47 protein-coding genes (1 of these 47 cut by a window edge) are annotated in these 115,343 nt (G+C 40.6%); 15 read left to right on the forward strand and 32 right to left on the reverse strand.

Going from position 1 to position 115,343, the window contains the following annotated elements; all coding sequences use genetic code 11:
* Positions 1-314: 314 nt before the first annotated feature.
* Complete coding sequence (locus tag A6J31_RS05930) at positions 315-2,300, reverse strand: KxYKxGKxW signal peptide domain-containing protein (RefSeq protein ID WP_080610684.1); 1,986 nt, start codon at positions 2,298-2,300, stop codon at positions 315-317.
* Positions 2,301-2,780: 480 nt separating this feature from the next.
* The gene (locus A6J31_RS05935) at positions 2,781-7,502 is read right to left on the reverse strand and encodes a glycoside hydrolase family 70 protein (RefSeq protein WP_080610685.1); all 4,722 of its coding nucleotides are present in this window, start codon (positions 7,500-7,502) and stop codon (positions 2,781-2,783) included.
* 1,011 nt (positions 7,503-8,513) lie between these two features.
* Here A6J31_RS05935 and A6J31_RS05940 point away from each other — a divergent pair.
* From A6J31_RS05940 to A6J31_RS05965, 6 genes are all read left to right on the forward strand, one after another.
* Positions 8,514-11,348, forward strand: coding sequence for a KxYKxGKxW signal peptide domain-containing protein (locus A6J31_RS05940; protein WP_080610686.1), 2,835 nt, complete (start codon positions 8,514-8,516; stop codon positions 11,346-11,348).
* A gap of 57 nt (positions 11,349-11,405) precedes the next feature.
* Positions 11,406-13,877: a KxYKxGKxW signal peptide domain-containing protein gene (locus tag A6J31_RS05945; RefSeq protein WP_080610687.1), complete on the forward strand. Its 2,472-nt coding sequence runs from the start codon at positions 11,406-11,408 to the stop codon at positions 13,875-13,877.
* A gap of 57 nt (positions 13,878-13,934) precedes the next feature.
* Positions 13,935-17,498: a KxYKxGKxW signal peptide domain-containing protein gene (locus tag A6J31_RS05950; protein WP_080610688.1), complete on the forward strand. Its 3,564-nt coding sequence runs from the start codon at positions 13,935-13,937 to the stop codon at positions 17,496-17,498.
* A gap of 54 nt (positions 17,499-17,552) precedes the next feature.
* Complete coding sequence (locus A6J31_RS05955) at positions 17,553-20,081, forward strand: KxYKxGKxW signal peptide domain-containing protein (RefSeq protein ID WP_080610689.1); 2,529 nt, start codon at positions 17,553-17,555, stop codon at positions 20,079-20,081.
* A 716-nt stretch (positions 20,082-20,797) separates the two neighbouring features.
* Positions 20,798-22,321 carry a glucosyl transferase gene (locus A6J31_RS05960; protein ID WP_004182219.1) on the forward strand — a complete coding sequence of 508 codons (1,524 nt, stop codon included), beginning with the start codon at positions 20,798-20,800 and terminating at the stop codon, positions 22,319-22,321.
* 84 nt (positions 22,322-22,405) lie between these two features.
* Positions 22,406-24,835: a glucosyl transferase gene (locus A6J31_RS05965; RefSeq protein ID WP_080610690.1), complete on the forward strand. Its 2,430-nt coding sequence runs from the start codon at positions 22,406-22,408 to the stop codon at positions 24,833-24,835.
* A 257-nt stretch (positions 24,836-25,092) separates the two neighbouring features.
* Here A6J31_RS05965 and pdxT read toward each other — a convergent pair whose 3' ends face one another.
* Entirely contained in the window at positions 25,093-25,686 is a 594-nt protein-coding gene (gene pdxT, locus A6J31_RS05970) for a pyridoxal 5'-phosphate synthase glutaminase subunit PdxT (protein ID WP_080610691.1), read from the reverse strand.
* Positions 25,687-26,559, reverse strand: a complete 873-nt coding sequence (gene pdxS, locus A6J31_RS05975; protein WP_045768455.1) for a pyridoxal 5'-phosphate synthase lyase subunit PdxS — start codon at positions 26,557-26,559, stop codon at positions 25,687-25,689.
* 329 nt (positions 26,560-26,888) lie between these two features.
* Between pdxS and A6J31_RS05980 the strand changes: the two genes are divergently transcribed.
* The 5 genes from A6J31_RS05980 (at position 26,889) to A6J31_RS06000 (ending at position 40,797) form a co-directional block, all read left to right on the forward strand.
* Positions 26,889-28,847, forward strand: a complete 1,959-nt coding sequence (locus A6J31_RS05980; RefSeq protein WP_080610692.1) for a KxYKxGKxW signal peptide domain-containing protein — start codon at positions 26,889-26,891, stop codon at positions 28,845-28,847.
* Positions 28,848-29,126: 279 nt separating this feature from the next.
* Positions 29,127-32,219, forward strand: coding sequence for a hypothetical protein (locus A6J31_RS05985; protein WP_021143874.1), 3,093 nt, complete (start codon positions 29,127-29,129; stop codon positions 32,217-32,219).
* A gap of 298 nt (positions 32,220-32,517) precedes the next feature.
* Positions 32,518-34,758 carry a glucosyl transferase gene (locus tag A6J31_RS05990; RefSeq protein WP_080610693.1) on the forward strand — a complete coding sequence of 747 codons (2,241 nt, stop codon included), beginning with the start codon at positions 32,518-32,520 and terminating at the stop codon, positions 34,756-34,758.
* 266 nt (positions 34,759-35,024) lie between these two features.
* Positions 35,025-37,886 carry a glucosyl transferase gene (locus A6J31_RS05995; protein WP_064524598.1) on the forward strand — a complete coding sequence of 954 codons (2,862 nt, stop codon included), beginning with the start codon at positions 35,025-35,027 and terminating at the stop codon, positions 37,884-37,886.
* Positions 37,887-38,271: 385 nt separating this feature from the next.
* A complete protein-coding gene (locus A6J31_RS06000) occupies positions 38,272-40,797 on the forward strand; it encodes an N-acetylmuramoyl-L-alanine amidase family protein (protein ID WP_080610694.1) in 2,526 nt (841 codons plus the stop codon).
* Between the two features lie 262 nt (positions 40,798-41,059).
* On the opposite strand, the gene A6J31_RS06005 is transcribed toward A6J31_RS06000, so the two are convergent.
* From A6J31_RS06005 to A6J31_RS06025, 5 genes are all read right to left on the reverse strand, one after another.
* Positions 41,060-53,101: a mucin-binding protein gene (locus A6J31_RS06005; protein WP_080610695.1), complete on the reverse strand. Its 12,042-nt coding sequence runs from the start codon at positions 53,099-53,101 to the stop codon at positions 41,060-41,062.
* A gap of 600 nt (positions 53,102-53,701) precedes the next feature.
* The gene (locus A6J31_RS06010; protein WP_080610696.1) at positions 53,702-54,715 is read right to left on the reverse strand and encodes a hypothetical protein; all 1,014 of its coding nucleotides are present in this window, start codon (positions 54,713-54,715) and stop codon (positions 53,702-53,704) included.
* Positions 54,716-55,056: 341 nt separating this feature from the next.
* Positions 55,057-57,483 (reverse strand): bifunctional lysylphosphatidylglycerol flippase/synthetase MprF, encoded by a 2,427-nt coding sequence (gene mprF, locus A6J31_RS06015; protein ID WP_225791583.1) that lies wholly within the window; start codon positions 57,481-57,483, stop codon positions 55,057-55,059.
* A gap of 18 nt (positions 57,484-57,501) precedes the next feature.
* Positions 57,502-58,449, reverse strand: coding sequence for an AEC family transporter (locus A6J31_RS06020; RefSeq protein ID WP_080610697.1), 948 nt, complete (start codon positions 58,447-58,449; stop codon positions 57,502-57,504).
* 83 nt (positions 58,450-58,532) lie between these two features.
* Complete coding sequence (locus A6J31_RS06025) at positions 58,533-60,158, reverse strand: malolactic enzyme (protein ID WP_080610698.1); 1,626 nt, start codon at positions 60,156-60,158, stop codon at positions 58,533-58,535.
* A gap of 174 nt (positions 60,159-60,332) precedes the next feature.
* Between A6J31_RS06025 and A6J31_RS06030 the strand changes: the two genes are divergently transcribed.
* A complete protein-coding gene (locus tag A6J31_RS06030) occupies positions 60,333-60,683 on the forward strand; it encodes a helix-turn-helix domain-containing protein (RefSeq protein WP_073687984.1) in 351 nt (116 codons plus the stop codon).
* A gap of 140 nt (positions 60,684-60,823) precedes the next feature.
* Positions 60,824-61,699 carry a LysR family transcriptional regulator gene (locus A6J31_RS06035; RefSeq protein ID WP_080610699.1) on the forward strand — a complete coding sequence of 292 codons (876 nt, stop codon included), beginning with the start codon at positions 60,824-60,826 and terminating at the stop codon, positions 61,697-61,699.
* A gap of 83 nt (positions 61,700-61,782) precedes the next feature.
* Here the strand turns inward: A6J31_RS06035 and A6J31_RS06040 are convergent, their stop codons facing one another.
* The 7 genes from A6J31_RS06040 to A6J31_RS06070 all read right to left on the reverse strand — a co-directional run bounded on the left by A6J31_RS06040 (position 61,783) and on the right by A6J31_RS06070 (position 75,467).
* Positions 61,783-62,541, reverse strand: coding sequence for a CPBP family intramembrane glutamic endopeptidase (locus A6J31_RS06040; protein WP_080610700.1), 759 nt, complete (start codon positions 62,539-62,541; stop codon positions 61,783-61,785).
* 166 nt (positions 62,542-62,707) lie between these two features.
* Positions 62,708-64,093 (reverse strand): MFS transporter, encoded by a 1,386-nt coding sequence (locus tag A6J31_RS06045; protein WP_080610701.1) that lies wholly within the window; start codon positions 64,091-64,093, stop codon positions 62,708-62,710.
* Between the two features lie 25 nt (positions 64,094-64,118).
* On the reverse strand, positions 64,119-64,529 hold the full coding sequence (locus tag A6J31_RS06050; RefSeq protein ID WP_014634770.1) for a MarR family winged helix-turn-helix transcriptional regulator: 411 nt from the start codon (positions 64,527-64,529) through the stop codon (positions 64,119-64,121).
* A gap of 129 nt (positions 64,530-64,658) precedes the next feature.
* Positions 64,659-65,222 (reverse strand): sugar O-acetyltransferase, encoded by a 564-nt coding sequence (locus tag A6J31_RS06055; RefSeq protein WP_080610702.1) that lies wholly within the window; start codon positions 65,220-65,222, stop codon positions 64,659-64,661.
* A gap of 104 nt (positions 65,223-65,326) precedes the next feature.
* Positions 65,327-66,076, reverse strand: coding sequence for an MBL fold metallo-hydrolase (locus tag A6J31_RS06060; protein WP_080610703.1), 750 nt, complete (start codon positions 66,074-66,076; stop codon positions 65,327-65,329).
* A gap of 272 nt (positions 66,077-66,348) precedes the next feature.
* Positions 66,349-70,332 (reverse strand): mucin-binding protein, encoded by a 3,984-nt coding sequence (locus A6J31_RS06065; protein ID WP_080610704.1) that lies wholly within the window; start codon positions 70,330-70,332, stop codon positions 66,349-66,351.
* A gap of 779 nt (positions 70,333-71,111) precedes the next feature.
* Positions 71,112-75,467, reverse strand: a complete 4,356-nt coding sequence (locus A6J31_RS06070) for a glycoside hydrolase family 70 protein (protein ID WP_080610705.1) — start codon at positions 75,465-75,467, stop codon at positions 71,112-71,114.
* A 626-nt stretch (positions 75,468-76,093) separates the two neighbouring features.
* Between A6J31_RS06070 and A6J31_RS06075 the strand changes: the two genes are divergently transcribed.
* On the forward strand, positions 76,094-76,537 hold the full coding sequence (locus tag A6J31_RS06075) for a hypothetical protein (protein WP_080610706.1): 444 nt from the start codon (positions 76,094-76,096) through the stop codon (positions 76,535-76,537).
* A gap of 203 nt (positions 76,538-76,740) precedes the next feature.
* On the opposite strand, the gene A6J31_RS06080 is transcribed toward A6J31_RS06075, so the two are convergent.
* Both A6J31_RS06080 and A6J31_RS11855 read right to left on the reverse strand, forming a co-directional pair.
* Positions 76,741-85,383 carry an accessory Sec-dependent serine-rich glycoprotein adhesin gene (locus tag A6J31_RS06080; protein WP_080610707.1) on the reverse strand — a complete coding sequence of 2,881 codons (8,643 nt, stop codon included), beginning with the start codon at positions 85,381-85,383 and terminating at the stop codon, positions 76,741-76,743.
* A 272-nt stretch (positions 85,384-85,655) separates the two neighbouring features.
* Entirely contained in the window at positions 85,656-85,883 is a 228-nt protein-coding gene (locus tag A6J31_RS11855; protein WP_413081376.1) for an LPXTG cell wall anchor domain-containing protein, read from the reverse strand.
* Between the two features lie 22 nt (positions 85,884-85,905).
* On the opposite strand from A6J31_RS11855, the gene A6J31_RS11860 reads away from it, so the two are divergent.
* Positions 85,906-87,420: a hypothetical protein gene (locus A6J31_RS11860; RefSeq protein ID WP_413081377.1), complete on the forward strand. Its 1,515-nt coding sequence runs from the start codon at positions 85,906-85,908 to the stop codon at positions 87,418-87,420.
* A 43-nt stretch (positions 87,421-87,463) separates the two neighbouring features.
* On the opposite strand, the gene A6J31_RS06085 is transcribed toward A6J31_RS11860, so the two are convergent.
* The 14 genes from A6J31_RS06085 to A6J31_RS06165 form a co-directional block, all read right to left on the reverse strand.
* Positions 87,464-91,957 (reverse strand): accessory Sec-dependent serine-rich glycoprotein adhesin, encoded by a 4,494-nt coding sequence (locus A6J31_RS06085; RefSeq protein WP_413081378.1) that lies wholly within the window; start codon positions 91,955-91,957, stop codon positions 87,464-87,466.
* Between the two features lie 455 nt (positions 91,958-92,412).
* Positions 92,413-99,924, reverse strand: coding sequence for an accessory Sec-dependent serine-rich glycoprotein adhesin (locus A6J31_RS11735; RefSeq protein ID WP_318655381.1), 7,512 nt, complete (start codon positions 99,922-99,924; stop codon positions 92,413-92,415).
* 490 nt (positions 99,925-100,414) lie between these two features.
* A complete protein-coding gene (locus A6J31_RS06110) occupies positions 100,415-101,416 on the reverse strand; it encodes a sugar transferase (RefSeq protein WP_080610708.1) in 1,002 nt (333 codons plus the stop codon).
* Positions 101,417-101,451: 35 nt separating this feature from the next.
* Positions 101,452-101,676 (reverse strand): accessory Sec system protein Asp5, encoded by a 225-nt coding sequence (gene asp5, locus A6J31_RS06115; RefSeq protein WP_002883546.1) that lies wholly within the window; start codon positions 101,674-101,676, stop codon positions 101,452-101,454.
* Between the two features lie 4 nt (positions 101,677-101,680).
* A complete protein-coding gene (gene asp4, locus A6J31_RS06120; RefSeq protein ID WP_002883547.1) occupies positions 101,681-101,860 on the reverse strand; it encodes an accessory Sec system protein Asp4 in 180 nt (59 codons plus the stop codon).
* Complete coding sequence (gene gtfB / locus A6J31_RS06125; protein WP_080610709.1) at positions 101,853-103,205, reverse strand: accessory Sec system glycosylation chaperone GtfB; 1,353 nt, start codon at positions 103,203-103,205, stop codon at positions 101,853-101,855. The genes asp4 and gtfB overlap by 8 nt, the downstream gene beginning before the upstream one ends.
* Entirely contained in the window at positions 103,202-104,710 is a 1,509-nt protein-coding gene (gene gtfA / locus A6J31_RS06130) for an accessory Sec system glycosyltransferase GtfA (RefSeq protein ID WP_080610710.1), read from the reverse strand. The genes gtfB and gtfA overlap by 4 nt, the downstream gene beginning before the upstream one ends.
* Positions 104,711-104,722: 12 nt before the next feature.
* The gene (gene secA2 / locus A6J31_RS06135; protein WP_080610711.1) at positions 104,723-107,098 is read right to left on the reverse strand and encodes an accessory Sec system translocase SecA2; all 2,376 of its coding nucleotides are present in this window, start codon (positions 107,096-107,098) and stop codon (positions 104,723-104,725) included.
* Positions 107,091-107,537, reverse strand: coding sequence for an accessory Sec system protein Asp3 (asp3, locus tag A6J31_RS06140; RefSeq protein WP_048790133.1), 447 nt, complete (start codon positions 107,535-107,537; stop codon positions 107,091-107,093). Before asp3 ends, secA2 begins: the two co-directional genes overlap by 8 nt.
* Positions 107,538-107,539: 2 nt before the next feature.
* Positions 107,540-109,078, reverse strand: a complete 1,539-nt coding sequence (gene asp2, locus A6J31_RS06145) for an accessory Sec system protein Asp2 (protein ID WP_014634784.1) — start codon at positions 109,076-109,078, stop codon at positions 107,540-107,542.
* Positions 109,065-110,636, reverse strand: a complete 1,572-nt coding sequence (gene asp1 / locus A6J31_RS06150; protein WP_080610712.1) for an accessory Sec system protein Asp1 — start codon at positions 110,634-110,636, stop codon at positions 109,065-109,067. Before asp1 ends, asp2 begins: the two co-directional genes overlap by 14 nt.
* Before the next feature lie 100 nt (positions 110,637-110,736).
* Positions 110,737-111,963: an accessory Sec system protein translocase subunit SecY2 gene (gene secY2, locus A6J31_RS06155; RefSeq protein WP_002883550.1), complete on the reverse strand. Its 1,227-nt coding sequence runs from the start codon at positions 111,961-111,963 to the stop codon at positions 110,737-110,739.
* Positions 111,964-112,057: 94 nt separating this feature from the next.
* Positions 112,058-114,151 carry a glycosyltransferase gene (locus tag A6J31_RS06160; RefSeq protein ID WP_080610713.1) on the reverse strand — a complete coding sequence of 698 codons (2,094 nt, stop codon included), beginning with the start codon at positions 114,149-114,151 and terminating at the stop codon, positions 112,058-112,060.
* A gap of 386 nt (positions 114,152-114,537) precedes the next feature.
* Positions 114,538-115,343: the end of an AAA family ATPase gene (locus A6J31_RS06165; RefSeq protein WP_080610714.1), read on the reverse strand. 2,374 nt of this gene lie beyond the right edge of the window; the window shows 806 of its 3,180 coding nt (coding positions 2,375-3,180); its start codon lies off the right edge, out of view; its stop codon occupies positions 114,538-114,540.

Below are 115,343 nucleotides of genomic sequence, written 5' to 3' on the forward strand. Positions count from 1 at the left end.
TTAACTTTCTAAAAAGCAAACGTATTTTCATATTAACAACATTTGTTGATATCCAAAACTACTAATAATAAAACACCTTTATTGTAGCATAAAAATAAGTCTTCTTTTGAATATGAGAGGGACAAAATTATTAGGATTTAAGCGTGAAAAAGCATCTGAGTGTACACTGACAGTTTCTCTAAAACAACTCAAAAAACCAGCTAATGCTGGCTTTTTCGTCTATTTAATCATCTAGAGTTCTGATAGGAAAATAATAATAGTAATTTATATAGGAAAAGGAAAAATTCGCTCTAGATTTTTAAAGTACATCTTAATTAGCGACGCTGTCTCAATTCACCAGTTTTAGCATCACAGAAGAGACGTTTACCACCAACATAGACATAACGTCCCTTAACTTGACGACCTGAACCGTCAAAGTAAAGCTGTTTGCCATTGATAACCTGTTTCCCAGTCACTGCTTGACCTGCTGCGTTGAAGTAATACCAGCAACCACGTCCAGCTTCGACAAAGCGATTCACCACTTGTTCACCAGTGTGGGCATCAAAGTAGCATTTCTTACCTTGGACAGTGAGCAACTTACCTTTGACTTGAGCACCATTGCTACCAAAGTAGTAAACTTTATTGTTAATGTTTTGAAGACCTGTCACTTTGTGACCATCTTGGTTAAGGTAAGCCCATTGGTTAGCCGCAATTTGAATGAATTGGTTGATGACTGCTTGGCCAGTAACGGCATCATAATAGCGTCCTTCAGCCCAGCCACCTTTTAATTGGCTGTGATCTTTATTGAAGTAATAGAGTTTACCATCAATCACTTTTGCACCTTGAACGAGGCAACCAAAAGCATCCGCATAATACCAGTTGTTGTTTTCAAAGATAAAGCGTGAAACAGCCATTTCACCTGTTTGAGCTGAAATGTAGTATTGCTTGTTGCCTTGTTGCATCATCTGACCTTTGATTTGACGGCCTTCTGAGTCAAAGCAATATTCTTTACCATTGATGATACGTTTTCCTGTCACAGCGTAACCATGTTCATCAAGGTAGTACCAAGCTTGGTTTTCTTTATTTTGAACAAAGGTATTTACAGCCATATTACCAGTATCAGGGATGAAGTAACGGATACGACCATCTGAGAAGCGAATAAACTTGTCTTTAGCTTGGATACCTGTTTGTGTATCAAAGTAGAAGGTTGTGCTACCCATTTCAATAAGACCAGTAGCCATGTGACCATAACAATCGAAATAGCGGACATCCTTACGGTAACCTGCAAAGTCGTAGAAACCGTTGATAGCTTTCACGCCATTTTTATCATAGTAATAAGTGTAGCCATCGCTACCTTTAACAAGTGAGTCACGGGCTTGAAGACCATTTTCAAGGAAGTAATAAGCCTTACCATCGATAACCTTTTCACCTTTGACCTTTTGACCATATTGATCGTAATAATACCATTGATTTTCGCCTACACGGACAAATGAAGACTTGGCATTGTTAGAATCAACACTTGGCTTAGTCTCGCCTGAGATGATTTGGTAACCTGAGTTATTTTGTTGATTTCCTTGTGAAATGATAGTGACATTAGCATTTGAACCGTTCGAATGACCTACTGTCACATTTGGAAACAGTTTATTAGAGTTCGAAACGATAGTCACATTTGGCGTCGTTCCTGAAGCCGTGATGGTGATTGTCGTGTTTCGACCACCATTCCAATGAATGCCGTTTGAGTCAGACGAACTCGTCGTAATTGTCGCAAAACCGCTAGCTGACGATGATGATGACCATGATGATGAAGACGAGTAAGAATACCAAGCTGAACTTGATGAGCTTGACGAACTTGACGCACTAGCACTTACTGATGCTGAGCTGCTACTTGATTGGTAAGCAGAACCCGTTTGTGATGAATTAGAGTTTTGTGTTCCTACTACTTGAGAAGATTGTGACGAACTGACTTGACCAGATCCACCACCTACCACAGTCTGTGATGAGCCTCCTGTTGAGGCAGATGATGAAGACTCGTAGCTTGAGCTTGTTTGACTGCCATAGTTAGATGACACTGCTGACAAATGGCCAGCATCTTCAGTCAAGGTTGGCGAATAACTTTCATTAATCAATGAAGCACTTGACTCAATGCCTGCATCTGTTTGTTCAAAACCATCTCCATTAGGAAGTGACACTTCATCTGCTTGTGCCGATTGATCTGCTAAAAGGGCACCACCCGCAAGTGCAACCATCGACAGCGTACTAACTCCAATAGTCACCCAATTCTTCTTGACCTTGTGCAACTTAAATCCAACTTTCTTTTCCATAACATACACCTTTCAATATAACTTTATTTCTCTATACTATGTTAAGTGATTTTGGAAACGAATACAATTACAGATGCATAACCCTAGTCTCATAAGACTAACCTTCTACCCATAATCCATTTGAAAAACAAGCCTAAGATATATACCTATAGCCTTTATATGTTAGAAAACGTTACCAAAAGAACGTTTGGATTTTGTTAACTTTACACAGAAATTTCGATGTTTAGCCGTTTTATCTCCCCCATCATTAGAGGACTGAGTATAGTTTAAAACGAAAGTAAGTAGTTTATTTAGGAATCTATTAATCAAACTCATTGTTTGTTTACAATCCACTAGACATTTCGAGGGGAAATGATAAAAGAAAAGTACTTGAAGGAAAATACTTCAAGTACTTAAAAGTTTTGAAATTATGTGGAAAGCTACTGATTTTCAATCTATAAGCTTCTGGGATAGTCCCAAAAATACATTTTCTCTGCCTACTTATCGTTTTCTGACCCAAGCTCCAGTATTGGCGTCATAGTAACGGCGTTGGCCTTTAACCCAGACGTAACGGCCTTTGACCTGACGGCCAGAAGCGTCAAAGTAGAGGTGTTCTTGTTCACCAGTTATGGCTTGGCCTGAGGCGTTAAAGTAATACCAAACACCACGAGAAATTTGGATAAAGCGATTGGTCACGGCTTCACCACTGTTGGCATCAAAGTAGTATTTCTTGCCTCTGTAAGTCAGGAGTTTACCCTTGGCTTGGACACCATTGCCTTCAAAGTAGTAAAGTTTACCATTGATATGTTGGAGACCAACTACCTTTTGACCATTTTGGTTGAGGTAAGCCCATTTGTTGGCACCAACTTGGACAAAGCGGTTGGTTACGGCCTGACCTGAATCACCATCATAGTAACGGCCGTTGGCCCAGGCACCCTTGACTTGGCTATAATCATTGTTGAAATAATAGTGATTACCATTAATGACTTGAGCACCTTTAACCAACTTACCATTGCCATCGACATAGTACCACTTGTTGTTTTCCGTCACAAAGCGTGAACGGGCAATTTCACCACTATCGCCATCAAGGAAGTAACGTTGGTTATTGATAGTGACAAAGTGTCCTTTAACCTGACGGCCTTCATTGTCAAAGTAATATTGCTTACCGTTAATAGTTTGAAGGCCTGTCACGGCATAACCGTTGCTATCGAGGTAATACCAAGCCTTGTTTTCAGGATTTTGCGCAAAACGGTTGACTGCGAGATTTCCTGTATCTGGAATGAAGTAACGTGTGCGTCCGTCCGCAAAGCGGATGAACTTGTCTTTGGCTTGAATACCAGTCTTTTCATCGAAATAGAAGGTTGTGCCATACATGTCATGGAGACCACGATACATTTGACCGTTGCCATCAAAATAGCGAACGTCTTGGCGAGGACCTGCAAAGTCGTAGAATCCGTTAAAGGCCTGAACCCCTTTAGGATCGTAGTAATAGACGTGACCATCACTGCCTTGGCGAAGGACATGACGTAGCTGGAGACCATTGTCTAGGAAGAAGTATTTCTTACCATCAATGACCTGTTCACCTGTGACCATGTTACCGTTCTTATCAAAGTAATACCACTGGTTGGCACCGATTTGAATGAAGGTATTCTTAGCAAGGTAGCCACTCGTTGAGAGGTATTGGACCTTATCTCCAACCCTACGGAAACCAGTTGCTGTGATTTCAGTCATTTGTTTCGGAAGGAAGGTTTGACCTGCTTTCAGGTTGAAGTATTGGTTTGTTGCGTTGTCTTGCAAGACATAGCGAGCCCCTGTACCTTGGATATTGCTTCCATTGAAATACTTGGCTGACCATTGCGTGATTTTCTCATTGGTTGTCAATTTACGGCCGTTTGAAATCTGCACGCGCTCAAAGATAGCTGGGTATTTTGCCTTCAATTCATCAAGGAAGGCACCACCGTACTTGCCTTGGAAGTCATTTCCAAAGGTACGTGTTTTAGCTGCATAGAGACTATTGTAGATTTCGGCATTTGGACGTGGTGTGCCGTAGCTGTTGGTACGTGAAGCTGTTACCACTTCTTTTCCAGGAAGGTTGTAAATTTGGTCTGGAACCCAGTCAGCAATGGCTGAGATACCTTCTGCGTGAAGGGCACGAAGGGCATCCATGAGGTCTTTGAGTGAACCGTATTTGTTGTTCTTGCTCATGGCAATATCGTAACGGTCCTCAAAGGCGTACCCATTTTCAATGATAGAATCCAAGAAGGTTCCGTCTTGGCTAGACACGTACTGTGGCGCAAATTCAAAGGAAGTGACTCCCCACTCTTTGAAGAGTTTGGCATTTTGAGCAATAAGACGGTTGGTGTATTGACTTGGTGTCTTAACGAAATCTTGGAAGTTTGAGAAGCCTTCGTAAATGACTTGTGAGTCAAGAGCTGCTGATGATTCAAAGACCTGCTCACCCTTCTTGGTCGTCGAAGCCTTGGTGCGGGCATCTTGGTTTTCTGAGGCACCCACTGGCACCCAAACTGCCAAATAACCTGAAACTTCAACGGTTGAATGACCAGCAATATCGTCTGCTGTGAAAGTCAAGTTCCCTTGATTGTCCGTATAGCGAACCAATCCAGCTGGCACATCAGAATCCTTGAGGTAGGTCGCAAGACCTGTCGATTTGCTGAGAAGCAATGGACGGTAAGCCTGATTTTTGTGGGCAGCTCCCATATTGACCACCAAACGGTCATTTGTTCCCAACTTCATATCTGGACGGTTGGCTGTAAGGACGAGCATTCCTTGGTTGCGTGTTTCGGCAGTACCAAGCTGGTTGGCTTCTTCTGCTCCTTTACCATAACGCACAGATGACATGATTTCATAGCCATTAAGCTTAGTAACCTTCATGTCTTGACCACCTGCTACATATTTGATGCGAGCACGGAGCAGGGCATCGATGGCATTATAGTATGGTGATTTTTCAGCCATGTATTGGCCATCGTCGGTAAAGAGGTCCCCGTAGTAAACACGAGTGATACTATCCTTGTTGGTCAACATTGTGGCATAGGCAGCTGGGATATTGTACTGGGTGTACTTTTTATCAGCCTTGCGCATGTCCGCATTGTAGATTTCAAAAGCCTGTTTGAGCTCATCCATAGTGAAGGTGAAACCATCTGTTTTTGGATTAATCTGCTTGCTGATGATATTGGCCAAAACAGCTTGCACTTCACTATCATGGGCACGCACGAAAATATAATTGGCATCACGTGGCGTGTGTTTCTGCTCACTTGAACGATTGTTAAGAGAGTTAGTAATCACTCGCTCCAAGCTACCACGGTAATTGCTCTTACGCAAGAAAGTTGTCAAAAGCGTTTCACGTAGTGGATTGTCAATGGACAACTGGGCACCCTTGGTATCCTTGTTATATTGATGATCGTTGTAGGACCAAGCTTCAAGGATTGACAAGTGGGCAATAGCGTTGGCTTCATTGTCAGCCACACGGTATTTTTCCTTGAAGTAGTCAGAAGCAATCTGCAAGAGGTCCGCATCCACATTGTCCACCGCATCGATACGAACACCGTCAAAGTTGGCACTTGGATCATTGCCAAGGATAGAACCAATATTCATGATGTAGTGGAGCCAGTTTAGTTGTTCAGCCTGAACAGCTAGGTTAGAGTTGTCGATATCGTTTGCCAAGAGCAACTCGTAACCACCATTTGAACGGTCAATATGGTATTTGCGTGTCCCCGTTTGGTTAGTCGGTGTGCGGTTCATGAGACGGAAATCTGAATTGGCATGACTTGTCGCACTATTATTGAGGAAGGTCAGTGCTCCTCCTTGCAAGTGGTCTTTACCAACTAAGAGATTGTCTTCACTCTCAGAGTTCCAGTCAGGCTGTGTTTTGATGAAGTCTGACATCAACTGGCGAAGCCAAGTGGTATTGCCCTCACGACCGATACGTTCCTCGATTCCTTGTTGAACCGTTTCGGCAGCGGCTGCCAAGTCATAGCTCATCATATCTGTCGTATAGGTCTTATTACCAAACCCTTGTTGACTCATATAGTTGAGGTAGTTGACTTGTGTCACCTTGTCTGGCCACCAAGTCATCAAAAGGGGACGATAATCTTTCTCAGTTGAAGCTGTCCAATTTTTCCCGTCCTTCAAGATCTGTTTTGGACGGTACCAGCTATCAGCCGTCAAGAAATTGTCCAAGTGTTCAAAACTCTTGCTTGACGTATCATAGGCCTGGTTATAAACCGCATAGATAGAGTTATTTGGAATGGCATCGGCACGATACAAAGGTTTACTTTGATCCACCATAGCCCCAGTCTCATCGAAATAATAAAGACGACCATCAAGTTCAATCGCTGTGTTCTTTTTCACAACGCCATTTTCAACATAATACTGCTTGCCATCAATAGTCTTCAAGTTGGAAGCTACTGGTTTATAGTCAAGACTTGGCTGACTTGGTTGGACTGGCTTATTAGGTTGGGACGGTTGACTCGGTTGAACAGGTTTGTTTGGTTGATTTGGCTGCGTTACAATGGTCACATTTGGTCTTGTGCCATTTGGACTTGTCACCGTCACGTTTGGCTTAGGAGTGTTTGGCCCTGTGATAATGGTTACATTTGGTGTCGTACCGCTGGCCGTAATCGTGATGTTAGTGTTGCGGTTAGCATTGATACGAATAGTGCTGTCAGCAGCGCGTGTGGCAATTGCTGGTGCAGCATTGGTCAAGACTCTAGGTCTTGCTTGTTCTGTCACACTTGGAGTAGACTGAGCACTTGTTTGCCCAGCTACTTGAGTTGATGTCTGACCTTGTGAGGCTTGTTCCGTAGTCTGTGTCTCTTGAGCACTAGCTTGAGTTTGCAAAGAAACTGCCACTTCCCGACTGGCAACTGGACTAGTTTGTGCTTGGACAGTTGCCTCTTGGCTGACTGCACTTGTCGCCTCCTGAGAGCTTGTTTCGTGACTTACGCTGGCTGTTTCTACTGCTGACACACTTGCTTGAGCACTAGCTTGCTCAGTAACAGTTGTTGTCGTCACTAGACTGGCAGTCCCATCCTCACTCAGTTGCTGCAAGCCATCACCGTTAGGTGCGCTCGTCTCATCGGCCTCTACTTTTCCTTGAGATAGGAGGCTTCCACCTGCCAAGGCAACCATTGAGAGAGTGGTCACCCCGATAGTTACCCAGTTTTTCTTAACCTTGTGTAGTTTAAAACGTACCTTATTTTCCATCTATATCAATCATCCTTTTTCTGTTGTTGACTCTACTCTATGATATATTCAGACAAATTACAAATAGGAAAAAGTCATCTTCTTTTCATAAATCTCTGCCACAAGCTCAGTTATATTAACTTTGATTAGCGAAAATGAGACCTTACACCACATGTAAGGTCTTAAATAGAGAGTATCTGATTCGCAAACACCTTCAAACGCTTATCCTTAAAGACTTTTCAACATTAAAGCAAGCTTCAATTAAGCTTAAGAGATAGCAAAACTATGAGAGAAGTAGACCCTAAAAAGACAATTCTGAAAAGAAAATTTTAGATAGAAAGACTCTAATTTTTCATCTGACTAAGATCGTAGTCTGTCTATGAGGAACAAAAATTAAAAATATAAATGATTTACACAGGTGAATTCTTATTTGACTAACGAAACTAAATATAGAATCTTTTATGTCAGTTCTTTAACATTTTAGGCATTTCTGTTAGTTTCTATTGTTTATTCTTAAAAAAGGATTATAATGAAGCTAGGTGAACATGTAAGCGTTTTAATTTTGCTTTAAAGGACACTTGGGGATTATCTAAATGATTGACATTAGTTACCTAATGCCTAAATAAGGATTATAGTAGGATAACCATTCCTGAGTCACTTTGAACCATCAAACTAGGGCTCATAAAAAGAATACAGCATCATTTCAAACTAGAGCTCTAGAGGGGACGCCCCATACTAGTAAGCTCTAGTTTTTTGTATCTTAGAAACCCAAAATAAACGAGATCTTCCATGCTTAGAAAGGAGGAAAATTCCGAACGGCTCTCGTTTTTCTAGAATCATTTCGTCAGAACTCATGTTTGCCTTGAACAGTCTCGTAATACCGAAATTGAGGAGACTTGGAGAAATAAGGATTGTCATAAAAAGATTAACTTACATCGTTAGGGACTCTACCCAATGCTCACTTTTCATAAACTCTCATGACAGCCCTTATTTTGCAGTATGTAAAAAGTTTAAAATGAAAGGAGAATTACCATGGAAAAGAAAGTACATTTTAAACTTCACAAAGTTAAAAAACATTGGGTAACTATTGCAGTGACAGGACTTGCTTTGGGATTGAGTTTTGCAGGACTCAGCTACGCTTCAGCTGAAGAACAACCTACCCCTGTTAATGAAGCAACTGTTGAAGCCATCATCAAAGAAGGCGCTATTGACGTCAATGCCCCAGAAAGTAATGAAGCCACAGCTAAACCTGCAGAAAACACAGCTGCTACCGCTTCGAGCGAGGTTGCCACTATGTCAGAAACACCAGTAGCTAGCTCTGAAGTGGCTTCAACAGAAATTGTTTCTGAAAAACCAAGCTCTGAAGTCACAAGCACAACTAGTTCAGAAGCTACGCATTCTGAGGTAAGTACAACGACTAGTGAGAGTGTTACACCTGAGAATGTGTCACCAACAACTAGTAATACTGATACCCCTAATTCTCAAGTTCCCTCTGCTGAAAATAATATCACTGGCGGCCACTACTACAGTGATGAACAGGGGAATTGGTACTATGAAGATGCTAATGGGAAAAAACTTACTGGAGATCAAACGATTGATAACGTAAGAGTCTCCTTCTGGGAGGACGGAAAACAAATTAAAGGACCACAAATCGTAAATCACAAACTATACCGTTATTTTGATGATAATACTGGTCAACTACAAACCAAACGTTATCTAGAATATAAGGGAAACTGGTACTATGTTGACAAGGATGGTATTCCTCTCAAGGGAGAACAAACCATTGATAGGCAAGAAGTTTATTTTGATTATGACGGTACTCAAGTCAAAGGAGACTTTAGTGAAAAGTATTCTGGTAATCTTGATAAGATGCACTATTATGACCCTAACACCGGAGCTAGGGTTAGAAAAGAAGGTCTCGTTCAAGATAAAGAAGGAAGGACCTTTTTTATCAATAATGACGGTTCTAAATATACAGGAACTCGTATGATTGATGGTAATCTTTATTATTTCGAAATCGACTCTGGTGTCATGCAAAAAGGAATCAGCATAGAGCTAGAAGATGGAAAGACTCTTCCAACTTCTAATAAATATGGAACACCCACAAACATTACCCGTCGTTACTATTTTGACTCAGAAACCGGTCAGTTAGTTAAAAAACAAACAATTAAAGAAAATGATAAATGGTACTACTACGGTGATGATGGAAATGCTATTCGTCCTAAAGATGGGGAAACCCTTATTAATGGACAAATCGTCTATCTCTACTCAAACGGCCGTCAAGCTAAAGGAGAGCTTGTTCTTGATAATGGGGTCCTCCGTTACTATGATCCTGATTCTGGAGCTCGTGTTGTAAATACAAGCCTAACGATCAATGGGATGACTTATAACTTTGATGAAAATGGAATTGGTAAAGATGCTCCAAACCCTAACGGCTACTATAGCGATGAACAGGGTAACTGGTATTATAAGAATGCAAGCGGAGAAAACCTTATCGGTTCCCAAATCATTAAGGGACAAAGAGTATTCTTCCGGGATAATGGACAACAAGTCAAGGGGGCCTTAATAGATATATATAATGACCTTAAAGGTTACTACGATATCAATACAGGAAATCTCGTAACCAATCGTTACGTTGAAGTTAATGGTAATTGGTACTATGTTAATAAATACGGTAGCCCACTAAAAGGGGCCTACATTATTGATGGACAAGATGTTATGTTCGATCCACATGATGGTAAACAGATTAAAGGAGGATTTGTAAGAGATCCGAAGTTTATCTCCAAATATTATTACATGCCTAAGTACTACTATGATAAAGACAATGGTTGCAAAGTAACCCATGCAGGCTTTGTTAATGAAAATGATTCAACCTACTACCTTGATGATAAAGGACAAATAGTTCTTGGACTTCAGGAAATTAATGGCGATTTCTATTACTTCCGTCCAGAAAATACGTATAAACAATATGACATTGGAGAAATGTTACGAGATCGTTTTATCTATGAAAATAATAAGGTCTATTATGTTGATCATAGTGGTAAAGTCTTGAAAAATCGCTTTTTCGAACGTAATGGATTTTGGTATTATTTTACAAAAGATGGTACAGCTGCAACAGGAGAAGTTGAAATTAATGGTCAAAAACTATACTTTGATAATCCTTGGGGTTTTCAGACCAAAGGAAGGGTTGCTGAAAACGGTAAATTCTATGACAAAGATTCTGGTGAACTAGTGACCAATACTTTTAGAGAAGGATTGACTTCCGTTGGTAGTACCATATATGGCGAAACTATATATGCAAAGGACTGGTATTACCTTGATAGGGAAGGCCGACCACTAAAAGGACCTCAAACACTTGATTATGTCAAAATGTACTTCTTCCCTAATGGAGCACAGGTTAAGGGACGTTTTGCTCCTGATGGACACTACTATGATAAGGATACTGGTGCACTTGTAACAAACCGTTACGTCCATATCTATAACTGGAAATTTCAAGATAAATACGGTAATCCTGTCGATAACTTTTTTATCCAGTACCCACATAATTTTATTCTTGATCCCAATGATAACACAATACCAGTAGACATTAGTCACTACCCACTTTCAAGCAAAGACTTCGATTGTGAGGACTATTTCTACTACGTTGATGTCAATGGTGATAAAGTTACCGGTGAGCAAACCATTGACAATGTTCCTGTCTACTTCCACAGTGATGGTAAACAAGCTAAAGGGGAACTAATCACTGTCGATGGTAAAATCCACTACTACGATGCCAACTCAGGTGCCCGTTTGTCAAATATTGACATTACTATTAAAGGGCAAACCTATCACTTTGATGCGGATGGAAACGGAACACTCATTAGTTAATGAAGTTATAGAGACTCCTTCTCAATAACGACAGTTTAAAATGAAAGGAGAATTATCATGGAAAAGAAAGTACATTTTAAACTTCACAAAGTTAAAAAACATTGGGTAACTATTGCAGTGACAGGACTTGCTCTGGGATTGAGTTTTGCAGGACTCAGCTACGCTTCAGCTGAAGAACAACCTACACCTGTTAATGAAGCTACTGTTGAAGCCATCATCAAAGAAGGCGCTATTGACGTCGATGCTCCAGCAAGTAATGAAGCCATAGCTAAACCTGCAGAAAACATAGCTGCTACCGCTTCGAGCGAGGCTGCCACAGTGTCAGAAACACCAGCACCTAGCTCTGAAGTCGCTTCAACAGAAACTGTTTCTGAAAAACCAAGCTTTGAAGTCACAAGTACAGCTAGTTCGGAAGTAGCTAATTCTGAAACTACACATTCTGAGGTAAGTGCAACGACTAGTGAAAGTGTTACAGCTGAGAATTCGTCACCAACAACTAGTGATACTGATACCCCTAATTCTCAAGTTCCCTCTGCTGAAAAGAATATCACGGGTGGTCAATGGTATAGTGATGAACAAGGCAATTGGCATTACAAAAAAGATGGCAAGGATCTGACAGGTCCAAACCTAATTGATGGACAGCATGTCTATTTTGACAAGGATGGTAAACAGGTCAAAGGAAACTTTGCCCAAGATGGACATTATTATGATGGTGAACTTGGACATCTAACAACTGAATCTTTTGTTACTACTGGCGATAACCACTGGTATTATGTAGATAAGACAGGTGAAAAAGTGACTGGCCTTCAAGAAATTGGAGACAAAACTTACCACTTTAATGACAAGGGGCTTCAAACAAAAGGACAAAGAGTAGTTATTGAGGGTAAAGGATATTATTTCCATCCTGAAAATGGCGAACTTTGGAATAATAAGATTGCCCTCTATCATAGTACTCGCTACATTAACGGAACCAGCGACGACATTTATTACTACTATGACAATGACGGTAATATTTACACTGGCCCTAAAACCATCGACGGTAAAGAGTACTACTTCCAACCAGACATGGTCTATTATTCTAAATTCAAGAATCCTGATGGTACTGAAAGTTATTACAATGAACAGGGACAAAAAGTCTATAATGGCTGGGGTAAAATCAGATACATGTACCTGAGAGGATACCTCTGGACACCTTCCGTTTATGCTGATGAAAATGGACATGTTGTTCATGGATTCAAGCGTATTAATGGACAACTCTACTATTTTGATGAATCTGGTTCACTAAGAGATGATGTCCCTGGCAGCCCAAACCCACTGTTCCAAGTTGATGGAAACTGGTACTATGCTCAGTTTTCTAAATACATTAACGGCGTAAGAGGTGCTATCCTCACCAATGCTTTCACTTTTATTGCTGTAGATGATAGATACCCAACATCAATTGCAGATGAAAATGGTAAATTGACTCCAGTTACAGCCAAAAATAGTTATGTTACTGCTGGAGGTAAATGGTACTATGTTGATAAATCTAGTTATCCTTTAAAGGGTGAACAAGTGATAGATTATGTCAATGTCTACTTCCGTGATGACTATTCTCAAGTTAAAGGGGACTTTGCGCCAAACGGCCATTATTATGATAAAGATAGTGGAGCCCTCGTTACCAACCGTTATGTCGAAAAAGATGGCAAATGGTACTATGTCAATGATAAGGGCGATAAATTAATTGGTGCTCAAACTATAGGTGGTGTAGAAGTCTATTTTGATAAAGACGGTGTCCAAGCCAAAGGTATTTTTGCCAATGCTGATCATTTTTATGACAAAGACACAGGTGCTGCTGTCCGAGACCAAATCGTCGAAGTCGATGGCAAACGCTATTATGTTGGTCAAGATGGTAGAAAAGTTTACTCAGGAACACATATTGTTCATGGTGAAGAAGTGAATCTTATCGTTGGAGATGGTCATCAGGCCTTCGGAGAATTCACAGGCCACGGAGATAGTGGAGACTATATCGGATTTGATGGTAAAAAAGTCACAAAAGCTGGTTTCGTTAAAACCAAAGATAATCACTGGTATTATTTAGACGGTAAGGGAAACAAATTAGTCTCCGTTCAAGTTATCGATGGCGAACTCTACTACTTTGGACTTCCTACTCGTAAATACTACTACGGAATGCAAAGTAGAGGTGAGCTCATCTATGCGTATTACAGTGATACTATCCCTAACAGTAGCCACATCTACTATCTGGATGAAGCAACAGGCGCTGCTCTTAAAAATCAATACCATGAATGGGAAGGTAGTTGGTATTACTTTGGTCCAAACTGGTACGCCTTGACCGGTGAACAAACCATTGACAATGTTCCAGTCTACTTCCACAGTAACGGTAAACAAGCCAAAGGTGAACTAGTCACCGTCGATGGTAAAATCCACTACTACGATGCTAACTCAGGTGCCCGTTTGTCAAATATTGACATTACTATTAAAGGGGAAACCTATCATTTTGATGCTGATGGAAACGGAACACTCATTAGTTAATGAAGTTATAAAGACTCCTTCTCAATAATGACAGTTTAAAATGAAAGGAGAATTATCATGGAAAAGAAAGTACATTTTAAACTTCACAAAGTAAAAAAACATTGGGTAACTATTGCAGTGACAGGACTAGCTTTGGGATTGAGTTTTGCAGGTCTCAACTATGCTTCAGCTGAAGAACAACCTACCCCTGTTAATGAAGCAACTGTTGAAGCCACCATCAAAGAAGGCGCTATTGACGTCGATGCTCCAGCAAGTAATGAAGCCACAACTAAACCTACAGAAAATACAGCTGCTACCGCTTCGAGCGAAACTGCCACAGTGTCAGAAGCACCAGTGGCCAGCTCTGAAGTAGCCTCAACAGAAACAGTTTCTGAAAAACCAAGCTCTGAAGTCACAAGTACAGCTAGTTCGGAAGCATCTAATTATGAAACCGTGCATTCTGAAGTAAGTGCAACAAATACACCTACAAACAACGAAAGCCTCATCATAAGTACTTCTCCTGATAAAACAACTTTAGATACCTCACAAAAAGATGGTGATTTCACCATCACTGTTGAAGCGGAAGGTATCACAAAAAAGACAGATAAAAGAGAGAGTTTCGTTTCAGATGCAAATGGTGTTACCTATTATGTAGATGCAAAAGGGCAGCTGGTTACCGGACCAAAAGAAATCAACGGTTTTCAATATTACTTTAACGATGACGGCACTATGGTAAAAGGGGAGCTTAGGAAAGTTGACGACAAACTCCACTTTTACGATGAAAACGATGGCAAGCTAGTAACAGACCGTTTTATTACATTCAAAGACAACCACTATATTCCAGAAGAAAACTATAGTAAAGTTGTTTACTTCAATGAACCTGCTTATATCGAACCAAACTATTATGTAATGCCTGGATTAGAACGTTACTATTTCGATAAAAATGGTAACACACTTAAGAAAGGTCGTCAGACAATTTTAGGTGACGACTATTACATCTATGACAATGGCCAAGTTGCTGTTCATAGACTAATGGAATTAGATCACAAACGCTACTACTTTGATGACAAAGGGGCCTTAGCCAAAAACAAACAATTTCCTATCATCGAAAAGGGTCTTTGGAAGTCTATGCCATATGTATTTTATTCAGACCACGATGGGGTGGCACATTATCTCAATAAACAACTAAACATTGTGACTTATCCGTTCCCAATTTACTATACTCTTCCTTCAGAAAATACTATAGAATATCCAAAAAATCAATTTATGATGGACTACGAAGGTCGTTGGTATTACTTCAACAAAGACGGATTTCCTGTCACTGGACCTAAGACTATTGATGGCTTTGAACTCTACTTCCATGAATCATCTCGTCCAGAAGGACATCAAGCTAAAGGCGAATTCATTAATATTGATAATAAAATCTACTACTTCGACAAAGATAATGGTCGTAAAGTCAAGGATACATCTTTTGAGTTAAACGGTATCCATTATATCGCAGATAAAGAGGGTAACATTACTATCCAAGGTGATTCTAGATTCCATAACCAATATGTCAGCGATGATAAAGGAAACTGGTATTACTGCAACGCCGATGGCAATAAACTTATTGGCGAACAAACCATTGATAACATCAAAGTTTACTTTAAGGACAGTGGAGTCCAAGTTAAAGGACACTTCGCTCCGAATGGACACTTCTATGACAAGGATAGTGGTGAACTTGTTACCAATGCTTATGTAGAAGACAATGGAAACTGGTACTATGTCGATGAAAATGGTCAAAAACTCATTGGAAACCAAATTGTCGATAGTTATCATGTTTGTTTTGACAGTGATGGTCGTCAACTAAAAGGTGAAGCTAGCTACTCAAATTCAGGTCTACCAAAACATTACTATGACTTGCATAATGGACAAATGGTTATCAACTCTCTTATTCAAATCGATGGTAAGACCTATAAAGCTGATAATGAAGGTAAACTCTCTGAAGTACCATATGCTTTAAACTATCGCAACCAAATTGTTACCGATGACTTTGAAAACAGCTATTATTATGACTACCAAGGAATGATGGTCAAAAATCAATACGTTACTATCTATCACCTAGAGAATGACTATCTTAACCCTAAAATTAGAAAAGTCACCTATTATGCAGGATATGACGGAAAATTCCTTCACGGTCCCCAAACAATAAATGGTGTTGCTGTTTATTTCAATGCCTATGGTGAACAAATCAAAGACCAATTCGCAGACGATGGTTACTATTATGATAAAGATACCGGTGCTCGTGTTAATTTAGGTGTCAACCGATCAGTTATGATAAATGGTAAATGGTATTATCTTGACCATAACGGAAAGCAATCTAAAGGAGAGTTTATTCAACAAGGAGGAAACAAATACTACTACGATAAAATTAATGGTGAGCGTGTCATTGGAACACTTTTTGAAGTGAACGATAAACTTTATATTTCAGATCAAGAAGGTGTCATTACTGAAAAGAAAGATGATATCAAAAAAAATGGACTGTTCTATGATGACTACCACAATATCCATTATATGAATGATAATGGTCATCTAGCTAGGAACTTATACGTTCCTTCTAACCACAATGGATTTAGCGATGATACAAAACCATTTTACTATTTTGGTTCCGAAGGAATAGCTTTAAAAGGCGAACATACTATTAATGGTGAAACTGTATTCTTCGATGAAAATGGAGAGCAAGTAAAAGGAGGTTTCGCAAAAAACGGTAAATATTACGATAAACATACAGGTAACTTAGCAAGAAATACTTTCAGAGAACGTACTGTAAGAATCGCTCGTGAATGGCGTGCTAATGGTATCTCAACTACATTCCGATACTACCTAGATAATAGTGGCTACAAAGTGTCAGGTTACCAGATTATTAACGGTGAGGACTACTACTTCTACCCTGATGGCCCACAATTAAAAGGGGATTTCGCACCAGATGGTAGATATCACGATAAAGACACCGGAGCCTTAGTCACAAAACGTTATGTTCAAATAAAACCATGGCATTTTATTACTGACCTAGGTAATGACCCTATCGACCATAATTATGTTCAAGTATTTCAATTCGATAGATACCCTAGTCTAGCAGACACCTCAACTGGTGCAATTACAAGATATTTTGGTAAAAAATATTCTGATAGTTGGTACTACGTCGATGAAAATAGCCAAAAGGTTACTGGACATAAAACTATCGATAATGTAAAGGTTTACTTTGATAAAGATGGTAAACAAGCTAAAGGTATTGTTGCTGATGATGGTTATTACTATGACAAGAATACTGGTGAACTTGTTGACTTAGGACGTGACAAATTCGTTGACGTTGACGGTTATCGTTACTATGTTGGTAGTGATGGTAAATGTTATAAGGGTGAACAAAAGATTGGAGATGATTACTACTATTTTCACGATGATGGTAGACTAGGCTACGATGAATTGCGAACAATTTGGGCGGGAAATGACTACTACTACCATTATTATTACCCAAAAACTGGAAAACGTGCTAAAAATGTTGATATTACTTTTAATCACTCAATTCGTTACAAGGTGAAAGCTGAGCTTGTTCATTTCGATGAAAACGGTGATGGAAGGGTTATTAAATATATTTACGAATAATATTTATTTCACACATATAATTCCAATTTGTCTTTCAATGAAAGGAGAATTATCATGGAAAAGAAAGTACATTTTAAACTTCACAAAGTTAAAAAACATTGGGTAACTATTGCAGTGACAGGACTCACTTTAGGATTGAGTTTTGCAGGCCTTAACTACGCTTCAGCTGAAGAACAGCCTACCCCTGTTAATGAAGCGACTGTTGAAGCCATCATCAAAGAAGGTGCTATTGACGTCGAGGCTCCAGCGACTAGTGAAGCCACAGCTAAACCTACAGAAAACACACCTGCTACCGCTTCAAGCGAAACTGCTACAGTATCAGAAGCACCAGTAGCTGCCTCAGAAATTGCTTCAACAGAAACAGTCTCTGAAAAACCAAGCTCTGAAGTCACAAGCACAGCTAGTTCGGAAGGAGCTAGTTCTGAAACTGCACATTCCGAGGTAAGTACAACGACTAGTGAGAGTGTTACAGCTGAGAATGTGTCATCTGTTGGTGATATCCCAAACGAAAATACCACGAGAGGAACTGACCGTTCTGCCTTTACTGAAAAAAGAAATGGATTTGTCACCGAACAAGAAGAACGCATCGAAACAGTTAACTATGTAGGTAGTCTTATTACCTTAAGACATCCTTATTACGTTACTTATTACTACGATAATAACGGTAATAAGCTTATGGGATGGCAAGATATTAATGGAGAACGCTATTATTTCAAAAAAGAGCGAGAACATCCTGGTTTCGAAACCATTGATGGAAAACTCTATTACTTTACAGATAGTGCACGTATGCTCCATGATGAATTTGTTGAAGAAAATGGTCAAACTTACTATCTAGGTAGCGATGGTGTGCGAGTTTCTGGCTTACAAGATATCAAAGGACAAACCTATTACTTTAATCCCGATAGAAACGACCAACTTAGCTACGGCTTGAACGTGGTTGGTGACAAACTCTATCTTTTTGGAGATGCTGGCAAAGAAAATCCGGGGCAATTAATTAAAGACACTCATCTCAAGAATGGTGACTTCCAACTAAATATTGATGCTAGTGGCGTCGTAACATTAGCTAATAACCATCCAGCTTTTCTACAAGATAATTCTGGGCATTGGTATTATATGAATACAGATGGAAAGCTAGTTACTGGACCACAAACTATTGACGGCTTAACCTATTACTTTGACTCAGATGGTAGACAGGTCAAGGGTGAACGCCGTAAGGTCAATGGTAAATCATATTTCTACGACCCAGATAACGGCGCCCTTGTGACGAACCGCCTCGTCACCTTCAAAGCTGGACGATTTATTCCTGAAGAAAACTATGCTAAAGAAATAAGATTTGACGAAGCTCCTTATGCAAATTATGATAACAATGAACATCCTGAACTCGAACGGTATTATTTAGGTGCCGATGGCCTACCAGTCACAGGATGGCAAACCATCAATGGTAATAAGTACTTTTTCCAAGATGATGGAAACATGGTCGTGCACAGATTTTTCAATAACTATTACTTCTACAATGATGGTACCATTGCTAGAAATAAACGATTGAATATTCCTACACACTATATTATGAGAGAATTTCCAAATATCTATGAATTTGATAATGATGGGGTTGGTAAATTCATTTCTAGTGATTTTAAGGACCTTCGACAAAAGACTGCTTATTTTGTCCAAGATAAAGATGGGTATTGGCATTACTACGACGAAATTGGATGGCCAGTGAAAGGTTCAACAACTGTTGATGGCTATGACATGTATTTCCATTTAGGAACTGGTCGCCAAGCAAAAGGAGAGTTCGTTGATGTCAATGGAAAAGTTTACTATTTTGATAAAGATAACGGTCGAAAGGTAAAAGATACCACCTTTGACATTAATGGTAAGACCTATGTGGCAGACCAATCTGGTGTCCTCAGCATTAAAAGTCAATCAACCGAACGAAACCGCTATATCAGTGATTCCGAAGGTAACTGGTACTATGTCAATGACAAGGGTTACCTCCTCCTTGGTGCTCAAACCATTGATAACGTCAACGTTTATTTCGGCACCAATGGCGTCCAATACAAAGGCCATTTTGCACCTGATAATCACTATTACGATAAAGATAATGGTGCTTTAGTAACAGATAGATTGGTTGAGGATGGCGGCAAAGAGTTTTATGTTGATGAAGAAGGAAAGAAGTTTAACGGTGCTAAATACTTGGACGGAATTCAGTACTACTTTAGCTACGGTGAAAAAGTGAAAGGTGAGTTTGATTATCCATACCGTGGTAATCGTTATTATGACAAAGAGACTGGTGCCCTTGTAACCGGAAAATACTTCGAACATAAGAATAACTGGTATTATGCAAATAGTAAGGGAAATATTCTGACTGGTAGAAGAGTTATCGATGGCAAGCATGTCTACTTCTACGATGATGATTATGGACAATATAAGGGTATACAAGCTAAAGATAAACTCATCATTTTAGATGGTAAGACTTATTACTACCTTCCTGGATCTGGTAATCGTGCTGAAAATGTAACCTTGACAATCAGTCACGTTACTTATTACTTCGATAATGACGGGGTTGGCCATATCCTTCGATAGTCATTTACAAGTGACTATGGATTTCAATTATTTCACACAAAAGGAAGTCGACAGTTGGTCAACTTCCTTTTTCATATAATCAATCACTGTCATTCAAACAGAACCCAATTATGACATTTTTTTAACATTTACGATTATCTTGTAAAAAAAACTTGTTTGTAATTAAAAAAGTATTATAATAAAGATAGGTGAGCATGTAAGCGTTTTACTAAAACGTTGAAAGTGTACTACAGAGGGATTAGGATTAGGAACTTGGCTTTAGAATTCTAACGTCAAAATAATTTTTTATGCATGAAAACTGGTCCTTAGGCACTTTGGCATGATAATCTAAGGCTCTTTTCATACACACATCTGTCTATAATACAAAACTAGAGCTTTAGAGAGAATGCTTCAAACTAAAAGTTCTAGTTTTTTGTATTTAAAGACATATGCCATAGGCTGGATTCAATAATAAAACGAAAGGAGAGAAATAAAAGTATTAGGATAAATAAGTGAAGACACTTGTTTCTAGATATGAATTACACAGCATAAGCATATTCTCCTTGCCACACGTTTGACGTGCTCCCCTATAAAATCTTCTTATGGTCATGACATGAGAGATTTAGATATGGGACTCAGTCGTTTTAACAGATTTGCCTACTTTTAACACTATTTTAACGGCGAGCTCCTTTATAACCACCCAAACATCGGTGTTCATTTTATGAAAGGAGTCTATTATGAATACTGAAATGAATTATCCATGGCACGTGTACAAGAAGCACCTTGTGGCACTTTCTTGTGTAACCGCACTAGCTGCTTTTTCCCTAGTTGCTCGCCCTGCATTTGCGGAAGAAGTAAAAGCATCTGATACGAATGCTAAGACCGAAGTTGTCGCACCTGCTATAGAAAATGTAGTGGCTACTGTTGAGACTAAGACACTTGATGAAAATCCAACAGCAACTATAACAGATGCACCAACAGGCACAAGCGTTATCACCAGCGAAGCTACAAGTGTTACCACTGATACTACAGCTATTCCTGAAACAGCTAAACCCGCTTCAGAGGCTTCAAGCACAGTTATCTCTGAAACAATTTCAACAAGATCAGAAATACCTACTTCTAAAACAGGAGCTACAGTAAGTGAAACTGCTAGTATGGAAAACGCTAGATATGAGGACATCTCAGAAAATCGACTTAAGACTGATGTTTCTTCCTTCAATAACGATGAAAACACAGAAATTCAAGACGAAGATCCTGAAGAAAATATTACAGGTGGTCAATGGTATAGTGACGTACAAGGTAGTTGGCACTACAAAAAAGACGGTAAAGACCTTATAGGCGCACACGTTGTTGACAATCAGCACGTGTATTTCCATGAAGATGGTAAACAAGCCAAAGGTGAGTCTGTCCAACGTAATAACCATTATTATTTCTACGACCAGAATCTAGGGCATAGGATAACTGAACAGTTTGTCAAGGTAGCTGATTTTCCTCACGATGAATACCGTTACTTTGGTAAATATGGTGTGGCTGTAACAGGCTGGCAAGATATTAATGGAAACCGTTACTATTTCTATCCTGATACTGCGTATAGAGTCTCCATTCCTTGGTACCAAGGAGATTGGGATGACTTCCATAAAGTTTACATTGATAGCAAGCCATACTACTTTGGACATGATGGTGAACTTTGGCGAAACCGCTATGTCAGATCTCTAGGGGGAATTCCTGGTGGCTATAAGAGCATGGATTTCGGAACATTTTACCTCGGCGATGACGGACAATACGTTACAGGCTGGCAAAAGAAAGGTGAAAAAGAATATTATTATTTTGAATACGGACGGCAAGCTCGAGGAATCGGATTCAACAACAATGACAGCCAAACCAATGTTATGGGGCAATTTATTAGGTTCCCAGAAGGTATCCGTTACTTTGAACCTTATACTGGTGAACTTGTCAAAAATCGTATGATTTATAACGACAAGAATATGCTTTTTGAATATTCACATGGTTATATTCCTGGATGGCTCTATTTCGATAAAGACGGTATTGCAGTAACTGGACTTCAACAAGTTTGGGGTGAATACTACTACTTCCGTGATGCAGCTGGTCTCCCAATAAGAGTTCAGGGAGAAATTGTAGACTACAAGGGACATAAGCTTTACTTCGATCCAAACAATGGTCAAATGTGGCGTAATCGTAATGCCAATATTGATGGAAAAAATTATCATATTGATGAAAACGGCTACCTTACAGAGATTTAAGTCATCAATCAATTGTAATTAAGTTATTTTTGCATTATTTCAGTTTTTAAACTGAAAAGATTTTAAGATGAAGGGGAATTTATCATGATTACGAAAAGGACTAACCCAAAGAAACACCTTGTTGCTTTATCCTGCGCAACCGCTCTAGCTACTTTTACTTTAGTCGCACGACCTGCATTTGCGGATGAAGCGAAAACACCTGAAACTTCTAGTCAACCAACTGAGATTCTTGCACCTGCACAAGAAACTGTAGTAACTAATGTAGAGGTCAAAGCGCCTACTACAAATCCTATCTCAACTAATACTGAGCTACCTACTAGTACAAGTACAGTTCTTAGTGAAGCTCCTAGCAGTGAAGTCGCATCATCTGAATTAGCAAGCGAATCACCAGTAGAAATCACTTCTGAACAAGAAATTAGCAATCAAGATAATCAGGCAAATAAAGCTACACCAATTAAAACAGCAACTTCAGAAGCCTCTGCTACAAAAACTTCGGTAGAAAAAGCCACTGAACCTGTTCCTGTCGAAGAAACAAAAACACCTACAAAAAACAGTGAACAACCTGCCCCAATCGATGAAAATGAAAAGCCAGTCACACCTTCTGTAACACTTGAAAATGCACCTCATATTTCTGGTGGACATTATTATAGTGATGATAATGGTAACTGGTATTACAAGGATGCAAACGGCAAAAATCTTGTCGGTCTGAACTATGTGGATAATGTTCCTGTTTACTTTAGCCAAGACGGTATTCAAATCAAAGGTGGTTTTGCAGAGGATGGCCGATACTATGACAAAGATTCTGGTGCTCTTGTAACCAAGACCTTTAAAGAACTCTTAACTTATATTGGTCGTGATGATATCAACGGTCAAAACATTTATACTACTGATTGGTACTACCTTGATGCCGACGGACGGCCACTTAAAGGTCCTCAAAATCTTGGTGGTACAAACATGTACTTCTTCCCTAATGGGGCACAAGTTAAGGGACGTTTTGCTCCTGATGGACATTACTATGACAAAGATTCTGGTGCGCTTGTAACTAATAGATTTGTTCATATTTATAACTGGAATTTCCAAAATCAAGACGGAAATCGTGTTCTTAAATTTATGCTTACTATTCCGAACGACTCTGCTATAGGATCTGACGGTAAATCACACTTTATTGATATGAGCCACTATCCACTTTCCAGCAATGACTTGGATCGTGAGGACTATTACTACTACGTTGATGCTAAGGGTAACAAACTGACAGGACCTCAAACCCTAAACGGCATCCATGTCTACTTCGACCAAAATGGTAGACAACTTAGAAGTGAGTTCAAATTTGACGAAGATGGTACCGTTCATTATTACGATGCAAAAAACGGTGCACGCGCTGAAAATACCATTGTCAGAACCAACACTGGTGCTTTCAAATTCGATGCAAATGGTAATGGACATTTGATGGGACCTGGTGAAGAAACAGACACTCCCGTCATTCCTACAATCTCCCTAGACAAGGCACCACGAGTTTTTGGTGGTCACTATTATAGTGATAACGAGGGCAACTGGTACTACAAGGATGCAAACGGTAAAAACCTCATCGGTCTCAACTTCGTTGACAACATTCCAGTCTACTTTGACAAGGATGGCAAACAAGTCAAAGGACGTTTTGCAGAGGATGGTCGCTATTTCGATAAAGACTCTGGTGCACTTGTAACAAAACGCTATCTTGAAACTGAAGATGGCAACTGGGTTTACGTCAATGATAAAGGTGATAAACTCAAGGGAGAACAAACTATCAATGGTGTTAAAGTCTACTTTGATGATTTCACTGGTATACAAGTCAAGGGACATTTTGCACCAAATGGTAAATACTATGATAAAGATTCTGGTGCTCTCGTAACCAATGCTTTTAAAGAAATCTTAACTTATATTGGTCGTGATGACATCAACAATCAAAATGTCTATACTACTGCCTGGTACTATCTCGATGCTGATGGTAAGCCATTAACAGGACCTCAAACCTTTGGAAATAGTCGCTTTTACTTCCTTCCTAATGGCGCACAAGTCAAGGGACGCTTCGCCCCTGATGGACACTATTATGATAAAGACTCTGGTGCTCTCGTCACTGATAGCTTTGTTCATGTCTACAACTGGAATTACCGAAATCTCGATGGTGATCGCATCTTCCACTTCACTATTACCATTCCTGGAAATGATCTCGTAGATCAGGATGGACAGTACCCAAGAGAAAGTAAAGATTTAGATCGTGAAGATTTCTACTACTATGTTGATGCTAAAGGGGATAAACTGACAGGACCTCAAACCTTAAACGGCATCCATGTTTACTTCGACCAAAACGGTAAACAACTTAGAGGTGAATTCAAATTTGACGATGACGGAACTGTCCACTATTACGATGCTAAGAATGGGGCACGCGCTGAAAATACCATTGTTAGAACAAACACTGGTGCCTTCAAATTCGATGCTGACGGTAATGGACATTTGATGGGACCTGATGAAGTATAGGAATATAATTCAAATAACAACTATTGATATCTCATAATTACTTTGATTTAGGAATCGCTAAAAAGGAAGTCGACCAACTGTCAACTTCCTTTTTCATATCACAAGTAAACTTTTTTCCACTTTAAGAAAACTTTAGGCTTTGCTTTATATACTATAACCATCCTAAAACTTTTCTTTTTCATAATCTCCTAAATCCAGGGCTCGGGTCCTGGATTTTTTTGCGTGAAGGAGAAGTAAATGAATTTATGAAATTTGAATCAAAGCTTTTCTTCTTTTGCCGGATTAATCATATCTAGGAAATAAGCATGTACCCTTTCGTCACCCGTTAATTCTGGATGAAAAGAGGTCACTAACATCTGCTTTTCTCTAGCTGCCACAATTGCCCCATTGACTTGAGCTAAAATCTCCACTTCTGCTCCAACAGCTTCAATAATTGGCCCACGAATAAAGACCATTGGGATTTCCCCTATTCCTTTAAATTCAGCATCTGTGACAAAACTGCCCAATTGGCGACCATAGGCATTTCTGGCTACATTGATATCCATACTTGCCAAATGTTTTGTTTGGTCCCCTACTATGGTTTTGGCTAACAAAATCAGACCTGCACAGGTTCCAAATACAGGTAGTCCAGCATCAATTTTCGCCTTAATTGGCTCAAACAAGTCTAAATCATGCAAGAGTTTTCCCATGACAGTCGACTCTCCCCCTGGTAGAATAAGCCCATTTAAATCAGCGTGCGCTTCCCAATCCTGTCGATTTCTGATTTGAACCGTTTCAACCCCAAGTGCTTTCAAGACCTGCTCATGTTCTGCAAAAGCACCTTGCAAAGCCAGTATTCCAATTTTTGTCATCTATTTTCCTCGCTCTGCCATTAAGATGTCAATTTCATCCTTGTTGATACCAACCATGGCTTCCCCCAAATCTTCTGACACTTGCGCCAAAATATCTGGACGATTATAGTTAGTCACTGCTTTGACGATGGCTTCCGCGCGTTTTTTCGGATCTCCTGACTTGAAAATTCCTGAACCAACAAAGACACCTTCAGCACCCAGCTGCATCATAAGGGCAGCATCCGCTGGCGTCGCTACACCACCTGCCGCAAAATTGACAACAGGCAACTTGCCATGTTCATGGACATAACGGATCAAATCAATCGGCACCTGCAAGTCTTTAGCAGTAATATAGAGTTCATCTTCTCTAAGATTTTGAATACGGCGAATCTCTTGATTCATGAGTCGCAAGTGGTGAACAGCCTGAACAATATCACCAGTACCAGGTTCACCCTTGGTACGAATCATTGATGCCCCTTCAGAGATACGACGAAGAGCCTCACCAAGGTCCTTGGCTCCACAGACGAAAGGCACATCAAATTTGGTTTTATCCACATGAATAAGGTCATCGGCCGGTGTCAAAACCTCACTTTCGTCGATATAATCAATCTCAATCGCCTGCAAAATCTGTGCTTCCACGAAATGACCAATACGCACCTTGGCCATCACTGGAATACTAACAGCGTCCTGAATTTCCTTAATCATCTTAGGATCACTCATACGTGACACACCACCCACCGCACGGATATCGGCCGGAATGCGTTCCAAGGCCATGACCGCTGCCGCTCCTGCCGCCTCAGCGATACGTGCCTGCTCAGGATTTTGAACGTCCATGATGACGCCTCCCTTAAGCATCTGTGCCAAATTTTTATTTAAGTCGTAACGATTTGTCATTGCAATCACCTCTCATGTTTTTATGCCCTTTATTTTACACAGGATGATTTTTGAAAAAAAGACTCTATTTTTCAAACTGTATGGGGACAATTACTCTTTCAATCATATCTATAGACGAAAAAATAAATAAATTAGGAAAACTCTTTTATAGCTATAACTATCACGAATATAAGAATCTTTTTATAAAACCATGGCGTTTTTGTATCCGCTTTCTATTGAAATTATTAGAAAATAGGATTAAAATATAATCGTAAATTAATTTTTGGTGTTCATGTTGTTTTAAATGTCACAGCATGAATTTACCAAGTCACCATACAAGGGGGAAAATTATGGAAAACAAAGTTCGTTTCAAACTTCATAAAGTTAAGAAACATTGGATCACAATCGTTGCCTCAAGTTTAGCTATCGGGGCTTCACTAATTGGACTAGGACAGGTCGTAGCTGATGAAGTCAAACCTGAAACGACTGCTGTTAACAGTCCTGAAAATGTCGTCTCTGACAGCAATCTTGAGACAAGTGCTAGCCTCATTACAAGAACCGAAGTAGCTCCAGCGAGCACTACTGTTGAGAATACTTCTAGTGAGACAGTCTCAACTGACACGGCATCTACTAATGCGGTTAGTCAGCCTGCAGAAGCAACTTCTACACAGCCTGCCAGTGAAACTGATAAGAAGGTTGAAACCATTCAATCTGGTGAAACAACTACAACCGATAGAAGTACTGAAGTCTCATCTGAAACAAGCGACAACGCAACTACTTCACAGGAAACACCTTCCCAAGGTGGCAAGTTCACCTCAGATGATCAAGGCAACTGGTATTATCTAGACAGTGACGGCCACAAACTGACTGGTCCACAAACCATCGATAACTTTAACCTCTACTTCCATGACAATGGAATCCAAGCAAAGGGTGAAAAGATTACCATTGATGGCAAGGATTACTACTACGATAAAGATAATGGGCGTAAAGTAACTGATACAAGCATTGAAGTAGACGGTAAAACTTATCTAGCAGATGCTGATGGCATCCTAACTGAAAAAACACAACTACCTACTCAGGTCGTGACCGGTGGTCATTTCCAATCTGACAACCAAAAAGATTGGTATTACTACACTGCCAACGGTGAAAAATTAACTGGTTGGCAAAATGTTGATGGTGTCATCCTTTATTTTGATAAAGATGGCAAACAAGTCAAAGGACAAGAACGAGAGATTGGTGGAAAATACTATCGATTCGATGAGAATGATGGTTCTCTATTAACGAATCAGTGGCATCACACTTCAATTTTCAATGGCTATAGGACAGAACCTCAATATACAACTTATACTAATTACTTAGGCGAAGATGGTGCTGCATTTATTGGATGGCATACCATTGACAGTAAACGTTATTATTTCAAACCTGACGGACTTTTGGCTAAAAATGATACTGTCACAATTGATGGGAAGATTTATCTTTTTGATTACCAAGGACAATTGGTCAAGAACAAATATGGCATTGTTGAAACTCCTTCAATGTTCCATGCAAACACTTCTACCTACCGTACCAATGCTAACGGCGAAGTCTTAACTGGTAAACAAATTATCGATGGAAAAGAATATATCTTTGCTTTAAAGGGTCAAGTTCTTGATGGTATCATAGGTTATGACAGCAAACTTTATCTAGTCACAGATAGTAAAATAGAAAAAAACTATTTTGGAGCCCTTTTTTCAAAAAAAACATTTTGGGGCGGGCCTAGTTTCTCTGGAATCTATGGAACTGATAAAAACGGTGTCCTCCTCGAGGGCATCCAACGAGGCTCTGATGGTCACCTTCACTACTTCCAACCTGAGGTAAAAAGTGTTGATAAGCCTACATGGAAAGAAATCGATGGCAAGCGCTATCGTCTAACAAAATCATATCGAACAGAAAGATATGCTGGTATGTACACCACTATTATCCTTACTAACGACACTTTGAAAGTCGATGATAAGACCTACACAATTGATAATGAGGGAGTAGTGACTGAATTTACGGCTAAAAACCAATTTGTTCGCGATGATTTCTGGAACTGGTACTACTACGACAAAGAGGGCAAACTCCTAACAGGCCGTCAAACCATTGATGGTGTTCAACTCTACTTTGATAAAAATGGTAAGCAAGTCAAAGGTAGCCTAGTAGACATTGATGGTAAAACTTACTACTTTGACAAAGACAGTGGGGCTATGTGGACGAATACCACTCTCGAAAAAGACGGCAAAACTTATATCATCGATGAAAACGGTGTGGCTACTGAGAAAGTGAATTAAAAAGGAAAGACATAATATTTCTACCACTTTAAGAAAACTTTAGGCTTTGCTTTATATACTAAAACCATCCTAAAACTTTTCTTTTTCATAATCTCCTAAATCCAGGGCATAGGTCCTGGATTTTTTTGTTTTTAGAAAAGTCTGTAGCAACTAAAATCATTCCCTCTCTCACTCGCATCACAATGTAATCGTTTTCTTATTTTTATCAAAATTTCTTATATTTCCTTGAAAGTCTCTAAAATAGCGCTATAATAGGACTTAGGAAATGGAGGAAAAAGTATGAAAGTACATTCTAATTTTACTGGACCTAAGTCCACAAAACGTCTGATTGCATTCTCATGTGCAACTGCTCTTGCAAGTTTTGCCTTTATCGCAAAACCTGCCTTCGCTGAGGAAGCTAAGGCTGACAATGCATCTAACCTTGATACGACTGCTGCTACCACTGCCAATGTAGAAACTACCGCAGACCTCGTCGAAACAAAGGTTGTCGAAGCACCTGTTACTACTGAAAATGTGGCTAGCACAGAAAACACCACAAATGTCTCAGAACAAGCCTCAACTTCTACAGCAAGTTCTGAAACTGCCAGTGAAACAGCTTCAACAACTACAAGCGAAAGTCAAGCACCTGCAGAATCGGTCTCAGGCCAAACACGCGAAGCTGTAACTACAGACCGGGCTGCCAGTGAGGCTGCATCAGCAACCGCAGATACCAATAGTGAAACCAATGTTACCGGTGGTCAATATTATAGTGATAGCCTTGGTAACTGGTATTATAAGGATGCTAGTGGTAAGAACCTAACTGGTGCACAAAAAATCGATGGGATCAACGTTTATTTCGATGAAAATGGCATACAAGTCAAGGGAAACTTTTCAAAAAATAAACAATACTATGATGCAGATTCTGGTGCTCTTGTAACGGATTGTTATATTAATCATCTTGGTGGTGTTTACTATGTCGATAAAAATGGTGAACCATTAAAAGGCGCACAAACCATTCAAGGAAAACAAGTTTATTTCAATGATTACAACGGCCTTCAAGTTCGAGACGGATTTGCTAGCAATGAACACTTCTACGATAAAGATGGTAACCTTGTAACAGATAGCTATGTTTTTAGCACTAAATACAACTATAACAACACTATCTATCCTTTCTATGTTGATAAAAATGGCGACAAATTAAAAGGTGAACAAATCATCAATGGAAAATCTGTCTATTTCGATAAGTATGATGGAGCACAGGTGCGTAATAGCGTTGCTGACAATGGGCGTTTCTATGATCAAGATGGTAATTTAGTTGATCTAGGGAAAAAACACTACGTGTTCATCGATAACCATTGGTTCTATGTTGATGAAGATGGAAAGATACTTAAAGGTGAACAAGTCATTGATGGTGTGAAAGTTTACTTTACCCCTTATTACGGATATCAAATTAAAGGGGATTTTAATTCTGACGGCCAATTCTATGACAAGGATACTGGCGAGCTCGTGACAAACCGTTATATTCAATTAACACGCTACGAATCGAACGGCTCTATGGCTCCAACTCTAGAGACCCATTGGTATTATCTTGGGGCAGACGGAAAAGTGGTAACAGGTCCACAAGTTATTGACGGCGTTCGTGTCTACTTTAACTATAGAGGACACCAAGCAAAAGGAGACTTTGGCTACGATGGTTATTATTATGATAAAGACACTGGAGCACTCGTCAAAAATAGCTTTGTCTCCTTAGAGCAACCATCAGGAACCCTTATTTATTACCTCGATAACGAAGGCAATACAATTAAGGGAGAACAAATTATTAATGGTAAGCATCTCAACTTCGGTGAATACGGTATCCAAGTTAAGGGAAATTTCGCACCTAATGGACTTTTTTATGATGCAATTACAGGGGAACCTGTTACTAATCGTTATGTTCAAATCAATGACCAGAGTAACTCATATAATACCCTTGAAAATAAAGATAAATGGTTCTATATCGGTTCAGACTCTAAAGCTCTTAAAGGAGAGCAAGTCATTAATGGCGTAACCGTATTCTTTGACAAAGATGGGGTTCAAGCTAAAGGGATTTTCGCAGATGACGGTTTCTATTATGATAAAGATTCTGGAGCACGCGTTAATCTTGGCAACAATCAGTTTGTTCAAGTGAACGGTAACTGGTACTATCTTAATAACGAAGGTAAAATTGTAAAAGGTGAACAAGTCATTAATGGCAACAATTTTTACTTTGATAAAGATGGCAAGCAAGTTAAAGGGAACTTTGCTGAAAATGGAGCGTACTATGATGAAAATTCAGGAGTACAAGTAACCAATCGTTATGTTAACTTCAATAACAATTGGTATAGAATCGGTGCTAAAGGTACTCCTCTTAAAGGTGCCCATGTCGTTGATGGTCATAATGTTTTCTTTGACCAAGACGGTAAACAGATTAAGGGCGACTTCGCTTCGGATGGCTACTATTACAGTAAAAATTCAGGAGACCGAGTAGACTTAGGACAAAATCATTATCAAAACATAAACAATAATTGGTATTATATTGGTAATGACGGCAAACGCCTTACTGGTGAACAAGTCATTGATGGTGTCGAGGTCTACTTCGATAGTACTGGTAAGCAGGTTAAAGGAAACTTTGCTGAAAACGATTCATTTTACGATAAAGATAGTGGTGCCCGCCTTAAGGAACAATTTGTCGATTTGAATGGAAAGACTTATTATGTTGATGCTAAAGGCAAAAGACTTAGAGAAGGGGGAGTTCGAACTATCAATGGTAAAGAGTATACCTTTACGGGCGGTGCAGATCCCCACCTTGCTAGAGAAGAATTTCTATATCCTTACGGCTACTCTTCATTCTACGATTTGAATAACAAAGAAGTCAAAGGGCCTCAATTCGTTAAGGCCAAAAACGGTAATAGATATTACATTACCGCTTCTGGTCACGTCCCATTAGGGCTTCACATTATCAACGGAGAACTTTATATGTTTGATGCTCCGACAAATAAATATGCTGATGGTAGGGTTAGTGCGAATGGCTTGACTAAAGACTATTTCCCATCACTTATTCCTAATGGTAGCCATATCTATTACTTTGATAAGGAAACAGCTACTGCTATAAAAAATCAATATAAAGAGGTTAATGGTAACTGGTATTACTTTGGACCTAATTGGTATGCACTAACCGGTGAACAAACTATTGATGGGGCTCATGTCTATTTCCATAGAGATGGCAAACAAGCTAAAGGGGAACTAGTCACTGTAAATGATAAACTTCATTATTATGATCCTAACAGTGGTGCACGTACTGAGAACACTACCCTCACTATCGAAGGTAAGACCTACCATTTTGATGCTGAGGGAAATGGAAAACTCCTCAATTAGTGTAAGTGAGCAGTAAGCATTATGAAAAAGTAATTCCATCTTCCACTTTAAGAAAACTTTAGGCTTTGCTTTATATACTATAACCATCCTAAAACTTTTCTTTTTCATAATCTCCTAAATCCAGGGCATAGGTCCTGGATTTTTTTGTTTTTAGAAAAGTCTGTAGCAACTAAAATCATCCCCTCTCTCACTCGCATCACAATGTAATCGTTTTCTTATTTTTGTCTAAATTTCTTATTTTTTCTTGAAAGTCTCTAAAATAGCGCTATAATAGGACTTAGGAAATGGAGGAAAAAGTATGAAAGTACATTCTAATTTTACTGGACCTAAGTCCAAAAAACGTTTGATTGCATTCTCATGTGCAACTGCTCTTGCAAGTTTTGCCTTTATCGCAAGACCTGCCTTCGCTGAGGAAGCTAAAGCTGATAACTCATCAAACCTTGATGTGACTGCTGCTACCACTGCCAATGTGGAAACCACAGCAGACCTCGTAGAAACAAAGGTTGTCGAAGCTCCTGCTACTACTGAAAATGTGGCTAGCACAGAAAACACCACAAATGTCTCAGAACAAGCCTCAACTTCTACAGCAAGTTCTGAAACTGCCAGTGAAACAGCTTCAACAACTGCAAGCGAAAGTCAAGCACCTGCGGAATCAGCCACAGGCCAAACACGTGATGCTGTAACTACAGACCGAGCTGCCAATGAGACAGCTTCAGTACCTAATGAAACAAACGTCACTGGTGGTCAATACTATAGTGATGACCAAGGCAACTGGTATTATAAAGATGCCAGTGGTAAAAACCTCGTAGGCGAACAGACTATCGATGGCCAAAATGTTTATTTCCGCAGTAATGGGCAACAAGTTAAGGGGCCTTTACTCGATAGGAATAATAATCTATTTCGTTACTACGATGTTGATACTGGGCAACTATGGACGAATCGATACCTTGAATCCCAAGGTAATTGGTACTATTTAGGTAAAGATGGCTATCCACTCACTGGAGAACAAACTATCAATGGTCAAGAAGTCTACTTCGATTATAAAGGTGTTCAAATCAAAGGTGACTTTAGCGGAGAGGACTATAGCTATCCAGATCAAACTTTCTATTACGACTCTAACTCTGGTGCAAGGGTCCGAAAAGAAGGTCTAGTTCAGAATAAAAAAGGCCAAACCTTTTACATCAAGAACGATGGTTCTAAATTTACAGGAATACGTGAAATTGATGGTAATATCTACTATTTCAAAGCACGTGAAGCTGCCTCTCCTGTTGATACCGGCGTCCTACAAAAAGGAATCAGCATTTTACTAGAAGAAGGGCAAAATTCACCACGTACTTATGGTTTTGGTACCCCTACTAATATTACCCGTCGCTACTATTTTGACTCAGTTACTGGTCAAGCCGTTAAAAATCGCTATGTCCAAGAAAATGATGGCTGGTACTATTATGGTGCAGATGGAAATGCTATTCGTCCTCAAGATGGTGAAGTCAATATAGACGGTCAAATCGTTTACCTATATGCTAATGGTCGTCAAGCTAAGGGAGAGCTTGTTCTCGACAATGGTGTTCTTCGCTACTATGATCCTAATTCTGGAGCACGCGTCTCTAACACCACTCTAACAATTAATGGTATGACCTATCGATTTGATGAAAACGGCGTAGGTATGGATGCTCCTAACCCAAATGGTTATTATAGCGACGATAATGGAAACTGGTATTATAAGAACGTAAATGGAGACAACCTCACTGGTGCTCAAATCATTAACGGTCAAAAGTTATTTTTCCGCGACAATGGTCAACAGGTTAAAGGTGCTTATGGTGATTCCTACGGTGATTTATACGCATTCTACGATATTAATTCTGGAAATCTTGTAACCAATCGTTATGTTGAATACATGGGTAATTGGTTCTATGTAGGTAAAGACGGTAAGCCAGTCAAGGGAGCTCGAAATATCGATGGACAAGATGTCTTCTTCAACTATCGAGGGGTACAAGCTAAAGGAGGATTTGGTCAAGATGGCGTCTATATGCCTGAGTACTATTACGATAAAGATAATGGTCGCAAAGTAACCAAAGCTGGGTTTGTTAAAGATAACAGAGGCTTAACTTACTATCTTGACGAGAAAGGTAACAAAGTCCTTGGACTTCATGAAATCAATGGTGATTTATATTACTTCCGTCGAGGAGGTGCCTATAAGTACACCCAACTGGGTGACATGTGGCAAGACAGTATTAATTACATCGATGGTAAAATCTACTACTTCGGTCATGACGGTAGAGCAATTAAAAATCGTTTCTATCAATGGGGTAATTACTGGTACTACTTCTATGCGGATGGTTCAGCAGCTACTGGTGCCGTTCAGATTAATGGACAACAACTTTACTTCGATAAAAATCATGGTAGACAAGTTAAAGGCGCTTTTGCACCAGATGGTCACTACTACGATGAAAACTCTGGTGAACTCGTCACTAACCAAACACGTACTATCAAAGGTGTAACTTATCATTTTGATGAAAATGGTAACGCGACTAAAGTTTAAGCTATTCCTTACTTTAAGAAAACTTTAGGCTCTGCTCTATATACTATAATCATCCTAAAACTTTTCTTTTTCATAATCTCCTTATCCAGGGCACAGGTCCTGGATTTTTTTATTTTTTAAGTTCCTATGATTGCAAAAATTGTGACATTTGCCATTTACTCGCTTTCCTATGTAATCGTTTTCTTATTTTTGTCTAAATTTCTTATATTTTCTTGAAAGTCTCTAAAATAGCGCTATAATAGGACTTAGGAAATGGAGGAAAAAGTATGAAAGTACATTCTAATTTTACTGGACCTAAGTCCAAAAAACGTCTGATTGCATTCTCATGTGCAACTGCTCTTGCAGGTTTTGCCCTCATCGCAAAGCCTGCCTTCGCTGAGGAAGCTAAAGCTGATAACTCATCAAACCTTGATGTGAACGCTACTACCACTGCAAATGTGGAAACTACCGCAGACCTCGTAGAAACTAAGGTTGTCGAAGCTCCTGCTACTACTGAAAATTTAGGCACCACTCAAAGCACTACAAATGTCTCAGAACAAGCCACAACTTCTGCTGCAAGCTCTGAAGTTGTCAGTGAAACTGCCTCAACAACTGCAAACGAAAGCCAAACTCCTACAGAATCAGTTGCAGGCCAAACACGTGAAGCCGTAACTACAGACCGAGCTGCCAGCGAGACAGCTTCAGTACCTAATGAAACAAACGTCACTGGTGGTCAATACTATAGCGACGACCAAGGCTACTGGCATTACAAAGATGCTAGCGGTAAAGACCTGACTGGACCACAAACTATTGATGGCGTTAAGGTCTACTTCAATCCAGGCGGTGTTCAGGTTAAAGGGGGATTTGGCTGGGACGGTCACTATTATGACAAAGACTCTGGTGCTCTTGTTACTAATAAATTTGTTGAAGAATATGGTAGAACCTATTACGTTGATGAAAATGGTAATAAGGCAATTGGTTCTAAAGAAGTTAATGGAGCGTGGTATTATTTTGAGCAGTATGGTGAACTAATTAAAAACAATTTTGCTCCTGATGGCCGTTATTATGACAAATATGGTAAACAAGTGGATTTCGGAACAAACCGCTATTTCGAATTAAACGGGGAATGGTACTATGCTGGAAATGATGGTGCTATTTTAAAGGGACCACAAACCATCGATGGTGTTAAGGTTTACTTCCGACAATACGGAGCTCAAGTCAAAGGATATTTTGTCAAAGATGAGGGGGATAATAAATCTCGATACTACGATAAGGATACTGGTGCTCTTGCCACCAATCAATATGTTATCGCTTATAATCCTTACAAACATCGAAATGAACGTTATTATGTTAACGACCAAGGAATTCGGTTAACTGGTCCTCAAACAATTGACGGTAAACAAGTCTACTTCGATACCTACGAGGGAAGCCAGGTTTTCGACAATTTTGCTGACGATGGTTACTTTTACGATCAGGACGGAAATCGTGTTGATCTTGGTGCCAATCGTTATGTTCAAATCAGAGACAATTGGTACTATGTCGGTAACGATGGAAAAATTTTAACCGGTGAACACATTATTGATGGAGCTCACGTTTATTTTGAATATGGAGGTAAACAAGTTAAAGGAGATTTTGACTATAAAAATCAATTTCACGATAAAGACTCTGGAACTTTAGTTACTAATCGTTTCGTTACCGTTAATGACAAGACCTACTTCATTGGAGCAGATAGTAAGGCTATTAAAGGAGCGACCGTCATCGACAACATTGAATACTTCTTTGACGAAAAAACTGGCGCTCAGGTTAAGGGAAATTTCGCAAGTAACAAAAAATATTATAACAGTACTACTGGTGCTCTCGTAATCAATAGTTATGTCCAAGTCGACAAAGACTGGTACTACGTAGGCAATGACGGTAAACGGCTTAAAGGTTCTCAAACCATTAACAATGTTCCTGTATACTTTGACCCTTATGATGGTAAACAAGCCAAAGGTGTCTTTGGTAATGATGGCTACTTCTACGACAAAGATTCTGGTGCTAAAATAGACCTTGGTACCAATCGCTACGTTTACATCAACGATAACTGGTACTATCTTAATGGAGAAGGAAAAATCCTTAAAGGCGATCAAACCATCGACGGGGTACAGGTTCACTTTGATCCATATTATGGTAATCAAATTAAAGGAGAATTTACCGATAGTAATGGGCATGCGGTTAAAGCAAACTCCTATACTAGCCCAGTTAAGTACTATGATAAAAATTCTGGAGCTCTTGTAAAAGGTCAATACTTTAGCCATGATGGTAAATGGTACTATGCAGATGCAGAAGGTAATATCCTTAAAGGCTCACAAACCATCGATGGGGTACACGTTTACTTTGACTATAATGGTGTACAAGCTAAAGATACTGTTCTAGATGGTTACTACTACGATAAAGATAGTGGAGCACGAAAAGAACTCCCTCGTGATCAGTTTATTAAGATTGGTGACGATTTATACTACATTAGCAGTAATGGACGAACTGGGAATATAACTATTGATGGTAAGGATTACTATGTTGGTCGATATGGTAGAGTTCTTCGTGGTTCCTTTAACGTATACCAAGAGCCACCTTACTATGATGACGAAACTGGCGAAGCTGTGAAAAAAACTGGTTTTGTTAAATCTTATGGTCGTTGGTACTATATAGAGGAAGACGGAAAAAAAGCAAAGGGCCTTAAAGAAATTGATGGTAAGCTTTATTTCTTCTCTAACAATCCAATGAACAAATACGAAACAAACGAACAAGTTCGTGGACAATTAGCTAGACCTTACTTTTATATTTCCTTCCCAAATAGAGCAGAAGACAACCCAACTTACTACTTCGATGCTGAGACTGGAGCTGCTGTAACCAACCAATTCGTCTATGCAGATGGACACTGGTACTACTTCGGTAACGATGGAAAGGCTCTTCTATTTGATCAAGTCATCAATGGTCAACACCTCTACTTTGATTATGAAGGTAAACAAGTTAAGGGCGATTTCGTTACAGACTACAAGGGAACTCGTTATTATGACGAAAACTCTGGTGAGCTCGTCACCAACCAAACACGTACCATCAATGGTGTGACTTATCACTTTGATGAAATTGGGCGTGCGAAGCAATTATAAGGATTTTAGTAAAATAGACTAAGTTTTTCTCGCAGATATCTATACTAGAGGAAGTTGATTAATTTTAACTTCCTTTTTAAAATCCACGAAAATAATTTTTGTCTGCTTTAAGAAAACTTTAGGCTTTGCTTTATATACTATAAACATCCTAAAACTTTTCTTTTTCATAATCTCCTAAATCCAGGGCGCAGGTCCTGGATTTTTTTGTTTTTTGATAATTGTTTGAATTACTAAGAACTGGAAAAATCTCACCTAATAGCCAGAAAAATAGATGTTATTCTCTTTTATCAATCTCTTCACATTAAAAGAAAGCCTTTTTATTTTTAATATTGAAAAGGCTTTCTTATTGCATTATAATATAAATTAAAAAGGGGAGGTATTTGTTATGGAAACAAATAATAAGGTCAAACATCAAACATCTAAAAAGTATCTTATTGCATTTTCATGTGCATCAGCTCTTGCAAGTTTTGCGCTTATTGCAGGAGTTGCTTTTGCGGATGAAGTAACTACTGGTGAAACACACAAGATTGACACAACAACAAGTGTTATTGCCAATGTTGAAACAACAGCAGACTTAGTTGAAACAAAGGGTATTGAAGCAATATCTTCTGCTGAAAGTTCAACAGGTGCTCCAGAGTTAGCAAGTTCGGAAAACGTTAGAGAAACGGCTTCAGCAACCACTAGTGAAAGTCAAGCACCTACTGAAACAACAACCGTTGAAGCACACGCAGCTTCAACAAGAGACAGTGTAACTAGTGAAACAACTACAACAACTCCTGTTATTAATGAGAACGTAAACATTACAGGTGGTCAATATTACAGTGACCAAAACGGTGAATGGCATTACAGAGATGCCAATGGTAATGACCTGACTGGACCACAAACCATCGATGGCGTTCAGGTCTATTTCGATAAAGAAAATGGCATACAAGCTAAAGGCGTTTTTGCTAAGGATCCTAATAATGCTAAAAAACTAAATTTCTATGATAAAGATTCCGGTGCCCTTCTCAAAAATCAATTTATCGTGACCTACAGCAACGATACGAAACAATATGAACGTTACTATCTAGATGACAATGGGAACCCCGTGTACGGTGAGTATCGAATTAATCGTAGATCAGTATACTTTGATGATAAATCCGGTACTCAAATCATTGACCGCTTTGCTCCTAATGGACACTTTTACGATCAGGATGGTGTTTTCGTTAATTTAGGAACCAATCGTTTTGTTGAAATCAAAGGAAAATGGTATTATCTCAATGATAGCGGACAAATCATAAAGGGTAGCCATATCATCAATGGGGCTCAGGTCTATTTCGATGAAAATGGTATTCAAATAAAAGGTGATTTCGATAAGGAAAACCGCTATTATGATGAACACACTGGTAAGCTAGTAACTAACCGATTCGTAACAGTTAAAGACAAAAACTACTTTATCGGCGCAAAAGGTGTCCCCGTGAAAGGTGCTACTCTTATTGATGGTAAAGAGTACTATTTCGATAATAAGACCGGTGCTCAAGTGAAAGGTGACTTTGGAGGTAATGGTAAATACTACGATACTTCAACTGGTGCACTCGTGACCAACCGTTATGTCAATGTAGATAAATATTGGTACTATGTGGATGCTGAGGGCAAACCACTAAAAGGTTCACAAACCATAAATAATGTTCCTGTCTACTTTGATTCTTATTATGGTCGACAAGTGAAAGGTGATTTTGGAGACGATGGTTACTACTATGATAAAGACTCTGGTGTGAGAATCACACTCGAAAAAAATCGTTACCATAATATTAATAACCATTGGTATTATGTTGGTTCAAATGGCAAAATCCTTAAAGGGGATCACGTCATCAATGGTGTTCAGGTACATTTCGACAAGGTATTTGGAATACAAGCTAAAGATGACTTTGTAGATGAAGATGGTATTAATGTTTTCTATGATAACTTTGTTGTCTTCGGTACCCCAGTTAAGTATTACGACAAGGATACTGGTGAACTTGTTAAGGGTCGTTACTTTACAACTCGAGGTAAGTGGTTCTATGCAGATAAGCAAGGTAATATTCTAAAAGGTGCTCATACCATTGATGGTGTCCCTGTCTACTTTGACGACCACCTCGGAACACAATTCAAAAACGTGGTTAAAAACGGCCACTACTATGATAAGGATACCGGTGAACAGAAGGAAGTCCCACGGAACCAATTTATTCATGCTGATAATGGTCTCTTCTATTATGATAAAGATGGAAAACCACTTTCTGATTCTCAAACTATTAATGGTGTAACCTATTCGTTCTACGAAGATGGACAAGCCCGTAGAGGAACTTTTGGACCTTACGGTTCTGGACCTTTCTATGATAAAGTTACTGGAGCCGCAGTCAGAGAAAAAGGCTTCCATCAAGTAGGTCCTCAATGGTACTATACTGATGAAAATGGTAACAAACTTTTTGGTCTTCAAGAAATAGATGGTAAACTCTATTACCTTGATAATACCTGGTCAGTTAGCTCAGTTACTGGTTTTCTCGCAAAAGATGAAGTGCTTAGTCCTGAGCAAAAAGAATCATCTAGATATCCTCGTACATCTAGCAGTACTATCATCAAACCTAAACTCTATAGTTACTACTACTTCGACCCTGAAACAGGTGCTGCTGTAACCAATCAATTCGTTAATTGGAAAGGCAACTGGTACTACTTCGGTAACGATGGTAAGGCCCTCCTCTTCGATCAAGTCATCAATGGTCAACACCTCTACTTTGATTATGAAGGTAAACAAGTGAAGGGTGATTTCGTTACAGACTACAAGGGCACTCGTTACTACGATGAAAACTCTGGTGAGCTCGTAACCAACCAAACACGTACCATCAATGGTGTGACTTATCACTTTGATAAAAATGGACGTGCGAAGCAATTGTAAAGAATTTAGGAAAATAGACTAAGTTTTTCACACAGATATCTATACTAAAGGAAGTTGATTAATTTCAACTTCCTTTTTAAACTTTGTCTTTAATCACATTTCAAAAATATAAGTATAAAATCAAGACTCCAATTTTGCACTTAGGTTAAAAAATAGATCAAAAAAGGCCCTCCCCCAATCTATAGGGAAGAACCTCTTTTTTTGAAGACTAATTTTTTATTTTAACTAACTATTTAGAAGAAGGGAAGGATTCTCTTTGTTATTAGTCTTCTTTCTTACGACGACGGCCCAAAAGACCTAGTCCAAGACCTGTAATCAAGGCTGACAAACCTGTCACTTCTGCAATATGTCCATTTTCTGTTCCTGTCTCTGGTAGAACTGCTTGTCCTTTAGGTTGAGCAACTTGTGGAGTTACTTCTTCAATAACAGTTGGACTTACAGGTTGTTCTGGTTTAACTGGTTGTTCTGGCTCCTCTGGTTTCTTAGGTGTTGGTACCTTAGGTTGTTCTGGAGGAGTTACAGGTTTATCAGGAGTAACCGGAACATAAATGATTGGTGTATCTTTACCTGGATCCTCTGGTGTTACAGGTGTTCCTGGTTGGATTGGTTGACCTGGTTTCGTTGGATCATTTGGATCTGGCAAGTATGGCTTGTAACCTGGAACATCTGGAACGACCGGTTGTCCTGGTTTCGTTGGATCTGTTGGATCGTTTGGATACTTCACATCTGGTGTTGATGGGAAGTTTGGATCGTTTGGTGTTTCTGGTTTTGGAACCAAGCTTCCAAGTGGTTTGTAAGTTACGGTTTCTTCAAGATTATCTTGAGTAACTGCCTTAGAAGCAACACTTGCTTTATCAGCGTAGTAACCTGTCAAACCTGGTGTTGGAACTGCAGCGTAAGCGGTCTTATCTGATGCCCATGGTGTCGCTGAAAGTTCTTTACCTGTGACTTTATCCAAGGTAAGGGTACGTGTCCATGTCGCGTTTTCTACGTGATCTGCTGGTGCAGCTACCTTACCATCTGATACCACATACTTAACAGTTGATGTCACATCTTTCTTCCATTGATCTGTCGCTGGGTACTTAGGACTATTTGGATCGTTTGGATTGATTGGATCTGTTGGGTTATGTGGATCATTTGGTCCTACTGGGGTTTCACCATGTTTCAAGGTTACTGTCCATGTTTGATCGACTGACGCATCGTTATCGAAGTGGGCACCTGTTGGGAACTCATCGCTAACGAGAACATAACCACGATCTTCATAGTACTTGATCTTGTCCGCAGTTGAGTAGTTGATTGCCTCACCTGATTTACCACCAACTTGATCATTGGCAAGGGTTTGACCTGTTGTTTGATCAACGTACGTAATAACTGCTTTTTGATCTGCCTTACGGTAGACAACTGGGGTATCAGCTCCTGGGTTAGATGGTGTCACATTTGGAATGTCTGTCACATAACCTGGGATGACTGGTGTTGGTGTGACACCACCCTTAGTTGGATCGTTTGGATCATTCGTATATTGTGGAGTTGGCGCATTTGGAATTGGGTTGCCATCTGGGTCAACTGGAATGATCTTACCGAGTTCCTTATAAACCACTTTATCTGTAGCTTCTGGGTGTTCTGGAGTAACTGTCTTACCACCTGCTTCAGCTTTATCCGCATAATAGTGTTCAACGACTGGGACTTTTACTTTGCCATAGTCATGACTGTTTTCAGTCCATGTTGTTGTACCATCTGCTTGATTCTTCTTACCTGTGAAAGTATAGTCGCTTTGAACATCATCTTTTGGTGTGGTTGAACCAGCTCCTTCAAACGTTACCGTTTGTTTTGTTGGTTGCGTTACATCATTTGTTTTTGGCACATAGATGATTGGCGTATCTTCCCCTGGTTTATCAGGTGTTACAGGTGTTCCTGGTTGGATTGGTTGACCTGGTTTCGTTGGATCCTTTGGATCTGGAAGGTGTGGTTCATAGCCTGGAACATCTGGAACGACCGGTTGACCTGGTTTCGTTGGGTCTGTTGGATCGTTCGGATATTTCACACCTGGTGTTGATGGGAAGTTTGGATCGTTTGGTGTCACTGGTTTTGGAACCAAGTTTCCAAGTGGTTTGTAAGTAACCGTTTCTTCAAGGTTTTCTTGAGTAACCGCCTTAGAAGCAACACTTGCTTTATCAGCGTAGTATCCTGTCAAACCTGGTGTTGGAACTGCAGCGTAGGCTGTCTTATCTGATGCCCATGGTGTCGCTGAAAGTTCTTTACCTGTGACTTTATCCAAGGTAAGGGTACGTGTCCATGTCGCGTTTTCTACGTGATCTGCTGGTGCAGCTACCTTACCATCTGATACCGCATACTTAACAGTTGATGTCACATCTTTCTTCCATTGATCTGTCGCTGGGTACTTAGGACTGTTTGGATCATTTGGATTGATTGGATCTGTTGGGTTATGTGGATCATTTGGTCCTACTGGGGTTTCACCATGTTTCAAGGTTACTGTCCATGTTTGATCGACTGACGCATCGTTATCGAAGTGGGCACCTGTTGGGAACTCATCGCTAACGAGAACATAACCACGATCTTCATAGTACTTGATCTTGTCCGCAGTTGAGTAGTTAATAGCCTCACCTGATTTACCACCGACTTGATCATTGGCAAGGGTTTGACCTGTTGTTTGGTCAACGTACGTGATAACTGCTTTTTGATCTGCCTTACGGTAGACAACTGGGGTATCAGCTCCTGGGTTAGATGGTGTCACATTTGGAATGTCTGTCACATAACCTGGGATGACTGGTGTTGGTGTGACACCACCCTTAGTTGGATCGTTTGGATCATTCGTATATTGTGGAGTTGGCGCATTTGGAATTGGGTTGCCATCTGGGTCAACCGGAATGATCTTACCGAGTTCCTTATAAACCACTTTATCTGTAGCTTCTGGGTGTTCTGGAGTAACTGTCTTACCACCTGCTTCAGCTTTATCCGCATAATAGTGTTCAACGACTGGGACTTTTACTTTGCCATAGTCATGACTGTTTTCAGTCCATGTTGTTGTACCATCTGCTTGATTCTTCTTACCTGTGAAAGTATAGTCGCTTTGAACATCATCTTTTGGTGTGGTTGAACCAGCTCCTTCAAACGTTACCGTTTGTTTTGTTGGTTGCGTTACATCATTTGTTTTTGGCACATAGATGATTGGCGTATCTTCCCCTGGTTTATCAGGTGTTACAGGTGTTCCTGGTTGGATTGGTTGACCTGGTTTCGTTGGATCCTTTGGATCTGGAAGGTGTGGTTCATAGCCTGGAACATCTGGAACGACCGGTTGTCCTGGTTTGGTTGGATCTGTTGGATCGTTTGGATACTTCACATCTGGTGTTGATGGGAAGTTTGGATCGTTTGGTGTTTCTGGTTTTGGAACCAAGCTTCCAAGTGGTTTGTAAGTTACGGTTTCTTCAAGATTATCTTGAGTAACTGCCTTAGAAGCAACACTTGCTTTATCAGCGTAGTAACCTGTCAAACCTGGTGTTGGAACTGCAGCGTAAGCGGTCTTATCTGATGCCCATGGTGTCGCTGAAAGTTCTTTACCTGTGACTTTATCCAAGGTAAGGGTACGTGTCCATGTCGCGTTTTCTACGTGATCTGCTGGTGCAGCTACCTTACCATCTGATACCACATACTTAACAGTTGATGTCACATCTTTCTTCCATTGATCTGTCGCTGGGTACTTAGGACTGTTTGGATCATTTGGATTGATTGGATCTGTTGGGTTATGTGGATCATTTGGTCCTACTGGGGTTTCACCATGTTTCAAGGTTACTGTCCATGTTTGATCGACTGACGCATCGTTATCGAAGTGGGCACCTGTTGGGAACTCATCGCTAACGAGAACATAACCACGATCTTCATAGTACTTGATCTTGTCCGCAGTTGAGTAGTTAATAGCCTCACCTGATTTACCACCGACTTGATCATTGGCAAGGGTTTGACCTGTTGTTTGGTCAACGTACGTGATAACTGCTTTTTGATCTGCCTTACGGTAGACAACTGGGGTATCAGCTCCTGGGTTAGATGGTGTCACATTTGGAATGTCTGTCACATAACCTGGGATGACTGGTGTTGGTGTGACACCACCCTTAGTTGGATCGTTTGGATCATTCGTATATTGTGGAGTTGGCGCATTTGGAATTGGGTTGCCATCTGGGTCAACTGGAATGATCTTACCGAGTTCCTTATAAACCACTTTATCTGTAGCTTCTGGGTGTTCTGGAGTAACTGTCTTACCACCTGCTTCAGCTTTATCCGCATAATAGTGTTCAACGACTGGGACTTTTACTTTGCCATAGTCATGACTGTTTTCAGTCCATGTTGTTGTACCATCTGCTTGATTCTTCTTACCTGTGAAAGTATAGTCGCTTTGAACATCATCTTTTGGTGTGGTTGAACCAGCTCCTTCAAACGTTACCGTTTGTTTTGTTGGTTGCGTTACATCATTTGTTTTTGGCACATAGATGATTGGCGTATCTTCCCCTGGTTTATCAGGTGTTACAGGTGTTCCTGGTTGGATTGGTTGACCTGGTTTCGTTGGATCCTTTGGATCTGGAAGGTGTGGTTCATAGCCTGGAACATCTGGAACGACTGGTTGACCTGGTTTCGTTGGGTCTGTTGGATCGTTCGGATATTTCACACCTGGTGTTGATGGGAAGTTTGGATCGTTTGGTGTCACTGGTTTTGGAACCAAGTTTCCAAGTGGTTTGTAAGTAACCGTTTCTTCAAGGTTTTCTTGAGTAACTGCCTTAGAAGCAACACTTGCTTTATCAGCGTAGTAACCTGTCAAACCTGGTGTTGGAACTGCAGCGTAGGCTGTCTTATCTGATGCCCATGGTGTCGCTGAAAGTTCTTTACCTGTGACTTTATCCAAGGTAAGGGTACGTGTCCATGTCGCGTTTTCTACGTGATCTGCTGGTGCAGCTACCTTACCATCTGATACCACATACTTAACAGTTGATGTCACATCTTTCTTCCATTGATCTGTCGCTGGGTACTTAGGACTGTTTGGATCATTTGGATTGATTGGATCTGTTGGGTTATGTGGATCATTTGGTCCTACTGGGGTTTCACCATGTTTCAAGGTTACTGTCCATGTTTGATCGACTGACGCATCGTTATCGAAGTGGGCACCTGTTGGGAACTCATCGCTAACGAGAACATAACCACGATCTTCATAGTACTTGATCTTGTCCGCAGTTGAGTAGTTAATAGCCTCACCTGATTTACCACCGACTTGATCATTGGCAAGGGTTTGACCTGTTGTTTGGTCAACGTACGTGATAACTGCTTTTTGATCTGCCTTACGGTAGACAACTGGGGTATCAGCTCCTGGGTTAGATGGTGTCACATTTGGAATGTCTGTCACATAACCTGGGATGACTGGTGTTGGTGTGACACCACCCTTAGTTGGATCGTTTGGATCATTCGTATATTGTGGAGTTGGCGCATTTGGAATTGGGTTGCCATCTGGGTCAACTGGAATGATCTTACCGAGTTCCTTATAAACCACTTTATCTGTAGCTTCTGGGTGTTCTGGAGTAACTGTCTTACCACCTGCTTCAGCTTTATCCGCATAATAGTGTTCAACGACTGGGACTTTTACTTTGCCATAGTCATGACTGTTTTCAGTCCATGTTGTTGTACCATCTGCTTGATTCTTCTTACCTGTGAAAGTATAGTCGCTTTGAACATCATCTTTTGGTGTGGTTGAACCAGCTCCTTCAAACGTTACCGTTTGTTTTGTTGGTTGCGTTACATCATTTGTTTTTGGCACATAGATGATTGGCGTATCTTCCCCTGGTTTATCAGGTGTTACAGGTGTTCCTGGTTGGATTGGTTGACCTGGTTTCGTTGGATCCTTTGGATCTGGAAGGTGTGGTTCATAGCCTGGAACATCTGGAACGACTGGTTGACCTGGTTTCGTTGGGTCTGTTGGATCGTTCGGATATTTCACACCTGGTGTTGATGGGAAGTTTGGATCGTTTGGTGTCACTGGTTTTGGAACCAAGTTTCCAAGTGGTTTGTAAGTAACCGTTTCTTCAAGGTTTTCTTGAGTAACTGCCTTAGAAGCAACACTTGCTTTATCAGCGTAGTAACCTGTCAAACCTGGTGTTGGAACTGCAGCGTAGGCTGTCTTATCTGATGCCCATGGTGTCGCTGAAAGTTCTTTACCTGTGACTTTATCCAAGGTAAGGGTACGTGTCCATGTCGCGTTTTCTACGTGATCTGCTGGTGCAGCTACCTTACCATCTGATACCACATACTTAACAGTTGATGTCACATCTTTCTTCCATTGATCTGTCGCTGGGTACTTAGGACTATTTGGATCGTTTGGATTGATTGGATCTGTTGGGTTATGTGGATCATTTGGTCCTACTGGTGTTTCACCATGTTTCAAGGTAACTGTCCATGTTTGATCTACTGAAGCATCGTTGTCGAAGTGAGCTCCTGCTGGGAATTCATCGCTTACGAGAACATAGCCACGATCTTCATAGTACTTAATCTTGTCCGTAGTTGAGTAGTTGATGGCCTCACCTGATTTACCACCGACTTGATCATTGGCAAGGGTTTGACCTGTTGTTTGATCAACGTACGTGATCACTGCTTTTTGATCTGCTTTAACATAAACAATCTTCGTATCTTGTGAAATTCGATCTGGATCACTTTCATCATTTGGTTCAATAGTTTTATCAACAATATTGTAACCCCATGCTTGTGGTTGTTCTTCCTTAATCACATATCCTGTTGGTGCATCTGGAATTTTAGTTTCTGCTGCTTCTCTAGGATTTGATGGATTATTGTTGTATGTTACAGAACTTGAATTAGGAATAACATTTCCATCTTCATCTACCTGAATAATCTTACCAAGTGGTTTATAAGTTACAACATCTTCGGCATTAGGATTGGTAGGAGTGACTGTTTTACTACCTGCTTCAGACTTGTCAGCGTAGTAACCAGAAACTACTGGAACACTTTCCCTACCGTAAGTATGACTGTTTTCAGTCCATGTTGTTGTACCATCAGCTTGATTCTTCTTACCTGTGAAAGTATAGTCATTTTGAATCTTATCCGAAGGCACCTGAGCTTTACCATCTGTACTTGTGTACTTAACAGTTTGTTTTGTTGGTTGCGTCACATCATTTGTTTTTGGTACATAGATGATTGGCGTATCTTCCCCTGGCTTGTCAGGTGTTACAGGTGTTCCTGGTTGGATTGGTTGACCTGGTTTCGTTGGATCATTTGGATCTGGAAGGTGTGGTTCATAACCTGGAACATCTGGAACGACCGGTTGACCTGGTTTCGTTGGATCTGTTGGATCGTTCGGATATTTAACACCTGGTGTTGATGGGAAGTTTGGATCGTTTGGTGTCACTGGTTTTGGAACCAAGCTTCCAAGTGGTTTGTAAGTAACTGTTTCTTCAAGATTATCTTGGGTAACCGTCTTAGTTGGAACGCTTGCTTTATCCGCATAGTAGCCAGTAACACTTGGTGTTGGAACTGCATCATAGTTAGCCTTATTCGCTGTCCATGGTGCATCAGGGTTAAGAACTTTACCTGTAACTTTATCAAGATTTAATGTACGTGTCCATTGTGCATTTTGAACATTATCAGCTGGGGCAGTTGCCTTACCATCTGATACCACATACTTAACCGTTGATGTGACATCTTTCTTCCATTGATCTGTCGCAGGGTATTTTGGACTGTTTGGATCATTTGGATTGATTGGATCTGTTGGATTATGTGGATCATTTGGTCCTACTGGTGTTTCACCATGTTTCAAGGTAACTGTCCAAGTTTGATCAACAGATGCATCTGAGTCATAAGTAGCTCCTGCTGGAAACTCATCGCTAACGAGAACATAACCACGATCTTGGTATTTCTTGATTTTAGCTGCAGTTGAGTAGTCAATAGCTTCGCCAGATTTACCAGAAACTTGATCATTTTCAAGTGTTGTACCAGTATTTTGATCTACGTACTTGATCACTGCTCTTTGTTCTGCCTTACGGTAGACAACAGGTGTATCCTCTCCTGGTTTGTTAGGAGTTACACTTGGTGTATCTGTCACATAACCTGGGATGACTGGAGTTGGAGTCTTGCCACCCTTAGTTGGATCTTGTGGATCATTGTTGTACTGTGGAGTTGGTGCACTTGGAATTGGTGTATTGGTTTCATCAACTGGGATGATCTTACCAAGTGGTTTATAAGTAACCTTATCCGTAACTTCTGGTTGGTCTGGAGTAACTGTCTTAGATCCAGCTTCCTTCTTATCGGCATAGTAATGTTCAACAACTGGAACTGTTTCTTTACCATAAGTGTGATTAGGTTGGTCCCATGTTGTTGTACCATTTTTTTGTTTACCAGTAAAGGTGAAGTCATTTTGAACTTTAGCAGCTGGAGTATTATCGCCTGCTCCTTCAAACGTTACCGTTTGTTTAGTTGGTTTTGTTACTTCAGTTGTTTTTGGTACATAGATGATTGGTGTATCTTCACCTGGTTTATCAGGTGTTACAGGTGTTCCTGGTTGGATTGGTTGACCTGGTTTGGTTGGATCCTTTGGATCTGGAAGGTGTGGCTCATATCCTGGAACATCTGGTACGACCGGTTGACCTGGTTTCGTTGGATCTGTTGGATCGTTTGGATATTTAACACCTGGTGTTGATGGGAAGTTTGGATCGTTTGGTGTTTCTGGTTTTGGAACCAAGCTTCCAAGCGGTTTATAAGTAACCGTTTCTTCAAGATTATCTTGGGTAACCGTCTTAGTTGGAACGCTTGCTTTATCCGCATAGTAGCCAGTGACATTTGGTGTTGGCACTGACGCATAATCCGTCTTATTAGCTACCCATGGTTCATTAGGGTTAAGAATTTCACCTGTAACTTTATCAAGTTCCAATGTACGTGTCCATTGGGCGTTTTGAACGTTATCAGGTGGTGTTTGAGCACCTGCTCCTACATAATGAACAGTTGATGTCACATCTTTCTTCCATTGATCTTTCGCAGGGTAGTTTGGACTGTTTGGATCATTTGGATTGATTGGATCTGTTGGATTATGTGGATCATTTGGCCCAACTGGAACTTTATCATGTTCTAACTTAACAGTAAATTCTTGATTTACAGAAGCATCATTATCATATTTCTTCTCATCTGCTGTCGCTTTGGTGAAACCATCTTCCACTAGTTTGTATCCTTTATTAACAAACTCTTGAATCTTGTTAGCAGTTGAGTAATCAATAGTAGCGCCTGAATCACCTTCAACAGAATCACTAGCTAATTCTTTATTATTAGCTGACACATCAACATAATGAATCGTCGCTTTCTGTTTCTCTTTCTTGTAGACAACTACTGTTTCATAGCTTCCTAAATCAGATTTAGCTACAATATTACGCCAATAAGTGTCAGAAATTGTTCTGCGACCTGCACTAGTTTCAATGATAGTATCTGCTGGCGCAGTAGAAGGATTGTAAGTATAAGAAGCAGCTACACTATCTGCATTGTCTCCTGCTTTTAGACCAGGAACATTAGTTGATAAAATTTCTGCCTTATAGCCACTTAGCTTAGGAGAAGTTACAGCAGTATAGTTGACAGTCTCATCGTTTGTCGTTCCTGCTACTCTCCATCCTGTATCAGCTTTACCATCGCCATCGATATCACCAACATTGTATTTTGCTTTACTGTAAGCAGTCAAGAATTCATCACCATTACTTACAGTTGAATTCTTCAAAACATCTTTAAATTGGTCCTGATCAATGGCAACCTCAAGAGTACGATTCCAATCAGATGATTGAATGACGTCATCTTTAACTGGTGTGCCATCTTCATAAACGTATTTGATAACATTTTTATGGATAGCTGTAGGATTGATTGTTGAGCCGTTCGAAATCCAAATGTTTTGACGGTTATCACCAACAGGGTCGATACCATATGTTCTGTCAGTTGCTGAGATACCACCTGTAGATGAACCTGTTGGAACTGATTGTGCATTTGCAGGATTAATATCAGCATGGTTACTTTGGAAACCGGCAATACTCAATGCACCACCCTGGATATTAGTCCAAACAGAACTTTGCTTATTACGACTCTGTGCATCTCTACCATCTTTATTCAATGAATAAACAGTATAAGTTCCAAGACCTGGATTAACGAGTGTTCCTGTTGGTCCGTTAAACTCTACTCGGTTACCTGAACTAGCTGATTTATTTGAGATATAAAGAATATTACCATGACCAATATCTTCAGGATTATTACCTTGAGGAGTAGATGCTGGCAATTTACCTGTCACCTCTCCGGCTGAAAGACCATCTGATCTAGTATAACGTAGTAATGAGACATAAAGCGGATTGTTAAATTGGAAGAATGTATTAGAACTATTTCCCAACGCTACTGAAATCAATTCAGCATAGTAGTTAGTATTATCATCTCGAATGTCTACGATAGAACCCTTATTAGCTTGGAATAATGGTTGATCCTTTTGACCATTCTCAGAACCAAGTGAAATAACATCATCCCAGGCATTATCACCACGATCATCCATTTGGACACGGAATGTTGCATAGTCATCTACGACAATGCGACCATTTTCATTTAGACCAATATAGTTATAACCGTCATAGCTTCCTGAAGGGCCTCCACCACTCTTTGGACCTTTACCTACTGAGTGGAATGTATTGGTTGAATTTTTACCAAAATTAACTTTCGAATCATTACCTAAGTCAATCGCAACACCACGGCCTTTATTTTCAAATCGAACTTTAGAAGTTGCACCCGTTGTAAACTCAGCATTATTACCAGCCATCACACCATCACGACCATTTAATTCAAAGGTCGCACCGTCACCGATAATAACTTTACTTGGACCATTCTTACGATTGCTATTTTTAGTGCCATAACCGCCAAAACGATCTTTATCTGTTACACCATCTCCAGGTCTATTGACACCAAGCGAAATACCTTGTCCGATACTAGTGTTAAGTACAAGTTTAGACTCTTTACCAGTTTCCACTGTACCGCCATCTGCCATAAAGATACCAGCATTATGATATCGAGCAGTATCTGTAGCATTGTCAGTATTCATGTTAATGGTTAGGTTAGCTCTATCTTGAACACTAACTTTAGCGCCACTTTCAAGAGTGATTGCATCCCCTTGAGAAGAACGGTTAAGTGTTAGACTAGCCCCCTCAGAAACAATGACAGCTTTAGCATCATGAATGTTTGATTCACGACGTTTATCTGATCTTCCAGCTTGTCCCACGTTACGTTGAACATACTGAGTTTGTCCATTTCCAGATTGATAGCTATCACTAACAGTTGATGTTGTATTTCCTTTAATAACAACATTGGTGTTTCCACCACCACCATAAAGTGAAGAACCAACACTGGTTACATTGTCAAAAGTAACAGTATTTGGACCACTTGTCTTAGATAAATCAACAGGTCCCTTTGAGTTAGCTGATGCCAATTTAAGGTTTTTGAAGTTAAGTTCCCAAGCTGCACCAGTTAATTCTAAGGTATTTGACAAAAGGTCTAGACTAGCATTTTGATTTTCACCTTTGATTGTAAGTGGACGTGCTTGAGTGTTAATAGTGATTTTACGGTCAACAGATCCTGAACGTCCATTATCTGTATTACCATTATCACCTGCTGCTACGATATTACCTTTAACGGTAATTTCTTTAATACTACTGTCTTTAAGTGCTGCAACAAATTCACTCCAACTAGATACTTCTTTCTGAGCATCTACTGCTACTGTTGATGAAGCTGATGCTGCTGCACTCGTATCACGACGCGTACGACTAGCACGATTAGAATCATCTGAATTAGATGACTTTTGAGTTTTATCAGATGAATTTTCGTGATTATCAGTTTGACTCACTTTATCTGAATGATTCTCAACAGATGATTCTGAAACAGACTCATCAGATTCCTTTGCTGTCTCAGCCTGTGTTTTTGCTGTTTCTCCTGTTGATGCATCCGCAGAAGTTGTTACACTTGGAGTTAAATCAAGTGTTGCAGATGCAGACGTTTCAGCAGACGCTGAAACAACAGACGTAGGATCTGTCTGTTGTGTCGCAGTTGTTGAAGTAGTTACTAAACTACTCGAATCATCGCCGGTAACAGATGCCTCTGGTGTTACCGGTGTGTCGGTACTGGCAAGCTCATCAGCTTGTGCACCATGTGCTGCAAACAGTGCCGTTCCCAAAAGCACTGAGCAAACGCCGATTGAATATTTTCTCAAAGAAAAACGTTGGCGTCGATTAAAAAAATCTTTCATTTCATAAATTCCTCCCAATTGAATTATGATTCAATTGCCGTTGCTTAACTTTTATGCTGCAACCGTATTCTACTCCTTTATAATTTAACTGTCAATAAAATTTTCTGTTTTTTTTACACTAGTTCGATTTTTATAACAATACAAAATAGATGTCGTTTAAGTTAATGAAACAAAGATTACAACTACAAATCATCTTATTTTCATATTTTGATGTCATATATTTAACATCCTAATAATGATTAAAAATTAACGATATATTATAACTTATAATGTTTTTATGTTATTTACAGTAAATTAAAATATATCTAATTTATATAACTATTGATAAAAAAACATGTTGTTTCTTAATGATGTTTCATTTTTTATATGTCCACCTAACTATGAAAAGAATACTAAGAGTAGCCAAGATATTTCTCCTCACCAACCAAACACGTACAATCAATGGTATGACTTATCACTTTGATGAAAATGGACGTGCGAAGCAATTGTAAAATAAGTCCGAAAATTGACTAAAATTATTCTTACTAGTCATACAGATAAAAAAACAAACAAAAAGCCAAAATCAGCATGCTGATTTTGGCTTTTTGTTAGGTAAAGAATTTATTGGTCCTTTTTTAGTCTTTTTAGGTGTTTATAGAGACCGAAGGCACGATCCAGTTGCATGGATTCGATAGGACGTTTGCCCTTGATGTAGAGATTTCCATTGGTCGCATTCATCAACCCTGTTTTAGAAATGGCATAGCCGGTGATCATGCCACTATAAAGGAACTTTTTCAATTCCTTAACATCTAAAACTCTGCTTGAAGGTTCAAGAATACCAAATTCCGCTTCATAGATATCCACAAGTCTTTTAAACTTATAGGCCGTTTTTATGGGCATATCACCGATAGTTCCCTTGGCATAATAATGATAGAGATTCTGTGGGCTTAAGTTTGCAGAGGCTACCTCTTGACCGTTGGGCGAGTAAGGTTGTGATTTAATGAATGTATTGAGCTTGCCAATATCGATGTGGTAATCGCTAACATTTTCCTTAGGAACAGGGAAATCATCCCTATCAATAATCTCCCTTCGTTTGATGGTAGCCAACAATTCATAAGGCTCAACTCTAAGTCTTTTAGAAAATTTTTCCAAAGTATCAAGGGAAACTGTTCCGCTTTGATTGATCAGGTTATAGTTGGTTTGAGCCATACCAGATGAGACTACAAAGGCTGTCATGCGTTCTCTGACTTCCCCCTCATCCATATCTTCCGTAATTTCCAGCTTCTTGCGAATATTGTGCCACAAGTTTTGGGTGACCTGTTCAGGATCTCTTGGAAACTCAAAAACCTCATGCTGATTGTCTCGAGCTAAGAGCTTCCCAAGTGTAATGTTTTTTTCAGTCACCTTGGCCAGACCGTTAGTAATAGTTACAATCTTTGGAATATTTCCCTTAGGCTTGTTCATAAAGAGCATCCGAAGGCTTCCTGACGGAATCCCCGTGGCTTCTGAGAGCTCTCTGTAACTCTTTTTGTCTTTCCAAAATTCCCCCATTCGAGCTTTTTCTGCATTTTCCCAGAAAAGCTCCTTAAGGGGTTTGGGGGCATTCAGCTCATCCGAAAATAGTCGTTTTGACATCATTGTCTCCCTCTAAAATTGCTGTTTTAAAATTAGTCCAAATCTATTATCTCATATTTTTAATAAAAATCAAATCATTCCCTAATTAAATGTATTTATAACTTTCTATTTGTGCTGATTTTTTACAAGATAAAAAGGATTTAGCTCTGTTTTACACGGAACTAAATCCCTTACTTAGACAAACTATCGGAAGTCATAATAAATCTCGAAAATCATCATATACGGTTTAAAACTAAAAGTTATCATGATAATCTCTTTACTTTGCGATTATCAACTCTATAAATGGCTAACATATCTAGTATAAGCCATGTATCACGGGGATAAGCGACATATCGTGGTGATCAGATTGGATTAAACTTTTGTTTATATTGTCTAAGACCACTAAAAGAATAGAAGCGATTGGTAAAGGCATAGATTAGATAAGCCACTTTTTCCTGTAAGAAACTATGTTTCTCAGTTCCTACATTTGACAATGGCGCCATACCTAAGTCAAAGTAGGTAACTCCTTCTTCTTTAAAATGAAGTAATAATTTTACAAAAAGATAATCCATGATACCATTGGGGGCTGTCTTTAAGTCGTAGCGCATCAGGTCAATGCTTGCTTCGTTAGGTCCATTGCTAGCTAAAAAGGTAACGAAAGCCTGAATGTTATCTTCCTCATCACTTACAAGAGCTATTGGAGTTAATTGAATGTACTTTTCATCAAAATAGCCAAGTGAAAAACCTTTTTCTTGGCGACCATCTAGCCAACTATCAGATATTTCTTTTAGGGTATTAAGCATCTTTTTATCAAAAGGCGGTTGTAATACTTGAAATTGATATCCTTTATTTTCTAGCTTATTCACAACCGTTCTAAACTTCTTCCCGTGTTTTCCTTCAGTTGTAAATTCATCGAGTGATACCTGAGCAGTCTCACCAAACTTCATAAAGTCGTATCCATATTCATGAAGTAAAAGGGTTGTTTCTTGATTAACTTCATAGAAAATAACAGAGATATTTGCATTCTCCGCTTCTGCTAGAAACTGTGATAAGCCTTTTTCTAAGTAGCCTAAGTGTGCTAGTGGATCCGACATAACAACACACTTGTTATTTTCAATTGCGAATTGGAAAACAACTTTGTCTTGACCATCCTCCTGGTACCAATAAAGATATTTATCACCTAAAAAAGCTAAGGCAGCATCTAAATTTAAATTTGGGATTGTTGCGATAAAGTCTTGGTATCGTTGTTTATCGAAAACTTCTCCGAAGTTCTCTTTAATTTTATTACTTTCACGAAGAACCAAAACATACAAAATAACCAATATCAGAGATAAACCAAGAAAATGAATCCAGTGTGTAACCAGATGAGAGAGATGTTTTAACTTAAACACATGATGTGGATTCAAATGTCCTAACAAAACAAGCGTCAAGAAGAAACTACCACCAATATAGGATATATCTTTATAACAATCTTCCCAAGCATAAATATAATGTCTGCGAACAAATGTATCCTTATTCCACCATACGAGAAACAAGAGAACCACTAAGAAAAGACTACTTGGTAATGAAAAACTACCAATATTCAAATAAACAAGACTTACTAGCCCTAGGACAGTAGCCAGTGTTAACGTAAATTTTAAACGTCGTTTAACTAATCTTGCTAAAAGGAAGAACAGAACACCAAGAACAATACTAGGAAGTTGAAAAACAAACTGTCCAGTGCTAGGTGTAAGTTCTCTAAGCAAAGGAAGATGTCCTAATTCTTGAGGAACTATAGCTGAAACGATAAGAAAGAAACCAAAGAGTCGCAACCCCCAAACCAATACTATAGCGGATAAGGCTTCAATGACCTTTTGAGGAATTCCTAAATATTTCTCATTAAGTCGTCCACCCATATTCTTTAAGAATAAAACTACTCCTAAACAAAAAGGGAGAACATAATAGAATAACCGAAATACAAGTAACCAACTTAGTGCCTGAGCTTTATCAATCCCAAGACCAACTAAACCAGATACCATAATTAAATCGAAACTACCTAGACTACCTGGAATCATTGACATAATCCCAATTGTAATAGCAATCATAAAGAGGGGAATTACATCGTAACTTGGTAAATTATAGCCCAAAATATACCCAACCAAAAGGAAAAAGCTTAGTACACAAGCCCAATCAAGGGCAGAAGCTAATACTAAAGATAAAATTGTCTTTCCACCCAGCTGGCCAAAATAGGCCCAATTTTTTCTATTTGAAACAAATAAAACAATTGGGAGATAGAGACTAGCTCCTAAAAGGACTGGCCAATACTGCTTAATACCAATTGATAAAGGGAATAAGCCTGTCAAAACCAAGCTTATCAGGGCAAACAGTGAAAATCCACTCATGAAATAAGGAATGACACGAGAAATGCCCTGCATACTTTTTTCAGGTCGTTCTTCATCTCCATAGAAAGAATATCGTAAACCAACATCCACCAAACCGGCAAAGCCAATCATATTATTCAAGCTATTAATGGTCCAGCTAGTTTCTAGTAAGTAAGATAATTTTTGTTTCTGATGAAGTTCTTTATTTAAGATACCATCATAGAAGATCATTGGCGCAACAGCTATAAAACCAAACAATGCTAAACAGATGACATCTAGTGGAGACAGTTTCCCCAGTATTTCTACAATCTTATCAAACGAAATCGTCTTAAAAAGTCTAGTTATCTCTACAATAACTAGACTAGCAATAGATAGAAATAAAACGAGTTTGATAAGTGTTTTCCATTTTTTTAGCCAATTAAAAAACATTTACAAATTCTACTCCTTTTATCCTAATAATGTTTGTAAAATCGGAACCACAATCACAAATAAGACCGTGCTGAGAGTGACCACATTCGTTGAAAACTCAACATCGCCTTTACCTTGATTGGCAAGGATAGGAAGAACTGCCAAGGCTGGTGTTGCAGATTGAATCATAAAGGTTCTAAATTCTGGTGCTACCATATTTGGAGAGAAGAACTTCAGAACCAAGATCATAATGACCGGTGCAAGGATAAAACGACCAACCAGTGTGATGATGGTATCTTTATCAAAGCGAATAGTCTGAAGCCCTGCCTTAGCTAGGACGATACCGATATAGACAAGAGATAAGGGCGTTGTCAAACTACCAATATATGTCAAGGTACTTTCCGCAAAACTTGGGACAGGAATACGTAACACCAAAAATACGAGGGCTACGAGAAATCCTAATAAAGGAGCTGGGAAGAGCTTCTTCCAATTAAATTTTTGAGCCTGTTTTGAAGCCCCTTCTTTACTATCAGAAGTCATCAGATAGACACCTAATGTCCAAGTAGATACTGTATTTGTAATATAATACACTAAGAAGTAAGGAAGGGCTTGATCTCCAAACAAAGCGATATTTAAAGGCAAACCAATAAATATGGTATTGGCATTAACAAAGGTATTAATCATGGTTCCTCGACGACCTGGGCGCACTTTAAAAATTTTCACTGCGATAAAGGCCGCTAGGTAACCAAGAATGAAGGCGATAAAGGTATACAACAAACCGCCAGACAAGCTAATTAGCTTATCTAAAGTTAGATATTTAAGAACAGAGGTAAAAATTGCAACAGGCATGGCCACGTTCATAATCAGTTTAGATAAGTCATTTCCAAAACTCTCTTTAAACCACCCACGGACCTGTAAGAAATAACCAAGAATGATGATGACGATAATGGGCACAATACTCTGAATCGAAGTTAAAAATATTTCCATAATCTTCCTTTCTATATATTAGGATATACAGTAAAAGGCGTACGAGGCATCTAGTCGCACTCGTACACCTCCATTAAATTTACTTATTTATATTCTGGATACCATTTCAAATCACGGACTGCTTTAGCCATATCTGTTTCTTCAGCACGTGCAAGACCTTGTTCTTGCGCTTTTTTAGCGACTGCTTCTGCTACTTTGATAGAAACATCAGCTACATACTTGAATGGAGGTAAGACTGGTGCTCCTGGTTCGCCTGGATTGACAATACCACTCAATGAATGTGCGGCAGCTCCAATCATTTCATCTGTCAAAAGACTCGCTTCAGAAGCCAGCATACCAAGTCCAAGACCTGGGTAAATCAGGGCATTATTCGCTTGACCAATCACGTAGTCCACACCTTTATAGGAAACTGTACCAGCTGGAATTCCTGTCGCAACAAATGCTTTTCCGTCTGACCATTCGATCAAATCTTTGGCACTTGCCTCAGCTAGTTTGGTTGGGTTTGACAATGGGAAAATGATAGGACGTTCTGTGTTTTCACACATAGCTTCTACAATTTCTTTTGTGAAAGTATTTGGCTGAGTTGAAGTTCCCACAAGAATAGTTGGCTTAACCGTCTTCACTACTTCAAGAAGGTCCGTCAACTTATCTGCATTGGCAAAATCAGAACGTTTCTTAGCAAATGGTTTTTGTTGCGGAGTCAAGTCATCCATGTCGTCAAAGAGGAGACCTTGTTTATCGACCATAAAGAAGCGTTTATAGGCTTCTTCTTCAGAGAGGCCTTCACTGACCATTTCACGAAGAACACGAGAGGCAATCCCTGCACCAGCAGTCCCACCACCATAGCAGAGATAAACTTGATCCGTTAATTTTTCACCTGTAATATCCAATGCCCCAAAGATCCCACCAAGGGTTACAATACCAGTTCCTTGGATATCATCGTTAAAGGTTGGGATTTGTTTACGGTATTTTTCAAGGATGTTGGCAGCGTTTAAGCGACCGAAATCTTCCCAGTGAAGGTAGAGTTTAGGGAAAAGGCGTTCTGCTGTTTGAACAAATTGATCGATAAAATCATAATAACGCTCTCCGCGCACACGTTCGTGACGATTTCCCAAGTAATTAGGATTGTTACGAAGTTCTTCACGGTTGGTACCTGCATCAATGACCAAAGGAAGCACCGTTGAAGGATCGATTCCTGCAGCTCCAGTATAGACCATCAGTTTCCCAACAGAAATATCGACGCCATTTGTTCCCCAGTCTCCAATACCAAGAATACCTTCTGCATCTGTCACAACAATGAGACGAATTTCACGGTCCCCTGCTGCATTTTTCAAAGTTGCTTCGATATTTTCAGGATGATTAATATCAAGATATGCGGCATATTGTGGATCTACAAAGAGGTCGCTATAACCCTCAATGGTATCAGCGATTGTTGGGTCATAGACAATGGGATTAAATTCTTCCAAATGTTGAGCAAATAGGTAGTAAAAAAGAGTACGATTTGTATTAAAAATTTCCATTAGGAACAAACGTTTTTCCAAATCGTTAACCTTTGTTTGCATTTGCGCATAGGTTTGAGCTGCTTGTTCTTCAATGGTTTGAACGTAAGGTGGCAAGAGTCCAACCAAACCTAACTCCTGACGTTCTTCCAAAGTAAAGGCAGTTCCTTTGTTAAGGAAAGGGTTGTTTAAAATATCATGTGCAGTCATAATGCGACCTCCTTTTTCTATATTATACTACCATTTATGTACAATTAAAAGAACAGTGTATCATTTAATGTCCATTAATTTCTTTTATGCTATAATGGACAATAATATTCTTATATCGTACTTCGTATTGTTTAAAAAGTTATTTTTGTCATTTAAAACTTGTATTCTGTTTATATGACAACTAAAAATTATTTACAAAAATATATTTCACAAAAGGTGAAATATTTTCGCACACAAAATAAAATGAGCCAAGAGGAACTTTCGGAACAGGCAGGACTCGGACTCAAGTATATCAATCAACTAGAAAACCAAAATGTGAATCTGACCATTCACAGTCTAGAAAAAGTGATTGTTGCCTTAAACTTGACGCCAGAGGAATTTTTCAATTTTAACAGCCTCGAGGCTACCACTGACAAAACCGATAACCTCTCACTGAAAAGAGTTAACATGAAGCTCAAACAACTTCCTGCTACAAAGAGGGAGAAACTCTTAGCCATCTTTGAAGATATTTTAGATAGCCTGTAGTTGCCTCCTGACTCATCATCGTATTTTAACTCATTAAAAAACTTATAGTCAAACACGTTATCACGGATAAAATTTACTTATTACTCCAGCTAGCTTTGACTATATAAATCCTTTTTACATACTTTTGAAAGTGAGACTTTATGAATCTTAAAGACTTATACTACTTTTATGACCTAAGTAACTTACAATCTTTCACTGATGTAGCTCGAAAACATGAGGTGAGTCAACCCTCCATTTCTTATGCGATTAAACGTTTAGAAAAAGAGTTTCATTGTCAACTAATTATGCATGACCCTTCTCACAGAACCTTTAAATTAACACCACAAGGTGAGATTTTATTGAGACATGTAAAAAAAGTACTTCCAGAACTTCAAGGTGCCAAAAAGGAAATACTACGAAGCATTTCTTCCTATGATACAATCGGATTTCCACCTCTTATTATTGACTACATTGTTCGTTTAGAGCCTGCTTTTATTGAAAATGTATCAGCACTTCGAAATATTCACCCTATACAAGAGGGCTCTATTGAACTTCTAAATCTCTTATCTAGCGGAGAACTAGATGCCAGTTTTATTGGAAGCTTAGAACCTATTCTTGATAAACGATTTTCAGTTAGAAACCTTATGACAAGTGATCTTTATTACATTCTGCCATCAGGACACCCATTAGCAGATAAAGAAACTATCGCTTTCTCAGACGTTATAAATGAAGATTTTATTATTTTAGACGAACATTTTGTTCATCTAAAAGCATTTCAACATCTTAATGATCAGCATCATCATGCCGCAACACCATTTTTTCAAACTGATGATGTTAATTTGCTTAAACAACTCCTTCGTAAAAAAGTTGGTATCAGCCTTCTTTCTGAGATAGCTATAACAAAGGAAGACAAAGATTTAATTGCTATTCCAATGGTTAAGAATGAACGTTTGACCCTTTATGTTTCTCTTATCACCCTCAAGGAAAATAATCTTCATCCTAAAGTTCTCAACTTCTTAAAAGAACTATTTAGCTAAAAGAGATAGTATTATGTTAATTTAGATATTATCTAACCATAAAAAACAACTCCCTTCGTTTAAGTACGAGGGGAGTTGTTTGACTAATAATTCCAGTTTACCAAGAGATAAATTAAGCTTGAGCCAAACATATCTGCTAAGGCATGAACGAGGAAAAATGGAAGCAAATTTTTAACCTTGTATTTATAAAGGAAATAATAGAGGAGACCAAAGGCCACACCGATAACCAGAGCCCATAGCATGCCCTGATAGGTATGGAAGGACACACGGACAATGGTTGAGAAGAGCAAGACCAACCACTTATACTTGTCCTTAACCGAGGTCAAGAGTCCTAGGAAGAAAAATTCCTCGTAGAAACCGTTGAGCAAGCCATAAGCAATTGCCATAGGTGACAAAGCCATAAACTTATCAATCACAGCCATAGGGCTAATAAAGCCTAGAACTTGAGGACTAAAATAATTATATTGTCCTGACAAAGTACTTACCATATCAGCAAATAAGCCCATGATAGCGAAAATAAAGGGTACCCAAAAGAGAACAGACCACTTTAGACGGATTGGCAGTTGTTTAAAGTCAAAATGACGTATCCAGAGATAAATAATCGCTAAGGCTAGGAGGATAATCTGCAAGGTGAAATTGCTAGAGTAAGCTGCTCCTTCACTGGCTGTAATTGTTGATGTCTCACTGATTGCGGTAGAAAGGCTTGGAGACAAACTGGCCAAATACATTTGTGTCGAACGAACAATAAACTGACCAAACATAATCAGCGTAACAATACCGATATCAAACCATCTCAGTTCCTTGAGCGGCTGGTCAGGATGAATTTTCTTAAGTAAAGACATGGGCCTTCCCTTCCTTCTAGTATCTTCATCGAAGACTGGTTAATTCTTTAAGGTTATTATAAGTCATAAACCTTAAAGCAACACTAAAATTTGCAGTAAGATTAGTATTTCATTTAAGGAAAGAAAAAGCAAGGGAAAGCATGTTTCCTTTGCTTCAAACACCTTATTAATCGTTCTTTTTGACAACGCTAACTAAGACAAGGAGTTGGAAAATGGCTAGAGCAAATAAGACCATAAAGCCATTTCGACTACCTTGAGCCGTTGCTTGTGCAAAGTCAATCTTGTGATTAGCTTGACTCATAGCAACAATTAGAGAGGCTAACGTTGTTCCCACTGCTCCTGCAAATTGTTGGAGCGTGTTAAAGATGGCATTGGCATCAGCACGTTGATCTAGCGACAGTTGTTTCTGTCCATTGGTCATGACATTACCAAAGGAAACGCCAAGCCCCGTCATGAAAATCATGTAAAAGACGAGGATCAACGTATTGGAAAGAGAGAGACCAAATAAGCTAAATAACAACTGAGCGAGTACAATCAGGGTTGCTCCAATCAAAATCGGTTTACGTGCTCCCATCTTATCCAAAATGATACCTGAGAACGGGGCGAATCCTGCACCAATAATAGCACCTGGAAGCAACATTAAAGCTGCAGAAGTTGTATTCGAGTGGTTAACCAATTGCACATAGTTTGGCAAGAGAAAACTCATCGCAAGGGACCCCAATTGGAAAGAGAAGAAAGCGATGATATGACCTGTCAGTTTACGATTTTTCAAAATGGAGAGGTTGATAATAGGGTTGTCCAATGTTGTTGAACGCCAAATCAAAACGACAAGACCTAAGATACCAATCAAAAGCCAACCAAGAACTGAGAAACTAAAGAAAGCATGGTCAACAACCCCATGAAGGCCTAAAATCAAGCCCAAGAAAAGAAAGATAGTAGCCAGTAGACTGAGGATATCTAAAGATTCACGTTGCACCTCACTCTTTTGCTCAATTGAGCGAATCCCTGCTATCAGTGAAGCCAAGAGAATAGGAAACTGGACGAGGAAAATAGAACGCCAACCAAAGTGTGCTGTCAAGAGACCACCAACAGTCGGTCCAATGGCTGGAGCAACGGCTGTAATAAGTGTCCCAACTCCCATCATGAGACCAATCTTACGACTTGGCACCTGCTCCAAAATGATGTTAAACATGAGAGGTAGGGCAAAACCAACACCCATCCCTTGAACCAATCGTCCCAAAACAACAAAACCGAAACTAGGCGCTATAAAGTCGATGAGGACACCTAAAATAGACAAGAGATTTGCGACCAGAAAGATGGTTTTCATCCTAAACGAGCGCTTGAGATAGGCAGATAAGGGAACCACGCAAGCGACCACTAGGAGATAAATTGTTGTAACCCATTGTACGGTTGACGTATTGACTGAAAATGCCTTCATCAATACGGGAAAGGTGATGTTCATAGCTGTTTCACCAGCTACTCCACAAAATGAAAGGATTCCTGTCGCAAAGATGGCACACAGGACCTTGGTGGAGATTTTTTCGTCTGACATAAGTATTTGTTCCTCCTAGATAAACTTAAATATTACGGTAGTGTTGTAAGATTTTGAGAAAGACTTCCCTCTCTTTAGCTGAAAATTGCTGGGCAAACTCTTCTTCCTCTTTTCGAAGATAAGATTGACAGGCAGAAGCGATATTAAGGGCTTTATCCGTTAAAACGACCGCCTTTTGCCTAGCATCTTTTGAAGATGTGTGGCGTTCAATCAGGCCTTTCTTCTCCATTCGCTGTAAGAGCACTGTCGTTGTCGAACGCTGAATTTCAAATTCGTGCTCAATGTCACGTTGAAAGACTTCTTGATCCGCATGATTGGTTATAAAATCAATGACAGCCATCTGATTTCCAGTCAAATCATATTGCCTAGCAAACTGGTCAAAATGACGCATCATATTGTTATTGGCTTGTTTCAACAAGCGTCCAAAATGGTCCAAAAGAATGACTCCTTAACTATATTGTTAGCTAACTAGCGATTAACAGTATAGAAGAGTTATTAGCTCAAGTCAATAGATTCTTTCAAAAAATAGAAAACTCAAGGACCTAGAATCCTTGAGTTGCTATATTTAGTCTTTCTTTACAGGAATTTCCTTAATCACACGCGCCGGATTCCCACCTAGAACAACATTGTCACCGAAGGACTTAGTCACTACGGCTCCTGCTCCAGCAACTACATTATCCCCTAAGGTCACTCCTGGAAGGATGGTCACGCCTCCACCGGCCCAGAAATTATCACCGATCATAATTGGAGCACCATATTCAATGCCTGAATTACGCTCGGTTGGATCAAGCGGATGCAAGGGCGTCAAAAACTGACAATTAGGGCCAATCATGGCATTGTCACCAATCGTGATAGGACAGACATCCAGCATGGTCAAATTCCAGTTAGAGTAAAAATTTTCACCGATATGGATATTAACACCGTAATCCGTAACGAACTGAGGATTCATGGCAACATTTTCACCAGTCGAACCAAACCAAGATTTGACAATCTCTGCCCTCTTGAGACGGTCAGGCTCAGCATTGAAGGCCCATTGTTTTTCTCTTGAGCTGGCCGCTAGGGCACGTAACTCAGGATCGTTAGGTTTATAAAAGTCACCTGCTATCATCTTTTCATATTCAGTTGGCATGGCATACTCCTTTTTTGCTTCTTCTCCTATATTGTAATATAGAAGTGATGTTACCACAAGTGAGACTCCCATACAAAAGTATGTAAAGTCTTTATTCTACTTAATTATATATCGATGGTCTCACCAACAGCTAAAACCCTATAACCTGCTGATTCAACTTCTTTTTTAGTTGTCTTGTAATGACTATAATCATCAATATGAATGGGATAAATTCTTTTAGGTTGAAGGAGATCATTCATTCGGTTTAACATTTTTAAGTCCATGGTAAATGGGCCACCAAATGAACCTGATTTTACAGCACCTAAATTAGCAAAAATAGCATCTATATTTTTAGAGACATTTTGGGTTAAGTCTGGGTACAAAACAGTATCACCGGTAAAATAAATGACTTTAGTTTCTGACGAACTGGTGATTGTTAGTTGATAGCCATTTACCTTACCAACTATCTTTCGCATGATGTAATTACTGGCATGATAAGCCGGTAAGGCTTTTATGGTGATACAATAGTCAGCGACTGGAAATGCTTGTTCTTCTCCCCATCTTAAAACACTATTATTTAAACATGGCACCCCATCTAAAATTTTCCTATTAGGAGAAATGACCGTCTTCTCTTTCAGATAATCTTTCCATACATCATCCAAATGATCTTGATGCCCATGAGTAATTAACCATACATCAACTTTGCTAAGAAGAGATTCATCCTTATAAACATGAGTTTGTTTCTCGGAGATAAATCCTTTAAACTGAACTAAAGTTCCCTTAGGAGATAAGTCAGGATCAATTCCAATATGAAATTGATTATCAATGGAAATGACGCCACATGCAACGCCACAATAAGTAAACGAAATAGACATAGTACCTCTTTTTTAAAATAAGCGACAAGTTGAAAAACCAGTCATTAACAATAATGGAATGAGCATTTATGTGCATAGCTCTTGTAACTAGATTATAGTTTTTATCATCAATTTAATCAATGTCTGTTTATGTTTTGACGCCTTCTTTTACGTTTATAATACTTAGTTTCCACAGACCTCAGTTAGGTAATCCACAAAAAAATCCCAAGTGCACTAAGCAACTTGAGATTTTCTTTCTGTCTGGGCATGCCTGAGTCATTCAGGGCTTTATATTATTTGTCCTTTTGATCTTTGTGATCTTTTTTATTTTTCTTTTTACGTCCGTTGCGGCCAAGTCCTAGACCTGTTACCGATACGGTGAAGCCTGCGATATTGATGGTTTCTTCAATCTTACCTTTGCTTGCTTCTTCCTCATTTGAGAGATTAATTGGCATCTTGTGTTTAGAGCCTTTACCCTCAGCTTGACTTGAAACAGGTGCTTCAAAGTCATCGCCTGGTCCATAAGTAACTGGTCCATCATGAGCTTCGACTTGCTCTTCGACTTGGTCGAGAACTTCTAGGTCTTGGATTTCTTCAACAACGATATCGTCTGCCTTGTCTTCCTTAGGTTTACCATTAATATCGCCTGTTAATGGGATATAAACAACGGTTTCCTCAAGGTTACGTTGACCTACTGTCTTACCTTCAACCTTATCCTTATCAGCGCTATAGCCTTCTACTTCAGGAGTGATGACTGTTTCAAACTGACCTTTATTTGAAGTCCAGTAGCTTGAACCAAGCTCTTCACCTGTAACCTTGTCAATAGTCAAACTACGTGTCCATTGAGCAGTTTGGATGTTATTGGCAGGAAGTTCTGCTTGTCCATCGCTAGATGTGTAGAGAACTGTGAAGGTTACGTCTTTGATGTAGCTTTCGCGTTCTGGCCATTTGGCACCATCAGGATTTGCTGGGTTGATTGGTGTACCAGCTTCTTGGATGATATCTGGACCTACTTGAACGGTACCATGACGAAGGGTAACCATGAAGTTTTGGTCAACATGTGAATCGCCATCAAAGATTACACCGTTTGTGAAGCCATCAGCAAGGAGGGTATAACCACGGTCGCTATAGTACTTGATACGTTCGATTGTTGAGTATTCAATCACTTCGCCTGATTTACCAAGCAAGTCGACCACTTCAAGTTTCTTACGAGTTGTACCATCAACATAAGTAACTGTAGCTTTCTGAGCATCCTTGAGGTAAGTAACCACTTCCATGATTTCAGGAGTTTCCACAGAAACCTCTGTCATTTCAGCGACTTCCATACGGTCTGGTGTAAATCCGACAACCTCTGGTGAAGGAACCGCTGAGAAGCCAGCTTGAGTACTTGACCATGCTTCATAATTGATAGCGCCTGTCACAAGGTTAACATTAGCCAAACGTTTGAAATCAAGAACTTCAACGTAGTCATCGCTAGCCAAACCACCTTCTTCGAAGACATACTGGATGGTACGTGTCACATCGGCACGGTTTTCAAGCATCTCTACGCTATTTGGCCAAACTGGGCTATTCACATCATTTGGATCTACGACTTCACCTGCAACTGGTGCTGGCATATCTGGGTCGATAAGAACCAAACGTTCACGAAGAACCACTTCGAAGACTTGGTCAAAGTCAGAGTCACCATTGTAAGTGTGGTCAAAGGCTTCTGCATAACCATCGTTGACAAGTTCATAACCTTGTTTGAGCAAGTTTGCGATTTGTTCATCAGTAGAGTAGTCAATCTTCTCACCTGAGCTTCCAACGACAACATCACGAGTCAATTCTGACTTATCAAGCTCATTCATGTAAAGGATAATAGCTTTTTGCTCATCCTTAGCATAAACCACGTTGGTATCTTGACCTGGGTGTTCTGGAGTAATAAAGGCCTTTTCAGAAATGTAACCAAGAACATCTGGAACGACTGTTTCCATAGCCATGGTTGGATCTTCAGGATCGTTGTTGTAGCTTGGAGTAGGTGCATTTTCAATAGGTGTACCATACTCATCTACTGGAATAATCTTACCAAGTTCTGTGTAAGTTACTGTATCTTCCACTTCTGGAAGGTCTGGGCGAACTTCAAGTCCACCAGCTTGACGTTTATCTGCAAAGAAGCCATCTACAACTGGAACTTCTACAACATCGTAAGTGAAGCTGTCTTGATCCCAAGTGCTTGTTTGTTCCACTTGGTTAAATTTACCGTGGAAGCTGAAGCTATCTTGAATGTTGATAACTGGATCTTTGTAGCCTGCACCTTGGAAGGTAACCGTTTGTTTCGTATCTTGTGTGATATCATCCAAGATTGGTTCGTAAACCAAGGTTTGGTCCAGGCTGAGGTCAATTGGCAATACCAATTCACTTTCAGCTTGGTAGCCAGCAACTTGTGGTGCTGGTGTTTCAATAACTTGCGTAGCATCTTGAGGATCATTAGCATAATGAATTGGTTCTGCATCCGCGATTGGATTACCAAAGGTATCAACAGGGATAATCTTACCGAGTTCTTTATAGACAACACTGTCTGTGGCTTCTGGTTTATCAGGTGTAACAATCTGCATACCAGCCACTGCCTTGTCCGCATAGTAACCTTCGATAACTGGGACATTAACCTTAGCAAAGGTATGGCTGTCTTGATCCCAAGTGTAAGTGTCTTCTGCTTGATTGTACTTACCAGTGAAGGTGAAGTCAGACTGGATATTAACAGACGGTGTTGCTTCGCCAGCTCCTTTGAAGAAGACAGTTTGCAAGGTTGGTTGCGTTACATCTTCAAGGATTGGAGCGTACTCAACAAGAATATCGTCTGTCAAGCTCTCAGGCATGACACTTTGTTGCATTGGACGATAACCCGGAATGTGAGGAACAAGTGTCTCACTAACCTTAGTTGGGTTATTGGCATCGTTGTTGAAGGTTGGCGTTGGAACGTTTGGAATCAAGCGTCCATTCGCATCAATAGGAATAATCTTACCAAGTGGAACGTAGGTAATGGTTTCTTCGATGTTATCTTCAGTAACCTCTCTACCTTTAACTTCTACTCGATCCGCAAAATAGCCTAAAACAACTGGAGCATAGATGTCATAATACTTGGTCTTGTTTGGTGACCATTCTGTCTCGTCAACAAGCTCACCTGTGACCTTGTCAAAGGTAAGGGTACGGACCCAATAAGCCTTTTGCACATCGGCATCTGGCAAATCCGCATTGCCATCTGTACTCTTGTAAAAGACTGTGAAGCTTACTTCTTTCTCGTAAGCATACTTAGATGGCCACTTAGGTCCATCTGGATTATTAGGATTGATTGGAGTATCTGGGACTTGTTCATGATCAGGCCCTACCTTGGCAACATCGTGTTGCAAGAGGACAAACCACTCTTGATCATCAATATCCTTATCATCAAAAATGGCATCTTTAGGGAATTCGTCCTGAATCAAGTCATACCCCATGTCCTTGAAAGTCTTGATACGTGTTGCTGTTCCGTATTCAATCGCTTCACCCAATTCCCCGGTCAACTGGTCACTAACCAAGTAAGCACCAGTAGTTTCATCAATATAAGTGATGCTGGCTTTCTTGAAAATTTTACGATACACAACCGGAGTATCCCCTCCTGGTTTGTTCGGTACTACACTTTTAATATCTGTCATATAATCTTGAACAGCTGGTGTTGCTGTCTCACCCGCCTTTCGTGGATCTTTTTTGTTATTGTTATACTGCTTAGTCAAAGCACCTGGAATATATTCCCCATCTTCTGTCACAGGGATAATGCGTCCCAATTTCCTATAGGTCACATGTTCCGTTACCGTTGGCACATAGGGTGTGACAACGTTAAAACCCGCTTCTTTTTGGTCAGCGAAATAGCCCTGGACAACTGGTACCGATATCTTAGGATAGGTATAACTGTCCTTGTCCCATTCGATTAAGCCAGTCTTCCTATCTCTAGTCCCCGTAAAAACATGATTTTCCATGACTTCAGGGTCTGGAGTTTGCGAATCTGCTCCTTGAAAAATAATCTCTTGCTTAGATGGAATCCTCACGGTTTCCGATTGGGCATGATTATCAAAGAGGGCTTCGTCAGCTCTAGCAAAATCTAATGGAGAGGGGGCACTGTGGTCAGAGCGACTTTTTGGGTTAGTCAATAATTTAGAAAGATCTATAGTATCAACTAAATCAGAGTCCGCTGATTTATGTGCAATATGCTCTTCGGCAGTTCTTGCTGCTGCTTCAGTCGCATCTTCCCTATAGGCTCTCAAAAATACTCCCCCTTTCTTCTTTTTATGAGAAATAAAATCCTATACTTGCTAAGTTCTCATGGAAATCTTTTCTATTAAGATTTCATTTTCCCTCGGAGAAGCTAACAAGTTCTTATCAAAGATTAAAATTTTTGATATCTCTTATATATACTATAATACGAGAATCGAATTTTTACAAGTAAGGTGTAAGAACTTTAATCATTTTAACCCCTAAGTAAAAAAATAGCGCTTTAATGTGCAATATCTATCAAGTAGTTTATGAAAGTGACATCAAAATGAGATTACCCCGATAACTTAAATGATGACTCTTTAATGGAGTTTTCTCTCCCTAAAGACACTCTCATAAGAAATAGACTATAAACTATCACAACTACTTCTCATCTTTGAAAGGCTAGAACCTTACTGTATTTGTTAAAGAAATGGCCTATTAGGAATGACACAGGCCAAGCCTGAGACTAGTCCTCGACTAGGGATGCCAATAAATAACTGGTATTACTCCTAGTATAGATTGACTTTGACGCTTCGTCAATAGATTGGAACCATTTAATGAAAATCCCCAGTTTCTCAAGTTTCTCGTATTAAGTTATAAATAACTAATAGCTTTTTTAGCATGATTACTTTTTCATGGAACTACAGATGTAATGATTACTATCAGACTATCATGACTAACTCAAGATGGTTTTAAAATCACTTGTTCAGCCATCATTAAATCCTTAACGAAATCCGAACATGCCATAAAAACCGAGACTACTGTCTCGGTTCATACAGTTTGGAAACGATTAGATTTGACCTCGGCCTTGAGCGTCAAAGTAAACCCACCATCCTGGACTCACTTCAACCCAACGGTTAACAGCCATCTCACCTGAATTTGGATCATAGTAACGAACAACGCCGTTCACACGAACCAAATGACCTTTGATTTGCTTACCATTGTTATCAAAGAGGAGGTTTTGACCATTGATAGTAACCATGCCTTTGACAGCATTACCATTACCATCGAAGTAATACCAGCTACCATCGATTTCATGGAATTGATTACGGTAAAGCTCACCTGAGTTTACATCATAGTAACGAAGGTTGCCATCAACATTAGCCAAAGCACCTTTCACTTGACGACCATTTTGATCAAAGTAGAGGTTTTGACCATTGATATTTTGTGAACCTTTTACGGCTGCTCCATCATTATTGAAGTAAGCCCAAACACCTGGTTCAATTTCAGCAAAACGGTTGCGAGCCATTTCACCTGAATTTGCATCATAGTAACGGATTGTTCCATTCTCTTTAACAGTACGCCCTTTAACTTGGACACCATTGTTATCGAAGAAGAGCTCTTGACCATTAATGTTTTGGTGGCCTGTTACACGTCTACCATTACCATCATAGTAAGCCCAAACATTGTTACCAATTTGAACAAATTGATTGCGACCTGATGTATTGTTGTTATTGTTGTTATCTGGTTTTGGATCTTGTTTGCCGTTAGCATTCAAGACACCGTTTTCATCATAGTAGAATACTTGACCTCTGCGGTTTTGACGATAACCATCACGCAATTGCACCCCATTAGCGAGGAAGAAGTATTGTTTACCATCGATAGTCTTTTCACCGATTGCCATACGGCCTGTATTATCAAAGTAGTAGACATTTCCGTCATTATCTTTGATGAAGGCATTCTTAGCATATTGACCATTGTTATAACGGTATCTTACAGAGAAGAGACGTTTTTCAAACTTACCACTACCATCACCGTTTTGGTTGTCGTTGTTAGTAGATTGGTTGCTTCCGACAACTTTTGGAAGGCTAACCTTACCACCATTTGTACCGTAGTAACCGTTGAGACCATTCTTAAGCACGTACTCTGAACCACGGTCAAGAATGTTAGTACCATTCATGTACTTCGCAGACCACTTCGTAATCTTCTCGTCAGTAGTCATGCGTTTACCGTTAGAGATTTGAACACGGTCAAAGATTTGTGGGTAGAGACGTTTCAATTCATCAAGGAAGGCACCACCATATTTACCTTGGTAGTCATTACCAAAGGTACGTGTTTTAGCGGCATAGAGGCTGTGGTTGATGATTGCGCCATCTTTAGTTTCACCGTAGTTATTAACACGAGTTGCAGTAACTACTTCGTCACCTGGAAGGTTGTAGATTTGGTCTGGAACCCAGTCAGCAATCGCTGAAATTCCCACTGCATGGAGGGCTTTAAGAGCTGCCTTCAAGTCAGCCAATGAACCATACTTGTTGTCCTTACTCATGGCAATGTCATAACGGTCTGTAAAAGCATAACCATTTTGGATGACTGAGTCAAGGAAAGTACCATCATCACTTGAAACGTATTGTGGTGCAAGTTCGAATGATGTAATACCCCATGATTTGAAGAGACTAGCATTTTCAGCAATCTTCTTATTAGTGTATTGTGATGGATTTTGAACGAAGTCTTGGAAGTTAGAGAAACCTTCGTAGATAACTTGTGAATCAAGGGCAGCATTTGATTCGTAGACCAAACCACTGCTGTTTTTCTCTTTACTTGGTGCTACACGCACATCTTGAGTTTCAGAAGCTCCTACTGGCACCCAAACAGCAAGGTAACCATCAACTTGAGGGTTACGGATACCACGGATTTCGTTTGCATTAAATGTCAAATTACCATTACCATCAGTGTATTTGACAATGCCGTTAGCATCGCTATCATTCAAGTAAGTAGCAACACCATCGTTTGTTGTCAAAAGCAATGGACGATAAGCTTGGTTACGGTGAGCCGCACCCATGTTAATTGTCAAGTTGCTTGTCAAACGAAGGGCAGGTTGGTTTGAAACGATAACTGCCATACCTTGGTTACGTGTTTCTGCTGTACCAGTATCTGAAGCACTGTTAGCCCCTGTACCGTAACGTACAGAAGTCAAGACACCTGCAGCATCCCAACCATTAGTATTACCATAACCGATGTAGTTAACCTTCATATCTTGACCGCCAGCTGCATAGCGGATACGGCCTTTCAAGAGGGTTTCAATAGCATCATAATATGGTGATTTTTTAGCCATATATTGACCATCATCTGTGTACATGTCTCCATAGTAAACACGTGGCACAGTGTCCTTATGTGTAAGCATCAAGGCATATGCTGATGGGATGTTATATTGTGTGTATTGCTTGTTAGCACTACGCATGTCTCTGTTGTAGATTTCAAAGGCTTTCTTCATTTCATCAAGCGTGAAGGTATTCCCTGTTGATTGAGGGTTGATTTCATTTTTGATGATTTGACCAATGATTGATTGTACCTCTGAATCGTGGGCACGAACAAATGAGTAGTTAGCCATACGTTTAGAGTTTTTACCACTTTCAGAACGGTCATTTAAACTATTTGAAATGAGTGGTTCAACTCCTGAACGGTTACCAATTGGACGCAAGAGTGAATATACCAATGCCAAGTGCATAGGGTCATCCATTGGCAACTGAGCACCTTTGGTATCTTCATTGTAGTAGGCATCGTTGTGAGACCATGCTTCCAAGATAGACAAGTGCTTAATAGCTTGTTCTTGGCTTTGATCAGAACCATACTTAGCTTTGAAGTAATCTGAAGCAATTTGGAGAAGGTCAGCATTGACATTATCCACGGCATCGACACGAACACCATCGAAGTTTTCATCTTCAGAACCACCAGTAATAGTACCGATGTTCATGATGTAGTGGAGCCAGTTCAACTGCTCAGCTTGAACCGCTGGATTTGAGTTATCGATATCATTTGCCAACAAGAACTCGAAACCACCGTTACTTGTATCCTTAGTATACTTAGGATTGTGTTTACCTGTTTGGCTAGTTGGTGTGCGGTTCAAGAGACGATAATCAGAATTAGCATGACTTGTACGACTATCGTTGTTATAGAGAAGGGCACCACCTTGCAAGTGGTCACTATTATCAAGATTTTCAGAAGTTGAATTCCAACCTGGTTGGGTCTTCACGAAATTTTTGATAGTTGTACGCAACCAGTCAGTGTTACCTTCACGCGCAATACGTTCTTCAATACGCTTTTGAACTTCAAGCGCTGCTTGGTCCATCTGAGTTTGTGAGCTGAATGACGTATAGGTCTGATTGGTACCGAGACCTTGCTCCTTCATGTAGTTGAGGTAGCTCGCTTGGATAGCCTTGCTTGGCCACCAAACTGTAAGCAATGGACGTTTGTCATTTTCAGTTGAAGCAGTCCACTCTTTACCATCTTTCAAGATTTCTTTTGGACGGTACCATGTGTTGGCAGTGAAGTAACCATCAACAAGTTCGATATCTTTATCAGTTGTACCATAAAAGGCATTCTTGTCACCATTTACAGTAACGTTTGTGTTTGTGCTATCAGCTGATGAACCTGTTCCACCGTTCTTGTCGAAGCGGTATTCTTTTTGGTTAGACAATTCACCAGTTTCAGCGTTGAAGTATTGGCTACCGCCGTTACGTTCAAGGACATAGTTCTTACGAATAGTGCCGTCATCTTCAACGTAGTATTGTTTTCCATCAATTGTTTTGATGTGACTTGGACCATCAGTTACGACATTGTTAGTTGCTGGAAGGTCGTTGTTTACTACTGTGACAGTATTGTTGGTATTATTTGTATTGCCGTTAACTGGGGTAGCACGACGGCCTCCTGTAGGACCACGTCGAGCACCAGTCGCACGACGTTCACGTGTCGCTGCGCGATCAGTAACTGTTGTTGTGTCAGTTGTAGTGTTGTTATTTGTCGTATCAACAGCTGTATCATTGGTTGCTGTTGTATCTGTTGTAGTTGCCGCACGATCAGTACCGACTGTCGCTGCCGTATCAACAGCATTCGCTGCAACTGTATTTGTTGTATCAGTTGTCAAATCGAAAGTTGCTGTTGGAGCGGCTTGATCAGTTGCGACATCGTTTGTCGCTGCAACTGCTGTAGTTGGATCCTGAGCAGCCGTTGTATCGTTAGATACAGTACCCGTATCAACAGTAATATCGGGGATGGCTACAGTAGCATCCGTGTGTTCGTCGGCCTGAACGACACCGTCGTTAGTTCCTAAAGAAACCGCTGAGACTGCACCGAGCGACATCCCTGTAACTGCGATGGTTACCCATTGTTTCTTAACTTTGTGCATTTTATAATGTACTTTTTTGTCCATAATAAAAAGACTCCTTTTTCCCATTTATAGCTTCATTCTAAATCATTGAAAGCTTTTTTTCAATAAGATTCGATAAATTTTCATAATTTTTAGAAAAGTCCTTTTATTGCTTTAATAACATTAGTTTTAAATGAGTGTTTATAATTATAAACATGCTCATTTTAGTTCGTTGAGAAACAGATAACTGACACTCTATGGCTATTTAGAATGATTATTGATAAGACCTCCTTTTAATGGGATTACAAGGAAATCTAATGAAAATTCACAAAATCCTTAAGGCACTTCTCTCAAAGCGACAAAAAATACTATCCTTACCAAACCATTAGGTCTGTTAAAATAGGGTCTTTTTTAGACTATCTTCTCATACAAAATCTAAATTCTAACTATCTAAGCCATTCATTACTTACTGAGGTGTCAGAGGGGCAAGTTTGGTTACTCTAGTGCTAATTAAAAATACTCTTTTCCATCAAAAACGAAGGGAACAGAAACTAGATTGTAGAGCGACAAATCATCATAACAAATAGTTCAAATGCCTATCTACCCTGCTGAAAACAAGGAAAAAGGAGTATAATAAAGGTGAAAAGAGTTAAACTATTTAGAAACAAATAGAGGGGTAGGTGAGAAAGATGTCAGTACAACATACAAACTTCAACACAAGCCAAGATAAGGGTCAGAATGGTCAAGAGGTCAATAATCAAGAGCTCATTAAGAAGAACTCTCCAGACAACAGGCTTGCTTCTATTCTCCTTGCAGTCGCCTTTTATTTAGCTATCGTTTATCTTGCCTTATTTTTGCTCTTAGGACTGTCAAATCCTTGGGGAATGATTGTAATCCTTTTTCTACGTTATAGCTTGATTAGTTTTATCATTGCAACCATCTTAATAGGAAAAGGCCTTAAAAAAGAAAATATAGTTTTGTTATACTCAAGCAATGTTTTTTATCTTGCTTCAACCCTTTTGGCTTATGACCCTGCCTGGAGACCTTATCGAGTCACACCATTTCTCATAACCCTTCTTGTAACAGTGGGAACAGTCATGTATAAACAAGATAATGAGCAAGACAACAAATAAGAGACCATGTTCAAGTGGTCTCTTATTTTTATGTAGTCATTAGTATTTCAAAAAGTCAGTACCATTTTGAACCTTTCACAACATCTCTAAATCAAAAAAACACCTCCTAGCTAGAATGGTTATCTAACATGAAGGTGTTTTTATTGTGCTTATCTAAGCATTGCAAAGACTCTTACAATTCAGAAATACGAATAATCTTCGTCCTATTCTTCATTTTTCTTACGTTTGGCAAGAAATCCAAGACCAGTTGCAGTTGCCAAGGCACCCAAGGCCATACCTAATGATGAGTTTTCCTCACCAGTCTTCGGAAGTGCTTGGCTACCACGTTTGTGCTTAGGATCTCTCACTTCAGAAATTGATTCTGAAGTAGACACTGAAGCACTTGTTGATGCTGAGGCTGAAAGACTTGCTGATGTACTCAATGAAGTTGAAATACTTGTTGAAGTGCTTGTGCTTTCAGAAGCACTCAAGAATGCCGATGTAGAAGCGGACTCGGAGACTGAAGCGGAGGCGCTCGCTGAGGCTGACGCAGATGCACTTGCACTTTGCGATTCGCTCAACGATACAGACTCACTTGTAGAAATCGAAGCACTTACTGAGGATGAAACTGACTGTGATTCTGAGACTGACTCACTTACTGAAGTTGATTCTGAGTTTAAAACGGATTCTGATTCAGACACAGACGCACTCTCTGAAACGGACTCGGAGTTCGATACTGAATGCGACTCTGAAATTGAGACACTTACTGAAGTTGAAACTGAGGCAGATGTACTTGCTGACGCTGATGTAGACAATGACTCAGATATACTTGTTGAGGCTGAAAGACTTGCTAAGGTACTCAATGATGTTGAAATACTTGTTGAAGCACTTATGCTTCCAGAAGCACTCAAGAATGCCGATGTAGAAGCTGACTCGGATACTGAAACACTTGATGAAGCAGTTTCTGAGGCAGATGCACTTGCTGAGGCTGACGCAGAGACTGAGTTTGAGACAGACTGTAATTCTGAGACTGAGGCACTTGCTGATGCACTTTCAGAATTAGAAACTGATTGTGACACTGAAACTGAAGCGCTCAATGAGGCTGACGCTGAAGCGGATGCAGACAATGACTCAGATACACTTGTTGAGCCTGAAAGACTTGCCGAGGTACTCAATGAAGTTGAGATACTTGTTGAAGTGCTGGTGCTTTCAGAGGCACTCAAGAATGCCGATGTAGAGGCTGACTCGGATACTGAAACGCTTGATGAAGCAGTTTCTGAGGCAGATACACTTGCACTTTGCGATTCGCTCAACGATACAGACTCACTTGTAGAAATCAAAGAACTTACTGAGAGTGACTCACTCAGTGATACTGAGTTTGAAACAGATTGTGATTCAGACACTGATGCACTCGCTGAAACTGATTCTGAGTTCGATACTGATTGCGACTCTGAAATTGAGACACTTACTGAAGTCGATACTGAGGCAGAGACTGATGCGGATGCGCTCGCTGAAGATGATGCAGACAATGACTCAGATACACTTGTTGAGGCTGAAAGACTTGCCGAGGTACTCAATGATGTTGAGATACTTGTTGAAGTGCTTGTGCTTTCAGAGGCACTCAAGAATGCCGATGTAGAGGCTGACTCGGAGGCTGACGCAGATGCACTTGCACTTTGCGATTCGCTCAACGATACAGACTCACTTGTAGAAATCGAAGCACTTACTGAAGTTGATACTGATGCAGACGCTGAAGCGGATGTGCTGGCTGAGGCTGACGCAGAGACTGAGTTTGATCCAGACTGTGATTCTGAGACTGAGGCACTTGATGATGCTGACTCGGAATTAGAGACTAATTGTGATTCACTGATTGAAGCACTTACTGATGCACTTTCAGAATTAGAAACTGATTGTGACACTGAAACTGAAGCGCTCAATGACACCGACTCTGATGCGCTGACTGATTCTGACACTGAGGCTGAGGCGGAGACTGATGCGGATGTGCTTGCTGATTCCGACACAGATTCAGAAACTGATGTGCTAACGGATTCTGATACAGACGCACTTGTTGATGCAGACTCGGAATTAGAGACTGATTGTGATTCTGAGATTGAAGCACTTACTGATGCTGACTCGGAGTTTGAGACAGACTGTGATTCAGACACCGATGCACTCTCTGAGGCTGACTCGGAATTAGAAACTGATTGTGATCCTGAAACAGATGTACTCAATGACGCCGACTCACCCAATGATGCTGAGTTAGATGTCGAAAGCGACTCACTAGCTGAAATGAAGCTTGAAGCTGAGTTCGAAATAGATTCAACAGTTGAAATAATCGCAGAAATTGAAGCACTTAAGGCTTGAGACTGGCTTTCAAATGCAGAAGCACTCAATGAGCTTGACGTACTCCATGATTCTGACTCTGAAGTCGAGATTGAGGAACTTGTGCTCTGTGATTCACTCAATGATGCAGACTCACTAACTGAAATTGAAGCACTTAATGAAGCTGATTCTGAGTTTGAAGCAGACTGTGATTCTGATACTGATCCACTTTCTGATGCTGACTCTGACGTTGAAGCAGACTGTGATTCTGAAACTGACGCACTCTCTGACGCTGATTCTGAGGTTGACACTGACTGCGACTCAGAAACTGAGGCACTTTCTGACGCTGATTCTGAGTTTGAGACAGACTGAGACTCAGAAATTGACGCACTTTCTGAAGCTGATTCTGAGTTTGAAACAGACTGTGATTCTGAAACTGATGCACTCTCTGACGCTGATTCTGAGTTAGACACTGATTGTGATTCTGAAACTGATTCACTTACTGATGCTGACTCGGAGTTAGATACTGATTGTGATTCTGAAATTGATTCACTTACTGACGCTGATTCTGAATTAGATACAGACTGTGATTCTGAGACAGACGCACTTGTTGATGCTGATTCTGAGTTAGACACTGATTGTGATTCTGAAACTGACGCACTTTCTGACGCTGATTCTGAGTTAGACACTGATTGTGATTCTGATACAGAAGCACTTACTGACGCTGATTCTGAGTTAGACACTGACTGTGACTCAGACACTGATGCACTCTCTGAAGCGGATTCGGAATTAGATACAGACTGTGATGTCGACGTTGATTCACTCTCTGAGGCTGAAACTGAGTTTGAGACAGACTGTGACTCTGAAATTGATTCACTTACAGATGCTGAACCGGAGTTCGATTCAGACTGTGATGTCGACGTTGATTCACTCTCTGAAGCTGACTCTGAGGTTGAAACTGATTGCGACTCGGACACAGATGCACTTTCTGAATCAGAGACTGAATTTGATTCGGATTGTGAAGCTGATGTCGACTCGCTCTCTGAGGCTGACTCGGAGTTAGATACTGATTGTGATTCTGAAATTGACGCACTTACTGACGCTGACTCTGAGGTTGAAGCAGACTGTGATTCAGAAATAGACGAACTTTCTGAAGCGGATTCGGAATTAGATACAGACTGTGATTCTGAGATTGATTCACTTACTGACTCTGACTCTGAGGTTGAGACTGATTGTGACTCACTGATTGATTCGCTTACTGACGTTGACTCCGAGTTCGAGACTGATTGTGACTCACTGATTGATTCGCTTACTGACGCTGACTCGGAATTTGAAACAGACTGTGATTCTGAGACTGATTCACTGACTGACACTGACTCCGACGTTGAAGTAGACTGCGATTCTGAAACTGATTCACTCTCTGACGCTGATTCGGAGTTAGAAACTGATTGTGACTCAGATACTGAAGCACTCTCTGACGCTGATTCTGAATTAGATACTGACTGCGACTCAGAAATTGACGCACTTTCTGAAGCTGATTCTGAATTTGAGACTGATTGTGATTCTGACACCGATGCACTGACTGACGCTGACTCGGAGTTTGAAGCAGACTGTGATTCTGAGATTGATTCACTCTCTGATGCTGATTCTGAATTAGAGACAGACTGTGATTCTGAAATTGAGGCACTTACTGACGCTGACTCCGAGTTCGAGACTGATTGTGACTCACTGATTGATTCGCTTACTGAGGCTGACTCGGAATTTGAAACAGACTGTGATTCAGAAACTGACGCACTCTCTGAAGCGGACTCTGAGTTCGAAGCGGATTGCGACTCTGACACTGAGGCACTTACTGACGCTGATTCTGAATTAGATACTGATTGTGATTCTGAAATTGACGCACTTACTGATGCTAATTCTGAGTTTGAAACAGATTGTGATTCAGAAACTGACGCACTTTCTGACGCTGACACTAAGTTCGATTCAGACTGTGAAGCTGAAATTGATTCACTAACAGAGGCTGATTCTGAGTTTGAGACTGATTGTGATTCTGAAATTGATTCACTAACAGAGGCTGATTCTGAGTTTGAAACAGACTGTGATTCTGAAATTGACGCACTGACTGACGCTGACTCTGAGTTTGAGACAGACTGTGATTCTGATACTGACGCACTCTCTGAAGCGGATTCGGAATTTGATACAGATTGTGACTCTGAAGTTGATTCACTCTCTGAAGCTGACCCTGAATTAGACACTAACTGTGATTCTGAAACTGAAGCACTTACTGAAGCAGAGACTGAATTTGATTCGGATTGTGAAGCTGATGTCGACTCGCTCTCTGAGGCTGACTCTGAGTTAGATACTGATTGTGATTCTGAAATTGACGCACTTACTGACGCTGACTCTGAGGTTGAAGCAGACTGTGATTCTGAAATAGACGAACTTTCTGAAGCGGATTCGGAATTTGATACAGATTGTGACTCTGAAGTTGATTCACTCTCTGAGGCTGACTCGGAGGTTGAAACAGACTGTGATTCTGAGACAGACGCACTTGTTGATGCTGACTCTGAGTTTGAGACAGACTGTGATTCTGACACTGATGCACTCTCTGAAGCGGATTCGGAATTTGAGACTGATTGTGATGCTGAAATTGACGCACTTACTGAAGTAGACTCTGAAGTTGAAACGGATTGTGATTCAGACACTGACGCACTCTCTGAGGCTGACTCTGAGGTTGATTCAGACTGTGATGTCGACGTTGATTCACTCTCTGAGGCTGAAACTGAGTTTGAGACAGACTGTGATTCAGACACAGACAACTTTGTTGAAACGGACTCACTTAATGAACTCGAAACACTCTCAGATTTCACGGCACTCAAAGATGCACTTGTTGAAGCGGATTCACTTTGTGAGATGCTAGTCTTCAAGGATTCACTCAAGGAGGTTGAAACGCTCTCAGATTTCACGGTACTCAAAGACGCACTTGTTGAAGCGGATTCACTTTGTGAGAGACTTGTCTTCAAGGACTCACTCAAAGAACTTGAAACGCTCTCAGATTTCACGGTACTCAAAGACACACTTGTTGATGCGGATTCACTTTGTGAGAGACTTGTCTTCAAGGACTCACTCAAGGAACTTGAGACACTCGCTGATTTCACGGTACTCAAAGACGCACTCGTTGAGGCTGACTGACTTTGCGAAACACTCGTCTTCAAGGACTCACTCAATGAACTTGAAACACTCGCTGATTTCACGGTACTCAAAGACGCACTTGTTGAAGCAGATTCACTTTGTGATTGGCTTGTCTTCAAGGACTCACTCAAGGAACTTGAAACGCTCTCAGATTTCACGGTACTCAAAGACGCACTTGTTGAAGCGGATTCACTTTGTGAAACGCTGGTCTTCAAGGACTCACTTAATGAACTTGAAACGCTCGCCGATTTCTCAGCACTCAAAGACGCACTTGTTGAAGCAGATTGACTTTGTGAGACGCTCGTCTTCAAGGACTCACTCAAGGAACTTGAGACACTCGCTGATTTCACGGTACTTAAAGACGCACTTGTTGAAGCGGATTCACTTTGTGAGAGACTTGTCTTCAAGGACTCACTCAAAGAACTTGAGACACTCGCTGATTTCACGGTACTCAAAGACGCACTTGTTGAAGCAGATTGACTTCGAGATTGACTTGTCTTCAAGGATTCACTCAAAGAACTTGAGACACTCGCTGACTTCACAGTACTCAAAGACGCACTTGTTGAAGCAGATTGACTTCGAGATTGGCTGGTCTTCAAAGATTCACTCAAAGAACTTGAAACACTTTTTGAGGCTACCGTGCTCAATGAAAGGCTAGTCGATGCAGATTGCTTAACAGACTCACTTCGACTTTGAGAAATAGATTCCTGCTTAGACTGACTGGCACTTTGCGACACTGACTCGCTGTAATCACTATCCGACAATTTCACCGTCACAACATTCGTCGTACTATCTTTATAAGTAATCGTTACCGTACCATCACTATTAACCGTATAAGACTTAATACGGTTGGCGACCTCTGGATTCAAGGCAGACACTGCCACAATAATCTTACTCTTATCTGCGTCTGTTAGGGCAGTCAGGCTGGTCACCTGAATAGTGCTTGTAGGCGCCACACCCGGTGTACGATCTGACAAGCGACCCTGAGTAATACGAATCTCACCCAAACCATTTGGACGGTTCATATTTGACGCATTGTCAATAGCAGCAACATTACGTTGCCATGTGTTTCGGAAAGAATGATAAAGGTCATCCTTCAAATGAATGGTCGTTGTGATGGTTGCAGGATTATCAGTCGTAGCTGTGATATCTCCCGTAATCGGTGCAATATTACCAGTTCCGTACTGGCTACTACCAAAGAAATTGCCGTTCAAGGCATTGTCATTCAAATCGGCTCTTGCAACGACTTTCATTTCTTTAAGCTTGCCACTGTCATCTGTTGCCGTGAAAGTCACAACAGCATCATCACCAGCATAGAGGGTATAGTTTTTCCCACCACCTTCGAGAGGCGTTGACTTAGGTTCCACACCATCAACCGTCAACTTGGCCGTCACTTCAGGACGCGTTCCGTCCGTTACAGCCACGGAATTGCTGGCATCTGAGTATACCGCATAATCATCATACATGATGCAAGCTTTGGCTGTTACACCACCTGTTTGTAACTTAACTGTCGGCGTCACAATCGCTTGACCCGAAGCATCTGCCACTGCTGTTCCCACTTCGTCGTCATTATTGTATAGAACGACTGTAGAACCTGGCTCAGCTCCTGTCACCGTTACAGGTGTCTGCGTGTAAGCCTTGTCCAATAATCTCGTTTCAACCGTTGGTGCTGCAAGTCGCTTCACTGGAGCCGTCACATCATTTGTGGTGTTATCTTTATAAGTAATAGTCACCACACCAGATGATGAAACCGAATAAGATTTAAAATCCTTTGAAGTGGCAATATTTGGGTTAGCAGTCTTAAAGGCCTCCCAAACCTTATCTTTTTCGGCTTGAGCGAGATTACTTGTGTCATTAACATAAGTCCCCGTTGTCACCGCCGTAATCGGGTTTCGAATGCCATCATTTTGTGGCAAAACCTGAATACGAAGCGTACGTGTCACTGACTGCTTAGCCGTATTAGTCACTACAAAAGAAACATTATAAATTTTCCCAGGCGTTACGACCTCTGTCTGGCCAACAGTCCCCACAATATTAAAGGCGACTGCACTATTTTTCAATGCAGAGGTCTGTGGCACGTTGATCCCATTCACACGATCACTACCAGAAGCGTAGCCAATGCTTTTAATACTATTTCGTGTAGGAATGGTTTCAACAACATTATAAGCCTGATTGATGTAGTCAGAGTTATAAACAGAAATCAAGGCATTGTTAGCCAGACCTAAATTATACTGGGGTGAACGGAGGTTGCTATCAGCATCAATGCGAGATCCATTACGAGGATCACGCTGACCAGATGTCGCACGAAGCACCGCATTGGCAAGACTATTTCTAGCCTGACGAGCCTGAGTTATCGTAGGAGACACATCACTGTCACGATCAGCCAGACTGACACGAATGGCATCCAGGGCTTTATCTCCCTTGAGAATAGCAGCATCCGTATTTGGCAAATCGACAGCTTGAGCTTTATAGGTATAAATGTCTAAGGCTAAATCTTTGAGTCGCTTTTCTTGTTCTAAACGCTCAGCATCTGCCACAACTGAGGCAGCTAGCAGACCAGTCGCCGTTTCTGACAATTGGCGATTCGTTTGAACTTCGGATGTCAAGGAAGCGTTTAATAAGGTTGACTCCGAGCTGACAAGAGTCATCCCCACTTTAGAGTCGCTACTGCTATCACTCTTGCTAACTGACTGAACAGAGGCACTTGCGCTTTGCTCTGAAGTTTTTCCAAGCGTACTCTCAGACTGACTGTGAGCAGAAGAATCCGTCTGACTTACTGATTCCGATTTAGAAGCTAATGAAGCTGACAATGAAACTGAAAGCGAGGCACTCAATGACAAGGATGTCGATTTAGAAGCTAATTCAGAGGCAGACACCGATTGGCTGAGTGATAAAGACTCACTCAAAGAAGCCTCCGAAGTCTGTCTTGACGCAGTTTCAGATGACTCTTGACTATTTACTTGGCTATCTTGAACACTAGACACAGACTCCATATTTCCAAGAACAACAGAATCAGATGCAGCTAAGAGATCAGTCTTAGCTCCTGCTTCACTTTCCAAAATCGGCTGATCAGTCATTTCATCCGCATGAGCCACTTGAGTCGCAACAGAGCCACCAAGCAAGGCCCCAGTTGCAAGCACTCCCTTAAGCACTGTCTGACCTGAAAAGGCAGGTGCTTCCACCTCTACCTGCTGAGTAGCAACAGACGGTGTATACACACCCCCTCTAAGCACCTTGAAAAGACCAAAATTCGACGTCGCCGCACGAAGCCAGTGCTTCCCTGACTTAACCAATTTAAACCGTGTCACACGATCGGTTTCACGATATTGACCTTCATTCCTTCTAAAAAACATATATACTCCATTTATTTTTGATTAAAACATTCCTTTAAATTTTATCATAAAATTAAGCAAAAAATCTCATTTCAAGATTGCTTTCTAGCGATTAATCCTTTCTTTCATTTCCCCAGAAATACGATAATAATGCTAACCCTAAGACTTATTAAAACTATTTGTATTTTTAGAATATCAAACTAAAAAAATCCCCTACCAATTAGGAAATCACTCTAATCGATAGGGGATATTTGATTGTCTAGCTAGAAGATAATGATTAAACTTACTAAGGCTTAGAAGTCTTCACTTTCTTCTTCATCTTTCTTACGTTTGGCAAGAAATCCAAGACCTGTTGCAGTTGCTAAAGCACCCAAGGCCATACCTAATGATGAGTTTTCCTCACCAGTCTTAGGAAGCGCTTGGCTACCACGTTTGTGCTTAGGATCCTTCACTTCAGAAGTTGATTCTGAAGCAGAGACTGAAGCACTTGTTGAGGCTGAAAGACTTGCTGATGTACTCAATGAAGTTGAGATACTTGTTGAAGTGCTTGTGCTTTCAGAGGCACTTAAGAATGCTGATGTAGATGTTGACTCTGATACTGAAACGCTTGATGAAGCGGATTCTGAGGCTGACAATGACTCAGAGGCACTTGCTGATTCTGATGCAGATACTGAAGCGGATGCGCTTGCTGATTCTGATACAGACTCAGATGCGCTTGCTGATTCTGACGCAGATGCTGAAGCTGAGGCGCTTGCTGATTCTGACGCTGAGACTGAAGCGGATGTGCTTGCTGATTCTGAGGCAGATGTTGATGCTGACTCAGAGGCACTTGCTGATTCTGATGCAGATGCTGAAGCTGAGGCACTTTCTGATTCTGAAGCAGAGACTGATGCAGATGTGCTTGCTGATTCTGATGTAGATGCTGAAGCTGAGGCACTTTCTGATTCTGAAGCAGAGACTGATGCAGATGTGCTTGCTGATTCTGAGGCAGATGTTGATGCTGACTCTGATGCGCTTACTGATTCTGACGCTGAGACTGAAGCGGATGTGCTTACTGATGCTGAAGCAGAGACTGAAGCGGATGTGCTTGCTGATTCTGAAGCAGATGTTGATGCTGAAGTTGAGGCGCTTGCTGATTCTGACGCTGAGACTGAAGCGGATGTACTTGCTGACGCTGACGCAGATGCTGACTCAGAGGCACTTGCTGATTCTGACGCTGATGCTGAAGCGGATGCACTTGCTGATTCTAACGCAGAGACTGAAGCGGATGTGCTTGCTGATTCTGACGCAGACGCTGACTCTGATGCGCTTACTGATGCAGATGCTGACTCTGATGCGCTTGCTGATTCTGAGGCACTTGCTGACTCTGAGGCACTTGCTGATTCTGATGCAGATACTGAAGCTGATGCGCTTGCTGATTCTGAGGCACTTGCTGACTCAGATGCGCTTGCTGATTCTGATGCAGAGACTGAAGCTGATGTGCTTGCTGATTCTGACGCAGATGCTGACTCAGATTCTGATGCACTTGCTGACTCAGATGCGCTTGCTGATTCTGATGCAGATGCTGATGCTGACTCAGATTCTGATGCTGAGGCACTTGCTGAGGCTGACGCTGATACTGAAGATGATGTGCTTGCTGATTCTGACGCAGAGACTGATGCAGATGTGCTTGCTGATTCTGACGCAGAGACTGACGCAGATGCTGAAGCGGATGCGCTTGCTGACTCAGATGCAGAGACTGATGCAGATGTGCTTGCTGAGACTGACGCAGAAACTGAGTTTGAAACAGACTGTGATTCTGAGACAGAGGCACTTGTTGATGCAGACTCGGAATTTGAAACTGATTGTGATTCACTGATTGAAGCACTTACAGATGTACTTTCAGAATTAGATACTGATTGTGAGCCTGAAACAGAGGCACTCAATGACGCCGACTCACTCAATGATGCTGAGTTAGATGTTGAAATTGATTCACTAGCTGAAATAAAGCTTGAAGCCGAGTTCGAAATAGACTCAACAGTTGAAATGATTGCAGAAATTGAAGCACTGAAGGCTTGAGACTGGCTTTCAAATACAGAAGCACTCAATGAGCTTGATGTACTCAATGATTCTGATTCAGAAGCTGAAACTGACGCACTTGTCTTCGAGATTCACTCAATGATGCAGACTCACTAGCTGAAATTGACGCACTTACTGACGCTGACTCTGAGTTTGAAGCAGACTGTGATTCGCTTATTGATGCACTCTCTGACGCTGACTCGGAATTAGACACTGATTGTGATTCGCTTACTGATGCACTTTCTGAAGCTGATTCTGAGTTAGACACTGATTGTGATTCTGAGATTGACTCACTTACTGACGCTGACTCTGAGTTAGATACTGATTGTGATTCGCTTACTGATGCACTCTCTGAAGCTGATTCAGAATTAGACACTGATTGTGATTCGCTTACTGATGCACTTTCTGAAGCGGATTCTGAGTTTGAAGCAGATTGTGATTCTGAAACTGATGCACTTTCTGAAGCGGATTCTGAGTTAGACACTGATTGTGATTCTGAAACTGAGGCACTTTCTGAGGCTGATTCGGAGTTTGAAGCAGACTGTGATTCTGAAACTGAGGCACTCTCTGATGCTGATTCAGAATTAGACACTGATTGTGATTCGCTTACTGATGCACTCTCTGACGCTGATTCAGAATTAGACACTGATTGTGATTCGCTTACTGATGCACTTTCTGAAGCGGATTCTGAGTTTGAAGCAGATTGTGATTCAGAGATTGACGCACTCTCTGACGCTGATTCTGAGTTTGAAACAGACTGTGATTCTGAAACTGACGCACTCTCTGACGCTGATTCTGAGTTTGAAACAGACTGTGATTCTGAAACTGACGCACTCTCTGACGCTGATTCTGAGTTTGAAACAGACTGTGATTCTGAAACTGACGCACTCTCTGACGCTGATTCAGAATTAGACACTGATTGTGATTCGCTTACTGATGCACTTTCTGACGCTGACTCTGAATTAGACACTGATTGTGATTCAGAAACTGATGCACTTTCTGATGCTGACTCTGAGTTAGATACTGATTGTGATTCGCTTACTGACGCACTTGCTGACGCTGACTCTGAGTTAGACACTGATTGTGATTCTGATACAGAAGCACTTTCTGAAGCTGACTCTGAGTTTGAAGCAGACTGTGATTCTGAAACTGACGCACTCTCTGACGCTGATTCTGAGTTTGAAACAGACTGTGATTCTGAAACTGACGCACTCTCTGACGCTGATTCAGAATTAGACACTGATTGTGATTCGCTTACTGATGCACTTTCTGACGCTGACTCTGAATTAGACACTGATTGTGATTCAGAAACTGATGCACTTTCTGATGCTGACTCTGAGTTAGATACTGATTGTGATTCGCTTACTGACGCACTTTCTGACGCTGACTCTGAGTTAGACACTGATTGTGATTCTGATACAGAAGCACTTTCTGAAGCTGACTCTGAGTTTGAAGCAGACTGTGATTCTGAAACTGACGCACTTTCTGACGCTGATTCGGAGTTAGACACTGATTGTGATTCTGAAATTGATGCACTTGCTGACGCTGACTCTGAATTAGACACTGATTGTGATTCTGATACAGAAGCACTTTCTGATGCTGATTCTGAATTAGATACAGACTGTGATTCTGAAACTGACGCACTTTCTGATGCTGATTCTGAATTAGACACTGATTGTGATTCGCTTACTGATGCACTTACTGATGCTGATTCTGAATTAGACACTGATTGTGATTCGCTTACTGATGCACTTACTGATGCTGACTCTGAGTTTGAAGCAGATTGTGACTCTGAGATTGATTCACTTACTGATGCTGACTCTGAGTTTGAAGCAGATTGTGACTCAGACACTGATGCACTCTCTGACGCTGATTCTGAGTTTGAAACAGACTGTGAGTCTGATACAGAAGCACTCTCTGACGCTGATTCTGAATTAGACACTGATTGTGATTCGCTTACTGATGCACTCTCTGATGCTGATTCTGAGTTTGAAGCAGATTGTGACTCAGACACTGACGCACTCTCTGACGCTGACTCTGAGTTTGAAACAGACTGTGATTCTGATACTGATGCACTCTCTGATTCTGATTCTGAGTTTGAAACAGACTGTGATTCAGACACTGATGCACTCTCTGATGCTGATTCTGAGTTAGACACTGATTGTGATTCTGATATTGATTCACTTACTGACGCTGATTGTGAAGTCGAAGCAGACTGTGATTCAGACACTGACGCACTCTCTGACGCTGACTCTGAGTTTGAAACAGACTGTGATTCTGAGATTGACTCACTTACTGACGCTGACTCTGAGTTTGAAGCAGACTGTGATTCTGAAACTGACGCACTTTCTGACGCTGATTCGGAGTTAGACACTGATTGTGATTCTGAAATTGATGCACTTGCTGACGCTGACTCGGAATTAGACACTGATTGTGATTCTGATACAGAAGCACTTTCTGACGCTGATTCTGAATTAGATACAGACTGTGATTCAGAAACTGACGCACTGACTGACGCTGACTCTGAGTTTGAAGCAGATTGTGATTCAGAAACTGACGCACTTTCTGATGCTGATTCTGAGTTTGAAGCAGACTGTGATTCAGAAACTGACGCACTCTCTGATGCTGATTCTGAGTTAGACACTGACTGTGATTCAGAAACTGACTCACTTGTTGAAGCTGACTCATAATTCGAGACTGACTGTGAAGCTGATGTTGACGCACTGACTGACGCCGAAGTTGAGTTCGACTCAGACTGAGATGTTGACGTTGATGCACTCTCTGAAGCTGAGACTGAATTTGACTCCAACTGTGATGCGCTCACTGAAGCACTTGTTGAGGCACTTTCAAGAAGACTTTCTGAGATACTCTCTGAAAGAGATGCTGATGCTTTCTCTGATACAGAAAGAGAAGATGAAACAACCTCTGACTCAGATGCTGAAACTGATGCAGATTCTACCTTACTTGTTGATACTGATTGAGACTCTACTGTTGAAGCACTTTCTACGAGGCTTTGAGAAGTACTTAGAGATGCACTCGTTGTATCAGCTTGAGATTCAGACTCAATAACCTGACTACCATTAAAGAAGTTAACGGCAATCGTATCTGTCTTACCTGCATAAGGCGAGAAGGTGAAGGATGTATCATCACCAGTGATTTTAGCAGTCCAAGTTGTTGTCAGACCATAGCTTTGTTTAGCCTGATAAGCATTCATTTGGAAACCTTGCCCCCAACTATAACCACTACTATCCGATGTTACTGGTGTTGTATTAGCCTTAGGATTTGCAACTTGGTTACCATTTTTATCTGTAATATAAGACGTTACAGTTGTTGGAGCACTAAGTCCCTTACCTAAAGTAAACATCGTCTGTGTCGATGTCCCTGTATTATAGATAGAATATCCAGGACTCATCTTCGAAATATTCCCAAGGGTTGATGTTGCAGGATTAACATATGTGACAGTATAGACAAAATTCAGATTTGTCCCGTCATTTGTCACTTTCAATGTATAGTAAATTGGAACATTATAGTTTGAATCTGTTCCAGCTCCTGTGTAAACCTTACTTTCACCAGTCGCAAGGTTAAGGTTTGAAGTGATAGCTGGAGTGCCATTCACTGTAGAGTTTCCATTGAAACCAGCATTTGTAAGCTTGGTCATCATGTTATCGACGGCATTACCAAGACGCTCACGCTGTTCTGCGTAAGCTGCGCTTGTTGCTGATGCCGCGATCAATGTCGTTGACTTAGTGACTTCTTCTTGAACGGTTGTAATAGCCGTTTGAATTTCAGCCTTAGCAGCTGTGTCTGTCAATTTTGCTTGATAGTTTTTAGCAATATTAACAAGCAATTCTGCTTCTGAAACGTTTTGATCCAAAACAGATTTTTCATCATCTTGGCTTGCAGTTTCTGAAGCAACTGAGCTTGCTGAAGTTGCTGAATCAGAAGCTGATTCTGAGTTTGAACCACTTGTACTTTCAGTTTGTGACTGGCTATCAGAAGTTGAATTCTCTTTGCTGAGTGATGCAGATTCTGAAATAGCTTGTGACAATTCAGCAGAAATTGATTTAGATACTGATTGTGACACTGATACAGACGCTTCTGTGCTTGCCTGAGCATCAACTGAAGAGCTTGTAGACTCTTGGCTTGTTGAGGCTGCTACTGAGGCTTCAGAAGATGGTGCTGCACTCAATACAACTGACTCGGAGTTGGCTGCCACATCTTGATTAGCAGTTACTTGGCTTTCCAAAGCCGGAGTTGTCGTCTCTTCCGCTTGAGCAGTGTAAGTCGCTACTGCTCCTCCAGCTACTGCACCTGCCGCAGCAATCCCTTTAAGCAAGGCTTGCCCTGAGAGAAGCGGTGTTTTCTCCTCGACACTCTGTGCTGAAACTGACGGTGCATCCGCACCACCCTTAACAACCTTAAAAAGTCCAAAGTTAGATGTAGCAGCACGAAGCCATTGCTTACCTGATTTAATCAATTTAAAACGAGTCACGCGATCAGTTTCGCGATATTCCCCTTCGTTCCTTCTAAAAAACATATCTACTCCATTCTTGTTTTATGAATTAAAACTCACCGATAAATTTTATCATAAAATTCTTGTAAGCTCTAATATAAACTCTTATTTCCCTCAAAAAAGATTGCAAACGCTTTATGCTGTATAAATATTGAAAATGCTTATTTTATAGTATTTTCATCCACCTTACATTTTGTAAAACAAAACTTAAAGTTGTCTTAAAATTCAAAGTCTACTTCTTCCACATCTAGGATTTTAGCTTACTAAACTAATCCTTTACTCTCTAATACTGAGCCTAAATGAGACTTAGACTAACGTTTAAGGCACGTTCTCTCATTTTCAAACACGACAAAAAGACACATCCCATATCGGAATGTGTCTTTTTTAGAACGAAGCTAATCGGCTTATTCTTACTTAAGAGTAGTTAGTTTTTATTAGGACTAGTCACTCATAAGTTTTAGGGGTAAGTCGAAGGAATATTATTCCTCAGTTTTTTTGCGTTTTGCCGCAAGAGCCAATCCAGATGCAGTTGCAAGCAATCCAAGAGCTGCTGTAGCTGCTACGTTAGACTCTTCACCAGTGTTTGGCAATTGTGCCATTTCTTGTGCAGGTTTAACTGGAGTAGCTTTGGCTGGAGCTTTAGGAGCTGGATCAACTGGTTTAGCTGGAGTTGGTTGTTCAGGTTTACCTGGAGTTGGTGTTACTGGTTTTTCTGGAGTTGTATCGACAAGTTTGTAAACGTAAGTTACGTTCTTATCACCTTCGATAACTTTACCAGTCACTGGGTCAGTTGTTGTCAAGTGACCATCACCATCTACAGAACCTACTGGGTAGTTACCTTGTGGTACCAATTCGTAAACTTTACCATCAGCAGTAACAATTGTCTTAGGACGGTTATCAATTACTGTATCGTAATCTTTACCTACTGGTTGACCAAATTCATCTGTTACAGATTGTTTGATAGTGTTACCATTTTCATCTACATAGTGAACGTAAACATTACCCTTAGGTTGTGCTGGTTGTTCTTTAAGTTTGTAGATGTAAGTAACATCTTTACGTCCTTCGATAACTTTACCTGTTGTAGCGTCTGATGACTCAAGGTGACCTTGTCCATCAACTTTACCTACAGTGTAGTTACCTGCTGGTACCAATTCGTAAACTTTACCATCAGTTGTTGTGATAGTCTTAGGACGATTATCTACTACTGTATCGTAGTCTTTATCGACTGGTTGATCTTTTTCATCAACAACTGAAGTCTTGATTGTCTTACCTTCAGTATCTTTATAGTGAACGTAAACGTCACCCTTCACTTCTTTGTAGACGTAAGTGATGATTGAACGTGGTTTTTCAACTTTACCTTTAGTTGGGTCAGATGATTCAAGGTGTCCATCGCCATCAACTTTACCTACTGGGTAGTCACCTTTCGGTACGATCTTGTATGTCTTACCGTCTGGAGTCTTGATTGTCTTAGGTTTTTCACCTTCCTCAGTTGTATTATATGGAGTATCATATGGTGAGTTTGGTGTGTCTTGACGAGGTTTCTTGATTTCTTTACCTTTTTCGTCTACGTAAGTGATGATTACGTCACCTTCTTTAGGTTTCGTTGGATCTTCTTTAAGTTTGTAGACGTAAGTAACGTTCTTATCACCTTCGATAACTTTACCTGTTGTAGCGTCATCACCTGTCCAGTGACCTTGTTCGTCGACTTGACCTACTTTGTAGTTACCTGCTGGTACCAATTCGTATGTCTTACCTTGGAATTCGATTTCTTTTGGACGGTTATCTACTACTGTATCGTAGTCTTTGCCTACTGGTTGATCTTTTTCATCTGTTACAGATTCTTTGATAGTGTTACCATTTTCATCTACATAGTGAACGTAAACATTACCCTTAGGTTGTGCTGGTTGTTCTTTAAGTTTGTAGATGTAAGTAACATCTTTACGTCCTTCGATAACTTTACCTGTTGTAGCGTCTGATGACTCAAGGTGACCTTGTCCATCAACTTTACCTACAGTGTAGTTACCTGCTGGTACCAATTCGTAAACTTTACCATCAGTTGTTGTGATAGTCTTAGGACGATTATCTACTACTGTATCGTAGTCTTTATCGACTGGTTGATCTTTTTCATCAACAACTGAAGTCTTGATTGTCTTACCTTCAGTATCTTTATAGTGAACGTAAACGTCACCCTTCACTTCTTTGTAGACGTAAGTGATGATTGAACGTGGTTTTTCAACTTTACCTTTAGTTGGGTCAGATGATTCAAGGTGTCCATCGCCATCAACTTTACCTACTGGGTAGTCACCTTTCGGTACGATCTTGTATGTCTTACCGTCTGGAGTCTTGATTGTCTTAGGTTTTTCACCTTCCTCAGTTGTATTATATGGAGTGTCATATGGTGAGTTTGGTGTGTCTTGACGAGGTTTCTTGATTTCTTTACCTTTTTCGTCTACGTAAGTGATGATTACGTCACCTTCTTTAGGTTTCGTTGGATCTTCTTTAAGTTTGTAGACGTAAGTAACGTTCTTATCACCTTCGATAACTTTACCTGTTGTAGCGTCATCACCTGTCCAGTGACCTTGTTCGTCGACTTGACCTACTTTGTAGTTACCTGCTGGTACCAATTCGTATGTCTTACCTTCGAATTCGATTTCTTGTGGACGGTTGTCTACTACTGTATCGTAGTCTTTACCTACTGGTTGTTCTTTTTCATCTGTTACAGATTCTTTGATAGTGTTACCATTTTCATCTACATAGTGAACATATACATTACCCTTAGGTTGTGCTGGTTGTTCTTTAAGTTTGTAGACGTAAGTTACGTTCTTGTCGCCTTCGATAACTTTACCTGTTGTAGCGTCATCACCTGTCCAGTGACCTTGTTCGTCGACTTGACCTACTGTGTAGTTACCTGCTGGTACCAATTCGTATGTCTTACCTTCGAATTCGATTTCTTGTGGACGGTTGTCTACAACTGTATCGTAGTCTTTATCAACTGGTTGGTCTTTTTCATCTGTTACAGATGCTTTGATTGTCTTACCTTCAGTGTCTACATAGTGAACGTAAACATTACCTTTCACTTCTTTATAAACGTAAGTGATTGTTGATTTAGGTTTATCAACTTTACCTTTAATCGGATCAGATGATTCAAGGTGTCCATCGCCGTCAACTTTACCTACTGGGTAGTCACCTTTTGGTACGATCTTGTATGTCTTACCATCTGGAGTCTTGATTGTGTTAGGTTTTTCACCTTCCTCAGTTGTGTTATATGGAGTGTCATATGGTGAGTTTGGTGTGTCTTGACGTGGTTTTTGGATTTCTTTACCATCATTCTCACGGATGTAAGTGATGATTACTTCACCAACTTTAGGAGTTTCACTTTCAGACATTGATTGAGAAATTGAAACTGAAGTTGATTCAGAGCTTGAAAGTGATTCTGAAACTGAAGTTGAAGTTGATGTAGATTCTGAAAGGCTAGCAGATGCTGAGTAAGATTCAGAAGCTGATACTGATTCAGATACAGAAGTTGATTCTGAAGAGCTTGCTGATTCAGACGCTGATACTGAAGCTGAGGCACTTGCTGATTCTGATGCAGATGCCGATGTACTCAACGATGCTGATTGACTTGCTGATACTGAAGCTGATTCAGACGCTGATGTACTCAACGATGCTGATTGACTTGCTGATACTGAAGCTGATTCAGATGCTGATGTACTCAACGATGCTGATTGGCTTGCTGATACTGAAGCTGATTCAGACGCTGATGTACTCAACGATGCTGATTGGCTTGCTGATACTGAAGCTGATTCAGACGCTGATGTACTCAACGATGCTGATTGACTTGCTGATACTGAAGCTGATTCAGATGCTGATGTACTCAACGATGCTGATTGACTTGCTGATACTGAAGCTGATTCAGATGCTGATGTACTCAACGATGCTGATTGGCTTGCTGATACTGAAGCTGATTCAGATGCTGATGTACTCAACGATGCTGATTGACTTGCTGATGCAGATACAGATACTGACTCAGATGCACTTGCTGATTCTGATACAGATGTTGAAGCTGATGTGCTTGCTGATTCTGATACAGATGCTGAATCGCTCAATGAAGCTGATGCTGACTCAGATGACGAAGTTGATTCTGATTCAGAGTTATTTGTAACGATTGAAATTGATTCTGAAATAGAAGCTGAAACAGAGATAGATTCAGAAGTTGAAGTGCTCAACGATGCTGATTGGCTTCCTGATACTGAAGCTGATTCAGATGCTGATGTACTCAACGATGCTGATTGACTTGCTGATACTGAAGCTGATTCAGATGCTGATGTACTCAACGATGCTGATTGACTTGCTGATACTGAAGCTGACGCTGACGCTGATGTACTCAACGATGCTGATTGGCTTCCTGATACTGAAGCTGATTCAGATGCCGAAGTACTCAACGATGCTGATTGGCTTCCTGACACTGAAGCTGATTCAGATGCCGAAGTTTTCAATGATTCTGATTGACTTGCTGATACTGAAGCTGATTCAGATGCCGAAGTTTTCAATGATTCTGATTGACTTGCTGATACTGAAGCCGATTGTGAAACAGATTGTGACTTAGAAACCACCTCTGATTCTGATTGTGATTTAGAAGCTTGTTCTGACGTTGATTGTGACTTAGAAACCGCCTCTGATAGTGACTGTGATTTAGACACGACTTCTGATTCTGATAGTGAAGCTGATGTTGTATCAGATGCTGAATTTGAACCTGAATCTGATTGTGATTCTACTTTCAACTTATAGATATAAGTAACATTCTTATCACCTGAAGCCACTTTACCAGTCGTATCATCATCACCTGTCCAGTGACCTTGGCTATCAACTTGACCTACTGGGTAATTACCAGCTTCTACAAGTTCGTAAGTTTTACCTTCAAATTTAATTTCTTTAGGACGATTATCTACTACTGTATCATAATCCTTCTCAAGTGGTTGATCTTGCTCATCAATAACAGATCCCATGATCGTATTTCCATTAATATCTTTATAATGAACAAAGACACTTCCAACCTCTTCATAAACGTAAGTAATAGTTGATTTTGGTTTGTCAACTTTACCAGTAATAGGATCTGAAGATTTCAAATGACCATTTTCATCAACATCTCCTACTGGATAATCACCTTTAGGAACAATTTTATATGTCTTACCATCAGTTGTCTTGATGATATTTGGTTTTTCACCTTTTTCAGTTGTGTCATATGGTGTGTCATATGGTGATTTAGGTGTATCTTGACGAGGTTTTTGAATTTCGTTACCTTTCGTATCTACATAAGTGATAACTACTTCACCTTCTTTTGGTGTTTCTTTCACTTTATAGATATAGGTAACATTTTTATCTTCTTTAGCAACTGAACCTGTAATCGGGTCTGAAGTTGTAAGGTGACCATCTGAGTCAACTTGACCAACAGTATATGTACCTGCTGGTACCAACTCATAAGTTTTACCGTTGTACTCAATTGTAGCTGGACGGTTATCTACTACTGTGTCATATGCTTTGTTGATAGGTTGTTTATCTTCATCTGTTACTGAAGCTTTAATAGTTGTTCCTTCAGTATCTTTATAGTGAACGTAAACGTTACCTTTTTCATCTGTCTTACGGTAGTAGTGTACTGTATCACCAGATGGTTTTTCATTTGCTGATGGAATTGAGTATTGGACACCAAATCCACCAACAGTCTTAACTGGATTACCAGATGCATCTGTCTTAATTGTCTTACCATCAGCAAGCAAGGCATACTTAGTACGTCCACCGATAACGTTCTGTGTATTACCACCTGCTACTGAATTTTCAGTTCCCTTAGGTTCATCAATGAACATATAGTTAGCATCACCAACATGACCTTTTGCAAACCAACCTGTAACATATGCAAAACCTAATGGTGGGTTATCGCTAGGATTATGCCAAGGAGAAACTGTTAATTCGTAATCACCATTTTTACTTGCAACTGTATACTTATCAGTTTCCATGTTTGTTGCAGATGGAATATACTTTTCACCTGGTTTAATAACTGGTGTTGTGTAAACTAGTGTGTAACCAGTCGTATCAGTATTATTAGCCATAGTAGCTTCATTGTAGGTTGAAACTGCTGATGGATCCAAAACATAAAGTTTTGTTACTGTTGAACCATCGTTAGCTACAACTTCACGGATACGTTTTACGTAATAATGTTGGCGTCCACCTTTAAGTTCTGCATACTTAGTACCTACTGTACCACCTAGCTCACCAGACATTGTTGAAGCATCCGCTTGTTGGTACAAGACATAACCTTCAAATGAACGTGGGTTAGAAGCTGTATAGTTTTGACCTTGAATACCAGTTTGTGTATATGAAGCAAGTTCTGTTTCATTTCCAGTTGGTTTATAACTTTGAGTTGTTGTATCTGATGATGAACGTGAAGCATTATAAGTTGATGATGTAGTATCAACTACCTTGTAGTGAGTTGTTTGGTTCATCTTAGTTGATGGCACGCCAATTTCAACGTTTGGTTTGCTTTCAGTTTGGTTGGCTGGAGTCAAGTAGTCAAAAATTTGTTCTGTCTTTTTAGCAAACGCAGTCTCTTCATTGTTCTTGATAATAGCATCCACACTTGCAGAACCACCATCTGTAGAAGCATTGTAAACAAAGTATGGGTAATATTTATTAGCTGAAAGATTACCTAGGTTTACCTCTTTACCAGAGTTGGCTGAAGTCAATGTTGTATTTGCAACTTCATTTCCTGTTGTTTTATCTACCAAACGAACATAAACATCAGGATTGTTTGTGCTAGTTGTCTTATCAATTGACAAAGTCACATAATAGTTTGTGTTATAAGCTTCGTTGTAAGATTTAAGGTTCCAAACACCGAATGTCAAACGACCTGAAGCTGGGTCAGCTGAGTATCCTGCAGGAATTGTAGTTGACTTATCAGTAAGTGTCGCACCGTTAGCATCGTCCATTCCTGGAGTTACGTCAACACCTGCTGAAAGTGTATTTGAAGTAGCGATTGGTGCCAACTGTGCTGTCACTGCTGCAACACCGTTAACTACTGAGTTACCTGTGAAGCCGTTGTCAGTGATCTTAGTCATCATGTTGTCAACAGCGTTTCCAAGGCGCTCACGTTGTTCTGCGTAAGCAGCGTTGGTTGCTGATGCAGCAAGCAAGGTTGTTGATTTAACAACTTCTTCTTGTACTGTTGCGATAGCTGTTTGGATTTCAGCTTTAGCAGCTGTATCTGTCAATTTAGCTTCATAGTCTTTAGCAATATTAACAAGCAATTCTGCTTCTGAAACGTTTTGATCCAAGATAGTTTTTTCATCTTCTTGAGTTACTGTTTCTGATGCAGTTGCTACTGTTGAAGTTGCTGATTCAGAAGCTGATTCTGAATTTGAACCAGTGTTGCTTTCAGTGTGTGATTGGCTTTCAGAAGTTGAGTTCACTTTGCTAAGTGATACAGATTCTGAGATAGCTTGTGACAATTCTGCTGATACAGATTGTGATACTGAAACTGAAGCGTCTGTGCTTGCTTGAGCATCAACTGAAGAGCTTGTAGACTCTTGGCTTGTTGATGCCACTGCTGGAGCTTCTGAAGCTACTGTTTCTGATACTGGAGCAGCGCTCAATACAGCTGCTTCAGAGTTTGCCAATACGTCTTGATTTGTAGTTGCTTGGCTTTCCAAAGCTGGTGCAGTTGTTTCTTCAGCTTGAGCAGTATAAGTTGCTACTGCACCACCTGCCACAGCACCTGCTGCTGCAATCCCTTTAAGGAGTGCTTGACCTGAAAGAAGTGAAGTTTTTTCTTCTACATTTTGAACTGATACTGACGGAGCATCTGCACCACCTTTAACAACTTTGAAAAGTCCAAAGTTTGATGTTGCAGCACGAAGCCAGTTTTTACCCGATTTGATAAGTTTGAAGCGAGTCACGCGATCTGTTTCGCGGAATTCACCTTCGTTACGTCTAAAAAACATATTTACCTCCTAAAAATATGAGTGATTTCCTAATCTGGAAATTACAATTTATAATATATCACAAGTTTACTAAAAATTGTTCTTTTTTATCTCATTTTCTCCAAAAAATATAAGGTTTTCGCAATTCTGAATTTTCTGATTACTATAAATAATTGCCCTTATTTTTATGTGCAAACGGTTGAAACTCCCTATTTTATGCTATTTATTTCTATTATTCTCATTTTTAAGCTTAATATCGTTCGGTTTAAAATTATCCAACAATTCCATTTTTGATAAATTGTCACACAATTACAATCAATTGCTTTAGGCGAATTCTTTACATCTGTTAAGCTATTATTGGCTATTTTTTAACATTAATCCTAATTAGAGACAGCTCTTCCTTAAATCCTTAAGTCTAAAGTGAAAACGATTTGAATAATTTATAAAAAGTCAAGATATATGCTCAGATTTGTCACAAAAAAAGGATTACCTTTCGATAATCCTTTTTCTATTAGCTTAATGCCATGATAGCATCAATAAAAAGTTTCTTTGTGAAGTAACCGTTACTAACGAGATAGGCTGTGTGGCGAGCATTAGCCACCATCTGTGCATACTGTTCCTCGGTACATTCTTGAACGCAACGGTCTGCTTCTTCCAGACTTGAAACGACGAAGCCTAGACCATGTTCTTTGACATAGTCTGCATTTGAGAGGTAGTCAGGTACAATAACTGGGAGACCTGCGGCTAAGTAAGTGGAGAGTTTATAAGAGATGTTCATCTTATAGTAGTCAAGCTCGTCCTCTGGTTTTTCCGAATTTCCCCAGACCAGACCAAATCCTCCCTTAGATAGTTCTAGCAAAAGCTCATGTTTATTTCGCCAGCCTTCGAGGTGGACTTTGGAATAATCCTTATCCTCTTGTTTATCTGCGTAGACGTGGAGAGGGGTCGTTTGTTTCCAGTCTAAGATATGTGGGAAACGTGTTGGGTTTCCGGCAAAAATCATTTTCTTTTGGAAAGCAGGCTGGTGCAAGTCCAGACTATGAGGTAAGTCCCAAAGTTTTTGGATGATAATCTTCTCAACTGTTAGCCCTTCCTCAATTAGTCGATCACGCATCTTTTCAGATGGAACAACGACGACATCACAGAGATTATACATGTCAATATAAGCAGACATCAGATAGTAGTTACTATCAAACATAAGAGGTGGGATGTCATGGATAAACATAACGGTCTTAGCATTAACAGCCTTGAATTTACGGAGTAATCGGCTATCCCACTCACTACCATTCCATGATGGGGACTGGAAGAAAACGATATCTCCAACACTCAGTCCTGCTACAATCCCATCAAAGCGGGAATTAAGCTCTCCATCTGGCTCTTGGCTACTATCATAGAAATAAATTCCTAGTTCATTAGCACCGAGCTCTTTGGCAATCTTCATGGTATCATTTTGGGCAATCAAGGCCACACTACGTGAGGACTGGCCAAATAAATTTGTAAAATGTACGCGCATGACATACTTCTTTCTATTGTATAGTAGGAAGTCCTTTACTTATAAGAAACAATCATAAAAATAAGTAAGAGGATAAAGAGGGCTATGCTGATAGCCAAGGTCAACATTTTTCGAATCGGTTGGCTAGCCCAATAACTTGGTTTACCGATATTACTCGTGGCATCCGTTGAAAAAATCTGCGTTTGACGCGGTTGGATGGTCACTAGGACGATAAGGGCAACCGAAAGAATCACTGCTAGAACCATAAATACTAACATCATAAGACTACCTCAACAAACCAATAAGGGTGAAGATCAAACCGATGATAATAACAAGTCCGAGCATGATTGAAAAGCTCTTGTTAATCTTCTCTCCTCTGGTTTCTTTTTCTTTTGTGATAGGCTTTTGCTTGAGTTCTTCCATACGGCCTTCAACGTCACCGTAGAATAAATCTTTTTTAGACATGATTTCCTCCTAAAAGTGATTGTAAGCGGTCGGCCAACTCAGAGGCAGTCAGGGTGTTGGCTTGAGCTTTTTGAGCTTGCATGGCTTCTTGCATGGCTTGATCATTGCCTAGAACCTGCTTAATCTTGGCAACCATAGCTGGGTAGTTCTGACTGGCATAGATATGCTCTGGTGCTGTATAGACAGGTCCATGAGCTGTTTCTGAAAAGGCCAGAATCAACAATTGGTGTTCAAAGGCAGTTCGTGTCGCCTTATACAATTCATTATGATGGTTAATGTCCAAGTAGAGGTCAGACTCTTGATAGAGCTTGTCCAACTGCTTGTGACTAGCGTTTGGATGGAGCACAACGTTTGAATAACGCATCATTGAAAGCAATCTTGGTGACATCTCAGTGACTGCTGCAATCTGGAAGGTCACATCAGGGAGTGACTCAACCAAGACTTCCAAACGCTCAATTTGGTCTGAATTGGTTGCGATAAAGGCATTACGAGGTTTACCATGATTTTCCTTGAAGTCATAGGCATAGCCAAGAGACAATATCTTGTGATGTTTGTCCTCTGGTGCCAAGTTCAAAGCTTTTTCATAAGTCGCCTTATCAGGAATGATGATGGCATTGGCTCTGGCTGAATTATCTTCCAAGATACCATTCATATTACCTGGAAGGACATCACCCAGTGGCTCTTGCCAAACAAGGACATCAGTGGCACCTTTATTTTCCATAGTCCATGAGACGATGAAAGGTGTCGCCAAGCTATTGAAGATAATGTGGTCGATACCACCAAAGACCTGAGCTAGAAAGGCTTTGATAAATTCGGTACGGTTGGCAAAACGACGAAGGGCTTGTCCTGGTAAGGTCAAGAGAATATCACCGGTGAGATGATTTTCCAAGATACGTTCGTCGCCTTCTTTGGTTTGGTAGCTGGTAAAGAGTGCCTGACCATTCTCATCATGAGTGGTCTTGGCAAAGCAGAAACCGTACTTGTTGTAGTGGTCCACTTGGCGAATCTTACCTGACTTGTCCAACCATTCGACACTTTTGACAATACGTGCCTTGCTACCTTCAGGGTAGGTGATGCGGGCACGTTCTTCGGTGAGGTTAGACACACGCGCCATCTGATTGTTCCCTGAAATTTCCCAAAAGGCTGGCACAGGGACTTGGTTGAAAAAGCGTGGTTTGCCTGTTTCCTCTGCTACTTCCACATAGTAGGTGAAAGGAGAGAGAGCTCCTTGAGGGAGAAAGCCATCTGGATTGATGACAACTGTTGTGGCATCGTAGCCTGCTGCATGAAGAGAGTAAGCCAAATCCTTACTGGCTTGATTGTAGTAATCACATAAGAATATCATGAGCGTACCTCCTCAAGTAACTGTTTCCAAGCTGCCTTGACTTGACTAGTCAAGAAGCCCTTGGCAAGGTCATAAGATTTTTGACGCATAGCCTCGATATTGCCTTCTTCGTAGAGACGAACAATGGCATCCTTATAGGACTTGGTGATAACATCCACAACATGATTTTCAGCGACAGGGAGGAGATAACCGTTGACCCCATCCTGAATGAAGGTTTGATTCCCATAAGGAACGTCAAACCCAATCATCGGAAGACCTGAGCCAACCGCCTCCATAAGAGTAAGTCCAAAACCTTCGCTGGTTGAAGCTGTCAGATAGACCTCGTACTGGCTATAAATGTCAGTTAAATCAGCGTGGCCCATGAGTCGGATATAGTCGCCAGCTTGTGCTTCGACAATAATCTCACGCAACTTGGCATCCATACTACCACTACCGTAGATATCAAAAGTGATATCTGGCAGGGTCTTATGAACCTCGATCACCGCACGAACTAACCAGTCAATGTGTTTTTCCTGAGCCAAACGTGAGGCCGTAATCATTGAGAATGGTTTACGTGGCTTGTCTTGTCCAACCAATTCAGGCAGACTTCCCACCGGTATGGTGTAAATCTTTGGATCATGGTTGGTGTAGCGACGGAATTGTTCCTGTAAGATTTCCTTCTGACGATCAGTCGCCACGATAAAGAAATCAACCTTGTCCGCATTGGTAAATTGGTACTCGTAATAGTTATTCCAGAGAATGTAGTTGTCATCAGTTTGATTGACACTAAAATGCTCCGCATGAACAACGACACCTAGGCGAGCAGCCTGTGCTTCTTCAAAGACCAACTGACCAATACCTGTTTCACGGTCCAAAATGACCACATCATCCTTGGTTAGGGCCAGACGTTTGAAGAAATAGCGAAGAAATTCTTGCTTACCATAGAGAACCTGATCAGGGAAACGATAGATATCCTGATTATTGTCTCCTACAATCATGTCATAGGCTGTAGACCCATCTTCGTTATAAAAACGACGTTGGTAAACCTTGGCTTGATTGTCCTTAGGCGCAGAATACTCACTGCAATAACGAGTGTAAGAGTAAAAGTCCTTGCGCAAGAGTTTGTCATTGACAAAGTAGCTCACGGTTTCCACGGCATCTTTGTCCATCGCACGAAGGTTACATGCCACCACCATATCATCTTGTGGATAATGGTAACGAATGAGGCGGCCAGCTACTTCCTTGCGCTCAGGATTGGCAGGTAAGACGGCCTCGATTTCCGCTAGGCTAATGGTTGATGGCGCAATTTTAACATCTGTGAAATAGCTATGGAGCCAGATGATTTCGTCATCTTCAAAACCAATCTTACTAGTCATATGCTCGATATTATCTCCAAGGATGAGGTCCATAAAGACAAATTTTGCTTCTTGTCCCATTTCCCTGAAAATCTTGGCACGATAGGCCTGGGCATATTCGACACCACTGCTGGCCCAACCGATACCTAAATTAATGTTATATACTGTCATAATTTCCTTATTTTATGGGAAATGGCTGATGATATCTCCTTTTTTAGTGACTTGCACCTGACTAAGGAGAAGATTACGAACCATATCCTTTCTGATTTGACGTTTCATGGCTTCAAAGCCCTTGTAAGCCTCTTGGTAATATTCGACAATCGGGTTCTTTTGACTGAGTTGTTGGCTACCAATAGCCATTTGAAGTTGTTGCAGATAGTCTACCTGCTCCACCCAGTTGTCATCCACAGCCTTAAGCATAGATAGGCGTTGAAAATACTCGTTTAGTTCCTTGGTTTTCAACTCTTGCTTTTTAGCATCAAGTTCACGATAGGCAAACTGGTAGATGAGTTCCAAGACTTCCTCACGATTGTTGAGGTCCAAATCCTTAGGGATTTCATTGATGCGGAAGCTGATATTACGCAAGATAAAGTGGTAAAGATTTTCCGCTTTTGAGAAATCTTCCTCAGCCATAGCCTGGTCGATAAAGTCATCAAGAACCTCGTCGATAACAGTATCTAAACCTTGATTGTGATAGATGAGGCGGTCACGTTGTGCGTAGATCATCTCACGCTGGATGTTCATACTTTCTGCGAACTCAAGGGTCTGACGACGTGAGGTACGACCAGAACTTTCACTGGCTTCTTGGGCTTTTTCAACCAATTTACGATACTTACGGCCTGTCAATTCTTTAGGCTCGATGTGATCACTAATGGCGTATTCTTTGTAAGTACGATGGACCCAAGATGGACCGTATTTTTTAATCACGTCATCTTCAAGGGAGACAAAGAATTTAGACATACCAGGGTCACCCTGACGTCCAGAACGGCCACGGATTTGCAGGTCAATACGCTGACTTTCCATACGTTCGGTACCGATAACGACCAAACCACCGAGTTCAGCCACACCCTTACCGAGCTTGATATCTGTTCCACGTCCGGCCATCGAAGTCGCAACCGTCACGGCACCCATTTGTCCAGACTCAGCAATCATCTCAGCCTCACGGGGTGCATTATTGGCATTTAGGAGGTTATGAGCAATCCCTTCACGCAAAAGCAAAGAAGAATAAAGCTCTGACATTTCCACCGAACCAACGAAAATCAAGATTGGATTGCCTTTTTCATGATAATGTTTAACATACTCTAAAGAGGCAAAGACCTTCTCTGGTAGGGTCGCATAAATCTTATCTGGGTAGTCGATACGTTGTTTCTTACGGTTGGTTGGGATTTGAATAACCTTCATACCGTAGGTATCGAGAAATTCTTTTTCCGCAACCTTACCCGTACCAGTCATCCCTGAAATTTTCTTGAATTTTTTAAAGAGACTTTGGTAGGTGATCGAAGCCATGGCTCTGGTTTCTTGTGACAAGGCCACTAATTCCTTGGCTTCGATGGCTTGGTGGAGTCCACCTTGGAGCTTGGTCAATTCCAAGAGACGACCTGTCGATTTATCAAGAAGTACCACTTCAGGCCCCTTCTTGCCATCACGAATGATGTAGTCCTTGTCCTTTTTATAGAGCAAGTGGGCACGAAGTGAAAAGAGCAGGTGACGGGCAAAGGTGCTGTTTTCCTCATCGTAGAGGTTGCCGATACCAAGGTAATTTTCAGCAGCCTTAGCCCCTTTAGTAGTCAACCAGACTTCACCTTTTTCTTCTTTGAAAATATAGTCTTCACCCTCGACCAAGGTGGTCATAAGCGTATCCATCATCCCATAGTAATTAGACTGAACACGGGGCGCACCAGAGATAATCAAAGGCGTCTGGGCACTATCAAGGAGGACAGAATCCACCTCATCGACGATAGCATAGTTGAAGGGACGCATGTATTTCCCGTCTTGGTTAGAAGCAAGGTTATCAATCAAATAGTCAAAGCCTAAGCTAGAATTGGTCGTGTAAACGATGTCTGATTGATAAATGGCACGCTTTTCTGCTGGTTCCATCTCATTGCTGCCTTCCACACAGGGAACACCAATCGACAACCCTAGGAACTCATAGACCTGACCCATTTCTTCGGCGTCACGGATAGCCAAGTATTCATTTGTCGTAACAAGGATAGCCCCTTCACCTGACAAGGCATTAAGGTAGACTGGCATGGTAGCCGTCAAAGTCTTACCCTCACCGGTATTCATCTCAGCGATATGGCCTTGGTGCATGACAATGCCTCCCATGACCTGAACATCATAAGGGAACATGCCTAGCACACGCTTATCCGCTTCACGAACAACCGCAAAGGCTTCAGGCAGGAGGTCGTCCAAGCTTTCTCCTTGAGCCAAACGCTCCTTAAATTCCTGCGTTTTATTTTTCAACTCAAGGTTGCTCAAACCAGCCATTTCATCGGCTAGGCCGTTAATTTCCTTGAGTATCTCCTTAACAGGGAGAATAGGATTCAGTTGTTTAAACATGTTCTTCTCCTGTTTCTTCCAGTTTTAAGTTGTAGAAATCCAGCTCTTTGACCCCAGCACTCAAGAGGGAAATACGGTAGGTATAGGCCTCGTGAGGGTATACGAAGGTCATGTGGGTACTTTTTTCAATGAGCTGTTTGATTTCATTGTCATAACGGTCCAAAAAGCTGACTTTCAAAAAGACTGAGCCTGTTGGGACAGCTTCGAGATTGGCCGTCAAATCATAACTGTGCCCCTTTTTCAAAAGTGGGAGGGCAGGCTGAGTACGACCAGCTTGGTAGTTTTGGATGGCCACCCAAGACTGGATTTCCGTTCCTGATGGCACCAAAGGATTGTAAAATTGCACAGAACCATCTTGGCGTTTAACAATTTTTGAGCCATACATGTAGGCTTTGTGGTTTAAGCCCCACAAGATTTCTGATTTCTTGTTTCTGAACATTCTTACTCCTTCCTTCCAAAATCATTTTCTAAAATCATACGGTAAAAATTAACAAACCAAGTTGTCGCCGTATAAGAATCATCGTTGTGTCGACCTGACGTTCCCTTGCTGAGAATCTTAGCCCCCGAATAATAGAGAGACTTGGTAATGTCCTCGTAGGCCGTCGGATCCATATCCTCGTCTTTCATGTAGGAAAGACCAAAAGTTGTATTTGAGAAGTCTGCTTTTTCAAATTTATCCCAGAACTTCTGGTTAAGGGCCTCGACACCTTCATTGTCCAAGCGACCTGTCTGCAAATGCAAGACATCAATCCCTGTTGGAAAGACCTCTGGTGCCAAAAGTCTGGCACGATTACCAATAGTACCAACATTGGCTAGAGGCTTAGACATGATGATGGCATGAGGCTCAAAGTCCGCACCGTAGTACATTGATGGGAAGGTTCCCATGGACATTCCTGAGAGAATGAGCTGACTATTGTCAAAACCTAGGTAGTCCAAGTAATGTTGGATGGTGTCTTTGATGCTATTTTCAAGTTCTTCAGTTCCCATGTAGAAGGCTCCCCCTTGGAGACGAGGGTCTGAAAAGAGCAAGAATGGCGTTCCCATCCCCTTCATCATTCCGAAACCTTCGAAACCTTCGGCAGGACGGAAACCTGAGAAGTAAACTGACAAAGGTGGCTTGAAGTCCCCAGGATAAAAGAAATAGTTGATTTCCTGACGCTTGCTATCGTGGAGAATGCCACCACCAAGTACAAATTTCCCGAATTGGAAACGGGTCAAACGTTGGTGGAGCCCACCGATTGTAATCTGGCCTTGGCCTTTCATCTCAAGACTAGCAGACAGGAGGAAGGTCGTGTCTTCATCGAGGACAATGGCTCCCTTACGCATTTCTTCTTCTGAAACGATATAGGTCTTGAAAATACCTGCGACCGAACCTTCTGGCAAAAGATTGAGAATCAAGCGACACTCGCAAGTCTCCTCTTTTTCGAATTCCAACCAAAGCTCGATAGGATTTTCCTTGCTGGCTCTGACATTATAGGTCCAGTCCAAGACAGGACTGAAATCTTGACCATAATCACCTTTTAAAATGACATTTTCATAACCATGGTAGGTCACTTGGCCAGTAAAATTTGGGTTAACCTGGGTCGTGAAAGGAAACATCTTATCCCCGTACTGCCCTGAAAAGAGCGCTTTTGAAAGGGTAAAGAGCAACTGTCCTTGATTTGAAAAATCAGTCGGCACAGCACACATTTCCTTGATGAACTGAGCAAGTATCTCATCTGTCACTTCAATCGTTTGATCAAAGAAAATAGTGTGAGGAATCAAATGCTCTTTAATAGCCATCAATTCCTCAAGACCTGCAAGACTGTCCACAATGACAGCTGTGAAAGTCTTGATTTCGTCTTCTTCGATGGTTTCTTGCAAGGTCTCAAGCTGACCAAGATTGCAATAATACCATTTCATATTTTCAGGAATTTCCTGAATTTCTGACCAGTTGGATGGTCCAACTTGTAGTATTTTCAGGCGATTATCCTTGGTCATTCTGCTCCTCCTTCAACCAATTTTCCCATTTTTGTACCAAACGGTCTCCTGTGTTTTCCTTAATTTTCTCAATTGAGTAGATAAGGGAACGGTTCCAGTTGTTCAACTGTCCCAAATAGTAGTAAGCCCCTTTTTCAAAATCGGACAAGTGCTTCAAGATATAACCATTTTCTTGGTGGGTCACATACTCAGACGCCACACGGTTAATTTGTGGAATACCAGCACTAATCCCTGCAATTTGTGTATAACGATTAGGCTCCTTGCTCAAGTCGACAATGAGTCGTGTAAACTGAAGGGCCTTGATAAGGGCAGTCTCGTCACGCAGGTCTTGGAAAGAAAATCGGCTTACGATTTCATTATTTTCTTCCAATTTATTTTCTGCACCACTACTTTCGACAACCTCTTCAAAGGCTTCTGGACTCAATCGTTCTTCAATCATTTTTTCCACTTGATTTTGCAGGCTACCAAGTTGCTCTGGATTGGCATTAAAAGCCCCAAACTCAACCTGTGTCTTTGGATACTTAGCCACAAAAGCCAGTACCTGATAAATAGCCTCTAAATCCAATTGGTCAAAGTCAACCTGATAGAAGATCTTAGACTCTTTGACACGTTGACTGGTTCCCAAAGCCAAACGAGTATCGAAGGAAGCCATGTGTTTGAGTTTCTTAGCCTCTTCTGGATAGGCAACCTGAAGTTGCTCCAAGTAATCGTAACGATCAGCAATCAACAAGTCCACTTGTGGCAGAAAGGCTGCATAGCTGTCAATACTATCGTCCTGATTACGTTCTGCGAACCAAGTCAAAATCTTAGTGTTGGCTGCTGGCAAGTGGTCAAAGAGGTGTTTGTTATGGCGCAAATCTGAGGCGATAACAAAGCGGTCCTCTGCTTCTACCTTTTCTTCCAAGAATTTAGTCAAAAATTCCCAGATAACTTCTGAAAGGTCACCGTAGTAACTCTTATTAAAACGACCTTCCGTACGAGGATTGGCTACAATCCCACGACCATCAAAGAAATGACAAAGCTGCCAAACTCCCTTGGCATTGAGGTAGTTTCGATAGCTTGGTTGTCCATCTTCATAATAAAGGCTACTTGAAATAAAGCCGCGGTCATCATAGATGTCTTCACGAATGATTTGCTCATCCTTATAGTAGCGAATCATACCAATAAAGCCTTCTGAACCGAACTCAATCTCGGCATAACGCTTGTGTTGGCATTGCACCACGATAGCAAATGGTGTGTGAACAAAGGTAGACCCTTCTGGCCATTCCAGGTCTGTCACCTGAAGGTTTTTCATATCTTCATTAGTGATACCCTGAATTAAGTCAAAAATAGCCGTATAGCCAACTTCCAAGACATCATGACGATGCAGGAAATAACGCAAATGCGGTTGGTAGGCCAAAAGCAAAAGCTGAGGAGCTAAATCCTCATCCTGAAAAATACGAACTTGGTGCAAGCTGTCATCAAATTCGATTTTTTGGCGGATACGGTACCAAGGATCAATGGCCGTCTTCCAAAATTCGTCCGTCTGTCCATACCAAGCTGGAATAAAATAATACATGAGTTCTCCTTCATTGTCTTTTCATCACAATACTTGAGATTGAGGGGCAGACCGATCACGCATCACCAGCCTGCCTCTCAACCCCACGAGGGGTGAGATATTATACATTTTCAAAAAGTGGGGTGTAGGAAGTGTTAAGCTTCAAGGCTTTCATTTCCTCGTTAACGTTGTAAATCATACCGCTAAAAATCAAGAACGTCCCAGGAATCATACTCAATTGCAGGTAATCTGGATTGACCAAGATAATCAGCATCGGAGCACCTGCCATAAAGAGCATGTAAAGGGCACCGATGAAACCAAGTCTAAGCACCAAATGGTTGATATAAGCACTGGTTTCTTGTCCTGGATAAACGCCGTAGATGTACTCACCTGACTTGCGCATACGCTCAGAGATTTGCTCACCAGAGACATTAACAAAGGCAAAGGCTAATCCTAGAACGAAGAGCATAACCAGATAAACAACCAACCAAAGAGGTTGACCGACCGTCAATGCCTTGATAGCACCACTGGTCCACTTGTTTTCAGGATGGATAAATTGAATCAGCATAAAGACGTACTGCGGAATGCTGACCAGGGACATGGCATACATGAAGGGCATCCCCCCGGCTGGATTCAACATAATATCCAAGTAAGAATACTGTTTGAAGCGGTTATGAATATTGATTTTATTGATTGAGATACGGTATCTAGCCCTCTGCACAACCCCTGAAACATAGAGGAAAATCAAACTGAACAGAATCAGAGGAAGCAAGACATTCCAACCAATACCTAATTTTTCAATACTATCCATGATTTGATAAGGCAGATTGGCCATCATACTTGCCATCAAGATGACAATGGAGCCCCCAATCCCAAAGAGGGAGTTGAGGTCTGATAACCAAACCAAGAAAAAGGTACCGGCAATCAATAAAATGGTATTCATGAAAATAGCGAGACTAGCATTAACCCCTGAAACGATAGGTAAATTCAAGGATACTGCCAAAGATTGAACAATGGCAATCCCCAGGGCCAAATACATGCGTCTACGGTCCTGAATCTCAATGGGAAGATTTTTCAAGCCCATTTTCTTAGAGAAAGAAAACATCTGCCAGAGAATCATGGCCGACATCCAGGGCGACAAGCCCACTGAAAAAAGAGACATGGACCTGAGGTTTCCACCCATCATGGCACTAGAGAAAGCCAAGGAACCGATGGCTCCCCCAAAGATATTTGCATTTTTCAAATCTACAAACGGTAGAACCAATTGATTTCCCAAACAATAAATAAAGAGGAAAAAGAGGGTCCATAAGACACGTTTGGTGATTATCGATTGACTAATTTTTTTCACTATTACTCCTATTTCCTGCCCCTAGACAGGCTGATGTTATTTCGATTGAAACGAGACAGAGACGCAATTTCAGCCTACTTATCCAGCCAAAGGATTACAGGCTCTTTTTACGCATTTGGCGAATGGTCTCAGCCATCTCTTTCCAACGATCTCTTGAGTAGGTTTGTTGGTTATGCTTGGTTGACTTGAGGTCCTCAAACCCTAAAATCGGTTTATTTTCAAACCTAAAAGCATCAAGAATCTCCACTACCTTTCTTCCTGGATTGATATCCAAAAGCAAGTCGCTTGTTCGTACCAATTCCAAATCTAGCCCATTTAAACCTGCAATGGCTGAGTAAACCGTCACATTTGGATAGGTAATCAATTGGGCCAGTTTATCTGTCACATGCTGACGAGAGGCAATTTTAAACTGTACCTTAGGAAGAGCCGAGATAAGATCCGTCAAATGCGGTATTTCCGAAATGTTGGTGTAGACCAAACAAGTGAATGGACGACCCTTAGGATAAATCATGTCCTCTGAAAGTGGTGATAAGGCAGCATTTTCAGCGACCCCTGACCAATCCATTTGAGCATAGAACCACCAGACCTCACGATAGGCTTGGCAGGCTAAAGGCAACCAAGGCTTACGGTGTGAGGCATAATGCAGAACCTTAGGATAGTCTTGACCATTTGGCAAATGGAAACCGGCTAGACTAGACTTGGTGACCGCATAATTGTTATCAAAAGACAAAGGCAACCAGTTGTTACGGAAGACCATATTTAGAATGGACTGCTCCGCAAATGGAACCTTATCATGCCATTCGCTGGTCATGTCAATCAAGTGGCGTCTCATATTGTACTGTTTCCAATAAGCTGTATCAATCACCATGAAACCTGCATCAAACATTGCCTGACGGTCTTGAACCTGAATGGCATAATCACGCACAGCAGCCAAAGGGCGACCTTTTAAATCAAGGGTAAAGAGATCTTCTAGAGAACCTGTAACCACCATGTCACTATCCAAATAGAGAGCTCGTTCCTCAGACACAAAGTCCGCCACAAAATAGCGAAGATAGCTAGCATAGTTGCTATTAGTCTTGTATTGCTTGATCTGACTACTATCCACACGACAGTTAATCACTTCACTACCAAAAGCAGCCAGATGACGGTTAAGTCCTCTAAACCACTCTTGAGAAAAATCATCGTTAATCAAGTAAAAACGAATATTGCGATGATGGAAAACGATAGATTTGATGGTCGTAAGCACTTGGTCAACATAAGCATAGTTAGCTGCTAGAACAATGGCACGTTTCTTAGTCTCATAACGTTGAGGGGCCAAACTCAAGACCTGGAATTTTTCCTGAATGGAGCGGTAGGCATCAGAATCTGTGAGACCTTGCTCCTCTACATTTTTCAAACAAGCCTCTAGCATCTGACGGTAGGTAACCATGTATTTTTCCAGAGGGAAACCATGGCTAGCAACAATAGCCAAGCGCTCCTCCATGGCATAAACTAAGGTCATCATCCAGTCTTGCATCCAAGTCGCTGATGGCATCTCTGGACTCTCACGGTAAACATAAAGTCCCTTATTAAGGTAAACCGTACGCTCACTCATGAGATAAGCTTTAAGGTTGAAAAAGCCATCCTCCCCTGCATGCTCTTTTGGGAAAAGCAAGTCATTAAACAAGGAACGTTTGTAGAGTTTACCTGTCGCAGAAATCAAGGCGATGTTAATGTTATTGGTTTCTTCAAAGAGCCCATCAATAATCTGGGCGGGTGAATACACCTGCTCGTAATAATCTTCATCCTTGATATAAAAATAAAAGCGATCTTCCGATTCCTTATAAACACTGTAATTGGCTACTGCCATATCTGCCTTGTGAGCCTGAAGCGCCTGATAGAGCTCCTCCAGATAAGTTGGCTCTACCCAATCCTCAGCATCCACATAAGTGACGTAAGCTCCCTTAGCCTGACGAATACCAATATGGCGAGCATCTGAAAGCCCTCCATTATCCTTTTTGAAATAGAGAATGCGAGAATCCCTAGCAGCATAGCTACGGCAAATGGCATCACTGTCATCTATTGAGCCATAATTGATAAGGATGATTTCAAGATTTTGATAGGTCTGCCCCAGGACACTGTCTAGACAGGTCTGGAGTTGATTTTCCACATTGTAAACGGGAATAATTACGGAAATTTTTTCTGTCATTTTTTATTTCTTATTTTTTTCTAGCTAGTACAATTTTTTCTTTTCCTGTCTCAAACCGACATAAGCTTTCCAGAAACACTCTAAGAGTTTAATAACAACTTTTAGGTCGCAAGAGATAGGGACCTAAAACATACTCTATACACTTTTTTCCTTGCTTTTATCGAGACTTAACCATATTAAATTATACCATAGTATCACTTAATTTTCTAATAGATTAGCTTTTTTATGAGAGGTTTTTTTCAAACTAATTTCCTTTTATTTTCAGAAAAAACTGACAGTTAAAAAGCTTCAAAAAAGAGAATAGAAAAAGAGATAGCCCTGATGAGGAACTATCTCTTAGAATGCTTAAAGGTTTTGAGTGAGGTCTCTTAAACTCTCGATTTCTCCTACCCCTTATCCACAATTTTAATGCGGCTGCTACCATCGTGTGACTTGATGATGGCCAGTTGTTGAGCGATGCCTTCTTTCATGTCGTCCACGTGGCTGATGACTCCGACCATGCGGTTTTCTCCGATTTGTTCTAGGACAGAGATAGCCTTGGTGAGGGCTTCCTTATCTAGCGAACCGAAACCTTCGTCGATGAAAAGTGCCTCAACGACAGCACCCTTGCTGGTATTTTGGACAACTTCTGAGAGGGATAGGGCAATGGCCAGTGCGGCGATAAAGGTTTCACCACCAGACAAGGATTTAACGGAGCGTTCACTACCTGTCAACTGGTCATAGACGTTGATATCCAAACCAAAGTGATCACGCGCCCTACGTCCTTCCTCGCTCAAGACAAAGGAATAGCGGTTATCCGTTAATAGTCCGATGTAGTTGGCATTCGCATAATCCAAGATTTGTTGGAAATACTGACGGATAACATAGACCTCAAGATTGAGACGACCAGTCAGAGCAGTATTTTCTCCCTTGACTACCTTAACCAAATCACTGAGTTCTTGGTGAGCTTTAAAAGCCTCTTGATTACTGTCTTGAAGGGTTTTGGCGGCTTGGTAGGTAGCCGTCGCATCCTTAAGTCCCTTCTCCATGACAGACACCTGAGCCAGTTGCTTATCATAGCTTTCCTGACTGGTTTGAACCTCTTGTGTTAAAGCGGCCAAATCTGGTTTTTCATGATTTTGGAGAAGCTCTTTGTCCTTACTAATCTGGGTCTGCAATTCTTGTTTAAGGGTTTGGTAACTTGTCAATTGAG

The sequence above is a fragment of the Streptococcus sp. FDAARGOS_192 genome (assembly GCF_002073815.2).
GTDB classification, from domain to species: Bacteria; Bacillota; Bacilli; order Lactobacillales; family Streptococcaceae; genus Streptococcus; species Streptococcus salivarius_H.

What these genes read in the sequence shown, in the direction of transcription:
- A6J31_RS05930 (WP_080610684.1), bottom strand. Translation starts at nt 2,300, where the DNA reads ATGGAAAAGAAAGTTGGATTTAAGTTGCACAAGGTCAAGAAGAATTGG.
- A6J31_RS05935 (WP_080610685.1), bottom strand. Translation starts at nt 7,502, where the DNA reads ATGGAAAATAAGGTACGTTTTAAACTACACAAGGTTAAGAAAAACTGG.
- A6J31_RS05940 (WP_080610686.1), top strand. Translation starts at nt 8,514, where the DNA reads ATGGAAAAGAAAGTACATTTTAAACTTCACAAAGTTAAAAAACATTGG.
- A6J31_RS05945 (WP_080610687.1), top strand. Translation starts at nt 11,406, where the DNA reads ATGGAAAAGAAAGTACATTTTAAACTTCACAAAGTTAAAAAACATTGG.
- A6J31_RS05950 (WP_080610688.1), top strand. Translation starts at nt 13,935, where the DNA reads ATGGAAAAGAAAGTACATTTTAAACTTCACAAAGTAAAAAAACATTGG.
- A6J31_RS05955 (WP_080610689.1), top strand. Translation starts at nt 17,553, where the DNA reads ATGGAAAAGAAAGTACATTTTAAACTTCACAAAGTTAAAAAACATTGG.
- A6J31_RS05960 (WP_004182219.1), top strand. Translation starts at nt 20,798, where the DNA reads ATGAATACTGAAATGAATTATCCATGGCACGTGTACAAGAAGCACCTT.
- A6J31_RS05965 (WP_080610690.1), top strand. Translation starts at nt 22,406, where the DNA reads ATGATTACGAAAAGGACTAACCCAAAGAAACACCTTGTTGCTTTATCC.
- pdxT (WP_080610691.1), bottom strand. Translation starts at nt 25,686, where the DNA reads ATGACAAAAATTGGAATACTGGCTTTGCAAGGTGCTTTTGCAGAACAT.
- pdxS (WP_045768455.1), bottom strand. Translation starts at nt 26,559, where the DNA reads ATGACAAATCGTTACGACTTAAATAAAAATTTGGCACAGATGCTTAAG.
- A6J31_RS05980 (WP_080610692.1), top strand. Translation starts at nt 26,889, where the DNA reads ATGGAAAACAAAGTTCGTTTCAAACTTCATAAAGTTAAGAAACATTGG.
- A6J31_RS05985 (WP_021143874.1), top strand. Translation starts at nt 29,127, where the DNA reads ATGAAAGTACATTCTAATTTTACTGGACCTAAGTCCACAAAACGTCTG.
- A6J31_RS05990 (WP_080610693.1), top strand. Translation starts at nt 32,518, where the DNA reads ATGAAAGTACATTCTAATTTTACTGGACCTAAGTCCAAAAAACGTTTG.
- A6J31_RS05995 (WP_064524598.1), top strand. Translation starts at nt 35,025, where the DNA reads ATGAAAGTACATTCTAATTTTACTGGACCTAAGTCCAAAAAACGTCTG.
- A6J31_RS06000 (WP_080610694.1), top strand. Translation starts at nt 38,272, where the DNA reads ATGGAAACAAATAATAAGGTCAAACATCAAACATCTAAAAAGTATCTT.
- A6J31_RS06005 (WP_080610695.1), bottom strand. Translation starts at nt 53,101, where the DNA reads ATGAAAGATTTTTTTAATCGACGCCAACGTTTTTCTTTGAGAAAATAT.
- A6J31_RS06010 (WP_080610696.1), bottom strand. Translation starts at nt 54,715, where the DNA reads ATGTCAAAACGACTATTTTCGGATGAGCTGAATGCCCCCAAACCCCTT.
- mprF (WP_225791583.1), bottom strand. Translation starts at nt 57,483, where the DNA reads ATGTTTTTTAATTGGCTAAAAAAATGGAAAACACTTATCAAACTCGTT.
- A6J31_RS06020 (WP_080610697.1), bottom strand. Translation starts at nt 58,449, where the DNA reads ATGGAAATATTTTTAACTTCGATTCAGAGTATTGTGCCCATTATCGTC.
- A6J31_RS06025 (WP_080610698.1), bottom strand. Translation starts at nt 60,158, where the DNA reads ATGACTGCACATGATATTTTAAACAACCCTTTCCTTAACAAAGGAACT.
- A6J31_RS06030 (WP_073687984.1), top strand. Translation starts at nt 60,333, where the DNA reads ATGACAACTAAAAATTATTTACAAAAATATATTTCACAAAAGGTGAAA.
- A6J31_RS06035 (WP_080610699.1), top strand. Translation starts at nt 60,824, where the DNA reads ATGAATCTTAAAGACTTATACTACTTTTATGACCTAAGTAACTTACAA.
- A6J31_RS06040 (WP_080610700.1), bottom strand. Translation starts at nt 62,541, where the DNA reads ATGTCTTTACTTAAGAAAATTCATCCTGACCAGCCGCTCAAGGAACTG.
- A6J31_RS06045 (WP_080610701.1), bottom strand. Translation starts at nt 64,093, where the DNA reads ATGTCAGACGAAAAAATCTCCACCAAGGTCCTGTGTGCCATCTTTGCG.
- A6J31_RS06055 (WP_080610702.1), bottom strand. Translation starts at nt 65,222, where the DNA reads ATGCCAACTGAATATGAAAAGATGATAGCAGGTGACTTTTATAAACCT.
- A6J31_RS06060 (WP_080610703.1), bottom strand. Translation starts at nt 66,076, where the DNA reads ATGTCTATTTCGTTTACTTATTGTGGCGTTGCATGTGGCGTCATTTCC.
- A6J31_RS06070 (WP_080610705.1), bottom strand. Translation starts at nt 75,467, where the DNA reads ATGGACAAAAAAGTACATTATAAAATGCACAAAGTTAAGAAACAATGG.
- A6J31_RS06075 (WP_080610706.1), top strand. Translation starts at nt 76,094, where the DNA reads ATGTCAGTACAACATACAAACTTCAACACAAGCCAAGATAAGGGTCAG.
- A6J31_RS06080 (WP_080610707.1), bottom strand. Translation starts at nt 85,383, where the DNA reads ATGTTTTTTAGAAGGAATGAAGGTCAATATCGTGAAACCGATCGTGTG.
- A6J31_RS06085 (WP_413081378.1), bottom strand. Translation starts at nt 91,957, where the DNA reads ATGTTTTTTAGAAGGAACGAAGGGGAATATCGCGAAACTGATCGCGTG.
- A6J31_RS11735 (WP_318655381.1), bottom strand. Translation starts at nt 99,924, where the DNA reads ATGTTTTTTAGACGTAACGAAGGTGAATTCCGCGAAACAGATCGCGTG.
- A6J31_RS06110 (WP_080610708.1), bottom strand. Translation starts at nt 101,416, where the DNA reads ATGCGCGTACATTTTACAAATTTATTTGGCCAGTCCTCACGTAGTGTG.
- asp5 (WP_002883546.1), bottom strand. Translation starts at nt 101,676, where the DNA reads ATGATGTTAGTATTTATGGTTCTAGCAGTGATTCTTTCGGTTGCCCTT.
- asp4 (WP_002883547.1), bottom strand. Translation starts at nt 101,860, where the DNA reads ATGTCTAAAAAAGATTTATTCTACGGTGACGTTGAAGGCCGTATGGAA.
- gtfB (WP_080610709.1), bottom strand. Translation starts at nt 103,205, where the DNA reads ATGATATTCTTATGTGATTACTACAATCAAGCCAGTAAGGATTTGGCT.
- gtfA (WP_080610710.1), bottom strand. Translation starts at nt 104,710, where the DNA reads ATGACAGTATATAACATTAATTTAGGTATCGGTTGGGCCAGCAGTGGT.
- secA2 (WP_080610711.1), bottom strand. Translation starts at nt 107,098, where the DNA reads ATGTTTAAACAACTGAATCCTATTCTCCCTGTTAAGGAGATACTCAAG.
- asp3 (WP_048790133.1), bottom strand. Translation starts at nt 107,537, where the DNA reads ATGTTCAGAAACAAGAAATCAGAAATCTTGTGGGGCTTAAACCACAAA.
- asp2 (WP_014634784.1), bottom strand. Translation starts at nt 109,078, where the DNA reads ATGACCAAGGATAATCGCCTGAAAATACTACAAGTTGGACCATCCAAC.
- asp1 (WP_080610712.1), bottom strand. Translation starts at nt 110,636, where the DNA reads ATGTATTATTTTATTCCAGCTTGGTATGGACAGACGGACGAATTTTGG.
- A6J31_RS06160 (WP_080610713.1), bottom strand. Translation starts at nt 114,151, where the DNA reads ATGACAGAAAAAATTTCCGTAATTATTCCCGTTTACAATGTGGAAAAT.